We start from the raw sequence: 113,992 nt of genomic DNA, 5'->3' as shown, positions 1-113,992 counted from the left end.
TGCCTCCGACGAAGATGTCCACGATCTGCGCGACCGATTCCAGTTGGTGTTTGAAGGCTTCTATGCTGGCAGCATGCCGGCACACGACAGGCTTGACCCGCCTAACCCGTTGTTGACGTCGACTCACCACTAAGCACATCAGGCGCACTTATGGATCTGTCCCAATTGGAATTTCACGACGCGGTGCTATTGGGCGTTTCCCTCGACCCTGTCGAGCGCACTGTCGAGATCCGACTCGCCTACTACCCATCGAGCCAATCGCGCGAGCGGGTACTGGGGATCCTTTGCTTTGGCGGCGTGGCGCGCTTCAATCAGATCGCGGACCTGGACGCGTTGCAGCAGCATGCTGAACCAGGCAACGTCAGCCAGTTCGTCACTGGTGAGCAGCCCGGTGTCAGTCATCTCTACCTTGTTCGCGGATTGATCGAAATCGCAGCGACATCAGTTGCATTCCTGGATGTGCCTGAGAACTCACAGAAGCCAGCATTGGCGCTTGATGTCGTTTGAATTGGAATCCAGCCGGCCAGGACCGCGCCAATGAGTTCGTGGTCTCCGCTGCTGACTTTTTGCGTTAGCAAGCGATCCATAGAGACAACCTATGCGCCCTGACCGCCCCAATGCCGTTTCTGTCTCGGGCGCCCTGCTTGTCGCGACGCACATGATCGGGCTAGCGCAGATGATCGGTCTGTCAGGCACGCTGGATGTGCCGCTCTGGCTGCCTTACAGCGCCTTGGCGGTCCTCTATTCACTGTTGATTTTTCTGATCGTGATGCTGATGCGTGGCAGCCAGCTGGCGCGCACTACATACACAGTAGTTGGCTTACTTGGTCTGGTTTCTACGGCAAGCTCCGCTAATCATCTCGGCATGGGCTGGTTGATCGTGGCGGCAAAGCTCACTGCTCTGACATTGCTGTACATACCTTCCAGCGATGCATGGTTTGCCGCCCAAAGCGTCGAGGCAAATTCTTCAAAGAAGACCGCTTGAGCGCCCCATGACCACATTCCAATTCCAACCCTGCTGGAAGGAAGAACTCGTCTGCATCGGGCCGGGTGGCGAGTTCGTGCTGGACTTCCCGATGGGCGTGCCGACCGTCTACGTGCCGACCGAGCATGCCTGGGCGCAGAGTGCACCTGCATGGGCGCGCGACCTGTGGCCGGTGTTCAAGGCCGAGTTGGAAGCCTGGTGCCAGGCGCGCGACGTGCAGTTCTTCCTGGATGGCTCGGCCAAGTGCTATGGAGCGGTCGCCAAGACCTAGATGAAGATGACCACAGCAGGCGGACGCGCGTGGCTTGGTATCCTGGCGCGCCATCGCATCAAGGTCTCCAATGAGTCAGAGTGCAGAGCGCGCTGAAGCGACGAACGTCCCGCTGTATCACCTGATCACGCCGGAATCGCACGATGTGCTCGGCCCGTGGGCGGACGCGCTCCCGGCGGATACCGTCGTGGTCGGCTACTCGAGTCTCGGCCACTTCTTTCTGCATGATCCGGCTAGCCAGGATTATGCGGTGCTGCATCCGTTCAAGGCCGCCGGCAAGTCGTATGGCGCGCATGCCTCCACTGCGGCGTTCGAGGCGGCCATCCTGCGTGATCCGGGCTTCGAGGAGTATGTGTTGCGCGGCGACCACGTCCGCGCGATCGCTGCGCGTCTTGGCCCGTTGAAGCCCGGGCAGATCTATATCCCGCAACCGTATCCGACGCTGGGCGGAACGGAAGCACCCGAGACCTATGACAAGGGCGATGTATGGGTCTTTGCGGACTTGGTCGCGCAAAGCGTGGGTCTGTGACGCAAACTGGAATCACGCCGCTGGACGCGATCTTCTAAGTGAGAACCCGGGCGGCACCACATCGCCGCCCGGATTACACACAACGCGAAAACCGCAGAGGCCGCGCCTCAGCGCTTGGCCGCATTGCGTCGATACACGCCATTGAAGCTCACATTGGCGCCGCCGCACTGCAGGTTGTCCGAGACCACCAGCAGGTCGCCGAGCAGCTGCAGGCGGACTTTGCAGTCGTCCTCGCTCAGTTCCAGCCGGTTGCCTTCCGGAAAGCCGCGTGCGGTGACGGCGCCCAGGTTCGGGCCGCCTGGCCTTTCCTCGGGGCTCGGGTTGGCGCTGGGCCAGTAGGCATCGCCGTTGGCGGTGAGAGTGCCGTCGCCGTTGGCGAGCAGCTGAAGCTCGTTGTCGCCGTCGTGCCAGTGGCCGACCCAGGCCTGCGGCTTCGGTGCGGCGGTCGACGGCAGTGGCTGCACGCTGGACGCCGCCACCCAGCCGGCGCTGCCGCCGACCTTGTTGGGGTAGAACGCGCAGACGAAGCCGCCCTGGCGTTGCGCCAAGATCACGGTGTCGTCCTTGACCACATAGGCGCGCTGCCGGCACGCGGCCTCGCCCTTGGCGGGGCAGCCGTCGTCGTCGTTGAGCAGATAGAGGCGCGGCACCGCGACCTTGGCGAGCGAGAACCCGGCCGTGCTCATGGGGAAGCCGCCGTTGCGGCACATCGCCGTGTCCTCGTCCGGCGCCGCGTGGGCCAGTGCGGGAACTGCCAACAAGGCGAGCAGCCAGGTCTTGTGCATCAGAGTCGCTCCAAAGGTGGGGCGACAGTGTGGGCCAATGGGGGTGAACCGGTGGCGAGCGAACCGATAGGCAGGGACGCGGTGGTGCCTGCAGGGCAGGGCGCTGCGGCGCATGGCGCGGCGTCTCGCGCGTCATGCGCGTCGACCAACGGCATCCACGTGGCCGAACGCCTCGACCTGTCAGGGAGATGCGAGCAGGCACGCCGCAGGGATACCCTTGCGATCCAGTTTTCGGACGCAAGAGGATGATGCAATGGCCGTGACGTACCGGGCCGGCGATGTCTTCGCGATCCTGTTGGACACGGGGACGTACGCGCTCTGCCAGGTGCTGTGGGCGCCGCAGGGCGACTATCGCAAGGTGGTCGGCTTCTGTGTGCTGGAACAGCACGCGGCGGCCCCGACGCTTGGCCCGTCGCCGGGACAGCCGCTGCCGGTGCGCGACGGCGACAAGGACATGTGGTTGCTGTTTACCGGCACCCAGAAGCTCAAGAGTGGCGACTGGCAGCTCATCGGCCACGCACCGCTGCCCAGCGCACCAGGGAGCTGCTGACCTTCCACATCGCCGGGGAACTGCACGAAGGCGACACCTTCGTGCGGATGCTGTCGGTGGACGAATACACTCGTTATCCGTCGATGTCGGTGCTTGGATGCGAGTTGGTGCACCGGCTGCTCGGCGACAGCCGGTGAGCGAGGGTGCCCGCCGTTGACGGCTACCCTGCGCTCGGCGAGCATCGCATGCAGGCTCAACGCATGGGCGTGGCCGGCGCCGCACATCACTTCTGTCTGGACCAGGTGACACCATGCCCGCAAGCCTGCTGACCGAGGTCGTCCTGCGCCCGCTGCTCGAGATCGTCCTCTACGGCTTGTGCTACGTCGTCGGCATGCTCGTGGTGCCTGCGTTCTCGTTCGGCTACTACAGCGTCGAACCGTGGAGCAGCAAACGCCGCAGCAAATCCGGCAGGCGCAGCGCCTATCTGGCCCCACGCGTGGTCTCGGCCGACGCGGCGGCGTTCTGGGGTGGGTTCGCCCTGGTGGGATTGGGGCTGTTGGGTTATGCGCTGTGGAGCGCGGCGGGCGCTTAACCTCGAAGCGCCTGCATCGCACTACGCTTCCTCGCCTTGGACTGCAAAGGATTGCACCGATGCCCCATTCCAGCACCTGCTTCATCACCCGGCACACGCTGTCGGCGCTGCGCGATCAGATTCACCAAAGGCCCGAACTGGTGATGGCGCTGGAAGGCTTGATCGAGGTGGAAGAGGAGCATTTTCCGGATCCACCGACCTACGCGGCGCTGTCGCATCTGGCGCAATGCACGGCCTGCCAGGCCTGGAGCGCGCTCTGGCTGGAGGCACAGTTTCCCGAGAGCGGGCCGTGGCGCGAGCGCGTCGCTCGTTACTGCTGCTTCAGCATGTTCGAGGCAGTGACCAAGCAGGACAGGGCGGTGCGGATCGGGTTCGAGTTGTTCCGTGGCGAGGATCCGACCTGGTATCTCAATGACGCGATCTGCGTGCAGTTCTGTCCGTGGTGCGGACAGTGTCTGCCGGATCATCCGTTCGAGCCGGATCTGCAGTCGGAGCCGGAGCCCGAACAAACACCGTGACGCCGTGCCGCAGCCGCGTTCTAGCCGCCTCAGTGCAACCCCACCCGCCCTGTGGATGGCGCAGCGCTGCGATTAGCCTCAGGGTGTCTCAGGGCGCGCGTGCCTGTCTACGAGGAATGCGATGAGTTGTCATGCAGGCGTGCTGCAATCGATCTGGCCGGTTGCGGCGATGGCGTCCGGCTCCGGTCGCCGACGCTGCGAGCACCGAACGCACAGCGCCGCGTCCACGTGCCGCAGCGACTGCACCGGGCCGCATGACGCGCGGCGCCGTTGTCCACCTGGACCGACGCGCGTGCGTTTACCCTCCGGAACCGCCCATCCGTGCATGCTATGACGCATGCCGCGCCGATGCGGGCGTCCGTCATCCGATCGTTCGAGAATCAAGCTGCCGCATGCATCCTGTCATTCACTTCCGCTCCCGCCTGTTCGAGGTGAGCGCCGAGCCGGAAAATCCGATCAACCCGATCCGCGGCAGTTCGCTGCTGGATTGGCTGCGCGTCCATGTGGGCGACGCCATGGTCCTGTCCGAACCGGACCCGGAGGATTGGGGCTGGGCGTCCGAAGCGGAATGCCAGGGGCGCACCTACCTGGTCGGCGCCTATGCCGAGGAAGAGGTCGATGGCAACCATACCTGGATGCTGCAGATCGAGAAGGAACGCTCGTTCTGGGAGCGCGTGCTCGGCCGGCATGCGATGCGCGACGACGATCCGTGCTTTGCGCGGGTGCATGCGCTGATCGCCGCCGAACCGCAGTTCACCGACGTGGTGGTGGAGCGCGAACCCTGACCGCCGCTGCCGTCTCGGCGGCAACGTGGTGCTGCGCACGCCGGTGATGGCGCCGGCTGCAGCACGCCTGCCATCGTGCTTGGGTATGCTCGGCGGCCCGTCTCCGTCTGTGCCCGCCACGATGCCGATCCGAAGCCTGTCGCTGTTCCCGTTATTGCTGCTCGGCACTGTGCCCGAGGTGATGGCAGCGCCCAAGCACTGTCTGCCGTACGGGCCGACCCAGGTCACCTTGTCCGGCACCTTGGCGCCATCGTCCACTGGGAACGCCGCGCCTACCGCGCCGCATGCGCACACGCACGCAGATGCCGGTGCGTCAGCGACCCAGGAAGAGGTGCTGATCCTGCCGCAGCCGGTGTGCGTGGCGGCGTCGGCGGACGGGCGGCAGCCGCGGCACGAGCAGGTGCGTCGGCTGCGGTTGGCGGTCACCGCGGACCAGGCGGCGCATCTGCGCGAAGAAGGCAATGGGCAGGTGGTGCGGGTGACCGGCACCTTGGCGCATGCGCCAGCCGGTCCGGATGCACCAGCGCTGCGCCTGAGCGTGCTCGGGGTGGACAGCGACTGAAGGGCCGCGCTGATAGGGGCCTTTTTGCTGTGACTCAGCGCAATGTGTTGTCGCTGCGTAGGAGCGGCTTCAGCCGCGACGGGCTTTAACGGGAACGCCCGTCGCGGCTGAAGCCGCTCCTACGTGGGCGTAGGTTCGGTGAGACCGGATGTCTCTGTTGGCCAGGGCACTTGGTTGCTGCGTCCAGGCCGGCTGCGAGGGAGCGCTCGCATTGACGCCGCGCAGCGGCTAACCGAGGATCGCCATGCCGCGCCTGGCGGCCCAAGGGGTCGGCGATCCATGAGGGGAATGCGGTTTCTGTGTGCGATGAGCCTATGGCTGAGCGCGTTCGCCGCTAGTGCGGGCGAATCGCCAGTCCGCACGGTCCAGACGTTCTATGCCTGGGCGATCAAGCCCGAGCATGCCGACGGTGACATTGCACGGGTGCGGCATCTGCTGGGGCGGCAGCTGTTCGCGGCGCTGGCGGCGCAGCGCGCCTACGAGGCGGCCTGCGCGAAGCTGGTGCCGGCCGACGTCAAACCGCACATGCTGGACCAGAGCCCATTCTTCCTGTGGCCGGACCAGCCTACCGCGCTGGTCTCGACGACCGCTCGGGTCAAGGGCGATACCGCACGGGTGCGCGTCCGCCTGGTCGTCGACAGCCTGCAGTGGACGGACACGGTGGTGCTCGGTCGGCAAGACGATCGCTGGGTGATCCTCGACATCGCGTGGCAGGAAGGAACGCTCACCCAGCGCCTGGCCGACTTCGCGGCGGAGCGCTGCACGCCTTGATGTCACCGGCGCAGGCGAGGGAACGCACGAAGGACGCATTCGGTAGCCGGGCCGTGCCGGGCTGCTGCTGAGCCTGCAGCGCGGCTTGCTCGGTCAGGTGCACCGGCAACTGCGGCATGTCTTGATCGAGGTTGATCGGCAGCTTCGCCTGGTCCGATTGTGCTTCGAATACAATGACTCGCCGATGGAAGCGCCGCTCGCACGCTGCGCGTGTGCCGCCACCGAGGTGATCGCGGACTTCCCGGCCAGCAGGAACTCAGAGGAAGCGCGCGTGGCGGTGCCGATGCCCGCGCCGCTGCAATCGTTGCAGTACGTGGCCTATCAAGCGGCGTTCTCGGCCCAGAATGGCGCCATCGGCGCGCCTCGTTCCGGGCCCAGCGTCGCCGCCGGATCCGCCATCCAGTGCCGATCCCGTCGATTCATGAATCCGCGAGGTAGGGTGGCCCCTTCGACGGCCGGACCATCCGCCAGGGTCGCGGGTTCCGTCGGCCTGAGCGGCATCGGGATGGTCAGCGGCGATCTCGCGTGATAAGAGGCAGTTCATTCGCCCGGTCGTAGGAGCGCCGTGCCATGTATATCGCGAAATCCGCCGTCACCAGCGACATCGTGAAGCTGCTCGAGGCCTCGGGACTTCCGACCGAGGACCTGCTGCAAGGGCGCCAGGTCGCCTTTTTCGTGACGGGCGACGACGCGGGCGCCATCGGGTGCATCGGCCTGGAACTGGGCGATGGCTGTGCCCTGCTGCGTTCCCTGGCGGTCAGGCCCGAGGCCAGGGGCGCCGGTCTCGGCGGCAAGCTCGTCGACACCGCGGAGGACCATGCACGGACGCTGGGTCTCTTCCGGATCTTCCTGATCACGAACTCCGCGGGCGCATTCTTCGAAGCACGTGGCTATCACGCGGTCGAACGCGCAACCTTGCCGCCCTTCGTCGGCGACTCGACGCAACTCAGGAATCTGTGTCCCGCGTCCGCAGCGGTGATGCTGAGGTGCCTGCCGCCGGGATGAGGCGAACACGACGCGACATTGCGCGGCCCGAAGACGCGGTGCGGGGCGCGCACGGTGGCACGCGCACGCGCCTGATCGCATCGCGATCTCCAGGCGGGCGCTTGCCAGGCTGGTCGCGCGGAAGCTGGCGGCGCGGGTGCCGTGTCAGACGGAATGCGCACGGATGGCCGGCCTGATCCGGAGCACGGACAGCGCATGCCTGCAGGAACAGCCGCTGCGCCGTCATTGCAATGGCGGTGCAACACAGACGACATATCGTGCCGCGCTGCGCCACCGTATGGCGCATGCCGTCGCGTGCTGCTGCGCAAGCCGAACGGACTCGATCTTGCGCGCTCACAAGGATCCGACATGCTGCATTCCGCTCTCTCCCCGCGGCCGCTGACCGCGCGCGCCGCGCCGGCCCGTACCCGCCTGGCGCAGGCCTGCGCCGCCCTGGTGCTGGCCTCGGTCGCCGCCGCCGCCGCCGCGCAGGACAGCGCGCCGTCGTTGGCCGGCAGCGAGACCCGCCCGGCCAACGCTGCCGGCAACCGCGATGCGGCGACCTCGCTGGACACCATCATCGTCACCGCCGAGCACCGCGAGCAGAACCTGCAGGAGGTGCCGGTGTCGGTGGGCGTGGTGCAGGGCGAGGCGATGCGCGACTTCACCGCCGGCGGCGACGACACGCTGCTGGCGCTGTCCGGCCGCGTGCCCAGCTTCTATGCCGAAACCACCACCGGCCGCATCTTCCCGCGCTTCTATATCCGCGGCCTGGGCAACATCGATTTCTACCTCGGCGCCTCGCAGCCGGTGTCGATCATCCAGGACGACGTGGTGCTGGAGCACGTGGTGCTGAAGTCCAACCCGGTCTACGACCTGGACCAGGTGGAAGTGCTGCGCGGCCCGCAGGGCTCGCTGTTCGGCCGCAACACCACCGCCGGCATCGTCAAGTTCGACAGCATCAAGCCCAGCGACGACTACACCGGCCGGGTCACCGCCAGCTACGGCAGCTACAACACGGTCTCGGTCGACGGCGGCATCGGCGGCCCGATCAACGACGTGCTGTCGTTCCGCGTGTCCACCCTGTACCAGCACCGCGACGACTGGGTGGACAACACCTACACCGGCCCCAGCGCCGACGGTACGGTCACCCCGAAGAAGGACGCGATGGGCGGCTACGACGACCGCAACGCGCGCCTGCAGCTGCTGCTGAAGCCGAGCGAGAACTTCTCCCTTCTCGGTTCGTTCCACACCCGCGATTACGACGGCACCTCCACCCTGTTCCTGCGTGGCGCCCTGCGCAAGGGCTCCAACAAGGTCGACGTGCCGCGCGACCAGGTGGCCTACGACGAGGCCCACGACAACCCGCAGGCGTACAGGACCCACGGCGCCTCGCTGAAGGCGATCTACGACTTCGGCGGCGTGTCGCTGACCTCGATCAGCGCTTACGAGACCACCTCCGGCTACAGCCGCGGCGACACCGACGGCGGCGCCGCGGCCAACTTCCCGGTCAACGGCGTGCCCAACGGCTACGGCCAATCGATGGGCCAGGTGCGCGACCTGGACCAGTACACCCAGGAACTGCGCCTGGCCAGCGAAGGCGACGCCGCGCTGCAGTGGCAGGCCGGCGCGTTCTACTTCGACGGCAAGGACACCACCGATTTCTACCAGCGCGCCTATTTCCTGCAGACCGCCGCGCGCAATCCCAACAACTGGGTGCGCCTGCACAACAGCAACACCTCCTGGGCCGGCTTCGGCCAGCTGACCTACAAGGTCACCGACGCGCTGACCCTGACCGCCGGCGTGCGCCAGACCCGCGACAGCAAGGAGACCAAGCTGCTCAAGACCGCCGACACCGCGGCCGGCGTGGTCACCTACAAGGGCCGCCGCGACGTGCGCTTGGCCGATACCCAACCGAGCTGGGACCTGAGCGCGATGTACGCGATCAACCCGAACGTCAACGTGTACGCGAAGGTCGCCCGCGGCTTCCGCGGTCCGACCATCCAGGGCCGTTCGGCGGTGTTCAACTCCGACTTCACCACCGCCGACTCGGAAACCATCCTGTCGTGGGAAGCCGGCATCAAGAGCAACCTGTTCGACAACCGCCTGCGTTTGAACGTCACCGGCTTCACCTACACCGTCGACGACATCCAGCTCAACGGCAACGACGCCAACGGCAACGGCGTGCTGTTCAACGCCGACAAGGCCAAGGCCTACGGCATGGAAGCGGACCTGGACTGGCGCCCGATCCCCAACCTGTCGCTGACCGCCGGCCTGAGCCTGCTGCACAGCGAGATCCAGGACAAGCGCGTGTATGCGCAGGTGTGCGGCCTGAACGGCGTGGTGGTGTGCACGGTGAAGGATCCGACCATCCGCATCGGCAACAACACCTTCGCCCAGATCGACGGCAACCCGTTGCCGAACGCCCCCAAGTACAATGTCAACCTGGCCGCCCGCTACGACATCCCGGTCAACGACGGCGGCGCGTTCTTCGTCGCCACCGACTGGAACAAGCAGGGCTACACCAGCTTCGTGCTGTACGACTCCACCGAGTTCACCTCCAACGGCAACTTCGAGGGCGGCCTCAAGCTGGGCTACACCGGCGACTACGGCGCATGGGAAGTGGCCGCATTCGCCCGCAACATCACCAACGAGAAGAACCTCAAGGGCGTGATCGAGAACTACATGGCGGCCGTGTACAACGAACCGCGCATCGTCGGCGTCTCGTTCAACCTGCACTGGCACTGATCGCAGGCATCGCAGCACACGCGCCGGCAGCACACGCCGGCGCCAGCGGGTAGGAGGGCGATGGTTCTCCTGCCCGTTTGCGTTTGATAGGAGCACGTTGCCGCCGCTGTGACGATAGCCGTCGCCGTCGCCGTCGCCGTTGCCGTTGCCGTTGCCGTTGCCGTTGCCGTTGCTGTTGCTGTTGCTGTTGTTGTTGCCTGGCTTTGGCTCTTGCTTTTGATTCACCGGGTTCCCTTCCGAAGCGGCGGCCATCGCGGGGAAAAACCCGAAGGGCGGCGTACATGGATGTACGCCGTCCGCGGCAGGGGCAGGATGCCCCCTTCCGCGGATCCCCGTGATGGACGCGGACCCGGAGCGCGCAGCGCGGAGGGCGCGAGGCAGGGTGTGCTTTCTTTTGGTTACTTTTCTTTGCACAAGCAAAGAAAAGTAACTCGCCCGCAAGGGCGAAAGCCTTTGCTGTTGCTTCAAGCGTGAGTGCCGGACGAGAAGAACTGTAGGAGCGGCTTCAGCCACGACGCGCGATGCGCCAGCCTCGCTAGTCCCCTGAGACGATCGCCCCCCGCATTGCGGCAGCCGCCGGTTACTACTGCGTCGGGACTGAAGTCCCTCCCACAACACGTCTCTGCGCGTGACGCATACGTTGGCGCGATGCCCACCCGTAGGAGCGGCTTCAGCCGCGACGAGCGTTCCCGGGAACCCCCGTCGCGGCTGAAGCCGCTCCCACGCCCCCAAGACCCCCGAGCAAACCTGCCGCCCATCCCAAATCCCATGGCGGCCCCGCCCCCGCTCTGCTACAGTCCGCGCCCAGCGCTGCCGGGTCCGGCAGCCGGGCACAGCCGCCGCCATGCCTTCATCCGTGAGTCTTTCGGGGGGAGTGGTGCATGCGCGTCGCGCGATCGGTGTTGTCCTTGTCTGTCGTGTCCATCCTGCTGGGCTGGGCGCCCACAACGCGCGCCGCTGGCGCCGAAGTCGCGCCTCCCCCCGATCCCACCACCCTCGACCAGATCGTCGTCACCGGCGAGAAGAGCGGCCGCAGCGTGCAGGACACCACCAGCTCGGTCGCCGTCACCACCGAGGCGCGCATCGAGCAGGAGAACCTGCAGAACGCCTACGAGGTGTTCAACCGCACCGCCAACATGGCGCAGACCTATGGCGATGCCGGCTTCAGCATCCGCGGCATCCGCAACATCGACGGCGGCAGCGATGCGCCGCTGGCCACCATCTACCTGGACGGCGCCGCCCTGCCGTGGAAGGCGATCAGCTGGGCGCCGCTGAGCCTGTGGGACCTGCAGCAGGTGGAGGTCCTGCGCGGTCCGCAGTCCACCCTGCAGGGCGAGAACGCCCTGGCGGGCGCGATCGTCCTGCGCACCGCCGAGCCGACCATGGATTGGCAGGGCAAGCTGCGGGTGCTGGCCTCCGATCCGTCCGACCGCAGCCTGGCCGGCGCGATCGGCGGGCCGATCGTGCCCGACGAGCTGGCGTTCCGCGCCTCGGTGGAGCAGCGCAGCTTCGACGGCTACACCTGGAACCTCACCCGCCAGGCCGCCGACGACGCGCAGGTCTCGGCGATCTATCGCGGCAAGCTGCTGTGGACGCCGTCGGCGATCGCCGGGCTGAAGGTGCAACTGGGCTACACCCGCTCGCACCGCACCGGCCCGTACATGTACACCTACGTGCGCACCGACCTGCCCGACTACCTCGAGCACCGCTACGCCACCAACAACACCCCGGACCGCACCCGCAGCGACAGCGACATCGTCACCCTACAGGCCGACTACGCGCTTTCCGACGCCTGGTCGCTGTCCTCGGTCAGCGCCTGGAACAAGGTCACCTCGTCCAGCCTGTGGGACATGGACCATGGCCCGGACAACGCCGGCTACGCGCAGCGCCAGCTCGACGACACCACCGCCTCGCAGGAACTGCGCCTGCACTACGCCGGCGCCTCGGTGCAGGGCCTGATCGGCGCGTACTGGGCGCGGCACGTGGAAGACAACGACGCGCAACTGCTGAACAACGTCGCCACGCCGACCACGACCATCGCCGGCCTGCTGCGCAGCGCCGGCTTCCCGGCCGCCACCGCCACCGCGATCGCCACCCGCTACGCGCAGGCGCTGCCGGTGATTCCGGTCGACTACGTCAGCGCCAGCCCGACCCGCTCCAGCAACCGCGCGCTGTTCGCCGACGGCCAGTGGCAGGTCGGCAGCGGCTTCTCGCTGCTGGGCGGGCTGCGCTACGACCGCCAGCGCTACGCCATGGCCTCCGACACCACCGCCGCCTTCGCCGGCCGCTATCCCGACCCGGCCGCCTTCGCCGCCAGCGGCACCGCGCTGTACCGGGCCATCGTCGCGATCAACCAGGGCGTGGCCGGCATCGTGCGCTCGGCCAACGGCGAGGTGGCCTGGAACACGCGCGACTTCGACGCCTTGCTGCCCAAGCTCGGCGTGCGCTACGACTGGAATCCGGACCTGTCGACCAGCCTGGTGGTGCAGCGCGGTTACCGCTCCGGCGGCTCCAGCTTCAACTCCGCGCGCAGCCAGGCCTTCCCCTACGACCCGGAATACACCTGGAACTACGAGGCCTCGCTGCGCTCGCAGTGGCTGGACCGGCGCCTGACCCTCAACGCCAACGCCTACTACATCGACTGGAAGGACAAGCAGACCACCGCCTACTTCGGCCTCAACAGCTTCGACTACAACACCGTCAACGCCGGCCGCGCGCATCTGTACGGGGCCGAGCTGGAGGCCAGCCATCGCCCCAACGAGGCCTTCGACTGGTACGGCTCGCTGGGCTATGCGCACACCCGCTACGACAGCTTCGCCACCATCGCCGGCGCCTCGGTCATCGACTACGCCGGCCGCGAGTTCGCCTACGCGCCGCACTGGACCGCCGCGCTGGGCGCCAACTGGCGCTTTGCCGACGGCTGGCTGGCCAACCTCAACGCCAGCTTCCGCGACCGCGTGTACACCGACATCGGCGCCGGCGCCGTGCAGCTGGCCTCGCGCACCGTGGTCAACGCCAAGTTCGGCTACGAGAACCTGGACTGGAGCGCGTGGATCTTCGCCAACAACCTGCTCGACCGCGACTACGTGCAGTACCGCTGGGCCACCGAGCCGGTCGCGATCCTGGGCGCGCCGCGGGTGGTCGGCATCGGCTTCGAGGCGCGCTGGTGATGACCGCCCTCGCCACCGCCGGCTATCTGCTGGCCGCCGCGCTGGCGGCGCTGGCGTTCTACCTGGCCACCGCGCATCAGCGGCTGTGCCCGGCCTGGCGCCGGCGCGCGCGCGCGCTGCGCGTGGCCGGCACGCTGCTGTGCGTGGCGGCGCTGGGTGCGGCGATCGCCGCGCTCGGCGTGTGGGCCGGCGTCTTCGCCGCATTGAGCGCGACGATGCTGGCGGCGGTGGCCTTGCCGTACCTGGATGCGTGGCGGCAATTGCACCGAGGGGCTGGCGATGTGGGCTAGGTGGCTGGCGGCGATCGTGCTCGGCCTGCCGCTGGCGGTGGGTGCGATCGGCCTGTGCGTGTTGCTGTGGCCGGGCAATCTGCAGGTGCATACGCTGCCCTGGCTGTTGCTGGTGTTCCCGGCGTGGATCGGCGCGATGTCGCTGGCCTTCGTGTTCCGCAGCGGCGCACGCGCGTGGCTGTGGCTGGGCGCGGCGACCGCGCTGTGCTACGTGGCGCTGTTCCTGCTCAAGGCCAGCCATCTCGTGCAGGTGACCCCATGAAGGCCGCGACCCTGCGCCAGTTCCTGTCGGCGCACAGCTGGATGGGTCTGCTCGCCGGCATGGCCTTGTTCATCGCCTTCTATGCCGGGGCGATCAACGTGTTCACCCACGACTTGGAACAGTGGCCGCGGCCGCCTGACGTGCACGCGCCTGCGCTGCCGTCGGAACAGGCCGCGCAGGCGCTGGCCGATGCGGTGCTGGCGCGGCATCCGGCGCTGGCCGAGTCCTACACGCTGATGCTGCCGGGCGAGGGCCGCGCGTTGCCGCAGCTGTATGCGTTCGGGCCGGCGGCACAGCAGGCCTTCGGCGGCATGGTGCAGTTCCAGCCCGGCGCCGATGGGCAACCGCTGCAACTGCCGCAGCGCAGCGGCTTCGTGGACTTCCTGTACGACCTGCATTTCACTGCCGGCCTGCCGCGCACCTTCGGCACCTACCTGTTCGGCGTGGTCTGCCTGCTGTACGGGCTGGCCCTGGTCAGCGGCGTGGTGCTGTATGCGCCGGTGCTGCTCAAGGACCTGTTCGCGCTGCGCCGCGGCCGCAACGTCAAGCGCCTGTGGCAGGACGCGCACAACGCCATCGGCATGCTGTCGCTGCCGTTCCACGTGATCTTCGCCTGGTCCGGCGCGGTGCTGACCCTGGGCGTGCTGCTGCTGGCGCCGTTCCAGTACCTGGTGTTCGACGGCAAGCTGATGCAGGTGCTGCAGCCGGACTTCGAACTGGCCCCGCACGTGCAGCCCGCGCACGTGCCTGCGCCGATGCTGCCGGTGGCCGAGTTGGTGGCGCGGGCGCGCGCGGCCAATCCCGGCTTCGTGCCGGAGAGCCTGTCCTTCCACGACGCCGGCGACGCCAACGCGCAGGTGGAGCTCTACGGCCACCAGGACCAGCGCCGGCTCAACACCCTCGGCGGCGTGGCGCTGCGCGCGGCCGACGGCCAGGTGCTGCGGGTGCTGTCGCCGCAGACCATGTCGCCGGGCGTGGCCGCGCTGCGCGGCCTGCAGACCCTGCACTTCGGCAACTACGGGCGTTGGCCGCTGCAATGGCTGTACTTCCTGCTCGGGCTCGGCGGCGCGTTCCTGTTCTACAGCGGCAACCTGCTGTGGGTGGAAGCACGGCGCAAGCGCCGCCAGCACGCGCAGCCGCTGCGCACCCACGTCATGGCACGGCTCACCACCGGCGTGTGCCTGGGCTGCGTGGCCGGGGTCTCGGCGCTGTTCGTGGCTGCGCGCCTGCTGCCGCCGGGCATGGAGCGTGGCGCGTACTACGCGGTGTTCGCGCTCGCGGTGGCCTGGGCGCTGCTGCGGCCGACGGCGCGCGGCGCCTACGAACTGCTGCTGGCCTGCGCGACGTTGACCGCGTTGGTGCCGCTGGCCGGGTTGCGCGGTGCCGCCGGTTGGGTGGCGCCGTGGAGCAGCGGCACCCTGCTGGCGATCGACGCCTGTGCGTTGCTGCTGGCCTGGGCCTACTGGCAGATGGCGCGCGCGGCGTACCGTCGCGGGCAGGGCGGCGATCCGCACAGCGTGTGGGCGTTCCCGCCGCCGCGCTGAGGCGCCGCAGCGCACGCCATGCGGCACGGTAGGGTGCCGCTGTCACGCAATCGATGGCCGCGAAAGTGGACAATCGCGCGCCGGTGCTTTTTCATGGTCTCGACGTGGGCACCGCAGCGTCCGCGCGAAATGGAGTCGGGTTGCACGTTTGATGTGACCTGCTCCGCACTTCGCGCCGCGCTGCCGTCGACAGGGGACTGCATGCACGAGCGTTACCAGGAGCCACACGACACGCCGCCGGGCGAGGCCTACGCGGCGCAACTGCGCAAGGGATTCGCCGCGCTGCGTTTCGATCCTCCGCTGGAACGGGCGTACCGCCACTACACCGCCGCCACGCTGGGCTTCGCGCAGCGCGTGGCGGCCTCGCTGGGCGTATTGATCGCGCTGCTGCTGCTGGCTTGGGATGCGGTGCATTTCGGCTGGCGCGGCGGCGGCGGCCTGCTCGGCTATGCGATCGCGGTGCGCGCGGCGACCCTGCTGGCACTGCTGTGGGTGGCGGCCGCGATCCACCGCGCCGACACGCACGGCCCCGGCCGCGCCGCGTTGCTGTTGCTGGTCGGCGGCACCGGGCTGGTGCTGTCGAGCATCGGTTACCCGCCGCAGGAGCTGCGCTATGCGGCGGCGGTGATGACCCTGGTGATCGTGGCCGGGTTCTTTCCGCTGGGCCTGGCGCTGTGGCAGAGCGTGGCGGTGGCGCTGCTGTTGTGCGCGATCAGCGCCGCCGCCGGCCACCTGTTGCTGGACGGCGCAGCACGCGACGCTTATCTGCGCCTGCAATGGCTGCTGTGGACGGCCGTGCCGGTCGGTGCGGTCGGCGGCTACCTGCGCGAACACTCGCGCCGCGAAGGTTTCCTGCAGCGGCGGGTGCGCGACGACGAGGCCTTGCGCGACGCGCTCACCGGCCTGGGCGACCGCCGCCGCTTCGACGAACACCTGGCGGTGGCGCTGGCCGAACGCGGGCGCCTGCAGCGCGGCCTGGCGCTGATCCTGGTCGAACTCGACGGCTTCGCCGCGCTGAAGCAGCGCAGCGGCGCCGGGGCCGCCGACCGTGCGGTGCTGGAGGTGGCCGAGGCCATGCAATGCCTGCTGCGGCCGCTGGACGTGGCCATGCGCATCGGGGCCGATCGTTTCGCGCTGGTGCTGTACGACGCCAGCGGCGCGCACCTGCGGCAGGTGGCGCCGGCGCTACGCGACATGGTCGAGGTGATGGCGATCGCGCAGGACGCGGCGGACGCGCCGGCGCTGACGGTCAGCGTCGGTGCGCTGCTGGCCGCGCCGGAGGACACACCGGCCACGCTGATGCAGCGCGCCGAGGCGCTGCTGGACGCCGCGCGCGCCGTCGGCAACCGCGTGGTGCTGGCCGAGGACACCGGCTGGTAGGCATGCGGCAACCGCCATGTACCGGTACGGCCATGGCGGGCGGCGACGATGCCCTGCGCGCGTTTGGCTGCTTGGTGCGGCGCAGGCTCACTACCCCGCGCGCAACGCCATGCGTTCCGCCGCGCCAGGCAGTAGCGGATCCGTGTGCGTGGTGCGCCGCGCGCCGCAATGCAAGTCCCTTTCACCACGGCCCGGCCGACGCCTCGATGCGCGCTCCACGGTTGTAGGAGCGGCTACAGCCGCGACAGGCGTGACCGGCAATGCGCGTCGCCGCTGAAGTCGTTCCCACGAGGCACGTTGCCTGCCGCTACGCCAGCACCACCGTATGCCGAGGGCTGGGCCAGAACAGCGCGGCCTGGCCCCACCCGGCGCTGCTGCCGAAGCCCAACTGCCAGACTTCACCATCGTGGATCACGAAGCGGTTGCCCTGCTTGTCCACCCGCTGCCCGCTGTAGCCATCGGCAATGCCGCGCTGGGCGACCGCATCGAGCAGCCGCTGCCGTTCGGCGCGGTTGGCCGGGGCTGCACTCAGCCGCGAGGGGAGTGCGAGCATCTCGTCCTCGCTGTACTTGAAGCAGCGCAAGGCGCAGCGATTGGCGTAGAAGAACACCGGGTCGGCGCTGGCGTCATGCGCCAGGATGGCGTACGGCGCCTGCGCATGCAGCCAGTGGTAGCGGTCGGCGATGGCGTCGGGGCAATACAGGCCGTGACCGCTGAGTGCGCGGTAGCAATCGTCGATGCGCGCGAGCAGGGTCGTCTGCGGTGCGGAAGGCGGCATGGTGGCGGTCTGGCAGCCTGCGGGAGCCCGGATTGTCGCGGATGCGCACGTTCGCCGACGTGACCCCGGCCCTGGTCTGCGCCTGTGCCACGCCGGTGACGGCGCGGCCACGCGGCGCAGGCGCTCAGAACGTTCCGCGCTGCACGAACGGCACCTGCGCGTAGAGCCGGCGCTCGCCGCCGCGCGGGTCGTGCGCCAGGCGGCTGTCGGTGTCGAACAGCAGGGTCTCGCGCTGGGCCAACGAATACGGCTCCCAGCGCGGCAGGCCGGCGTGGTTGGGATCGCCGTGGCGGGCGAAGGCCAGCAGCGCGGCGCTCATCGCATCGGCCATGCGCTGCGCGTCGGCGCCGTCGCCGGCGCGCGATCCGGGCTGGCGGATGTTGTCGAACACCAGCGGGATGTCCAGGGTGTGGAAAGCGCCGAACTTGCCGCCGTCCAGCGGCGAGCCCCAGTCGAGCTGGTAGACCCAGGTCGGCGCGCCCTGCCGCGCGCGCGCCTCGGCTTCCTCCACCGCGCCGCGCCAGGAGCGGCCGGCGGTGGTGGCGGCAAAGAACACCTCGCTCGGCGTGTAGTGCGGATACAGCCGCCGGTACTCGGCAATCACCACCTGCGGCGACAGGTCCACGAACTGCTCCTGCGCCAGCTTGTCCGGCAAGGCGTCCCAGCTCAGCGCGAAGTTGGCCGGATCGTGGCCGAGGAAGGCACGCGTCTCGTCGCGGGTGTTGCCGATCACCATCGGGATGCGCGCCGATTGCGGCGGCGCGTCCGGCCAGAACGGATGCCGGTGCAGCACCTGTGCATCCAGCACCGGGCCCAGGTACAGCGCGGTGCGCTCGGCGCGCGAGGGATCGGGCGTGCGCGTGGCCTCGAGCACGCGCTGCAGCGGCAGCGTGCGCAGCGCGTCCAGTTGCGATGGCGCCAACTGCAGGGCCTGCAGCAGCAACTGCGCGCGCTGGCTGGCCGCTCGCGGCCCGGCGGCGGTGACTTGCTGCCCGCTCATGGTCCAGGCGCGGTGAAACAGGCCCTGCGCGGCCGGCATCGCCATCAATGTGGCGATCTTGGCGCCGCCGCCGGACTGGCCGAACACGGTGACGTTGCCGGCATCGCCGCCGAACTCGGCCGCGTGCGCGCGCACCCAGTGCAGCGCCTGCACCAGGTCGAGTTGGCCGACGTTGCCCGAGGCGGCATAGGCGGGGCCGCCGAACGGCGCCAGATACAGATAACCGAAGGCGTTGAGGCGGTGATTGACGCTGACCACCACCACGTCGCCGCGTTGGCACAGGCGCACGCCGTCGTACAGCGGGTCGCTGCCGGAGCCGTTGTTGTAGGCGCCGCCGTGGATGTAGACCAGGATCGGGCGCCGCGCGCCATCGCGCAAGCCGGGGGTCCACACGTTGAGGAACAGGCAGTCCTCGCTGACCGGCTCGGATCCTCGCTGCGGCGCCGAGGCGGCATAGGCGCTGCAGTCGCGTACGCCGTGCCAGGGCCGTTCCTGCAGCGCCGGCTGGAAGCGCCGCGGCGCGGTGTCGGCGCCGTAGGGGATGCCCTTGAACACGCACACGCCCTGGTCGCGCACGCCACGGATGCGGCCGCTGCGGGTGCGCGCCAGCGGCGCCGCTGGCGTCGGCGCCGCCGCGGTCGCGATACCGGGCAGCGCGCCGCTCAAGGCCAGCGCGCCGAGTGCGCCGTCGCGCAGGAAGCGGCGCCGGCCGTGGTCGGCGGGGGCGGCAGCGGCGGAGGCGGCGGTGTGCGCGCCGGGCAGGCGAGGGCGGACGGTCATGCGTGGACGGACTCCTGACGAGGCGATCGGGGACGCGGTCGCGGCGTGGCGGCGCGGCGGCCACCGGCGACGCGATCGCCTGGCGGGGCGTGCAGCGGCGCGCAGGCCATGTGGTTCACTTCCCGCCCGCCGGCGGCGGGATCGGCGCGCGGGCACGCGGATCGTCCTGCACGTTACGCATCCAGCTCAACGCCAGTTGCGGCCAGGCCGCCACCGGCAGGCCGGCGATGCCACGGACACCGAAGCCATGGCCGCCGTGCGCGAACAGGTGCAGCTCGGCCGGTATCCCCGCCTGGCGCAGCGCCTGGTAGAACAGCAGGCTGTTCTCCACCGATACCACCGGGTCGTCCTGCGCCTGCACCAGGAAGGTGGGCGGCATGCCGGCGTGCACGCGGTTCTGCAGCGAGTAGGCGGCCATGGTCGCCGCATCCGGGTGGCGGCCGAGCAGCCGCAGCCGCGAGCCGGTGTGCGCCGCGGTGCCGCTGCCCATGTCGATGACCGGGTACAGCAGCAGCAGGAAGTCCGGTCGCGCGCTGACCCGGTCGATCGCATCGCGGGCCGGATACACCGGGTCGTCGTAGAGGGTGCCGAGGCTGGCGGCGACGTGGCCGCCGGCGGAGAAGCCGATCGCGCCGATGCGCTGCGGGTCCACGCCGTAGTCCGCGGCATGCGCGCGGATCAGGCGCAGCGCGCGCTGCGCGTCGGCCAGCGGCTGGTCGCGCGCCGCGGCGCCGTCGACGGCCGCGTCGGGCAGCCGGTAGCGCAGCACGAACAGGGTGATACCGGCTTGTTCGGCGAAGATCGGCACCAGGGCCGTCCCTTCCTTGTCCAGCACGATGCGCGCGTAACCGCCGCCGGGCGCCACCAGCAGCGCGCTGCCGTTCGGGTGCTTCGGCCGGTACACCACCAGGTAGGGCTGGTAGCGGCCGCTGAGCGCGCGGTCGGGCAGGGCAGGGTCGTCGCTGCGCTCGACCAGGTGCGCTTGCTCGGGCCCGGCCGTCGACCCCGGCGCCGGACCGGGCCACAGCGGCAGCCGCGCCGCCAGCTCGGCGGCGCTCTCGCTGGCCGGCCGCTCGGCCGCCGCGGCCGTGCCGAGGGCGCCCAGCAACAGGCCCAGCGCCGCCAGCACGGCGATGCGGGGACGCGACCGGCGCCTGCCGCAGCGCGGGGACAGGGATTCGGTGGGACGTAGGCGGGTAGGGAGGAGGTGGGCCGACATCATCGAGATCTCGCGTGGGTGGAGGAAGCCGCGCGGCGCGGATGGCCGCCGAGAGCGCGTGGCTTCCAGTGTGCGCGCGGCCTGCGCCAACGCATGACGCTGTGTTGCTGTTGCTGTTGCTGTTGCTGTTGCTGTTGCTGTTGCCGATTCCCGATTCCCGATTCCCGATTCCCGATTCCCGATTCCCGATTCCCGATTCCCGATTCCCGATTCCCGATTCCCGATTCCCGATTCCCGATTCCCGGCCCTTTGCCGCACCGCACATTGCCAATGACACCGGTTTACCATATACAACGGCGCAACGCGCTGTCGATGCGCGGCGCAGCAATTCCCGACCCCCCATCCTTGCGGAGATGCCCTTGAGCCTTCCTTCCGGCCCGTCGCAGACGCCACCGCCCGCGTTGGCCGATATCGCGGCCCGCTTCGTCCAGGCCCGCCGCCAGGGGCGTGCACTGCCCGATTTCCCCGGCGTCATCCCGGACGATCTGGAGACCGCCTATCGCGTGCAGGACCTGGCGATCGCGCAATGGCCGGATCGTGTGGTCGGCTGGAAGGTCGGCTACATCGCCCCCGAGCGCCGCGACCATTCCGGGGACGAGCGCCTGCTGGGCCCGATCTTCGCTGCTGCGCTATGGAATGCTACCGGTGGAACAGCCGACATCCCGGTGTTCGACGGCGGCTTCGGCGCGGTCGAGGCCGAGTACGTGCTGCGCCTGGACGCGGATGTCCCCGCCGACCAGTTGCACTGGACTCCGCAGCAGGCTGCCCAGGTGCCGGCGACGTTGTTCGTCGGGGTCGAGGTGGCGAGCAGCCCGCTGGCCACGATCAACCAGTTGGGTCCGCGCGTGGTGATCTCCGATTTCGGCAACAACAACGGCCTGCTGCTGGGCCCCCAGGTGCCCAACTGGACCGCGCTGGACGAAACCGCGCTGCGCGCCGAGACCTGGATCGAAGGGCAATGCGTGGGCACCGGCGGCGCCACGCTGCTGCCAGGCGGGCTGCGCGCGGCGTTCGCGTTCGCGCTGGCGCGCTCGGCCAGGCGCGGGCGGCCGCTGCGCCGCGGCGAGCTGATCGCCACCGGCAATGCCACCGGCATCCACGACATCGCCATCGGCCAGCAGGCGACGATCCGCTTCGATGGCTACGGCGAACTTCATTGCAGGGCGGTCGCGGCCTAGGCTGCGCGATGACCACGACGCGCGGGAGGGCGCAGCATGATCACTCGTAGACGATTCCTCGGTGCAGGCATCACCGCCGCGGCGGCGGCCAGCGTGCCGCTGGGTGCGCTGGCGCAGCGCGGCGATACCCGCCTGCTCACCGCCACCGACGTGCACGTGGCCGACTACCCCACCGTGGAGGCGGTGCGCTGGTTCGGGCAGACCCTGGAGCAGCAGACCGGCGGCCGCCTGCGCCTGCGCCAGTACCACTCCGGCCAACTCGGCCGCGAGGCGGAGGCGATCGACATGGCGCGCTTCGGCGCCATCGACATCACCCGCGTCTACTCCGGCGCGTTGAACAACACCTTCCCGCTGACCCAGGCGCTGTGCCTGCCGTACGTGTTCGACTCGGTGGCGCACCTGCGCCGCGCGATCGACGGCCACGTCGGCGACAGCATCCTGCGCAGCTTCGAACAGCGCGACCTGGTCGGGCTGGCGATCTACGACTCCGGCGCGCGCTGCTTCTACAACACCAAGCATCCGCTGCGGCAGCCCAAGGACCTGCACGGGCTCAAGCTGCGCGTGGCGAACTCGGACATCTTCCTCAAGCTGATGCGCATGCTCGGCGCCAACCCGACGCCGATGTCGCTGGGCGAGACCTTCTCGGCGATGGAAACGCACATGATCGACGGCGCCGAAAACAACATGCGCAGCTTCCAGTCCAGCCGCCACTTCGAGGCCGCGCACTACTGGTCGCAGAGCGATCACTCCTATGCGCCGGACGTGCTGGTGATGTCACGGCGCAGCTTCCAGGCGCTGACGCCGGACGAGCGCGCGCTGGTGCTGGAGACCGCACGGCAGTCGGTGACGGTGATGCGCCGGCTGTGGGACGCCTCCGAGGCGCAGGCGCGGCAGCAGGTGATCGACTACGGCGTGGCCGTCAACGAGGTCGACATGCCGGCCTTCCGCAAGGCCGCCGCGCCGCTGCTGGCCGAGTACCGGCAGCAGCCGGACATCGAAGCCCTCTACCGCCGCATTCGTGACTTCGCCTGAGCCCATGCCGATGACCGACCACGACCTCGCCCTCCCGGTGTCGCCGCTGCAGCGGCTGCTGGACCGCATCGCCAACCTCGCCATCGGCATCGCCGCCGCGGCCCTGCTCGGGCTGGTGGTGGTGCAGGGCTGGCAGGTGTTCACCCGCTACGTGCTCAACGACTCGCCGAGCTGGACCGAGCCGGTGACGCTGCTGCTGCTGAGCACGGCGATGAGCCTGGGCGCCGCCGCCGGCGTGCACACCCGCCGCCACTTCGGCTTCTTCCTGCTGGCCGAGACGCTGCACGCCACCCTGCGCCGGGTCATCGACCTGCTGCGCCCGCTGCTGGTGGCCGCGATCGGCGCGGTGATCGCATGGTGGGGCGCGGTGCTGCTGCTGGACGGGCTGGACATCAAGATGGCCGGCGCGCGGATGCCGCAGAGCATCAACTACCTGCCGCTGTCGATCGGCGGCGCGCTGATGAGCGTGTTCGCGCTGTACCAGGCCTGGCGGGTGCTGCGCCCGGGCACCACCGTGGGGAGGAACTGAGCATGGCCATCGCCATCCTGTTGGGATTGTTCGTGGTGTTGCTGCTGATCGGCGTGCCGGTGGCGTACGCGCTGGGCGCGGCGGCGCTGGCCACGCTGCTGTATCTGGACCTGCCTGCGGTGGTGCTGGTGCAGCAGATCTCCGCCGGCAGTGGTTCGGCATCGTTGATCGCGATCCCGTTGTTCATCTTCGCCGGCGAACTGATGCTGCGCGGCGGCATCTCCGACCGCCTGATCGCGCTGGCGTCGTCGCTGGTCGGGCGCATGCGCGGTGGCCTGGGTCAGGTCAGCGTGCTGTCCTCGCTGTTCTTCGGCGGCGTGTCCGGCTCGGCCATCGCCGACGTCTCGGCGGTCGGCGGCACCATGATTCCGCAGATGATCAACCGCGGCTACGACCGCGACTACGCGGTCAACGTCAGCATGACCGCGGCGCTGGTGGCGCTGCTGGTGCCGCCCTCGCACAACCTGATCCTGTTCTCGGCAGCGGCCGGCGGTGGCCTGTCGATCGCCGACCTGTTCGCCGCCGGCATCGTCCCGGCGCTGCTGATGACCGCGGCAATGATGCTCACCGGCTACGCGGTGGCGCGCTCGCGCGGCTACGGCACCGAGGCGTTCCCGGGCTGGCGCGCGGTGGCGCTGCGCCTGGTCGGCGCGTTGCCGGGCCTGGGCCTGGTCGCGCTGATCTTCGTCGGCATCCGCGCCGGCATCTTCACCGCGGTGGAGAGCGCGGCGATCGCGGTGGTGTACGCGTTGCTGGTGACCGCGCTGCTGTACCGGCAGTTGCGCTGGGCCGAGTTCTTCGCCGCGGTGACGCATGCCGCGCGCACCACCGGGGTGATCCTGTTCGTGATCGCCACCGCGGCGGTGTTCGGCTGGCTGCTGGCCTACCTGCAGGTGCCGGCGGCGGCGGTGCATTTCCTGCAGTCCATCGCCCACAGCCAGCACACGGTGCTGCTGATGATCGTGGTGATGCTGCTGCTGCTGGGGATGTTCATGGACCTGGCGCCGAAGATCCTGATCTGCACGCCGATCTTCCTGCCGGTGGCCAAGGCCTACGGCATCGACCCGATCCATTTCGGCCTGGTGATGGTGCTGGCCGGCGGCATCGGCCTGATCACCCCGCCGGTGGGCTCGGTGCTGTTCATCGGCACCTCGATCGGGCAGATCACCGTGGCCCAGAGCATGCGCACCATCTGGCCGTTCTGGCTGGCGGCGCTGTGCGTGCTGCTGATCGTGGCGTTCTTCCCGGAGCTGTCGCTGTGGTTGCCGCGCGCGCTGCGCGCCTGAGTCGGTGCGGTGGCGTGCGCCAGGCGGCAATCGCGAGCCGTTCGCGCCGAGCGCCGCGGCCGGCGTCGGTGGCGCCGCGCCGGGCGCTGCGTCTACAGCGCTTGCGTGACCGTACGCTGGTGCGAACATGACACCCAGTAGAATCCCCTCTCTTTCGCCCGGTTTTCCGTCCATGGCGCCGAACAAGCCCCGCCCCGCCGATGCTCCCGCTTCCGCTCACGGCAAGGCCGCGACGATCAACGACATCGCGCGCCTGTCCGGGGTGTCGAAGAAGACCGTGTCGCGGATCATCAACAACTCACCGCTGGTGCGCAAAGACACCCGCGAGAAGGTCGAGGCGCTGATGCGCGAGGTCGGCTACGCGCCGGACCCGCTGGCGCGCGGGCTGGCGTTCCGCCGCTCGTTCCTGATCGGCATGGTCTACGACAATCCCACCGCGCAGTACATCGTGGACATGCAGTACGGCGCGCTGGACGCGCTGCGCGGCTCCAGCTTCGAGCTGGTGGTGCATCCCTGCGACAGCCGCAGCCCCGGCTACATCGAGGGCGTGCGCCGCTTCGTGCAGCAGCAGAAGCTGCACGGGGTGATCCTGGTGCCGCGCGCCTCGGAGGACCAGGCGCTGGCCGACATGCTCGCCGGGATCGGCGTGCGCTACACCCGCATCGCCTCGCTGCCGCTGGACGACACCTCGCAGATGGTGGTCACCCACGACCGCGACGGCGCCGCCGAGGCCGCCGACTACTTGCTGTCGCTGGGCCACCGCGATATCGCCCTGATCACCGGCCCCAGCGCCTACCGCTCCGCGCACGAGCGCACCGCCGGCTTCATCGACGCGCTGACCCGGCGCGGCATCGAGCTGCCGCCGGCGCGCATCGTCGAGGCCGGCTACACCTTCGAATCGGGCGTGGCCGCGGCGGAAAAGCTGCTGCTGGGCAAGCAGCGGCCCAGCGCGATCTTCACCGGCAACGACGAAATGGCCGCCGGCGTGTACAAGGTCGCCCTGCGCGCCAACATCAACATCCCGCGCCAGCTGTCGATCATCGGCTACGACGACAGCCCGCTGGCCTCGCGGCTGTGGCCCTCGCTGACCTCGGTGCGCCGGCATACCCGCGACACCGGCCGCACCGCCGCGGCGATGCTGATCCAGCCCGAGGGCACGCCGTCGCTGGCGGTGGCCAGCGTGCGCCCGCACCTGATCGTGCGCGACTCCTGCCAGCCGCCGGAGGATTGAGCGCGGCGCGGCCGGTGTAGACTGCCGGCCGACCGTGCGGCCACCGCTCCGCCCATCCAAGGCCCGCTCCGTTCCGGCACCGCCCGGGCGGACCCACGCGGCCTTGCTGCGAGGAGCCTTCGCCATGTCGTCCCCTGTTCCTGCCGCCGCCGCGGTCCGTTTCGGCCGCCTGGCGCCGACCGTGCCCGTCGCCGGGATCGCCCGCGCCGTCGCCTTCTACACCGACTGCCTGGGCTTCCGCAGCGTGTTCCAGAACGGCAGCCCGGTCGGCTTCGTGATCCTGAAGAAGGACGACGCCGAACTGCACCTGACCCTGCGCGCCGGTCACCGCGGCAGCACCAGCAACGTCGCCCACCTGCTGGTCGACGACGCGGCGGCGCTGCACGACCGCCTGCAGGCGCAGGGCGTGCGCATCATCAAGGCGATCCGCGACGCCGATTTCGGCCTGCGCTGCTTCGTCTTCGCCGACCCCGACGGCAACCGCATCGACGTCGGCCAGCCCCTGCCGCCCGGTTAGCACGCCATCAGCGAGCGCTGCAGCGCTCTCATCCCGAATCCCGACTCCCCAATCCCCGCCGTTCGTGCACTGCGCAATGACACCGGTTTACCAGACCCGCTAGACTGTCCTCCGTGGCGGGCTGCCGCATGCCGTCGCCTGCACTGGAGAAGCCCATGTCCCTGTACTGCAAGACCCACTACGCCACCCATCCCGACGCGATCAAGGGCGCCAGCAACGACCAGTTGCGCGACCTGTACCTGCTCGACGGCCTGTTCGTGGACGACGCGGTGACCCTGAAGTACACCCACTACGAGCGCTTCGTGCTCGGCGGCGCCGTCCCGCGCACGCAGGCGCTGACGCTGCCGGCGCAGACCGAGCCGGCCTCGGCGGCCGGTCACCCGTTCCTGGAGCGGCGCGAGCTGGGCGTGATCAACGTCGGTGCCGGCAGCGGCACCGTCACCGTCGACGGCACCGCGTATCCGCTGGGCCCGAAGGACGGCCTGTACGTGGCGATGGGCAGCGCCGAGGTGGTGTTCGCCTCCGACGACGCGGCCGCGCCGGCGCAGTTCTACCTGGCCTCCACCCCGGCGCATGCGCGCTTCGCCACCAAGCGCCTGTCGATCGCCGAGGCGGTGGCGCTGGACCGCGGCGCGCTGGAGACCAGCAACGAACGCACCATCTACCAGTACATCGTGCCGGCCACCTGCCAGTCCTCGCAGCTGCTGCTGGGCCTGACCGTGCTCAAGCCGGGCAGCGTCTGGAACACCATGCCGCCGCACCTGCACGACCGCCGCAGCGAGGTCTATTTCTACTTCGACCTCGGCGCCAACGACCGCGTCTACCACTTCATGGGCGAGCCGGACGCGCAGCGGCACCTCGTGGTGCAGAACAACGAGGCGGTGGTGTCGCCGCCGTGGTCGATCCACATGGGCGCCGGCACCGCCAACTACGCCTTCATCTGGGCGATGGGCGGCGAGAACCTCGATTACACCGACATGCACGTGCTGGACATCTGCCAGCTCAAGTAGGCCGCCTTCCGCGTGCGCCGCCACCGTCTCCACCGTCATCCCTTCTAGGAGCCCCGCAATGACCCACTCGTTCAGTCTCGAAGGCAAGGTCGCCCTGGTCACCGGCGCCAACACCGGCCTCGGCCAAGGCATCGCCCTGGCCCTGGCGCAGGCCGGCGCCGACATCGCCGCCGCCGGCATCCAGGCGCCGACCGAGACCGAGGCCAAGGTCACCGCGCTGGGCCGCCGCTTCATCGCCATCGAGGCCAACCTGATCAGCATCGAGCCGGTGCAGCGCATCCTCGACGAGACCCTGGCCGGCCTCGGCCGCCTCGACATCCTGGTCAACAACGCCGGGCTGATCCGCCGCGCCGACGCGGTGGACTTCAGCGAGCAGGACTGGGACGACGTCATGAACGTCAACATCAAGTCCGCGTTCTTCATGTGCCAGGCCGCCGGCCGCCACTTCATCGCCCAGGGCAGCGGCAAGATCATCAACATCGCCTCGATGCTGTCGTTCCAGGGCGGCATCCGCGTGCCCTCGTACACCGCCAGCAAGTCCGGCATCGCCGGCATCACCCGCCTGCTGGCCAACGAGTGGGGCGCCAAGGGCGTCAACATCAACGCCATCGCCCCCGGCTACATGGCCACCGACAACACCGCGCAGCTGCGCGCCGACGCCGCGCGCAACCAGGCGATCCTGGAGCGCATCCCGGCCGGCCGCTGGGGCGTGCCGGAAGACCTGGGCGGCACCGCGGTGTTCCTGGCCAGCAGCGCCTCGGACTACGTCAACGGCACCGTGATCCCGGTCGACGGCGGCTGGCTCGCCCGCTAACCGCTCCTCCTTCTCCCTCCGGGACCTCGGCCCCCTTTTTGGGGGAAGGTGCCCGAAGGGCGGATGAGGGTGCGACCACCGCCGACCCCTCTCATCCCAACCAGATCTATCCCACCACCCAATCCCCCACCAAAGGACCCCCATGAAAATCGCCCTAATGAACGAGTTCAGCCAGGCCGCCAAGAACCCGGTGATCCTGCAGCAGCTCAACGACGTCGCCGCCGCCCAGGGCCACAGCGTGTTCAACGTCGGCATGGACGGCGACGCCGACCACCGCCTGACCTACATCCACCTGGGCATCTGCGCCGGCCTGCTGCTCAATGCCGGCGCGGTGGACTTCGTGGTCGCCGGCTGCGGCACCGGCCAGGGCGCGATGATGTCGCTCAACGCCCACCCGGGCGTGTTCTGCGGCTACTGCATCGAGCCCACCGACGCCTACCTGTTCGCCCAGGTCAACAACGGCAACGCGCTGGCGCTGGCCTTCGCCAAGGGCTACGGCTGGGGCGCGGAGATCAACGTGCGCTATATCTTCGAGAAGGCCTTCAGCGGCGAGCGCGGCATGGGCTACCCGGCCGAGCGCCGCGAATCGCAGCAGGCCAACGCCGGCATCCTGACCCAGGTCAAGCAGGCCCTGGCCAAGTCCTACCTGGACGGCCTGCGCGCGCTGGACCCGGACCTGGTCAAGCAGGCCGTGGGCGGCCCGCGCTTCCAGCAGTGCTTCTTCGACAATGCCCAGGATGCCGAGCTGCGCGCCTTCGTCGCCGGCGTGTTGGGGAAGGCCGAGGCCGCTGCAGCCTGATCGCACCATGCGATGCTCGAGCCCCTCTCCCGCGGAGAGGGGTTGGGGTGAGGGCCGAAGGATCGGTCAACGCCTACCGCGCTGCTCCCTGTCAGTCTGGCCTGATGACGCCAACCGATCGGGTGCCAAGCAGCCCCAGCGCAGCGGAGTGCCCATGCGCCTGCTCCTGTCCGCATTGCTGTTGCTCTTCGCGAGCGTCACCGGCGCCGAGCCGCAGCGCATGTTCATCGTCGGCGACGCCGTTGCTGCCGAGGTCGGCGCCGAGCGTGCGCCGCAGGCCGGCTGGGGCCAGCCCTTGCAAAGCTACCTGGACCCGAACGCGTGGCAGGTGCGCAATCACGCCAGGGACGAGCGCAGCGCGCGCCGCATCACCGCCGAAGGTCCGCTCGACACGCTCGCCAGCGAACTCCGTCGTGGCGACGTGGTGCTGATCCAGTTTGGCCACGACGACGTCGAGCGCGAAGACGCCAGCCGCGATGCTGACCTGCAGCAAACGGTTGCCCGCGCGCTGATGCAGGTACGCGCCAAGGGCGCCACGCCTGTGTTGGTCACGCCGGTGGCGCGCCCGTTGTTCATGCAGGGTGTGCCGCTGGATACACCTGCGCAAGGCATCCAGGCGTTGCGACGGCTGGCAAGCACGCAGCAGGTCGTGCTGATCGACCTCGACGCCAGCAGCCGTGCCTGGCTGCGTGCGCTGGGCGAGCAGGGCGCGCGCCCGTACCTGTTCGTGCCCGAACAGGACGCTGCCGCCGCCAGCCGTTTCAGCATCGCTGGTGCCAACGCCCTGGCCTGCCTGGCGCTGCGCGATGTGGTGCAGGCGCTGCCCACCCTGCGCCCGGCGCTGGTGCGTGATCTGGATTGCGACGTGGTGCGCCCCACCCACGCCTCGGCGCAATCGCAGGTACTGCACGAAGACACGCTGGCCCGCGGCCAGCCCGGCCCGCACGGCGGCGCAGGGCCGACCACGGCGTACCCCTTCTTCGCCGATGTGCAGGACCTGCCATTCGTGCTGCGCAAACGCGTGCTGCACCAGGGCGCCGGCATCGGCTTGCATCCACAGCACAAGGACGAGATCTACTACATCGTCAGCGGACACGGCAGCTACGTGCTGGACGGAACGCAGTACGACGTGCGCGCCGGCCATGCCTTGCTGACCCGGCCCGGCAGCAGGCACGCGTTGCAGCAGGTGGGCGATGAACCGCTGGTGCTGCTATTGGTGTATCCACGTTAAGGTCAATGGCCTGCGACCGCTGCACGGTCGCTGGTTTACGCCATTGCGCGGATCGGCGCATCCCTGGGAAGGCAACCCGCCTTAGCCAATTCTGTGCGCGCTGCGCGCTCGTACCCTCACCTCAACCCTTCTCCCGATGGGAGAGGGGCGCGCTGCGTCATGCGCACTGCGAACGTATGCCTGCAGCAGCGCAATCGGCCTGTCGCTGATCGCGCCTTGGTGCTCCTCACACGTCGCCGCCGTCCGCCCAGCCTTCGCCGCTGCCGGCATGGAATACGCGGTCATGCGGCTGCACCTGGCCGGCGGGCAGGTGTGCCTGGTCGGCCAGTGCCGCATAGATCGGGGTGAAGTCCGGCGAGGTCGCCTGCATCAGCTGTTCGAAGCTGTCGATGACGAAGTAGGTCTTCTGGTAGGTGTCGATGCGGTAGCGGGTGCGCATGATCCGCTGCAGGTCGAAGCCGATCCGATTGGGCGCGTCCGACTCCAGCGAATACAGCGATTCGCCCTTGGACGAGACAATGCCGGCGCCGTAGATGCGCAGGCCGTCCGGGGTGTCGATCAGGCCGAATTCCACCGTGTACCAGTACAGCCGGGTCAGGTTCTGCAGCGCCTCCGGACCGATCGCATGCGCCTTCACTCCGCCGCGGCCGTAGGCCTGCATGTAGTCGGCGAACAGCGGGTTCATCAGCAGCGGCACGTGGCCGAACAGGTCGTGGAACAGGTCCGGCTCGGCGATGTAGTCGATCTGCTCGGGACGGCGGATCCACCAGGTCACCGGGAAGCGGCGGTTGGCCAGGTGGTCGAAGAAGTCCAGCTCCGGCAGCAGCCCTTCGACGCCGACCAGGGTCCAGCCGGTGGTCGCCTGCAGCACGGCGTTGAGTTCGTCGAAGCGCGGAATCGCCTGCGAACCCATGCCCATCGCGTCCTGCGCCTGCAGGAACTCGTCGCAGGCGCGGCCGACCAGCAACGCGCGCTGGCGCGTGTACAACGTGCCCCAGGTGGCGTGGTCGTCGGCGCTGTAGCTGTCCCAAGGCTGGGTCACGACGGCGGTGGTGTAGACCGGCACGTAGCCCTTGTCGGTCTGCTGGTGTTCGACGCGGCGCGGTGCGGTATCCATGGTCGACGCTCCGGAACGGGATGCCACGATGGTAGGCGCGCCGCCGCGCAATGGGCTTGCGAAGTTGCACGGCTCCTGGCGCTGCGCGCAAGATCATTGCGTGGAAGCCATGTTGCAGGGCAATAAATGACCGGATCGCCGACCTTCGACCGCACCGACCTGCGCCTGCTCGCCCTGCTGCAGCGGCAGGGCCGCGCCAGCAACGCCGAGCTGGCCGCGCAGGTGAACCTGTCGCCCTCGGCCTGCCTGCGCCGGGTGCAACGGCTGGAAGCCGAAGGTGTGGTTGCCGGCTATGCCGCGCGGCTGGTGCCGGCGGCGATCGGCCTGGGCCTGCAGGCCTTCGTCCGCGTGCAGTTGGAAAAGCACGGGCAGAGCGGCATCGCCCACTTTGCCGACAGTGTGCAGGGCTGGGACGAAGTGGTCGCGTGCCATGCGCTGACCGGCGACATGGACTATCTGCTGCACGTCTACGTCCGCGATCTGGCGCACTTCTCCGCGTTTCTGCTGGACAAGTTGCTCAACGCCGCCGGCGTCGCCGACGTCAATTCCAGCTTCGTGCTGCGGACGGTCAAGGACTTCGCCGGCCTGCCGCTGCCGCGCGGCTAGCGGCACGACGATGTGCCGCCGCGTGTCTGCGCATGGCAACCCTTGTTAAGTTGTTGCTAACGATTTACATTTGCGTTCTGCGACGGCCATCCACGGCCACAGCCCCTCCGCCAGCCCTGCCGGGCCAGCCACGTCGGTTTCCCCGACGTGGAGCGCGGCTGCGCCTGTCCTTTCCTCCACCGCGGCGCGACCGGGTCGCCGCCGCGCCCCACCCCGCGAGATCGATCCATGCTTCCCTCCGCTCCACGCCGCCTGCTGTCCCTTGCCGTGCTGTCCGCGCTCTCCGCCGCCTCGGCACCGCTGTTCGCCGCCGAGGCCACAGCCGAGGCCGACGTGCAGCCGACCACGCTGGACAAGGTGGAAGTCAGCGGCAGCCCGTCGCGCGCGCAGCCGTCCACCACCACCCGCCTGCCCCTGACGCTGCAGGAGACGCCGCAATCGGTGAGCGTGCTGGGCCAGCAGCGGCTGGAAGAGGAATCGCTGTTCAGCATCAACGACGTCATGCGCAACGTCACCGGCGTCAACGTCTCCTTCTACGACACCCAGCGCCCGCTGTACTTCGCGCGCGGCTTCCAGATCACCGACTTCCAGGTCGACGGCCTGCCCACCTACAGCGGTTCCACCAACCAGGAATACGACATGGTCTTCTACGACCGCGTCGAGGTGATCCGCGGCGCCAACGGCCTGCTCAGCGGCGCCGGCATTCCCTCGGCCACGGTCAACCTGCTGCGCAAGCGTCCCGGCAAGACCTTCGATGCGTCGTTCGCGGCCTCGCTCGGCACGTGGGACTTCCGCCGCACCCAGGCCGACGTCACCGCGCCGCTGACCGCCGATGGCCGCTTCCGCAGCCGCTTCGTCGCCGCCTGGCAGGACCGCGGCTACTACTACGACCACTACAGCGACCAGAAGATGTCCGGCATGGCGGTGCTGGAGGGCGACCTGACCGACACCACCACGGTCACCGTCGGCTACCAGCGCCAGGACAACGACCCGATCGGTGCGACCTGGGGCACGGTGCCGTACTTCTTCGCCGACGGTGCGTACGCCGATCTGCCCACGTCCACCAACCTGGCGCCGAAGTGGACGCGCTGGCAGCGCAACACCCACACCACCTTCGCCAACCTGGAGCAGCGCTTCGGCGAAAACTGGCTGCTGAAGGTCAACCTGGCGCGCACCGAAGGCGAGGTCGAAAACCTGCGCGTGTACGGCAGCGGCTATCCCAAGCGCGACGGCAGCGGCATCTACCTGCGCGCGGCCGCCGGCCAGACCACCGACACCCGCGACGGCCTGGACGTGTACCTGTCCGGTACGTTCCCGCTGTTCGGCCGCGACCACGACGTGGTGATCGGCGGCAGCTGGCAGGACCTGCAGTCGACCACGCCGACCCTGGCGCTGCGCTATCCGGGCGACTGGACCACCTGCGGCCGCGAGCGTTGCTACTACATCCCAAACGTCTACGACTGGCGCGGCGAGGTGGGCCAGATCAGCACCACCCGCACCGGTGCGCGGCGCGAGGCACGCACCACCCAGCGCGGCGTGTACGCCTCCACCCGGCTGCGCCTGGCCGAGCCGCTGTCGTTGATCGCCGGCGCGCGCCTGAGTTCCTGGCAGACCCGCACCCAGGCCTTCGCCGCCGACGGCAGCTACACCGGCACCAGCGGCCGCTACCGGGTCAGCGACGAGGTCACCCCCTACGTCGGCCTGGTCTACGACATCACCCCGGCCATCTCCACCTACGCCAGCTACACCGAGATCTTCAATCCGCAGAACTACAAGGACAAGGACAACAACCTGCTGGCGCCGGTGCAGGGCTCCAACCTGGAAGCGGGCATCAAGGCGCAGCTGGCCGACGGCCGCGCGCTGCTCAGTGCCGCGGTCTTCGAGGCCAAGCAGGATAACTACGCGGTGCGCGACATGACCCAGCCCGAGGCCTCGCTGCCCGACGGCAGCTCGGCCTACATCGGCGTCGACGGCACCAAGAGCCGCGGCTGGGAACTGGAATACAACGGCGAACTGCGCCCGGGCTGGACGCTCAACGCCGGCTACACCCACGCCAAGGTCACCCGCGCGCCCACCGACGCGATCTACGCCAACCTGCCGGAGGACTACCTGCAGCTGTCCACCCAGGTGCGCCTGCCCGGCGCCTGGCAGCGCCTGAGCCTGGGCGGCGGCGTGAGCTGGCAGAGCGCGGTGCGCGGCTACAACATCCAGCGTCCGGTCGGCGACGGCAGCGCCGCCACGCGCCCGGTCACCGTGGTGCAGGACCCGTACGCCCTGGTGCATTTCAACGCCAACTACCAGCTCAGCACGCAGTGGACCGCGACCCTGGCGGTGACCAATGCGCTGAACAAGAAGTACTGGGCCAACCTGGACTACCAGAACTACGGCGAACCGCGCTTCGTGAGTTTCACGCTGCGCTGGCGGTACTGACGTGCGGTGGGGTACCGGGGCTGCGCCGGGTAGGAACTGGCGCTAGCGGTCGGACCCTCACCCCCAGCCCCTCTCCCGGCGGGAGATGGGAGCGGCAGGCGGAGGCGCTGCGCTCTCGGTTGCAGCCCGGGCTGGCGGTATTGAGCTGGCGGTGTGGTGCGGACGGGACTGCTTGTGCAGGGAGATTGCCCTGGCGGTCGGACCCTCACCCCCGGCCCCTCTCCCGTGGGGGAGAGGGGAGCGACGCGTTAGTCCTTCGGCTTGCAGGGATCGTCGCGGCGCAGCAGGCGGCCCAGCCGCGACGGCGGTTCGCACGGCGGCGGCGCCGGTTGCGCGGCCTTTGCCGCCGCGGCTGCGGCCGCCGCACGCTGCTGCTGCAGCTGTGCCAGCTTGGCCTTGATCTGCGGCATCGCCGCCAGCGCGGCCTTCTCGCCTTCCAGGATCGCGGCGTTGCGCTGGGCGAAGTCGGCGGCGCCGATGTCGTTGACCTTGGGCCGGATCACGATGTCGGCGCGGCCCAGTTCCTGCTGGCCCAGGCGCTGGCCCATGATCGCGATCGACTGGTTGACGGTGCCGAGCATGCTGCCCGGGTTCTTGCCGCTGGCCTTGCTGGAGATGTCCACGGCGATGACGAAATCGGCGCCGAGCTGCCGCGCGGCGTCCACCGGCACCGGGCTGACCACGCCGCCGTCCACGTAATGGAACTTGCCGATGGCGACCGGCTCGAACACGCCGGGGATGCTGCTGGACGCGCGCACCGCCTGGCCGGCGTTGCCGCGCACGAACACGGTGCGCTCGCCGTCCTCCAGCCGGGTGGCGACGGCGGCGAACGGCCTGGCCAGCTTCTCGATCGGCTTGCCCTTGAGCTGGGCGTTGACGTAGTCCTGCAGCGCCTGGCCCTGCACCAGGCCGCCGGAGAACAGGCGCATGTCGCGGATGCTGCTCTCGTCCAGCGCCACCGCCGCCTGCTGCATCTGGAACGCGTCCATGCCGCTGGCGTACAGCGCGCCGACCACGCTGCCGGCACTGGTGCCGGACACCACCGTCGGCTCCAGGCCGTTGGCCTGCAGCATCTTGATCACGCCGATGTGGGCGAAGCCCTTGGCCGCGCCGCCGCCCAGGGCGATGCCGATGCGCAGCGGCTTGGCCGCCGGCGTCGGGGCCGGTCCGTTCACCACCGGCGCCGGCGGCGCCGGCTTGGGCTCGCCGCCGCAGGCGGCAAGCAGGCCGAACAGGGACAGGGACAGCAGCAGGCGCGAGGAGCGGAACACGGTCATGGAAGCGTCGCGGAAAGGAGGAAGGAGCCGGCCCGAGCATAGCCGCATCCTCCTGCACCGCCCACGACCGGAGGTCATGCTGGGGTGGTCCGGGCGCTTCAGTGGAAGCGCGGAGGCTTGGGTCTGCGAGGCGCTGCGCGCCCGGACCCGCACCCCTACCCCTCTCCCGGGGGGAGAGGGGCTAAGTGGGCTGCTTCAGAAGTTGTTGTCGCCGTCCAGGATCCGGCCGAAGCCGCCCAGCACCGAGCCTTCGCCGCGGTTCTGCCCGCCGCCCTGCGGCGCGGCCGCGAACATGCGTCCGGCCAGGCGCGAGAACGGCAGCGACTGCAGCCAGACCTTGCCGGGGCCGGTGAGGGTGGCCAGGAACATGCCTTCGCCGCCGAAGAACATGCTCTTGATGCCGCTCACCGGGCGCACGTCCATGTCCACCGAGGAATGGAAGGCGACCACGCAGCCGGTGTCCACGTCCAGCCGCTCGCCGGCGGCCAGTTCGCGCTCGACCACGCAGCCGCCGGCGTGCACGAACACCCAGCCGTCGCCCTCGAGCTTCTGCATGATGAAGCCTTCGCCGCCGAACAGGCCGGTCATGATCTTGCGCTGGAAGTGGATGCCCAGCGACACCCCGCGCGCGCCGGCCAGGAAGCTGTCCTTCTGGCAGATCAGGCGTCCGCCGTGCTGGTCCAGCTTCATCGCCAGCACCGTGCCGGGGTAGGGCGCGGCGAAGGCGACCTTGGCCTTGCCATGGCCCTGATGGGTGAACACCGTGGTGAACAGGCTCTCGCCGGTGACCAGGCGCTTGCCGGCCGACAGCAGCTTGCCCATCAGGCCGCTCTGGTTGCCGCCGGAGCCGTCGCCGAACACGGTGTCCATCCGCACCGCCGCGTCCTTGAACATCAGCGCGCCGGCCTCGGCCACCGCGCTCTCGCCCGGGTCCAGCTCGATCTCCACGAACTGCATCTCGTGGCCGACGATGCGGTAGTCGATCTCGTCGGCGCGGCTGGCGGCGGTGGGCAGCGGCGGCAGGCCCGGGGGCAGGAAGGACGCGCCGCCCTGCAGCGCGGGAATCTGCGCCACCGGCAGCCAGCCGCTCTGGCCCTGGGTCCACGCCAGGGCCGTGGGATTGTTGCGGGCGAAGGCGACCGCATCGGCATCGTCGAACGGGCCGGAGCGGGTCTGTTCGCTGCCGGTCAGGAAATACCACTGGGTCATGAGTGCAGGTCCTTGGCGAGTAGTGGCGGCGAGTCTAACGGGCCGCCGCGACCATCGGCACCTGTCCAACGGCAGGGTGGCTGCCGCCCCGGCGCCAGCCGGCATGGCGGGGCGCCGGAGAGCGGGTACCGGGAACCGTTCGTCGCAAAAACCATGATCGCGCTCAAGAAAGCAAGGCGATCGCCGTTACCGGCTCACTACCGTCACGAGCCGCTTCCACGGGGATGGGATGCGGTCGGGCAGCCGTCCATCGTCCACACGCCATCGCAATTGGGGGAATTCAATGAAATTCAATGTATTACTGTTGAGCGGTGCGCTCGCAGCTGCCGTCGCCGGCAACGTCCAGGCCCAGGATGGCCCCGAGCTGTCCTTCAGCGGCTTCGGCACGCTGGGCCTGGTGCACTCCACCGAGGACCACGCCGACTTCGCGCCCGACCTGCAGACCACCGAAGGCGCCGGCGCCAGCCAGCGCACCTCGCCGCGCCCGGATTCGCGCATCGCCGGCCAGGTCAACGCCACTTTCAGCGACAAGTTCAGCGGCGTGCTGCAGGTCACCAGCGAGTACGCCGAGCGCGCCTCGTATGCGCCGAAGGTCACCCTGGCCCACGTCAAGTACCAGTTCGCTCCGGATTTCGCTGTGCGTGTCGGCCGCATCACCGCGCCGCTGTACATGCTGTCCGAGTACCAGCGCGTCGGCTACGCCACGCCGTGGGTGCGTCCGCCCTACGAGGTCTACAACTACCTGCTGGCGATGGACGGCGTGGAAGGCGTGTACACGCATAACGTCGGCCAGAGCGTGCTGAGCGTGCAGGGCTTCTACGGCCGCATCGACTCCAAGAAGGCCGACGTGCACGCGATGCGCGGTCTGTCGCTGGTCCTGGACCAGGGCGCCTCCACCTACCGCGTGGCCTACATCAAGGGCAACGCCGACTACCGCACCGACGATCTGGACCGCCTGTTCGCCGTGTACCGCCGGATCAACCCGGCCCTGGCCGAGCGCCTGAGCACGGTCGGCGTCGCCGGCAGCTTCGCCAGCGTCGGCTACAGCTACGATCCGGGCTCGTGGTTCGCGCGCGCCGAAGTCATCCGCTCCGATTACGCGCCCTCGCTCAACGGCAAGACCACCGCCGGCTACGTGAGCGCCGGCGCGCGCTTCGGTGCGCTGACCCCGTCGCTGACCTACGCCAACGTCGACAAGAAGGGGCCGGTGATCGCCCCGGGCGCCGATCCGCTGGGGCTGATGACCCGCGCCGTCGCGCTCGCCGAGGACGGACGCCACAGCTACACGGCCTCGCTGCGCTGGGATGTGTACGAGAACGCCGCCTTCAAGTTCCAGGCCAGCCATATCGTCAACAACGCCGGGTCGTACGGCGGTCTCGACAATCTGCAGCCCGGTTTCCGTCCTGGCGGCAGCTACAACCTGCTGTCGGCCTCCTTCGATTTCGTGTTCTGAGGACGACGCCATGAATGCTTACAAGATTGCCGGCGCTGCGGCCCTGGCCCTGCTGTTCTCCACCGCCGCGCAGGCCGAGGTGGTGGTGGTGATGTCGTCCAAGAGCCCGGTGGACAGCCTGAGCAAGGACCAGGTGGCGCAGATCTTCCTGGCCAAGTCCAACAGCTTGCCGGGCGGCGCGCAGGCCACGCCGATCGACCAGGACGAGGGCGCCAAGGCGCGCGAGGAGTTCTACAAGAAGGTCACCGGCCGCGATGCCGCCCAGCTCAAGTCGTACTGGTCGCAGTTGATGTTCACCGGCAAGGCGCAGCGTCCCAAGCACGTGGCCGGCGACGATGCGGTCAAGAAGGCGGTTGCCGCCTCGCCCGGCGCGATCGGTTACATCGATGCCGGCGCGCAGGACGCGAGCGTCAAGGTCGTCTTCAAGCCCTGATCGCCACCGGAGAGCCTCCATGATGAGACGTCTGCTTTCCCTGCCGTTGTTCTGGAAGATCCTGCTGCCGGCGGCGGTGTCGATCCTGTGCCTGCTGGGCTACATCGGCTTCAGTACCGTGGTGTTCCAGCGCAACAACGGGCATCTGGAGGCGATCCGCGACGTGCACTTCCCGGTGCTGGACACCATGACGCGCAACGTCGCGGCGCTGGACAAGATCATCAATGGACTGAACGGCGCGGCGGCGGCCGGCGACATGGACATGCTCAACGCGACCCGTCCGATCGCCGCGCAGATCCACGCGTCCTACCTGAAGCTGCAGAAGACCGACCCGGGCAACGCCCAGGAGCTGGCGCGCCTGGGCAAGGAGTTCGACGCGTACTACGCGCACGCCTCGGCCGTGGCCGCGGCGTTCGCGCAGCAGCGCGAACCCGACGCGGCAGAGATGGAGGCGATGGCGCCCTCGCTGGAGCGTTACCGCACCCACCTCAACGCGATGCACCACAGCGCCGACGCGCGTTTCCGCGCCACGGTGCAGAACGCCGTGGACAGCTCGATCGCCGCCAATGTCGGCGGCCTGATCGTGGGCGTGCTCGGTGCGGTCGCCTGCATCGTCTTCGGCTGGATCGTGGCGCGCGCCATCACCCGACCGTTGCGGCGCGCCATCCGCACCGCGCATGCGGTGTCGCAGGGCAAGCTGGACAATCCCATCGCCATCGACAGCGGCGACGAGGTCGGGCAATTGCTGCAGGCCATGGACAGCATGCAGCGCCAGCTGCGCCGCGTGATCCAGGCGCAGACCGAGATGGGGGCGCAGCACGAGGCCGGCGTCACCAGCCACCGCATCGCCGCCGCCGAGTTCCCTGGCGAGTTCGGCAGCATGGTCCAGGCGAGCAACGCCCTGGTCGAGGGGCACATCGCGGTGACCCTGCGCGTGGTCGAGCTGATCAAGCGCTACGCGCGCGGCGACCTGTCGCAGGAAATGGACGCGCTGCCGGGCGAACGTGCGGTCATCACCGAATCGCTCAACGACGTGCGCCGCAACCTGTTGCGGATCAACGGCGAGATCCAGCGCATGGCCGCGGCGGCCGCAGCCGGCGACTTCACCGCGCGCAGCGACGAGGCCGCCTTCGACTTCGACTTCCGGCAGATCCTGGTCGACCTCAACCAGCTGATGAGCACGGCCGATCGCAACCTCAGCGCGCTGTCCTCGCTGCTGCAGGCAGTGGCCAGCGGCGACCTGACCGGGCGCATGCACGGCGAGTTCGAGGGCGTGTTCGCGCGCATGCGCGACGACGCCAACGCCACCGTCGCGCGGTTGACCGAGATCGTCGGCCGCATCCAGAACTCGTCCGCGTCCATCGATTCGGCCGCCGCCGAGATCGCCGCCGGCAACGACGACCTGTCGCGCCGCACCGAGCAGCAGGCGGCGAGCCTGGAAGAAACCGCCGCCTCGATGGAAGAGCTGACCTCCACCGTCAAGCAGAACGCCGAGTACGCGCAGCAGGCCAACCGCCTGGCGGCCGGCGCCGCCGCGGTGGCCGTGCAGGGCGGCAACGTGGTCGGCCAGGTGGTGAGCACGATGGAGGGCATCGCCTCTTCGTCCCGGCGCATCGGCGACATCATCGGCGTGATCGACGGCATCGCCTTCCAGACCAACATCCTGGCCTTGAACGCCGCGGTGGAAGCCGCGCGCGCCGGCGAACAGGGCCGCGGCTTCGCGGTGGTCGCCAGCGAGGTGCGTACGCTGGCGCAGCGCTCGGCCAATGCGGCCAAGGAGATCAAGGGCCTGATCGAGGAGTCGGTCGAGCGCGTGGCCGATGGTTCGGCGCTGGTCGACCAGGCCGGCACCACCATGCAGGAAATCGTGGCCTCGGTGCAGCGCGTCACCGACATCATGGGCGAGATCTCGGCGGCCTCGCGCGAGCAGTCGGCGGGCATCGAGCAGGTCAACACCACGGTGGCGCAGATGGATCAGGCCACCCAGCAGAATGCGGCCCTGGTCGAAGAGGCCACGGCCTCGGCGCGCGCCATGGAAGAGGAAGCCGGGCAGCTGAGCCAGCTGGTCGCGCTGTTCCGCCTGGGCGCGCCGGCACCGACGCCGGCACCGGTGTCGCGGGTCGTGGAAGGCAGCCCGGTCGCGGCGTCGCCGGCGGCCGTGGAGGACGCGCTCGACGCGTGAGGCGCCGGACCCGTGGCCGCTGCGCGGCCGGGGGCCGCGGTCGCCTTACAGCGCGCTGGCCGGACGGACCTGCAGGACGTCGGCTTCGGCGGCGCAGTCGCCGGCGGGCGTGCGCCCGGCCGCGCGCGCGGCCGCGATCTCGCCGCGGGCCGCGGCCAGGTCGGCGCGGAAGGCCGGGTCGTCGTGCAGTCGCGCCACCGTGGCCGCGCCCAGGAAGCGGCCGGCGAGCACGTCGCTCTGCCAGTGCACGTTGCACACCAGCCGGCTCTCGGCGTAGTTGCGGCCGCGCGCGATCAGCGCATCGGCGCGCTCGGGCGCGATCTCGCTCAGGGTCAGCGCCCACGCCCAGCCGATGGCGCTATGCCCCGACGGATACGAGCCGCTCTGGCGCAGGTCGTCGAGATCGCCCGGGGTGCACACCGCCTGCTGGTTGCGCAGGAACGGCCGCGCGCGCTGGTACTGGCGCTTGGCCGCCTTGGTGGCGGCGCTGGCGTCGATGCGGCTGCGCTCCAGCAAGGTGTACAGGTGCGGGGTGTGTTGCGCGTCGATCGCCACCCCCAGCGCACAGGCGAACTGGCCGGCGCCGTTGGGGAAGCTCAGATCGGCGTCGCGCGCGGCCTGCTGCCAGCGCGCGCTGCCGCGCAGGGCCAGCGCCTCGCGGTTGACCGCCAGGTCCAAGGCCTCGCCCGGCGAGCCGGCCGCCGGGGGCGCCGGCAGCAACTGCAGACTGTCCGGCACCGCTGCGGCCGACAGATAGCCCACGGCCTTGGCCGGCGCCGGCGCCCGCACCGCGGGGCCGCTGCAGGCGGCCAGGGCAAGCGCCAGCACGGCGGCGGTGGTGCGGAAACGGCAGATGGGCGACACGGACATGCGAACTCGGACAGCGACGGCGGATCGGTCAGTGTACGGCGCGGCGCAGGGACAGGTCGCCCGTGGCGACCTGCCGCGGGCAGCCCGGCTGCTGTAGGAGCGGCTTCAGCCGCGACGGGCGTTCCCGGGAAGGCGTCGCGGCTAAAGCCGCTCCTACGGGTGCCGACAGGCGGATGTCCGGCATGGCCTCGCCTACCTCAGCCCCCGTCACGCTCCTCGCGCGGCGGGAAGCGCAGCACCACCCCGCGCGGCGCCTGCGGCGGCTGCCACAGCACCGGCACCTGACTCGGCGGCGGTGGCTCCAGTTCGTCGTCGGCGACGAGCAGATCGTCGGTGTCCTCCTCGTCCTCCCAGCTGTAGCGCTTGCGCGGCGGCAGCGGATCGCGATGGCGCAGCAGCAGCGCGGCGACCACGCCGCCCACGGCGCCGCCCAGGTGCGATTGCCAGGACACCCCGTCCTGGTGCGGCAACACCGTCACCAGCATGCCGCCGTAGAACAGGAAGGCGATCATGCTGGCGGCGATCGCGGCGCGGTCGCGGCGCAGCAAGCCCAGCACGAACACCAGGAACAGCAGGCCGTGGGCGACGCCGCTGGCGCCCAGGTGATGGCTGCCGGGATCGCCCAGCCACCAAGCGCCCAGGCCCGAGCCCAGCCACAGCAACGGCAGCCCGGCCAGGGTGGCACGCGGATACACGCTGCCGGCCAGGGTGCCCAGGATCAGCAGGGCGCCGGCGTTGGCCCCCAGGTGCTCCGGCGAGCCGTGCAGCAGCGGCGCGGTGAGCACGCCCAGCAGGCCGGCGGCCGTGTGCGGCGCGACCGCCCAGGGCCGCCAGTCGAACAGGCCCTGGCTGGCGAACACCGCCACCAGCAGCGCCACGAAGGCCAGGCTGACATTGAAGGCACGCAGGATCCGCGCGCGGTCGAAGCGGCCCTGCGCATCGGGCTCGGGCGCGGGCGAGGGGAGCGAAGAGGTGTCCATGCTCCCTGGATGGCGGCGCCCCGCCACCAAGGCAAGGCGCCGCCGATGGGAGGGACTGGCCGCGGCCGCGGGACAATCCGCGGCCGCGGCGCAGGCGCCCGGTCAGTGCGCCGGCTTGGCCGGGCGCAGCAGGCTCAGCACGATGGTCGCGCCGATCACCGCCGCCACCGCCAGCAGCGACACCAGCACCGGGATCTTGTACAGGTCGATGATCAGCATCTTGGTGCCGATGAACACCAGCACGATCGCCAGGCCGTAGGGCAGCAGGTGGAAGCGGTCGGCCATGCCCGCCAGCAGGAAGAACATCGCGCGCAGGCCCAGCACCGCGAACACGTTGGAGGTCAGCACGAGGAACGGATCGGTGGTGATCGCGAAGATCGCCGGGATGCTGTCCACCGCGAAGATCACGTCGGTGATCGCGATCAGCATCAGCACCGCGAACAGCGGGGTGAACCAGCGCTTGCCCTCCTGGGTCACGCTCAGCGCGTTGCCGTGGTACTGCGGGGTCAGGCGCAGATGCTTGCGCATGAAGCGCAGCACCGGGTTGGCTTCCAGGTCAGGCTCCTTGCCCGCCGAGAACCACATCTTGATGCCGGTCAGCAGCAGGAACGCGCCGAACACGTACAGCAGCCAGTGGAACTTGGTCAGCAGCACCGAGCCGGCGAAGATCATCACCGCGCGCAGCACGATCGCGCCGAGCACGCCGATCACCAGCACGCGCTGGCGCTGCTCCTCCGGCACCGCGAAGTAGCTCATGATCATCAGGAACACGAAGATGTTGTCGACCGCCAGCGACTTCTCGACCAGGTAGCCGGTCAAAAACTCCAGGCCCAGGCGGTTGCCGGTGGCCACGTCGATGGTCTCGCGCAGGTACCACCACAGGCCGGCATTGAACGCCAGCGCCAGCGCGATCCAGCCGATGCTCCACCACAGGGCTTCCTTGAAGGTGACCTTGTGCGGACCGCCGTGGCGCATCAGCACCAGGTCCGCCAGCAGCGCCACGACCACCACGATCGCGAAACCGCCCCACAACCACACGTTGCCTATCGTTTCCATTGGGAATTTTCCGTCAGTGAACAGGGAACCTCGGGGCCGCGGCGGCGGAGGCGTTCCGGACGGAGACGACGGATGTCGTCCAGAGGGTGCCTTCGCCACTGCGGCGAAGGTCTCGCTCGCAGCCGATGGACCGGCTGCCGTTGCACCGGAGCCCGCGGGCTCGAATTGACGGCGACAACGTCGGGAGCTACTCCCCTTCTGCGCGCATTCTTGCGGCTGCCGGCGGTGCCGTCAATCGGGGCGGCTACAATGGCGTTCATGAATAGTCCCCTGCCCGTTGTCCGCCTCAAGAACGCCTGGCGCTCCAGCCATCCTTGGATCTTCCAGAAACTGGTCGAAAAACCCGCCGCCAAGCCCAAGCCGGGTGCGCTGGTGGACGTGGTCGGGGTGGACGGCGCGTGGGTCGGCCGCGGCTTCTACAACGGCCACTCGCGCATCGCCGTGCGCATCCTCGAGACCCATCCCGACATCGCCGTCGACGAGCACTGGTTCGCGCGCAAGATCGCCGAGGCGGTGTCGCTGCGCCGTGACGTGCTCAAACTCGATGCGGTCAGCGACGCCTGGCGCGTGGTGCATGCCGAGGGCGACGGCCTGTCCGGGCTGGTGGTGGACCGCTACGGCGACTTGCTGGTGGTGGAGTTCTTCAGCGCCGGCATGTTCCGCCACCGCGAGTGGATCTACGCCGCGCTGCGCGCGCAGTTCCCCGGCGCGCGCTTCTACAGCTTCGCCGAAGAGCACGTGCAGAAGCAGGAGAGCTTCGACTACCGGCCGGTGTCCAGCAGCGGCGAGCGCCCGGAGCCGGCGATCATCAGCGAATACGGCGTGCGCTTCCGCGCCGACCCGGCCGGCGCGCACAAGACCGGCTTCTTCGCCGACCAGCGCGAGAACCGCCAATGGCTGAGCCAGCAGGTGGAAGGCAAGCGCGTGCTCGACCTGTGCTGCAACACCGGCGGCTTTGCGGTCTACGCCAAGGTGCGCGGCGCCACCGAGGTGGTCGGCGTGGACATCGACGAGGACGTGATCGAGATCGCCAAGGGCAACGCCCGCCTCAACGACGTGCGGCCCAGGTTCGTGCAGGCCGACATCTTCCCGTACCTGCGCGATGCCGCTGCCCGCGGCGACCAGTACGACGTGGTGATCCTGGACCCGGCCAAGATGACCCGCGACCGCGACCAGGTGATCCCGGCGCTGAAGAAGTACCTGGACATGAACAAGCTGGCGCTGGGCGTGGTCGCCCCGGGCGGCCTGTTCGCCACCTTCTCCTGCACCGGCCTGGTCGCCGAGCACGAGTTCCTGGACATGCTGCGCCGCGCCGCCTACTTCTCCGGCCGCACCATCCAGATCCTGAAGGTGGCCGGTGCCGGCGCCGACCACCCGTTCATGGCCCACGTGCAGGAATCGCGCTACCTCAAGGCGGTGTTCTGCCGCGTGGTGGACTAGCGCGCCGCGCATGCGCAAGGCCGAGCGGCTGTTCCAACTGGTCAACCTGATCCGGGTGCGCCAGCCGGTGACGGCCGCCGTGCTTGCCGCCGAGTTGGGCCTGTCGGTCCGCAGCATCTACCGCTACCTCGACGATCTCTCGCTCGGCGGCATTCCGGTCTACGGCGAGGCCGGCATCGGCTATCGGCTGGACCCGGCGTTCGCCCTGCCGCCGCTGTCGCTGTCGGGCGAGGAAGTCGAGGCCTTGCAACTGGCGGTGGAGATGCTCGCCTGCAGCGGGGGCGGCCAGCTGCAGCCGGCCGCGCGGAGCCTGCTGCACAAGCTGCAGGCGGCCTTGCCGATGCCGGCGGCGGTGCCGCGGGTGGCACGCGCACTGCGCGCCGTGCCGGTGGCGTTGCCGTGCTGGCAGGCGCTGCACGCCGCTACCGCGCAGCGCCGGAGCGTGCGGCTGCGTTATCGCAGCCTGCAGGGCGAGACCAGCGAGCGCGCGGTGCTGCCGCTGGGGCTGTTCCACTGGGGGCAGCACTGGACGCTGGGCAGCTGGTGCGGGCTGCGCGCCGCGTATCGCGATTTCCGCCTGGATCGGATCGAGGCGGTACAGCCTTGCGCGCCGCCGTTGCCGGTACCGGCACACGTGGCGCTGGACGCGTATCTCCAGCACCAGCGCGCGGCCTGGGCGCAGCGCGGTCACTGACACCCCGGTGTCAGCAGGGTATCCGCAGACTGCCGGCTCCTTCACTGCGGAATGCCTGCATGTCCCACTCCAATTGCGTCCTCGAACTCGCCGTGTTCACCGTCAAGCCCGACGCCCGCGAGCGCATGCCGGCGCTGCGCCAGCAACTGCGCGCTGCGCTTGCCGATTTTCCCGGCCTGCTCGATTACCGCGCGTATGCGCCGTTGGACGGCGACGACCAGTTCGTCGACATCGCGCACTGGCGCGACCTGGCCAGCGCACAGGCGGCGGCCGATGCCTTCGCCAGCGGCGATGCCCGCTTTGCTCCCTATGCCGCAGCCATCGCCGACCTGCAGGTGATGCGGCACCTGGCGCCAGCCTGAGACCGCGGAGTACGTCGTCACGCCGGCCGCGACTATGATCGCCCCATGTTGCTTTCGAACGCGCGCATGAAGCGGCCCGCCTCGCCCCGCGCGGAGGCGCGGTCGCCCGCCGCATTCCCCGCATGAAGATCGTCATCGCCCCGGACGCGTTCAAGGAAAGCCTGTCCGCGGCGCAGGCGGCCGCGCAGATCGCGGCGGGCTTCCGCAGCGTGTTCCCGGAGGCGGAGTATGTGTTGCTGCCGTTCGCCGACGGCGGCGAGGGTACGGTGGACGCGCTGGTCGCCGGCGGCGGTGGGCGCCGGGTCGCCTGCACTGTGACCGGGCCGCTGGGCGCGCCTGTGGCAGCGGAATTCGGCCTGAGCGAGGACGGCGGCACCGCCCTGATCGAGATGGCCGCGGCCAGCGGGCTGATGCTGGTGCCGCCGCCGCGGCGCGATCCACGCCTGACCGGCACCCGCGGCGTCGGCGAACTGATCCTGGCCGCCCTGGACGCCGGCGCGCGCCGGCTGCTGATCGGCATCGGCGGCAGCGCCAGCAACGATGGCGGCGCCGGCATGGCGCAGGCGCTGGGCGTGCGCCTGCTGGACGCGCACGGCCGCGACCTAGCTGCCGGCGGTGCCGCGCTGGGCACACTGGCGCGCATCGCACTGGACGGACTGGACCCGCGGCTGCGCGACTGCACGATCGAGGTCGCCTGCGACGTCGACAACCCGCTGACCGGGCCGACCGGCGCCTCGGCGGTGTTCGGGCCGCAGAAGGGCGCCACGCCGGCGATGGTCGCCCAGCTCGACGCCGGGTTGCAGCACTATGCCGAGGCGATCGAACGCACCCTGGGCGTGGCGGTGGCGCAGCTGCCCGGCGCCGGCGCGGGTGGCGGCATTGGCGCGGCCCTGGTCGCCTTCCTCGGCGCGCGCCTGCGGCCGGGTGTGGAGATCGTCGCGCAGGCGTTGGGGCTGGAAGCGCACCTGGCCGGCGCCGATCTGCTGGTCACCGGCGAGGGCCGCCTGGACGGGCAAAGCGCGCAGGGCAAGGTGCCGGTCGGCCTCGCCCGCATCGCCCGGCGCCATGGCGTGCCGGTGCTGGCCATCGCCGGTGGCCTGGGCGATGGAGCGTCGGCTCTGCATGCGCAGGGAATCGACGCGCTGTTCGGCGCGGTGCAGCGGGTGTCCACGCGCGAAGCCGCGCTGGCCGACGCCGCGGACGCCCTGCGCCAGGCAGCCCGCAACGTGGCCGCGGCGATCGCGCTGGGCCAGCGCCTGGGCGACTCCCGGGCGCAATAGCCGCCCGCGCCGCCGGTTCGGCTGGGCTGCGCACTGCAAGCCGCGGCGTTGGTCGCGATACGTCAGCCCCTGTGCGAGGGACTTCAGTCGCGATGCGCTGACGGGTGGTTATCGCCGAACCCGCGAGTCCATTGCCCCGCGCGTCGCGGCTGAAGCCGCTCCCACAGGTGGGTATTCGCCAGCGGATGCGCCACGTGCAAGCAAGCCTTGTGGGAGGGACTTCAGTCCCGACGCGATGACCGGTGGTTGCCGCAGACTCCGCGAGTCCGCTGCCCCGCGCGTCGCGGCTGAAGCCGCTCCCACAGGTCGGCACCCGCCAGCGGATACGCCACGCGCAGGCAAGCCTTGTGGGAGGGACTTCAGTCCCGACGCGATGACGTGTGTGGCCGCAGGATCCCGCGAGTCCGCTGCCCCGCGCGTCACGGCTGAAGCCGCTTCCACAGGTGGGTATTCGCCAGCGGATGCGCCACGTGCAAGCAAGCCTTGTGGGAGGGACTTCAGTCCCGACGCGATGACCGGTGGTTGCCGCAGACTCCGCGAGTCCGCTGCCCCGCGCGTCGCGGCTGAAGCCGCTCCCACAGGTGGATATTCGCCAGCGGATGCGTCACGTGCAGGCAAGCCATGTGGGAGGGACTTCAGTCCCGACGCGGTAACCGCTGACTGTCGCAATGCGGCGGGGAGAGACCCGTCGCGGGGCCAGGCGCAGCGTCAGCCCCAACCCCAGCCCCGCCACTCCCAATCCCCAATCCCCAATCCCAGCGCTAGCGCACCGCACCGCACCAGGTTGGTGCATCAGCCCGCGCCCATTTGGCGCGCTCTGCCCTGTTCAGGTAAACTGAAAACGTTTACAACACGGATGCTCACGCCATGGAAACCCCGAATCTCCCGCAACACGCCCCGCTCAGCCCCAAGTGGCAGTTCCGCTTCGACTTCTTCGACCGTCACGGTGCGCCCTCCACGCCCGAGTACAAGGCGGCATTCAAGGCGCTGCCGTTCATGGACCGGTTGAAGATCAACATGAACTTCTTCGCCCTGTTCTTCGGCTTCATCTACTTCTTCATCCTCGGCATGTGGCGCAAGGCGCTGGGGCTGATCGGCATCTCGCTGGCGGTGGGCATCGTCGCGGCATTCCTGCCCGAGGTGGTCGGCCGCTGCCTGGGCATCGCCTACTCGCTGCTGGTCGGCATGGCCGCCAACTACGCCTACTACCTGCACCTGCGCAAGGGCAGCGTCAGCTGGAACCCGTTCGAAGGCGTGCGTTGGTGGTAATGGCGCGGTACGGCGGCGCGCAGGTGCCACGCGCCGCCGCCGTCTTCAACGCTTGCGTTTCCAGAACTGCCAGGCCAGTGCCTGCTTCGGCGTGACCGCCGCGGCGGCCGGTGCCGAGGCCAGTTGGCCTTGCGTGCGGACCAGCCGCTCCTGTGCATCGAACTCCAGGACGATGCGGGCGTTGCCCCGCGTCGCCACGGTCTGCGCGGCGGCGCACTGCAGCGCATAGCCCTGGTCCGCCAGGAAGCCTTCGCTCATGGCGCGGTGGTCGAGCGCGAACTGCATCGGCAGTTCCCCGAGCAGGCGCAGCACGCGGGCGTCGTCGCACGGTGCGAAGACCGCGGCCGGGACGTCGTCGAGCAGGAAGAACAGCGCGCCGCCGTCGTACGGCGCGCGGTAGTAGCAGTGCCCGCGCAGCGCGCCGGCGAGCAGGGCGATGTGGTGGCCGCCGTCCTCGCCCAGCGCCGAGGACGGCGCGGCCAGTTCGGCGATGCCCTCGCGCTCGCCGTGCGCGCGCAACGCGGCCGCGTCGGCCAGCAGGGCCGGCGGAAGCTGGCTGGCGGTGTTGGCCCAGGCCCACAACCAGCTGGCGCTGGCCTCGGCGGCAGTGCCCAGCAGCTGCATCGGAAACGACAGATCCTCGCCGAAACGCACCCGGCCTTCGCCCAGGTCCACCTGCCAGCCACGCTCGGCCAGCACGTCGGCCAGGGCCAGCTGGCGGGCGTAGGCGCTGCCGACGTGCCGTGCCAGCGCTGCCCGGAAGTGCGGACTCATCGCGGCGTTTGCGGCGCACGCTGCAGCAGGCTGTTGCGGCGGCCGTACAGCAGGTAGGCGACCACGCCCAGCACGTTCCACAGCCCGAACCAGAGTTGCGTGGTATGCGGCAGGCTCCAGAACAGGTACAGGCAGCCGCCGATCGCCAGCGGCCCGACCAGCCAGGCCAGCGGCGTGCGGAAGGTGCGGGCGCGGCCGGGTTCGCGGCGGCGCAGGACCAGCATGCACGCGGCCACCGCGATGAACGCGGCCAGGGTGCCGGCATTGGCCAGCGCGGCGATCTCGTCCAGCCGCGCCACGCCGGCCAGCGCCGCTACCAGCACCGCGGTGAACAGGGTGGTGGCCACCGGCGTGCCGGTGCGTGCGTTGACCTTGGACAGCCCGCGCGGCAGCAGGCCGTCGCGCGACATCACGAAGAAGATCCGGCTCTGCCCGTACAGGAACGCCAGCAGCACGGTCGGCAGCGCGATCACCGCGACCACGCCGATCGCCGCCGCCGCCTTGCCGTGGCCGAGTTCGCGCAGGATCAGCGCCAGCGGCTCGGCGCTGGCGCCGAACACGTCGTAGCGCATGGCGCCGACCGCGGCCAGCGCCACCAGGATGTAGATCAGGGTGCAGCCGATCATCGAGCCGACGATGCCGATCGCCAGGTCGCGCTTGGGGTTCTTGGTTTCCTCGGCGGCGGTGGAAATCGCATCGAAGCCGTAGAAGGCGAAGAAGATGATCGCCGCCGCGGCCATCACCCCGTGCGCCACGCCGTCGGCGCCGACCGTCTTGGGGAAGCCGTAGGGCATGAACGGATGCAGGTTGGCGCTCTGGAACGCCGGCAGCGCCACCGCCACGAAGATGCCCAGGGCGATCAGCTTCAGCACCACCAGCACCGCGTTGAGGGTGGCGCTCTCCTTGGTGCCGGCCATCAGCAGGCCAGCCACGGCGAAGGTGATCAGCACCGCCGGCAGGTTGACGATGCCGCCGGCATGCGGTCCGGCGGTCAGCGCCGCCGGCAGATTCAGATCCATGCCGCTTTGCGCGCTGGCCCAGTGCAGGAAGCCGACGAAGTAGCCGGACCAGCCCACCGCCACCGTGCTGACCACCAGCGAGTACTCCAGGATCAGGCTCCAGCCCACCACCCAGGCGATCGCCTCGCCGAGCGCGACGTAGCTGTAGGTATAGGCGCTGCCGGCGGCCGGCATCATCGTCGCCATCTCCGCGTAGGCCAGCGCGGCGCAGGCGCAGATCGCCCCGGCCACCGCGAACGACACCAGCACCGCCGGCCCGGCCAACTGCGCGCCGACCCCGATCAAGGTGTAGATGCCGGTGCCGACGATCGCGCCGATGCCCAGCGCCACCAGATGCGGCCAGCTCAGCGAGGGCACCAGCCGGCGGCCGGCCTCGTGGACGGTGACCAGGTCGAGCGACTTGCGCCGGAACAGGAACGACATGCGGGCCTCGGGTGCGGAAGTGACAAGCCCGGCAGTGTCGCCGAATGCGGTGCAGCAAAGCTACGCCTGTGGCGCGGTATGGCACGGCGCTTGTGCGGCTCGATGCGAAGCGCACATCCGGCCCTATCGCGCGGAGACCGCTCTGTCTCTCTGTCTCGTAGGAGCGGCTTCAGCCGCGACGGGCGTTCCCGATGACGCCCGTCGCGGCTGAAGCCGCTCCTACCGAATACCGGTGTGTCAGGACGTGTTCCGCCGCGCCCGGCAACTGTCGGCTCCCGCAACCGACTACCGCCCCAGCCGTTCCGCCAGCCGCACCAGCTCCGCCAGCGAGCCGACCTCCAGCTTGCGCATCGCATTGCCGCGGCGCACCTTCACCGTGATCTCGCTGAGCTGCAGTCGTGCCGCCACCTGCTTGTTCAGCAGGCCCTGCACCACCAGCTCCACCACCTCGCGTTCGCCGGCGCTGAGCCGCGCCCAGCGCGCCTGCAGTTCGGCCTGGGCCGCATCGGCGGCGCGGCGTGCGCGGTCGCGGGCGATGCCCTGGCCGATCGCGTCGAGCAGGTCCTGGTCGCGGAACGGCTTGGTCAGGAACTCGATGGCGCCGTTCTTCATCGCCTCCACGCTCATCGGGATGTCGCCGTGGCCGGTGATGAAGATGGTCGGCAACGCCAGCCCGGCCTCGTGCATGTTGCGGTGGAAGTCCATGCCGCTCTGCCCGGGCATGCGGATGTCCAGCACCAGGCAGCTCGGCGCGTCGGTGCGCGGATGCGCCAGGAAGTCGCGGGTGGAGGCGAAGGCGTGCACTTGCAGGTCCACCGAGGCGAACAGGTCTTCCAGCGCGGCGCGGATCGAGGCGTCGTCGTCGATCAGGTACACCACCGGGCGTGCGGTCGCGTCGGCATTCATGGCGTGGCTCCGCTAGCGATGGGCAGGCAGACGCAGAACACCGCGCCGCGCGGCCGCCCGGGTTCGGCCCAGATGCGCCCGCCGCCGGCCTCGACGATGCTGCGGCTGATGCTCAGGCCGATGCCGATGCCGCCCTGCTTGGTGGTCCAGAACGCATCGAACAGGTGCGCCTGCGCCTGCGCGGACAGGCCTTCGCCGCTGTCGGCCACGCTCAGCCGCACCGAGCGCGCGTCCTCGCGCACGGTGGCGATGCGCAGCGTGCGTTGCGCCGCCGGCGTGGCCGCCATCGCCTCGATCGCGTTGAGCAGCAGGTTGCCGATTACCTGCTGGATCTGCACCGGGTCGGCCGACACCGGCGGCAGCAGCGCCGATAGTTCGGTGTGCACGTTGACCGCGCTGCGTTCCAGTTCGCCCTGCGACAGCGCCAGCACTTCGTTCACCGCGGCATTGAGGTCGAAGGCGCGCTGCTGTGGCGCCTCGCCGCGGGTCAGGCTGCGTACCCGCGCGATCACCTCGCCGGCGCGCTCGGCGTCGGCGAGGATGCGCGCCAACGCCGCGCGCGCCTTGTCCAGGTTCGGCGGCTGCTGGTCGAGCCAGCGCTGGCAGGCGTTGCCGCTGGTGACGATGGCCGCCAGCGGCTGGTTGACCTCGTGCGCGATCGAGGCGGTCAGGCTGCCCAGGCTGCGTACCCGCGCCAGCCGCAGCAACTGCGCCTGTGCCGCGTGCGCGGCGGCCTTGGCGCGTTCCATGCGCACCGCGATGGAGGCGGTCACCGCCACCACCACGATGCTGATCGCCGAGTTGATCACGCCGACCCGGTAGGCACCGGTATGGGTGAGATGGAAGCTGAGCACGATCAGCACCACGCACAGCCCGGCCAGCACGCCCAACCCGGCCGGCGCCAGCAGCCGCACCGCGCCGAGGATCGCCACGGTGTAGAACAGCGCCGCCGCCACCGCGTAGTCGGTGACCGTGTCGGCGACGAAGATCGCGCCCAGCGCCAGGCCCAGCGCGGCCAGGCCGAGCAGGCGGCGGTGCGGCGGCAGCGGCTTGAACCAGGCGATCATCGGCGGGGCGGCGTGCGGGAGGAAAGGGGAACGGACATGGCTGGCTCAGCCTTCCGTGCCGGCGTTCCAGAACGCCTGTTGTACACCTGGTTCGCCTTCCAGGCGCTGCACCACCGCATCCAGTTCCTCGGCGCGCACCGCGGTGGCGTACAGGGTGGCGGCGATCTCCACGTCCTGGTGCCCGAACGGATGCTGCTCGACTTCGCGCGCCGGGTAGTGCGCCTCCTCCAGCAGGTCGATCAGCCGTTCGCGCACCTCGCCATGCACCTCGCGCGCGCAGATCGCATAGAACATGTAGGTGGCTTCCAGCGAGGATTCCTTCAGCGGATGCCGGTTGATGCGGTTCACCATCGGCCGTAGCAGGGTATTGCTGAGCAGCACGAACATGGCCGCCAGCACCGCCTCGGCGACCAGTCCGGCACCGGCGCAGGCGCCGACCGCGCCCGATCCCCACAGCGTGGCCGCGGTGTTGAGCCCGGTGACGTTGGCGCCTTCCTTCATGATCGCGCCGGCGCCGAGGAAGCCGATCCCGGAGACCACGTAGGCCACCACCTGCACCGCGCCCTGGGTGCCGCCGTGGATCTCGAACAGGCGGTCGCCGAGCGAGACGAAGATCGCCGCACCGACCGCGACCAGGGTGTTGGTGCGCAGCCCGGCGGTGCGCTGACGTACCTGGCGCTCGAAGCCGATGATCGCGCCGAGCACGAAGGCGGCGGTAAGGCTCACCAGGGTGTCGAGCAGCGAGCCGAGATTGAACAGGCGCAGGGCTTCCATCAGGGCGCGTTCCAGTGGGCGAGGGGAGCGATCATGGCGGCTCCGGGAAAGGGAATGAGCGGATGCAGGGGCGCATGATGCCGGGGCGAGATGGCAGTCGACACCGCGGCGGCAGGCGCGCGGGTGTCAGTGCACCCCAGGCCACCAGGCCAGGGCGGCATGCAGCCAGTGCGCCGCCGGGGCACTCACCCCGGCGGCGTGCAGGCGCCGCTGCGCCGCATGCGGCAGCCGCGCGCGGACCCGGATGCGGTCGGCGACGGGCAGCAGCGACAGCGCATCGGCCATCACCCGCGGCGATTGCGCGGACAGCGCCAGGGCGAAGGCGCGGGCGCCATGGGCGGCGAGCAGATGGCGCAGCGCCTCGGTGCGGCGCATGGCGACCGCGGCACGCAGCGCGCGCTGCAGGCAGCGCTGCAGGCGGACATGGCGGGAAAACAGCGAGAACACGAACATGACGACCTCCTTGCGGCGCGTGGCCGGCAAGGACGTCGCGGCGTGGGCGGCGGGCGTCTTCCGGCTCAGCGCCGGGCAGCGACCAGGCGGGGAGAATGGGGAGAGAATGCGGCGCTGACGCCGCGTCGATGCGGATCAGGGTTCATGCGCGCCTCCGGGGTCAGGGGAACGGATCGCGCGATGCGCGATGGCCGGGCGCGGCGTGCTGCCGCGGCGCCGCCCGCTGGCCGGGCCAGGAGCGGATGGCGCAAAGCTTGGCACGCGGCCCATGCCCGTACCAGCCTGCATGAGGCCATGGCGGCGATACCAAGGTATATCCGCGCTCCTCCGCCTGCCGGCGCGTGGCGCAGCGATTGAGACGCGGCCGGCTACACTGACCGCATGCAGAACGATGTCCATTTCCTGATCCTCGCTGGCCTGTTGTGTGCCGTCATCGCCCTGTTGCTGGCCGTGTTGCTGCGGCGGGGCAACCACACCGCGCTGGAGGCGGCCCTGCGCGAGGAGCAGCGCAGCGGCCGCGGCGAACTGCGCGAGCAGCTCGACAGCCTGGCCCGCCAGCAGGACGCGCGCAGCGAAGGTTTCGCCCGCCACCTGGCCGACCTGTCCACCCGCACCGATCAGCGCCTGGACCTGCTGCGCGAAGCGCTGACCGAGGACGCGCGGCGCGGCCGGGTCGAGGCCGGCGCCGCGCAGCAGCGCATGGCCGAGCTGCTGAGCCAGCGTCTGGTCGAGATCCGCGGTCAGCTCGATGCCTTCGGCCAGCAGCAGGATGCGCGCATGGCGCAGTTCGGTCAGCAACAGGCCGAGCTGGTCGCGCGCATCGACGCGCAACTGGGTGCGCTGCGCGAGGCCTTGCTCGAGGACGCGCGCAAGGGCCGCCAGGAAGGCGCGGACGCACAGCAGCGCTTCGCCGACACGCTCGGCCAGCGCCTGGGTGACCTGGTCCAGCGCAACGAGCAGCGGATGGGCGAGATGCGCAGCACCCTGGAGGAGCGGCTGAAGGAATTGCAGGCCGACAACGCGGCCAAGCTCGAGCAGATGCGCGGCACCGTCGACGAAAAGCTGCAGACCACCCTCAACACGCGCCTGGATGCCTCCTTCAAGCTGGTCTCCGAACGGCTCGAGCAGGTCCAGCGCGGCCTGGGCGAGATGCAGCAGCTGGCCACCGGCGTCGGCGACCTCAAGCGCGTGCTGAGCAACGTCAAGAACCGCGGCGGCTGGGGCGAGGTGCAGCTGGAGAACATCCTCGAGCAGACCCTGACCCAGGAGCAGTACGCCCGCGGCGTGCGGGTGCGCCCGGAGCGCAACGAGATGGTCGATTTCGCCGTGCGCCTGCCCGGCCGCGGCCACGAGGACACGCCGGTGTGGCTGCCGATCGACGCCAAGTTCCCGCGCGAGGACTACGAGCGCCTGCTCGACGCGCAGGAGCAGGGCGACCCGGAGCTGGTGCAGGCGACGGGGGCACAGCTGGAGCGCGCGATCCGGGTGCAGGCCAAGTCGATCGGCGACAAGTACATCGCCCCGCCGCACACCACCGACTTCGCGGTGATGTTCCTGCCCACCGAGGGCCTGTACGCCGAGACCCTGCGCCGCCCCGGCCTGGCCGACCTGCTGCAGCGCGAGCACCGCATCGTCGTCGCCGGGCCGACCACGATCACCGCCCTGCTCAACAGCCTGCAGATGGGCTTCCGCACCCTCGCCATCGAGAAGCGCTCCAGCGAGGTGTGGGGCGTGCTGGCCGCGGTCAAGAGCGAGTTCGGCAAGTTCGCCGGCATCCTGGAAAAGGCCGAGAAGCAGATCAGCACCGTCGGCAAGAGCCTGGGCGAGGCCAGCCGCAAGACCCGCACCATCGAACGCCGCCTGCGCGGGGTCGAGACCCTGGCCGATGCGCAGGCCGCGCCGCTGCTGGAACTGTCGCTGCCGCTGGACGATGTCGAGGCGGACGAGGCGGCGAGCGACGACCGGGAATGAGGGCTTGCGGTGCGCAGCGGCGAGTTGGGATGGCAGGGCGTCGTGGCGGTTTCGTCGACGCGGGATGGCGTGCGACCAGCACGCGCCATGTTGGATGCAGCGCCGCGACCTGGACGGGCCAGCGGGGCCGCTTCGTATGCGCGCGCTGTGCCGATCGCGCAGCACGCAGGTGTCGTTGTCTTGCCTGCAGTGTCGATGCGATTCGACATCGCGGATAGGTTGTCGTCTGCAGGCCGCTCGCCTGCTCGCTAGCTGGCCGCTACGCGCGCTTCTGATCGCGACGAGCGGCACATGTGTAGCGGCGGCTCTTGTTCCTCCTGTGGCAGTCGCGAGCAGGTTTTGCGGGCGCGGCTGTCGCGGCTGAAGCCGCTCCTACGGGAGCGCATGATCCGCAGCAAAAGCGGGTGTCACGTGCTGACACGGGCGAGCTGTCGGTGCGCTGAGTCACGCGGTCACGGCACTGCGCATGCTGTGCCGGCAGCGACTATGCTGGCGCTTCCTTTCGACCGAGGTAATGCCCCATGTCCGAGTCGCTGACCGCCATTCCGCTGACCCGCATCGACGGCCAGCCGGCCACCCTGGCCGAGTTCGCCGGCAAGGTGCTGTTGATCGTCAACGTCGCCTCCAAGTGCGGCCTCACCGCGCAGTACGCGGGCCTGGAAGCGCTGTACCGCGAGAAGCAGGCGGCCGGACTGGAAGTGCTCGGTTTCCCGGCCAACGATTTCAAGGGCCAGGAGCCGGGCAGCGAGGCCGAGATCCAGCAGTTCTGCCAGCTCACCTACGACGTGACCTTCCCGATGTTCGCCAAGATCGCGGTCACCGGCGAGGCCACGCATCCGCTGTACCGCGCGCTGATCGCCGCGCAGCCGCAGACCGAGGGCGAGGGCCCGATGCGCGAGAAGCTGGCCGGCTACGGCATCGAGCCGAATCCGGCGCCGGGGGTGCTGTGGAATTTCGAGAAGTTCCTGGTTGGCCGCGACGGCAAGGTCCACGGGCGTTTCGCCCCGGACGTCACCGCGGAGGATCCGCGCCTGCGCGCAGCGATCGACGCGGCGCTGGGGTAACGGCGCGCTGCGCTCAAGGCCATCAGTTGGTGCTTGGGCGAGCTGAAGGTGCTGTTTTGGCTATCAGGTTGCTGGTGATCTAGCGAAGAGGTTGTGGACGCGCTTTTGGTTTCCAGCGTGTCGTTTTCAAGTGTGGCTTCCGATGACGGCTGTCGTGACGGGAGAAGTTCTGCCCAACGCTTGCAGCACCGTGGTGGCTATCGTCGTTGCCGTTGCCGTTGCCGTTGCCGTTGCCGTTGCCTTGGCTGTTGCTGTGCTTTTGCTTTGGTTGTTGCCTTTGCCTTACCGGGTTCCCTTCCGAAGCGGCGGCCAGCGCGGGGAAAAACCCCGAAGGGGCGGCGCACAGGGATGTGCGCCGTCCGCGGCAGGGGCAGGATGCCCCTTCCGCGGATCCCCGGGCTGGACGCGGACCCGGAGCGCGCAGCGCGGAGGGCGCGTAGGCAGGGCGCGCTTTCTTTTGGTTACCTTTTCTTTGCGCGAGCAAAGAAAAGTAACTCGCCCGCAAGGGCGAAAGCCTTTAAAGGTTTGCTGTTGCTACTGCTGTTGATTGAAGTTTGTCTATCGGACGAGAAGATCTGTAGGAGCGGCTTCAGCCGCGACAGCGAGAGCCGTTCTGTCTGTCGCGGCTGAAGCCGCTCCTACGATTCAGCGGCCGCCACCGTGGAAGCAAGTTCAAGAGCAAAACTTTCGCCTGACGGCGAGTTACTTTTCTTTGCTTGTGCAAAGAAAAGTAACCAAAAGAAAGCACACCCCGCAGCGCGCCCTCCGCGCTACGCGCTCCGGGTTCGCAGCCACGACGGGCATTTTTCGACGGCACATCCATGTGCCGGCGAAAAACGACGCGCATCCTGCGCGTCGCCCTTCGGGTATTCGCCCGCCGTGGCTGCCGCGCCGAGGGGACCCCAATAAATCAACAGCAACATCACGAGCAACAGCAACAGCAACAGCAACAGCAACGCCGGCTGCACTCTGTAGTCCGCCGCGACACTCGCTCACCCACTGCAAACGAGCGCTCATTCCCGCACATCGCGCTGCGCCCAAAGGTGATACCAGCAAAAGCTTCAGACACAAAAAAACCCGGCCGAAGCCGGGCTTTTCGTAGGTGCGTCGTGGGCCGGACTAGCGACCGCCGCGCCACTCCGGGACCGGCATCGCGTCCACCGGTACCGTCGGATTGGTCTCTTCCTCGCGCAGATAGGCCGGCAGATCGTCGTCCTGGCGCTTGTGCCCGCGCATGTCGCTCTCGATCTGGTAGTTGCGGCGCTGCAGCCAGGCATCGCGGGTCAGCTGGTACTCGTCCGGTGCCTGGTCGCGCAGGCTGTCCAGCGACAGCAACTGCGCCCGCGTGTCCACCAACTGCAGACCCTGCAGGCCGATGCGCACACGGTCCTCCTCGATCTGCTGCAGCGGCGACAGCGGCGCGTCGCCGACCAGGCCGAACGCGTCGCGTACCGTGCGCGGGCCGAACAACGGCAGTTCCAGATAGCGCGAGCGGCGCCAGCCCCACACGCCCAGGGTCTGGCCGAAGTCCTCGCTGCGTCGCGGCAGGTTGGCGTCGGTGGCCGGGTCGAAGATGCCGCCGATGCCCAGCGTGCTGTTGATCAGGAACCGGCTCAGGGTCTGCCCCGCCTGCAGCGGACGGCCCTGCAGCAGCTGGTTGACCATGGTCAGCGGCGAACTGAGGTTGTCGAAGAAGTTGGTCACGCCCAGCCGTACCGGCCGCGGCACCACGTTGACGTAGGCACGCGCGAGCGGCCGCGCCACGCTGCGGTCGACCACGTTGTTGAAGGCATGCACCTTGCGGTTGAACTTCTCCCACGGGTCGTAGCTCGGCGGTGCCTGCACGCCTGCCGGCAGGGTCGGATCGGCGACCGGGTTGTACGGGTCGCTGCCGTAGATCGCGGCGTAGTCCGCATCGGCGGACGCGGTCGGGTCCTGCGCGGTCGTCGTGGCCGGCGCGGTCGCGGCCGCCTGCGCCGTATCGGCCGTTGCGGCCGCCGTGTCCACGGGGGCCGGTGCGGGGGCCGGCGTGGCGGCGCCGCTGCCGGCCTGGTCCTGCATGGACATGGCCGGGGCGGGCGGGGCCGCCGGCGGAGGCGGCGGCGTGCGCTTGGGTGCGCCGGCGCAGGCGCCCAGGGCGGCGGCCAGGGTCAGGGAGGTGAGGATACGCAGCACGTTCATGTGTCAGCTCGCCGCAGGGGGAGAGTGGAAGTCCAGGGTCGAGGCCAGCCGGTAGGCGGCGCTCAAGTCGGTCAGGCCGGCCGGGGCGCCATGGATGGCGACCTCGGCCTGGCCCTGGGCGCGCAGGCGCGCGGCGAGTTCGGCGAGCAGCGCCAACCCGGCGCTGTCCACCCGCGACACCGCCTGCAGGTCCAGCGCGCGTGCGCCCGGCAGCGCGCGCAGCGCCGCCGGCCACAGCGCGGTGGCCGCCGCACGGTCGAGCACGCCGCTCAGCGCGAGCGTGTCGCCGTCGCGGCGCACCTGCGGCGCATCACTTGCCACTGTTGCTCGCCGGTGCCGCCTGCAGCGTGCCGTTGCGCAGCTCGGCCGCGACCTCGGCGATCGACTTGTTGCGCAGCGGGGTGTCGAACTGGTTGCGGAAGGTCTGCACGTAGGACACGCCCTCGACCATCACGTCGAAGATCTTCCAGCCCGCGCCGGTGTTGCGCAGCAGGTAGTCCACCGGCACCGGGTCGCCGCCGCTGCGCAGCAGCTCGGTGGAGACCTTGACGCCGCGGCCGCCCGGCAGCGGGGTTTCCGACTTCACCCGCACCTGCGGCTTGCCTTCGAAGGTCAGCAGCGAGGTGCCGTAGCGCTGCATCAGGTTGTCGGCCATCGCGTCGCCGAACAGCTTGACGTCGCCGTCGGAGGCGCCGCGGCCATGCACGCCCAGCACCAGGCGGGCGGCGTAGTCGCGGTCGAAGGTCTTGTTCATCTCGCTGTCGATGAACTGGCGCAGCGCGGTGGGGTTGCTCTTGAACTCGCTGCGGCGCTGCTCCAGCGTGGTCAGGATGCGCGTGCTGTTCTCCAGCACCACCTTGCTGGCCGAACCGGCCTGGGTGGCGGAAGCGGCCGGCGCGGCGGCCTGGGCCAGGGCGGCGGAGGGCGCGGCCACGGCCAGCGCGGCGGCGAGAGCGGCGGAAAGCAGTTTGATCGTCATGGCTTGGGTTCCGTTGCGGGCGTGGTGGGGTCGGCCGAGGGTGCGGCAGCGGGCGTTGCGTTCTTGTCGCCGCCGGCGCTGCCGCCGCCGAACATGTACTTGCCGACCAGCTGGATCAGGTCCACCGCCGGCTGGGTGAAGGCGATTTCCTGGCCGGGCTTGAGCGTGTCCGGGTCGCCGCCGGGCTGCAGGCCGACATAGCTCTCGCCCAGCAGGCCGCTGGTCAGGATCGCCGCCGAGGTGTCGGCCGGCAGATCCTTGTACTTGTCGTCGATGGACAGGGTGACGACCGAGTCGAACTTGGTCGGGTCCAGGTCGATCTTGGCGACCTGGCCGATGATGACGCCGCCGATCTTCACCGGCGCCTGCGCACGCAGCTGGCCGATCTGCGAGAAGCGCGCGATCAGGTCGTAGCGGTGGCCGCCGAAGCCCCACTGGCGGTTGGTGGACGCCAGCGCCAGCACCAGCAGCGAGGCCAGGCCCAGCAGCAGGAAGGCGCCGACGGCGAACTCGAGACGGGGACCACGGAGAGCCATAACGTGTCTACCTTGTTGATTCAGCGTGGCCGCGGCGCCAGTGCCGCGACCGGGATGTTGCCGCGGAGCTGGCCGTCGCCGGCCGGCTCCGCGTTGGCGCCGCTCAGCGGAACAGCAGCGCCGACATGACGAAATTGAACATCAGCACCAGCAGCGAGGCGTTGACCACGGCGCGGGTGGTGGCCACCGAGGTGCCCTCGATGGTCGGCTCGGCGTGGAAGCCGACATAGGCCGCCACCAGCGCCGCCGTGCCGCCGAACACCGCCGACTTCAGCATCGCCACGCCGAAGTCGTCCCAGAAATCCACGCTGCTCGACAGCGCCGACCAGAACGTGCCGCGGTCCAGGCCGAGCGCGCCCACCGCCTCGAAATAGCTGGCGCTGATCGCCAGCGAGCAGAAGATGCCGGTCAGCAGCGGCACGGTCAGCACCGCCGCCCAGAAGCGCGGCGCCACCGCCTTGGCCACCGGATCGATCGCCATCAGCTCCAGCGCCTTGATCTGGTCGGTGGCGCGCATCAGGCCCAGTTCGGCGGCGATGGAACTGCCGGCGCGGCCGATGAACAGCAGCGCGGTCAGCACCGGCGCCAGTTCGCGGTACAGCGACAGCCCGAGCAGGGTCGACAGCGCATCGGAGGCGCCGTAGGTCTGCAGCGTGCGGTAGCCCTGCAGGGTCAGCACCAGCCCGACGAAGGCGCCGCCCACGGCGATGATCGGCAGCGAGCGCGCGCCGACCTTGTAGATCTCGCGGATCAGCTCGGCCAGCAGGTCGCGGGTCGGCAGCGAGCCGCGCAGCACGGTCAGGAAGAACAGCCCGGCGCGGCCCAGGGAACGGATCGGGGCAACGATGGCCATCAGGCGGCGCTCCGCGCGCGCTGCGGCGCATCGAACGGGATCGGGCCGTCGGGACGGCCGTGCAGGAACTGCTGCAGCAGCGGATCGCTGCTGGCCTGCAGCGCCTGCGGGGTGCCGGCGAAGACCACGCCGCCGTTGGCGATGGCCACGGCCTGGTCGCAGATCGGCAGGGTCTCGTGGACATGGTGGCTGACGATGATGCTGGTCAGGCCCAGGGTGTGGTTGAGGCGCTGGATCAGGCTCATGATCACGCCGGAGGCGATCGGGTCCAGGCCGGTCAGGGGTTCGTCGTAGATCATCAGCGGCGGATCCAGGGCCAGCGCCCGCGCCAGCGCCACGCGGCGCGCCATGCCGCCGGACAACTCGCGCGGCCAGGCATCGGCGGCGGCCAGCAGGCCGACCGCGTGCAGCTTCAGCGCCACCAGCCGCTGCAGCACCGGCTCGGGCAGGCGGGTGTGGGCGCGCAACGGCAGCGCCACGTTCTCGGCCACGCTCAGGTCGGTGAGCAGGCCATTGCCCTGCAGCAGCACGCCGATGCTCTTGCGCGTCTCGCGCAGCGCGCGGCTGCCGCGCGGCAGCGGCTTGCCGAACACCTCGAGCGTGCCGGCGGCCGGCACCAGTTCGCCGGTCAGCGCCGCCAGCAGCGTGGACTTGCCGCTGCCGGACGGCCCGAGCACGGCGGTGATGCTGCCGCGCGGCACACGCAGCGAGACGTCGCGCAGGATCGCGCGGCCGCCGCGGTCGATGCGCACGCCCGACAACTGCACCAGATTGGGTTCGGAAGACGCCATCGCGACCTTTAACGAAAATACAACATAGGATCGATCCGTTCGGCTGAACTTAACCGAACTGGCCCGTGCAGTATTGTGGCACCGCAAGGGCCGGTGTGCGCGCCGGCTTCGCCCTGTTCGTGCAACAGCGTGTCATGCCGCAGCGTCTCTGCGCGGTCCGCGATCGCGCCGGGCGCGTTGTCGCCGCATGCCGTGTGGACAAATGCCGGCACGTGCTTGTGCGCTTGGCGACGCCACGCGACGATGCCGGCAGGGCGCCCGTGCCGAACCACACCTGGAGTCAAGGATGGAGCTGTTGAGCTTGGAACACTTCGCCGGAAGCGTGAACGAGACGTTCGCGGCGCAGTTGAACGAGGGCGAGGTCGCGTTCGTGCTGGTGGAGGCACGGCCGTTGCCGACGTCTCCCGCGGCGCGGCGCGCCCCGTTCTCGCTGCTGTTCCGCAACGGCTCGGCGTTCCTGTTTCCGCAGCAGACCTACCAGATGCGTCATCCGCGCCTGGGCGAGATCGGCATCTTCCTGGTGCCGGTCGCGCGCGAACGCGACGGCTTCCTGTATCAGGCGGTGTTCAACTGACCCGCGTGCCCGGCCCCGCGCCGGGGCCGTCCCAGCGCATGGCCAGATGGGTCTGGCCGGCTTCGCCGGCGACGAAGCCCAGGCGCGCGTAAAGCCGCTGCGCCTGGGGATTGGCATGCAGCACGTGCAGTGTGAGTGCTCGCCCGTCCGCCTTCGCGAGTGCTTGTGCATGTGCGATCAGCGCGCTGCCGATGCCTTGTCCGCGGCAGTCCGGCAGCAGGCTGATATCGACCAGCACGTGCGGCTCCACGCTGCGGTCCAGGTACAGCCGACCCAGCCGCCCGCGCGGGTCTTCCACGATCAGGAAGTCGGCGGACGGGAAATGCTGCAGATAGTGCGCATGCTGCAAGGCGAACTGCTGGTCGAGAAAGGCGCGCTTGGCCGGTTCCGGCCATGGCACCGCGGCCAGCTCGTCGCGGCGCGTGCTGGCGTACAGGTCGCGCAGCCAGGGCAGGTCGCCCGCGTGCGCGGCGCGCAGCGCCACGCCACGCGTCCGCAGCGCGGCTGGCGCCTCGATGGCCTCGTGCCTGGCGGGAAACGCCGGCACTGGCGCAGCACTGGCCGTGTGGCCGCTCAACTGAAGACGGGGTAGTCCCCGCTGAGCGCGATGCAGAAGTTCACCGCCAGATACGGCTGCCGGTTCTCGTGCGCCAGCCCCTTGCCGGTGGGCATCACCATGGTCGGGGAGAACTGCGTGTTCGGCGCGACGGCCAGGAACGGGCGTTCGCTGGTGCTGTTCAGTGACGACAGGGCGGCACCGCTGGCAGGGGCGCCAGTCTTCTTGGCCGGATCCGGTTGCGAGAACGCATTGACGCCGTGCTGGTGCATCGGGATCTGCGTGCTTTGCAGGCTGACGCCCGCCGATCCGAAGTTGCTGCCCAGCGTGTGCGCAGTCAGGCCGGGCCCCGGGCCTTGCTGGCAGCCGGCGCGCGCGGTGAAGTTCGGCAACTGGAACGTGCTGCTGCCATTGCCACCGTAGGCCACGCCGAGCAGCGAATACAGCGCGCTGTTCTGCGTGATCGGCAGGACGGCGCCGTTGCACAGCGCCCAGCCATAGGGGTTGTAGTCGAAGCCGAACAGCTGGATTTCGCCGAGATAGGGTTCGGTCATGAGCGGATTCCTCCGATGCAGCGGATGCGTGCCGCAGCCATGCCGGCGCGGCGCAGGGATCAGGCCTGTTGCGGGAAGATGCCGGTGGTGGCGATGCAGTACTGCACCGTCAGCGTCGGCATGGTGTTGTCGTGCGGCTGGTTGCCACCGGCGAACGAGGTGCTTTGCGTGGACATTGCCAGCGTGGTGGTACCGCTGATGTCGCTGGCATAGAACAAGGCGCCACTCACGGCGGCTGGGAGCAGACCGGCGGGCGCGGTGGCGGTCGCCGCCTCGGTGGTGGCCTGCGCGGTGTGCGTATGTGCCGGCATCTGCAGGTCGGTCAACGTCACCGTCTCGGTGCCGGCCTTTTGGGCGAGCACGTAGTTGCTGAGCCCCGGCCCCTGGCCCTGATGGATCGGCAGGCGACCGCGCAGATCCGGCACCGCGAAGGTGGTGGTGCCATTGCCGCCGTACGCGGTGCCGAGCAGCACATACAACGGTTCGTACTCGGAGATCTGCAGCAGCGAGCCGTCGCACGCCTGCCAGCCCTGGGGTGTGCGGCCGAAGCCGAACATGCGGATTTCGCCAATGAAAGGGGTGCCCATGAGATGCTTCCTGGTCGATGAGGCGCCACGCGCACGGATGCGCGCTGCGCGCCCGAATGCGGATGCGCCTAGCTGCGCGAGGGGAAGATGCCGGACAGCGCGATGCAGAAATTGATCGTGGTGTACGGCTGTACGTTCGGATGCGGCTGGCTGCCGCCGCTGTTGGCGATGGTGGACTGCGACAGCGGTATCGTCGCGCCTGGCGCCGCATACAACGCATGCGGGGTCCCGGTGGACATGTTGTTGTTCGCGAACAGGCGACCGGTCGGCGTGCGGTTGTCGCCGTTGACGCTGCTGCAATCCAGCAGATGGGTATGTGCGGGCAGATTGTCGCCCACCAGGGTCACCGTCTCCGCGCCGGCGGCCTGGCCCATCGGCAACGCAGGCGGCTGCCACGCCGGATCGGCCGACGGCCCATAGCCCATCGGCGTGCGCCCGCGCATGTCGGGCAAGCCGAACGTGGTCTTGCCATCGCCGCCGAAGCGGGTGCTGAGCAGGCTGAACAGCGCCTGGTTCTGATTGATCGGCAGCAATTGCCCGTTGCACTGCGCGAAATACTTCGGCGCAAACGCGAAACCGGTCAGCATGATCTGACCGATGAAGAACTCGCTCATGCGGATCTCCCCCCGGAGTTGATGGCACAGACCTCGTGTCTGGTGCGCATCTACTTAATCACGACTTCGGCGACATGCAAGAGACGATTTCGCTGAACCAGACAGACATGACGCATTTGTTGCTTTACGTCGCCGCCGACTTGCTGTTCCAATGGCCGCGCGACGCGCATGGCCGATGCTTGGGGGGCCAATGTTCTGCGAAGTCCGAGGCACCAGGATGGCTGCCAGCGCCCATTGGGGTGGCGCGTTTTAGGGGAATCGAAATATGTCTACGAATTGCACCGCGTCGAGCGGTATGCGGCTGACGTTGCGTTGGCTGATGGCGCTGCTGTTGCTGGCGATGTCGCAGGTCTGCCTGGCGGCCGGACCCTACTGCACGACGCCTCAGACCGCGACCGTGAACTCGGGTGGCTCGGTGACGTTCGACGTCAGTAACTGCGACGGGCCCTCCAATACCGGCATGAGCGACGGCGCGCAGCCGTCGCACGGTAACTACGTCCTCACCGGCCAGCTCGACGCGGCCGGCACCGAGCGAGTGACCTACACCAACAACGGCGACGGCGCGACCTCGGACTCGTTCTACCTGCTGGACGAGGACAACAACCAGGTTGTCTTCAACATCACCGTCAACCCCTCGCGCACCGCCAGCATCGCGGTCTCGCCGTCCAGCGCCAACGAGGACAGCGGCACGGCCTTCGTCTACACGGTGACGCTGAGCTCGACCACTAGTTCGGCGACCACGGTGAACCTGACCCGCAGCGGCACGGCCACCAGTGGGACCGACTACACCGGCGCGGTCACCAGCGTGGTGGTGCCGGCCAACGCCAGCTCCGCCAGTTTCAGCATCACCCCGGTCGCCGATAGCACGGTGGAAGCCGACGAGACGGTGATCTTCCAGGTGGCCAGCGGTAGCGGCTACTCGATCGGCAACCCGTCCAGCGCCACCGCCACCATCGTCAACGACGACTATCCCTCGGCGAGCATTGCGGTGTCGCCGGCCAGCGTGGCCGAGGATGGCAGCGCCAATCTCGTCTACACCGTCACCCTGAGCCAGGCGTCGCCGTCGGCGCTGTCGATCGGTTTCAACGTGGGCGGCACCGCGACCTCGGGCACCGACTACGCCGCGGTCAACTCGCCGCTGGTGATTGCGGCCGGCCAGACCAGCGGCACCATCACCATCGATCCCACTCCCGATACCACGGTGGAGCCGGACGAGACCGTGGTGATCAGCCTCAACGCGGGCAGCGGCTACACCGTGGGCTCGCCGTCCAGTGCCACCGGCACCATCCTCAACGACGACCAGCCGGCGCTGTCGATCAACGACGTGTCGCAGAACGAAGGCAATGCCGGCAATACCGCGTTCACCTTCACCGTCTCGCTCAGCCAGCCGGCCGGCACCGGCGGGGTCAGCTTCGACATCGCCACCGCCAACGGCACCGCGACCGCGGGCACCGACTACATCTCCTCCAGCGTGAACGGGCTGACCATTGCGGCCGGCAGCAGCAGCGCCACCTTCACCGTGCAGGTGGTCGGCGACACGCTCAACGAACCCGACGAGACCTTCTTCGTCAACGTCAGCAATGTCAGCGGCGCCACCGTCGCCGACGGGCAGGGCCAGGGGACGATCGTCAACGACGACGCGGCGCCGGCGTTGTCGGTCGGCGACGTCAGCGTCAGCGAAGGCAACAGCGGCACCACCACGGCGACGTTCCCCGTCAGCCTCAGCGCCGCCAGCGGCCAGACCGTCACGGTCAATTACGCGACCGCCGACGGCAGCGCCAACGCGGGCAGCGACTACGTCGCCCGCTCCGGCACGCTGACCTTCTCGCCCGGTACCACGGTGCAGAACGTGGCGGTGACCATCAACGGCGACACCACCGTCGAGCCGGACGAAACCTTCACCCTGAATCTGTCCGGTGCCAGCAACGCCACCATCGCCCGCGCCACCGCGACCGGCACGATCCTCAACGACGATGCGACGGTGACCCTGGCGCCGGCATCGCTGCCTGCCGCCACCGCCGGCAGCGCCTACAGCCAGACCGTGCTCGCCAGCGGCGGCACCGCGCCGTACACCTTCTCGCTCACCGCCGGCGCACTACCGGCGGGCTTGACCCTGAGCAGCGCCGGCGTACTGTCCGGCACGCCCACCGCCAGCGGCAGCTTCAACTTCACCCTGTCCGCGACCGATAGCGGCACGCCCACCAGCGGCAGCCGTGCCTACACGCTGACCGTGGCGGCGCCGACGCTGACCCTGCCGGCGACGACGCTGCCCAACGGCACCGCCGGCCAGGCCTACAGCGCGGCGGTCACCCCGGCCAGCGGCGGCATCGCGCCGTACGCCTACACGGTGAGCGCCGGCGCGTTGCCGGCGGGCGTCACCGTCAACGGTGCCAGCGGCGCGCTGAGCGGTACGCCGACCGTGGCCGGCAACTTCAGCTTCACCCTGACCGCGACCGACAGCACCTCCGGCACCGCGGGACAGGCCGCGCGCAGCTACACGCTGGCGATCGTCTCGCCGACCCTGACCGTCGCCCCGTCCACGCTGCCGTCCGGCACCGCGGGCACCGCCTACAGCCAGACGCTGAGCACCAGCGGCGGCACGGCGCCCTACAGCTATGCGCTCAGCTCCGGCACCCTGCCTGCGGGCCTGAGCCTGAGCGGCGCCGGTGTCCTCTCCGGCACGCCGACCGTGGCCGGCAGCTTCACCTTCGTCATCGGCGTCACCGACGCCGGCGGTTTCGGCGGCTCGCATGCCTATACCCTGGCCATCGCCTCGCCGACGCTGGCCATCACCCCGCCGACCTTGCCGGCCGCGGCGATCGGCGCCAGCTACAGCCAGGCGTTGAGCACCAGCGGCGGCACGGCGCCGTACAGCTATGCGCTCACTGCCGGCGCCCTGCCGAGCGGGATGAGCCTGAGCGCCGGCGGCGTGCTGTCCGGCACGCCGACCGTGGCCGGCAATTTCGCGTTCACCGTGCGCGTCACCGACGCCAACGCCTTCACTGCGGCGCAGGCGTTCACCCTGACGGTCGCGTCGCCGACGTTGACCCTGGTGCCGCCGGCACTGCCGGCCGGCACCGCGGGCACGGCCTACAGCCAGGCGCTCAGCGCCACGGGCGGCACCGCGCCGTACAGCTACAGCATCGCCACCGGTGCTTTGCCGGCCGGCCTGAGCCTGAGCGCCGCCGGCGTGCTCTCCGGCACCCCGACCCAGGCGGGCAGCTTCGTCTTCACCGCGACCGTCACCGACAGCACCGCCGGCGTCCCCGGCCAGGCCAGCCGCAGCTACACGCTGAGCATCGCCGCGCCGACCCTGGCCCCGGGTCAGCCGACCCTGCCTGCCGGCACCGCGGGCACGGCGTACAACCAGACCCTCACCACCAGCGGCGGCACCGCGCCGTACAGCTACAGCGTGGTCAGTGGCGCGTTGCCGACCGGCTTGAGCCTGACCACGGCGGGCGTGCTGTCCGGCACGCCGAGCGCCGCCGGCAGTTTCGCCTTCAGCATCAAGGTGAGCGACGCCAACGGCTTCTCGGCCACGCAGGCCTACACCCTCACCATCGCCTCGGCAGTGCCGGCACCGGTGGCGGCGAACGACACCGGCGCCACCCTGGTGGATACCGCGTTGACCCTGGAGGTGACCGGCAACGACACCGGCAGCATCGACAGCATCGCCGTGGCCACCGCTCCCAGCCATGGCACCGCCACGGTGGATGGCATGCGCCTGGTGTACACGCCGGCCCCCGGCTACGTGGGCGTGGACAGCGTGCACTACACCGCCGTCGGTGCGGGCGGCAGTTCGGCACCGGCCATCGTCACCATCACCGTCAACGCCCGCCCCATCGCGGCGTCGGCGATGGTGCCGGCGGTGACCGGGCAGGCGCAGACCCTGGACGTCACCCGCAACGCCACCGGCGGCCCGTTCGTGGCCGCTGCCGTGGTCGCGGTGCTGCCGGCCAATGCCGGGACCGCGACGATCACCCGGGCCGCCGCCAAGGCCGCCGGCGTGCCGACGGCGGCGGCGGACGAGGGCCCGGGCTTCATGCTCACCTTCGTGCCGAACCCGGCCTTCTCCGGCAACGCCACGGTGCGTTTCACCCTGTCCAACGCGTACGCGACCTCGGCCGAGGCGGACATCGTGTTCATGATCGCGCCGCGCCCGGATCCGACCCAGGATGCGCAGGTGCGTGGCCTGATCGACGCGCAGGCCGAGTCGACCCGGCGCTTCGCCAAGGCGCAGATCGACAACTTCCAGCGCCGCCTGGAGGCGACTCACCGTGGTGCGCGTGGCTTCGACAACGGCGTGAGCTTCCAGGCCACCTCGCACTGCCGCCAGCGCGACCGCACGCTGCAGAGCGACCGCAACCTCGACGCGCAAGCGTGCGACCCGGCCAACGACCTGCACGACAACGCCATGGATGGCGGCGCCGACACCTCGGCAGCGCCGCGCGAGACCGGCACGGCGGCGGGCGACCTCGGCCTGTGGGTGGGCGGTGCGATCCGCTCCGGCAGCCTGGACAAGCAGTCGCAGCGTGCCGGCGTGGATTTCCAGACTGATGGCCTGAGTGTGGGCGCCGACTACCGCGTGTCCCCGTCCTTCGCGCTGGGTGCGGGCGTGGGCTGGGGCCGCGACGACAGCGATGTCGGCCATGACGGCAGCCGCAGCACGTCCACCGCGTACACGCTGGCGCTGTATGCCAGCTATCACCCGGGCCAGACCCTGTTCTTCGACACCCTGGTCGGCTACCAGCTGCTGTCCTACGACCTGCGTCGCTACGTCACCGACAACGGTGCGCTGGCCGAAGGCGACCGCAGCGGCCACCAGTGGATCGCGTCGTTGTCGGCCGGTGCCGACCTGCAGCGCGGCGATTGGCAGATCACCCCGTATGCGCGGGTGGATGCCGCGCGCGCCACGCTCGATGCCTACAGCGAAGCGGCGATGGCGCCGTATGCGTTGCGCTACGACGACATGGACGTGGCCACCACCACCGGCAACCTCGGCCTGCGCGTGGAATGGCGCCGGCAGATGACCTGGGGGCGGTTGACCCCGCAGTTCCGGCTCGAGTACCAGCACGACTTCCAGGGCCGTGGCGACGCCACGCTGGGCTATGCCGACATCGTCGGCGGCACCCTGTACCGCACCGGGCAGAGCGTGTACGACCGCAACCGGCTGATGCTGGGCGTGGGCATGGTGTTCAGCACCGACCAGGGCCTGTCCACGCGCGTGGAATACCGCGGCGTGACCGACGGCGACAGCGGCAGCGACCAGACCTGGATGTTCAACGTCGAAAAGAAGTACTGATGCCGTCGCCCCTCTCCCCCGGGAGAGGGGTTGGGGTGAGGGTCCGGCGCGAAGCGTCTCGCGATGGTTGGGCATGCGAGGCTGCGCCCGTCCCCTCATCCGGCCCTTCGGGCCACCTTCTCCCGGTGGGAGAAGGGAGCGGCTAGCCCCTCTCCCGCCGGGAGAGGGGTTGGGGTGAGGGTGCGGCGCGAAGCGATCCGCGATGTTTGGGCACGCGAGGCTGCGCCCGCACCCTCATCCGGCCCTGCGGGCCACCTTCTCCCGGTGGGAGAAGGGAGCAGCTAGCCCCTCTCCCCCGGGAGAGGGGTTGGGGTGAGGGTCCGGCGCGAAGCGACCCGCGATGCACCCCGCGCAAAAGCGCCGCATGCGCGCATCCGGCACAATGCCCGGCACATGCCTGCCCCATCCGCGCCCGATTTCCGGCTGTATCCGTCCAACGCGCTGGATACCCTGGCCGCCCTGCTCGCCGAAGAACTGCGCCGGCCGCCGCCGGAGCAGCCCTTGCTGGCGCCGGAGGTGGTGCTGATCCCGCAGGTGGCGATGCGGCGCTGGCTGCAGTCGACCCTGGCCGCGGTGCACGGGGTGGCGGCAAACCTGGAATTCCTCACCCCCGGCGAATTTGTCGCGCGCGCGCTGGAGCGCAATCTCGGCGCGGCGGCCGACGACCTGGACATGGCGACCATGCACTGGCGCCTGTACGCCGCCCTGCAGGGCGACCTGGGCAGCGACGCGGCGCTGGCGCCGCTGGCCGGCTATCTGGCCGATGGCGATGCGCTCAAGCCGTGGAGCCTGGCCGGCGAGCTGAGCAACGTGTTCGAGAAGTACCAGGCCTGGCGCCGCGACTGGCTGCTGCGCTGGGAAGGCGGCGCCGACCCGGACGATCCGCAGGCGCGGTTGTGGCGGCGCATCGCCAGCGGCCGCGCCTACCGCGCGCGGCGCATCGGCCAGTACCTGGACCGCTACGCGCGTCCCGATGGCCCATTGCCGCAGGGCCTGCCGCGGCGCCTGTTCGCCTTCGCCGTGCTCAACATTTCCCCGGATGTGCTGCGCGTGCTCGCCACGCAGGCGCGCGCCGGCACGCTGCACTTCTACCTGCCGACCCCGGCGCAGGGCTACTGGGGCGATCTGCAGACGCTGTGGCAGCGCTGCCGCGAGGGCGGGGCGGTGGACCTGTTCGCCGAGCACGTGCAGGAGAACCCGCTGCTGCAGGCCTGGGGCGCGGCCGGGCGCGACTTCATGGCACTGATCGGCGACTACGAGGTGGTGCATCCGCTGGCCGAGATCGCGGTCTACGCCGATCCGCTCGAGTCGGGCCGGCGCGCGCTGGCCGATGGCGGCCTCGGCGACACCCTGCTGCGGCGCATGCAGAGCGACCTGTTCCATCGCCGCGCGCCGGCGCAGCCTGCGCCGCTGGCCGCGGTGGATCCGCACGATCCGAGCCTGCAGGTGCACGCCTGCCACACCCGCCTGCGCGAGCTGCAGGTGCTGCACGATCAACTGCGCGCGCTGCTGGACGATCCGCGCTTCGAGCCGCCGCTGCAGCCGCGCGAGATTGCGGTGCTGTCGCCGGACATCGATCCCTACGTGCCGTACCTGGACGCGGTGTTCGGCGGCCATGCCGGCGACGACGCCTTGCCGTACGCGCTGGCCGACGCCAGCCCGCTGGCCAGCGAGCCGCTGGCCGAGGTGTTCCTGGCGCTGCTGGGCCTGCCGATCGCGCGCTTCGGCCTGCACGAGATCCTGGACCTGCTCGCCAGCGCGCCGATCGCCGAGGCCGCCGGTCTCGACGAGGCCGGGCTGGAACGCCTGCGCAGCTGGCTGCACGCCGCCGGCGCGCGCTGGGGCCTGGACGCGGCGCACCGGCAACGCCACCAGGCGCCGGCCGACGACGCCTACACCTGGCGCTTCGCCCTGGACCGGCTGCTGCTCGGCCACGCCAGCGGCGCCGAGGACGACATCGACGGCGTGGCGCCGTGGCCGCAGCTGGAAGGCAGCGCGCTGGCGGCGCTGGACACGTTGCTGCGCCTGCTGCGTGTGCTCGATCGCCACCAGGCCGCGCTGGCCGAGCCGATGCCGCCGGCGCAGTGGCGCGAAGTGCTGCTGGGCCTGCTCGAGGCGCTGCTGCCGCAGAACCCGTCGGCACCGCGCCAGCAGCGCGCGCTGGAGCGCCTGCGCGCGCTGATCGATCAGTTCGCGCGCGACGCCGCCCGCGCCGACTATGCCGAGGCGGTACCGGCCGAGGTGGTGCGCGCGCACTTCGCCGCGGTGCTGGGCGAATCGGACACGCGCGCGCCGCTGCTCACCGGCGGCATCAGCTTCGGCCGCATGGTGCCGATGCGGCTGCTGCCGTTCCGGGTCATCTGCCTGCTGGGCATGAACGACGGCGATTTCCCGCGCCGTGATCCGGCCGCCGGGCTCAACCGCCTCACCGCCGAACTGGGCACCACGCGCCGCCGCCACGGCGATCGTTCCACCCGCGAGGACGACCGCTTCCTGTTCCTGCAGCTGTTCGCCTCGGCGCAGGAGGTGTTCTACCTGAGCTACCTGGGCGCCGACGCGCGCGACGGCAGCGTGCGCGAACCCTCGCCGCTGGTCGGCGAACTGCTGGCCTGCGCTGCCCAGTACCACGCCGACCCGGCCGCGGCCGCGGCGCTGGTGGTGCGGCATCCGTTGCAGCCGTTCGCCGCCGCCGCGTTCGGCGCCCCCGGTGCCGAGGATGCCGACCCGCGCCGTTTCAGCTACCGCCGGCAATGGCGGCCGGCGGTGGACAGCCTGGTCGGCCAGCGCCAGCCGCTGGCGCCATGGATCGACGCGCTGCCGGCCGCCGCCGACGAGGCGCTGCCGGCGCAGCTGTCCATCGACGACCTGCGCCGGCTGCTGGTCGATCCGGCCGGGCAGTTCCTGCGCCAGCGCCTGGGCCTGCGCCTGCCCGATCCGGCGCAGGCCGACAGCGACCTGGAGCCGCTGCTGGCGCCCAGCCGCGGACTCGATCAGTACGGCCTGCAGCAGCAGGTGTTCGAAGCGGTGCTGCGCGAGGACACCGAGGCGCTGTACGAACGCCTGCGTGCCCGCGCGCTGCTGCCGTCCGGGCCGCTGGGCCGGCGCCAGCTCGACGAGCGCGTACGCCAACTGCGCCCGTACGCCGAGGCGTTCCGGCTGTGGCGCGGCAACGACGATCCGCCGCTGGCGCCGCGGCTGCAGGTGGACCTCGACGGCACCGCGCTGCACGGCCGCCTGCCGGGCTGGTACGCGCCCGGCGTGGCGCGGGTGCAGGTGGGCGCCTTGAGCGGGCGCAGCGCGATCCGCCACGGCCTGGAATGGCTGCTGCTGCGCGCCGCCGGCGAACGCGTCCCCTACGTGCGCTTCTTCGACCATGACGACAGCCTCGGCCCGCATCCGATGGACCGCGAACCGCTGCCCGCCATCCAGGCGCAGCAGGCGCTGGGCGCGCTGCTGCAGCTGTACCGGCATGGGCGGCAGGCGCCGCTGGCGTTCGCGCCGTACAGCAGCTGGAAGTACTACCAGGCCGCGCGCGCCGGCGATCTCGACAAGGCGATCAAGGACGCCGCCGCGCAGTGGCAGGCCAGCTTCGGCTGGAGCGAGGCCGACAGCCCGGAACTGCGCCTGGTCGGCCGCGGCCGCGACCCGTTCGCCGACGCGCAGCGCTTCGCCGACTTCGCCGCCACCAGCCAGCGCGTGTTCGGCCTGCTCGAACAGGGGGACGCCGGCCCCGCGCTCGATCCCGACCGGCTGAGCGAAAGCTGGCAGCGCTGGCGCGGTACCCAGGAGGACGCCGAATGAGCGCCGCGCCCGACCGCGACCCCTACCTGCAGTTGCCGCTGCACGGCGTGCGCCTGATCGAGGCCAGCGCCGGCACCGGCAAGACCTTCACCCTGGCCACCCTGTTCACCCGCCTGGTGGTCGAACGCGGCCTGCGCCTGGGCCAACTCCTCGCCGTCACCTTCACCGAGGCCGCCACCCAGGAACTGCGCCGGCGCATCCGCGAGCGCCTGGCGCTGGCGGCGACGCTGGTGCCGGACGCCGATGGAAGCCTCGTAGGAGCGGCTCTTGTCCCCTTTTCGGGATCAGCCGCGACCGACCACGCGACCGACCCATCGCGCCCAACCCCGCAACACGACCCACCCGACGTCGTCCTCACCCGCGACATCCTCACCGCGCACCTGGCCACCGGCAGCGAAACCCCCACCGCCCTGCGCCGCCGCCTGCAGCAGGCCGCCGAGGACATCGACCTCGCCGCCATCTTCACCATCCACGGCTTCTGCGCGCGCGTACTGCGCGAGCATGCGCTGGAAAGCGGCCAGGCCTTCGCCGCGCCGCAACTGCTCACCGACGACCGCGAACTGCTGCACGACGTCGCTGCCGACCTGTGGCGGCAACGCGCCGCCGATCCGGCGATGGCCGAGGACCTGGTGGCGCTGTGGCCGGGCGGGCCGGACGGCATGGCCATCGATCTGCGCGAACTGGTGCGGCATCCGACCCTGCTGCCGGCCGCGCCGGTCTTCGCCGCCGAAGACGGCGACGTGCTGCAACAGGCCGCGCAGCGTGCCGGCGTGGCGCTGGCCGAAGCGTTCCGCACCCACGGCACCGCCTGTTTCGAGGCGATCGCCGCGGCGATGGAGGCCGGCGTGCTGAGCAAGGTCAGCTACAAGCCCGACTGGCTGACCGCGCTGTGGCACTGGCTGGACGCCTTCGCCGCGGCGCCGGCGGCGGACGCGCCGCCGCACCCGAAGCTGGTCAAGCTCACCGCCACTGAACTGGCCGCCGGCACCAACAAGAAGCACGCCGAGCGCACCCCGGCCTCGCCGCTGAGCCACGCCATCGACGGCTACCTGGCCGCATTGGCGCAACTGGCGCAGTGGCGCACGCAACGCCGCATCTGCCTATTGCACGCGCTGCGCGCCGACGCGGCGGAGCGGCTGGCCTATCTCAAGCGCCAGCGCCGCGTGCAGACCTACGACGACCTGGTCGAGGGCGTGGCGCGCGCGCTGGAAGGCCCGCACGGCGCCGCTCTGGCGCAGCGGCTGCGCGCGCAGTACGCGGTGGCCCTGGTGGACGAATTCCAGGACACCGACGATCGCCAGTGGACGATCTTCCGCAAGGTGTTCGCTCCAGAGACGGCAGGCTCCTCTGCGGCGCAAGACGATACGGCGATCGCATCGCTGCTAGCACCCGACGACACGCCGCCGCTGCTCGCCCTGATCGGCGACCCCAAGCAGGCCATCTACGGCTTCCGCGGCGGCGACGTGCGCACCTACCTGGCGGCCGCCGCGGACGCCGAACGCGCGCCGCCGCTGGCGCACAACTTCCGCTCGCGCCCCGCGCTGCTGGCGGCGATCGACGCGCTGTACGCGCAAGCCGGCTACGCCGAGGCCTTCCTCACCGACGGCATCGCCTTCCACCCGGTGCAGCCGGGCAGCAAGCGCGTCGATGCCGACCTGCAGCGCAACGGCACACCGGCCCCGGCGCTGACCGTGTGGCGCGCGCCGGAACCGCCACCGCCGCCGGCCACCGCCAAGGCACCCGGAAAACCCAAGCCCTGGAGCGCCGGCCGCGCCCGCGAGCTGTGCACCGCCGCCTGCGTCGCGGCGATCCGCGGCTGGCTGGCCGATGCGCGCGACGGCAACGCCACGTTGCTCGGCCGCCCTGTGCAGGCCGGCGACATCGCCGTGCTGGTGCGCAGCCACGGCGAGGCCACGCGCATCCAGCAGGCGCTGGCCGCCGCCGGCATCCCCGCAGTCGCCGCCGGCCGCCGCAGCCTGTTCGCCACCGACGAGGCGCTGGAACTGCTGGCGCTGCTGCAGGCGCTGCTCGACCCCGGCGACGACGGCCGCCTGCGCGCCGCACTGGCCACTGTGCTGATCGGCGAGGACGCCGCGGCCATCGCCGCACTCGACCACGACGGCGAGCGTCATCGCCGCTGGCAGCAACAGGCGCTGGACTGGCGCGAGCGCTGGCAGCGCGGCGGCCCGCTGGCGCTGATCGGCGACCTCGGCGCCGCGCACGGGCAGCGCCTGCTGGCGCTGGTCGACGGCGAGCGCCGCCTCACCAACTACCTGCAGCTGGCCGAACTGCTGCAGGAAGCCGACACCCGCGCGCTCGGCCCGCACGGCCTGGTCGACTGGCTGGCGCGGCGCATCGCCAATGCCGACGACAGCGACGAAGCGCAGCAGCTGCGGCTGGAGTCGGATGCGCGCCGCGTGCAGATCGTCACCCTGCACAAGAGCAAGGGCCTGGAGTATCCGCTGGTGTTCCTGCCGTACGCCGGCATCGGTCGCAGCGAGCGCAGCCCCGGGCGGCACTGCGTGGTGCCGGCACCTCAGGGCGGGCGCCAGTTGCAATGGAACACCGGCCGCAGCGGCGGCGCATCCGATCCGGCCTGGGAGACGGCCGAAGCCGCGTGGAAACAGGAACAGCGCGCCGAGGACGCGCGCCTGCTCTACGTCGGCCTGACCCGCGCCGAACATGCGCTGTGGATCGCCACCGGCGCCTTCCCGCAGCACGAGCGCACCGCGCTGGCGCCGATGCTGCGCGATCTCGACGCCCTGCAGGCCGCCGCCGCGCCCGGCGCCATCGCCCTCGACAGCACCCCGCCGCCGGCGCAGTTGCCGCGGCTGCCCCCCGAGCCGGCGCCGCCGGTACCGCCAGCGCGCGTGCCGCAGCGGCGGGTGCTGCCGGAGTGGTGGGTGTACAGCTTCACCCAACTGGCCAATGCCGATGCCGGCAGCGACCCGATGGCCAGCGCCACGGTGCCCAGCAGCGGCGGCAGCGACGAACCCGCCGCCAGCGAGCCGGTCAGCGCCGCGGTGGAGGTGGACATGGTCGACCGCCGCTTCGTCGGCAACCGTTTCGGCGTGGCCATGCACGACGTATTCGAGCGCTGCGACTTCGCCGCCTGGCGCGACTGGCGGCCGGGCCAGCCGGCGCCGGCCGGGCAGGTCACCGCCATCGTCGAAGCGCTGCAGCGCGGCGGCTACGCCGAGGACGAACTGGAAGACGGCACCGCCATGCTCACCGCCCTGGTCGGCCATACCCTCACCGTGGCGCTGCCGGAAGGCACCTGCCTGGCCGCGGTGCCGGAGGAGCAGCGGCGCAACGAAATGGAATTTCACTTCGCGATGCGCCCGACCCGCGTCGACGCACTGCTGGCGCTGCTGCACCGCTTCGGCGTGGCCGGCGAGCGCCAGGCGTTCGGCGCGCGGCAGCGCCTGGAGGGGCTGATGACCGGCCTGATCGACCTCACCTACCACCACGACGGCCGCTGGTACGTGCTCGACTACAAGTCCAACCGCCTGCCGGCCTACGGCCCCGACGCCTTGGCGCGGGCGATGGCGCACAGCGAGTACACCCTGCAGGCGCTGATCTACACCGTGGCCCTGCACCGCTGGCTGCGCTTTCGCCTGGGCGAGGGCTACGACTACGCCCGCGACTTCGGCGGCGTGCGCTACCTGTTCTGCCGCGGCCTCGACGCCGCCCGCGACCCATCGCCGGGCGTGCACGCCTGGCGCTTCGACCCGCACCTGATCGAAGGCGTCGACGCCCTCTTCGCCGGCGCCCCGGCTGAGCCCCTCTCCCCTCGGGAGAGGGGTTGGGGTGAGGGTGCGTCCGCCCACGGAGCCCCCACCCCGTGAGCCAACCCACCAACCTCCTGGCTACCCTCTACCGCACCGGCACCCTGCGCACGCTGGACCATGCCTTCGCGCACAGCCTGGCCCGCCTCGACCCGGACACGCCCGACCTGGTCCTGGCCGGCGCCGCCCTGGCCTCGCTGGCGGTGGCCAGCGGCCACGCCGGCCTCGACCCGGCGCGCGCCAGCCTCCTGCTCGACAGCCGCGATGCCGCCCCGCCGGCGCTGCCCACCGCGGACGACTGGACCCGCGCCCTGGCCGCTTCGCGCTGGGTCGCACAACCCGCTGCCGAAGACCCCGCCAGCCCCGACTGCCCACTCGTACTCGAACACGGTCTGCTCTACCTGCGCCGCTACCGCGAGTACGAGCGACGCCTGGCCATGGGCCTGCGCCGCCTCGCCGCGCAGCCGCTGCCGCACAGTGACCTCGCCGCCCTCGCACCCCTTTTCGCCCAGCTCTTTCCTCTCCCCCCGGGAGAGGGTGCCCGCGGGGCGGGTGAGGGCACGACCGCCAACGATCCATCAGACCGCCAGGCCCAAGCTGCCGCGCTCGCCCTGCGCCGCGCCCTGCTGCTTGTGACCGGCGGCCCCGGCACCGGCAAGACCACCACCATCGCCCGCCTGTTGCTGCTGCGCATTGCCCAGGCCCGCACCGCCGGCCTGCCGCCGCCGCGCATCGCCCTGGCCGCGCCCACCGGCCGCGCCGCCGAGCGCATGGCCGAGAGCCTGCGCGCCGCAGTGGCGCGCGCCCTCGCCGACGGCATCGACCCGGCCCTGGCCGAGGCCCTGCCGGCCGGCGCCAGCACCCTGCATCGCCTGCTCGGCGTCATCCCCGACCTGCCGCGCTTCCGCCACGACGCCGACAACCCGCTGCCGTTCGACCTGATCGTGATCGACGAAGCCTCCATGGTCGACCTGCCGCTGATGTGCAAGCTGGTCGAAGCCGTGGCCGACGGCGCGCAACTGATCCTGCTCGGCGACGCCGACCAGTTGCCCTCGGTGGAAGCCGGCGACGTGCTCGCCGCGATCCTGCAGGCCGCCGGCCCCGGCGACGCGCTGCAGGCCGACGACGCGCAGGCGCTGCAGCCGCTGCTCGGCCACGGCCCGGTCGCCCGCGACCAAGGCGGCCTGGCCGGGCACCGCGTGCACCTGCTGCGCGGCTATCGCCAGGCCCAGGACTTCGCCCTGGCGCCGCTGGCCGACGCGGTGCGCAGCGGCGATGCCGACGGCGCCCTGCGCCTGCTGCGCGACAGCCAACTCGCCGGCGTGCACTTCCACGACGGCGTCGACGACGCGCTCGCCGCCGGCGGCGACGCCCTGCTCGCGCACTGGCGCGCCCTCGGCGCCACCGACGATCCGGCGCAAGCCCTGCGCGCCGCTGCGCGCCTGCGCCTGCTCACCGCCGTGCGCGCCGGCCCGCAGGGCGCGCGCGGACTCAACGCGCGCATCGAACAACTGCTGGCCGAGACCGCCAGCGGCGCACGCCGCCTCGGCGCCGCCTCGCCCTGGTTCCACGGCCGCCTGCTGCTGATCACCGAGAACAGCTACCGCCACGGCCTGTTCAACGGCGACGTCGGCATTTGCTTGCGCGACGCGCAGGGCACTCTGGTCGCCTGGTTCGACGGCGCCGGCGACGGCCAGGTCCGCGGCTTCCACCCGGCCGCGCTACCCGCGCACGAGAGCGCCTTCGCCATGACCGTGCACAAGGCCCAGGGCAGCGAGTTCGATGAGGTGTGGCTGCAATTGCCGGCCCGCGACGCCCGCGTGCTCAGCCGCGAACTGGTCTACACCGGCATCACCCGCGCCCGCCGCGCGCTGCACATCGCCGCCAGCGAACCGGTGCTGCGCGCCGCGCTGGCCCGGCATGCGGCGCGGATCTCGGGGTTGGCGTGGCGGTTGGGTGGAGAGCGCATCGCGGCGTCGTCGGAAGCGGCCGCGCCGGCCGCAGCGCCGATACAGGGATCGCTGTTCTAGCCATCGGTGCGCCATGCGATGATCCGACCACCTTCTCGTGTCCAGCCCGCATGCTCAGGATCGTCTTCGCGCTCGTCGCCTTGCTTGCGTCATTCGCTGGCGTTGCCGGCGAGGCGACCCAGGCACCCGCCAGTGCCCGTCCGGTCGCCGTCCTGCTCATCACCGATCCGTGGGCGATGGTCATTGGCGCGGACACACCGTGGTTCGCGCTCTACGACGATGGCCGCGTCATCTTCGTCGAGAAGACCAACGCGGGCGCGTACACCCACATGACCGCACGTTTGAGCCCGGCGCAGTTGGCCGACGTCGAGGCCACGCTGCGTGGCTTCATCTCGGAACCGGTTCCGAAGAAGATCGACTTGCGACCCAATTGGACAGATCGACCCACGTCGTATCTGTTCCTGGATGTGGATGGACGCAAGCTCATGACCGAGGTGCACGGCCTTGGCCATGCCACCGCGGGCGTCGCCTTGCGCCGCGCAGGCGAGAAGCAGCCCGACGTGTTGCCGGCCAACATCGCCGGCCTGCATCGGTATCTCGCCGACTTCCACGTGGCGAGCGCCACCAAGTGGATTCCCGATCGATTGGAGGTCATGTTCTGGGACTACAGCTATGCCCCCGATGCCTCCATCGTCTGGCCGGCCAGTTGGCCGGGCCTGGAGGATCCCACCACGCTGAAGCGTGGCGATGACTATTCGATCTTCCTGCCGGGCACGCAAGAGCCGGCACTGATCGCCTTCCTTGCACGTCGCAAGAAGAAGGGCGCGATCGCACTTGGCGGCAGGAAATGGGCGGTGGACTACCGGCCCGTGTTTCCGCAGTGGCGGGCCGCGTTTCGTGAACCATAGCGGCATCCACCAGGCGGCCGGATCGTGCTGGCCGCCACGGGCTCCCAGGCAGGCTAGATGGCCATGACCCCGCCATCGACGAACAGTTCCTGTCCCGCGATGAAGCCGGACGCGTCCGAGGCCAGGAACAGCACCGCCTCCGCGATTTCCTCCGCATCGCCCAGCCGCCCGAACGGGATCATCTGCTTGAACGCCGCCTCGGCATCCGCATTGGCTTCCAGATAGGTCTGCATGGCCGGCGTGTGGACCATGCCGGGCGACACCACGTTCACCCTGATGCCGCGGCTTTTCAGGTCGGTCGTCCAGGTGCGCGCGAAGGAGCGGATGGCCGCCTTCGTGGCGCTGTACACCGAGAGCGCGCCGATCCCCTTGCTGCCGGCCACCGAGCCGGCCAGGATCACCGCGCCGCCGGTCGCCATCAGCGGCAGCGCCTTCTGCACGGTGAAGACCGTGCCCTTGATGTTGGTTGCCAGCAGGCGCTCCAGGTGCGCGACGTCGATCTCGCCCAGCGCCGCCGACTCGGAAACGCCCGCGTTGGCGAACACCACATCCAGCCGGCCATGGTCCTGCTGGATGCGCGCATAGAGCCGATCCATGTCCTCGGGAACGCCGACGTCGCCCTGCACGCCCACCGCGCCGCCGCCGATCTCCGCCACGGCCGCGTCCAGCCGGTCCTGCCGTCGCCCCGTGATGTAGACCTGCGCGCCTTCCCGCGCAAACGCCCTCGCCGTCACCAGGCCGATGCCGTCGGTGCCGCCGGTGATTGCGACCACCTTGCCCTCGAATCGCTTGTCCATCTCGCTGCCCTTGATAAGTGGAGGATTGCTCCACTTAATATACGGAGGTAGCCTCCGTTTCCACAAGCCACCTCGGAACACCCCGTTGACCGCCGACACCCCCCTGCGCGCCGATGCCCAGCGAAACCGCGAGCGCTTGCTCGCGGCGGCAGAGGAGGTGTTCCTGGAGCGCGGTGCCGAGGCGTCGATGGAAGACGTCGCCAAGCGCGCCGGCGTGGGCATCGGCACGCTCTATCGGCGCTTCCCCACGCGCGAGTCCTTGTTCGCTGCGGCCTACAGCGGCCGCTTCCTGTCGCTGGCCGCGGCCAGCCACGCGCGCGCCAGCACGCTCGATGCGTTGGCCGCACTGCGCGCGTATCTCGAGGACCTGGCGCTGCACACCAGCGTCTACCGCGGGCTGGCCGCCTCGCTCGGCGCGGTGCTGCAGAGCGGCACGCCGGGCTGCGAAGCCGTCAGCAAGGAAGGACAGCAACTATTGCGGCGCGCGCAGAAGAGCGGCGCCGTCCGGCGCGACGTCTCCTTCGACGATCTGGTCGTCGTCGCCACCGCGACCTCACTGGCCACCGAGCAGCTCGGCTCGCCGAAAACGCGGATTGCGCACCTGATCGGGTTGTTCGTCGACGGCATTGCGGCGCCCGCGCCGCGCGCCTAACCGGTGGACGCGCGGCGCGCGGGAAGGGCCTCAGCGGTGCTGCCGGTGTGATGCGTGAGGCCGATCCGAAAACCGACGAGAACTTCAGATATCCGCATTCGCGCGCGCCAGGCGCTGCATCGAATGCAAGCGAAACCATGCTGCGCGCCGCGCTGGCGCGACACTCAGTGTGGATTTCAGGCTGGGCGTCGCGTCATCCGGGACAACGCACGCCGACGATGCGCCTACTTGGCCGGAACCCGCTGGTACTCGTCGCTGCCGGTATTGAGGTGCCCATCGGCCTCGTCGATGGCGAAGTTCACCGTCTCGCCGTCGTTGGTCACCTGCAGCACGCCGTCCTTGTAGATGGCCGGGTAGCTCTCGGTCTTGGGCTTGCGGCTGAAGAAGCGCGGCGTGGTGTTGCGCACCATGAACGACTCCCCGTTGCGCTCGATGTCCATCGTGTCGTCTTTCGACTCCACGTTGACCCAGTGGCCGACGAACTTCTCGCCCTCCACCCGGGCGCAGCCGGTCACCAGCATCGCCGCGGCCAGCGCGGCCCCCATCCACTTCGTCATGTCCCCGCCTCCGGTGTTGGAATCGGGGCGAGGATGCGGTGGGTTGGATGTATGGGAGGTCAAGATTCCGGGGCAGGACGTACCCGCAGAAGTCCGGTCGGTGGCTGGAGCGCTTGTAGCGCTCAGGAGGGGGATGCGACCTGCGTTGGTGCGGCCTTGCCCATCGCCATGCCACGCGTTGGGCCCTGCCCGGACGAGCGTCCGTGTGCGCTGGCAGCAACACCATGCAGGCGATAGCCTGTACAGAATGCTGTAATCAATAGTGAAAGGAGCGGGCCATGGGCTTTTCCGTCAACGACGTGGTGCCTTTCACTCTGGCGCGCGCCAATCTCTCCGAACTGGCCGACCAGGCGAAGGCCGGCGCCGAGAAGATCATCACCAAGAACGGCGAGAGCTACGTCGCGCTGATCGACGCCGACCGGCTGGACTACTATCACCGGCTCGAGCGCGAGCGCACCCACCTGCTGTTGCTCGACGATGCGAAGCGCGGCTTGGCTGATATTGCAGCAGGCCGCACCGTAGAGGCCGACGCGGCCATCGGCCAACTGCAGCAGCGGCGTGCGGCCGCCAAGGCGCCATCCCGCAGACCCCGGCAAGCGGGCGACCAAGAAGCGGGGTTGACCGTTGCATCGCGTCGAACTGACGGAGAGCTTCCTCGCATGCCTCGACGCGATCGAAACCTTCCTGCTGGACGCTGATGCCGCTGCGGCCTTCGATGACCTGCTCGCCGAATTGCGGGCGGCCGTGATACCGAACCTGCGGCGCTTCCCCCCGCATCGGCCTGCCCTACCTGGACACCCCACCGCAATCGGCCGAGGCGCTGGCGCAACTGGACGCAATGCCGGCGGGAGCACCGGATGCGTTGCGCATCTACCTGCACGGCGACTACCTGATGCTGTACACGGCGGTGGAGGCATCCGCCGCCGTGTATCTGCTCTCCATTCGCCACCACCGGCAACTTTCGTTCGATTTTGCTGGGCTGTGGAATCGAGGGTGAGGATGCAAATAGTGCACTTCGAGCCCTGTTGCACCTAGGCGCGGGCGGCGCATCTTCTGCGCAAGCAGGCGATACGCCCCCGATTCATTTTTGGCTAAAAATCGGCTCCATTTCCAAAAAATGCACCTGATTCCTTGGCGTTTTCATTACTTATGGGCAGATTTTGCAGCGTGCGTGAGATTGGGTAAGCCTTTGAGCTTGGCCGCTTTCATGCCAAGTTTTGCGCTTATTTTTTGAAGAAATTTATTCGAGCGAAAGCAACTCTTTATTGATCCATATTCTTCCCGCTCATAAGTGTCAATTGCTGCTTCGTAAAATATCTCGGTTGCTTTCGTCGCATACTTGCGCAAGGCATTTTGAAATTCTGGAAGAAGCATTTTTTCAAGGCTTATGGCATCTCTTTGGAAAGAATCCTGGCTCGCCAAAATTCTATATGTGCTAAAGATTATCCAGTAGCTGCTAGCGACGCCAAGTAATGACGCACTTTCGTCCTCTTTAACCGCAGAATGAAGTTTCTTTCGCTCTTCCTCCGAAAAATTTCCAACAAGCCACGCAAGATACACATCGGGCGCACCTATGTCGCGGCCAAACAGATGTTGGTAAGGCTGGTCAAAAAGTTCACTCTTATTGTTTATAGCTTGTATGAGATAATCCTGTTCAGCGGATGCGAGATACTGGGTCACCTTATCTAATTCGATGGTTGCACCGTCTTTCTTTCTGCGAGATCCAGATTGTTTCGGGGCGTAAGAAATATTTGATTTTGCGAATTCTTTGCGCAGTCGCTCTTGTATGTCGTCAACAGCGCGAACGGTCCATATTTTAACCGAGTTTTGAGAGTTGTTATAACGGACAATTTCATTCTTTAGGTCTTTGCGAGCCGCAATAACACGCGCAAGAACTTTTGCGCTCTGGTTCGCGTTTGCTCGAACCAAGCTAGAAGTCGTTTGACACCCATTAACTATGGAAAACCTTCTCAAAGTAAGGCTCGTTCCCTTGATGGCAGCGCTTTTAGACGTCTTTTGGTTGAGGGATACGGAATCAGCGACTATAGTAATGCCGTTATTGAGTGCCCAGAAATTACCAGGAGAATTCTCGGCCGTTTTTATAATTTGCTCATTGATTCCTCCTTTTCGACTTCCTAAGTACAGGCGCACGTTTCCTGCAAACAATCTATTTTCGTGCGAGCTATGGAGGCGTTGCAATTCTGAGCTTGAAATAGATCCAACCCACGATCGACCATACTCGCCTTCATCCTCAAAATGGCCGCCAGAAAATTCCAGCGTATCTTCGGGTATGCCAAGTTCGGCGTCGATAAGGGATTGATATCTAGTATGGATATCGTCTTGGTTAAGATAAAAGAAGCTGACGTCTTTATAGCTGCTGTCTGCCTTATGGGCAATAAGCGACTTCTTAATGGCGTCAGAGTGTGCTCCGAGTGTTATTAATCCCGCAGAAATCTTAAAGCCTGGATTTTGGCTTTTAATTTGCTTTATTTGTTCTGCGAGATCTGGACGCCCAGCTTTAACTAAATTACCATGATTTCTAATGTATGGAAGGGACGAGACCAGTGCGTCCCATTTTGCCTTGGGGGTTTTCTTTTCTAAATTTTCCGGGCAATGAGCTTGGATAACAACCATCTCTTCAAGTCTATGATCTGCGAAAACTATGTCGATCCCCTGGTCGTTTCCGCCATCAGCCGCTGCTGATTCTAAAGCATCATCTTCGTCAATTTCGAAAAATTGAATGGCATACCAGGCGGCAAAGGCTCTCTGCCTGGATATGCCGCCTCTATTCGAAAGTGCATCAATGGATTCCAATATGTCCTTAAAATTCTTTTTGCTTGTCATAACTGCCTCTTGTCGATCATAAAATAAGGTACGTCTATCGGTTGCAAATATTGATAGGCTTTATAGATACCCAAAATTATTTTTTAAATTGGTTTGTTTGATCCGCGACATCTAGGGAACTGGCTGCAGCCGAGGAATGCTTCACCTGTACGTCTGTTGATTCGCCGCACAAGCGTGCTTCCGCATCGTGGGCATGCTGGCGATTGAAAAGTGGCATTAATCTGCGAGACAAGCGCCGGTTCGATGCGGGGCTTGGTAGCCGCCTCAGCTGTACCATCGGTCTGAGCCACCCGAATCATCTCCAGCAGGCGCTCGCCGCTAATAAGTTCGATCGGCTTGCCTCGTGCAAACCGTTCCGCATCATTCGTATAGCTGCCCACACAAACAATCTTCACCGCATCGGCTTGGTGATGCGCCAGCAATCCATACATCTCGCGCACGACGCTGACACCAACCTGCTGCCGCTTCCATTGCTTGCATTGCACTAGCGTGCGGCGGCCGTCCTTGCGCAGGATCAGGTCGATGCCGCCGTCGGCACCGCCGAGGCCGGTTTCTTCTACCGCGTAGCCCTGGCGGCGGAAGGCTTCGCCGACCAAGCGTTCGAACTGGCGCCAGCCGCCGGCGGCCAGGCTTTCCAGAGTGGTGCGGGTGTCCAGCAGGCGGCGGCGATGCCGCGCCTTGAGGAATGAGGCGAGCGCTGCGATCCAGCAGAGCAGCAGCAGGATCCACGCCAGGGGAGCCAATGCGCCTTTCGCTTGCTGGGCGATGGCCTGCGATAACGCGCCGTCGTGGCGGGAGAACCACCAGGGAATGCCGTCGCGCACGGCGAGGAAACCGGCGATGCCGGCCACGATGCCCAACGGCCACGGCAACGCCGCCAGCGCGTCGAATCCTGTCTTTCCCCGTCTGCGTCCCATGCGACCCCCGTCCCTGGATCGACCATAGCCCTGTGCGCGGGCGATGTCTGTACTGTTAACTGGGTCGTCTACAAATCGAGACGTGATTCGCTCTATCGGCTGCAGCGTCGGTTTCGTAACCGGCCCCGGGCCGCCTGCGTCGATCCGCCATGCGGCGCTTGCCACCGCGCTCGCTGACACGCCCGCCCGCCGCCCGTCGCGTCCTCCCGTAGAGCCAGGACGTCCATGCTAGCGTCGCGCTGCCGAGGGTCCGGCGCAGCATGGGCAGGGAATGAACAGCGAGCCGACGAGGCCCCAACTCGTGCCACCGCGCACCCGCCGAGCCGTACGCCTGGCCTGGTGGCTGCTCTGGCTCGCCCTGGCCCTGTTCGCCACGGAGTTCGTGCACTCGGTGTATCTGAAGTACGCCTCGCTGCAGTCGCCGGCCTATGCGATGTTCCTGACCCGCCGCGGGTGGCTGTGGTGTCATCTCGGTGGCGGGGCGGTCGGCCTGTTGCTGGGGGCGCTGCAGTTTGCGACGCAGCGGTGGCGGCGCTGGCCGCGGCTGCATCGGTGGGTGGGGCGGGTGTATTTCGCCGGGATGGTGGTGGCGATGGTCGGGGCAGTCGGCCTGATCGCGACCTCGCCGGCGCCACCGTCGATCCGGGGGGCGTTCGCGGCCACGGCGCTGGCGTGGCTAGTCACCGGGTCGGTCGGGCTGGTGGCGATCTGGCGTGGGCAGGTGCTGCGGCACCAGCGCTGGATGGTGCGCGCCTATCTGGCGACGCTGGCGCCGGTGGTGTTCCGGATTTCGTTGCCGTCGGCGATCGGCCTGGGCCTGACGCCGTCGCCGGGCTTGATCGCGCTGCTGCTGTGGGCGAGCTGGGTGGTGCCGTTGTCGGTGTATGCCGTAGGCCGGGCGATCGCCGATGCGCGGGATCGGCGCAAGCAGGTGTCGATGCTGCTGCGTGGCGCCGGTCTCGGCACGGGGTGATGGCTGGGCGTAGGGGACGATGCGCGGGCCTGCGGCTCAGCGCCGGCCTCGCCTCGCCGATCTGCGGTCATGCGGATGTCCGAGTCAGTTGTGGCCCCAGCGTCGGCGTCTCTGCTTTGGCGTCGCGAAGCACAACGCGCGGTCATCGCCGCCGCCAACCTCGCCGCGGGACGCCGGCACATGCGCCGCTCGCACCACACAGAAAACGCTGCCACGCCTGCGCCCAGGCGTGGCAGCCAGCGGGACGGACGTTCGCAGGCGCCGGGGGAGGAGTGCGCCTGCGCTGTCGTCCGCCGCGACCTCAGCGAAGTTTGTCGAACAGTTGCTGGCGCACGGCGATGGTGCAGGCTTCTTCGGTGAACAGATGCTCCAGCGCGCTGTTGTCGCTGGGCTTGCCGGTGCCCAGGTCGAGCACGGTCGCCTGGTTGCTGCCGCGGGCCTTGAACGCGGCGACGGCGGTGGTGGCGTTCTTCAGCGGCACGGTGGCGTCGTTGTCCGAGCCGCACAGCAGGGTCGGGGTGTGCGGTGCCCAGTCGAGCAGGTCGTTGCGCTCCAGGTCGCGCAGGAACGGGTCGTTGGCGTTGCTGGCGAAGTCCTTGTAGAAGCCGGGCTGGAAGTATTGGCGGATCTTGTCCACGCCCGGCAGGGTGTCGCCGAGCACCAGGTCGGTCAGGCTCTGCTTGCCGGGGAACAGCGCCTCCACCTGCTTGGCCCAGGGATCCTGGAATACCTGCGACGGGTCGAGGTAGATGTTCTTGTAGGTGCGCTGCATGCCGATGATGGCGTAGCTGGCCAGCACGATGCCGAAGGTGTTCTCGCCCACCGCGTTGCGGCCGCTCCAGCTGTCGCGGAAGGTCTGGCTGAGCGCGTAAGGGCCGGAGATCGGCGCGCTGGCGACCAGGTTGAACTCGTTGGACAGGTGCGCCTCGATCTCGCGCTGGGTGGCCATGGCGGCATGCCCGCCCTGCGAGTAGCCGGTCAGCATGACCTTGCCCGACAGCGGGGTGTTGAGCCGCTGCAGCACCTGGCGCGCGGCGCGCAGGGCGTCGATGGTGGCGCTGGCTTCGGACGCGGCGTGCAGGTAGGGGTGGAATGCATAGGTGGAGCGGCCGATGCCCAGGTAGTCGCTGCTCACCACCACATAGCCTTGTGTGGCGAGGTGGGTGACCATGGTCTCGTCGCCCTTGGCGTCGCGGATCTCCTTGGCCTGTTCGGCGCGACGCTGCGACTCGGTGCCCTGGCTGTAGCTCACCAGCGGGTACGGCCCGGGGCACTGGCTGCCGCCCGGCACCAGCAGCGCGGCCGAGGCGGTGGTGGGTTCGCCATTGACGCCGATGGTGGCGTAGGTGAACTCGGCCACGCGCACGTCGCACTTGGCCTGGTCGGTGGATTGGTCGTTGGCCAGCAGCGTGCCGATCGCTTGGCGGGTGTAGCTGGTCAGGACATTGCTGTTGAGCACGGTGCCGCGTGCCGGTGCCGCCGTGGCGGCGATGGGCAACAACGCGCCCGCGATGCCGATGAGGGAAAGTGCGCGCAGCGCCAGCCGATTCCGCTGTGTGGCCATGGAAACATCCTCGCAATGATTCCCGGTCGCCCGGGGGTGGGGGAGGGCGCAGACGCTACTATGTCGTCCGCATTATTTTTGCGACACGACGAGATAATGTTTATCCGCGGTATTGATTCGCGTTGCATGCGACGGCACTGCGCGACATATCGCGCTGGAAAACCCAGCGATGCATCGGTATCGCGGCGTGCAGTGCGCCACAGTGGCGAAAAGGAAAGAATCAAAAATCCGCATGATGTCGCTGGAATCCGGCCGAATTCGGCGGTTCCGGCAGGTCGCGTGCACGACATAGGCATTTGTCTACGTTTCTGAATCTGACTTTTCAGAAGTAAATAGTCGTGGTTTTAAGATAATCAGGACGCGATACGCAATCATCGTGTGTGCCGTGTCGATGGTTGTCCGCGGCCGGGCGCGGAGCGGACGCTGCCGGGACAGCAGCAGGACACCGTCGATGGCGAGCAGGTCACGGCGCGCCAGGTTCGTTGCTAGCGCGGTCGTCGGAGAGGGCGCACGCAACAAAAAGCCGGCGGATCCTGCGGGATCGCGCCGGCCGCGGTCGCCGTGGCGGGGCCGCGGGCGAGGGCCCGCGGCTGCGTGTCAGCGCACCTGGTACAGCACGGTGGCACCGGGCTTGGGCTCGAACGCCGGCACCGTGCGCTGCTTCAGCGGCGTGCCCTTGGCGTCCCACACCAGGGTGTCGGACGGGTATTCGTCCTTGCGGGTCATCGCGTCGATCTGTTTGACGATCACGCTGGAGCCGGCGGCGACCTCGGGGTTCCAGGCGAACACGCCGAGCCTGCCGTAGAACACGGCCGGCGCGTCGGCGTCCAGGCGCCGGTCCGGGCACAGCACCAGGCCGCGGTCGAGCATCACCCGCAGTGCGCCCACCGGCACGGCCTTCACCGTGGGGGACGTGCGCTCGGTGCTGTGACCGGGGCAGACGTTGGCCGAGCGGGTCAGCATGTCCTCGGCCACCTGCCGGTCGGACTGGGCCAGCGCGGGCAAGGCGACGGCGGCGAGGGCGAGCGGTGCGAGGGGGAATTTCCAGGGCATGTCGAGACTCCTTCAATGGAGGAAAGACGCCGGGCCGGGCGATGGCTGCAAAGCGGGGGACAGGCGGCCGCGGCGGCGCGGGCCGACTCTAGCAATCGTCCCGACGGCGAATGCAAAGCGCGCGTGAGGGTGTGGGGCGTGGTCGCTTCGGGCGTGGGGTTCGGTGTTGCGTTGGCTCAGCGTCGTCTGGGCCGCGGTTGAAGCCGCTCCTACCGTTGGCGAGTCGCGTGGTGTCTTGTGCAAGTGCCGGTGCCTGCAGCATGGCGGCCATTGCTTTGTGGGAGGGACTCAGTCCCGACTGCAGTGAGGTCGGCTGCGGTGGTGGCTTCGCTTGTCGCGGCTGAAGCCGCTCCTACGGAGGCGGAGTGCATGTGCGGAGGCGGAATGCTTGTCTGCTGTGGGAGTGCTGCAGGCAGTGCTGACAGATGGTCGCTCCTTGTGGGAGGGACTTCAGTCCCGACTGCAAAGAGGCCGGCTGTGCCGATGGCTTCGCTTGTCGCGGCTGAAGCCGCTCCTACGGAGGTGGAGTGCTTATACGGAGGCGGAGCGCTTGTCTGCTGTGGGAGTGCTGCGGGCAGTGCTGACAGATGGTCGCTCCTTGTGGGAGGGACTTCAGTCCCGACTGCACGAAGGTGGACGCACCGACAGCCCGCGCACGCCGGCTCAGCGATACGGCCCCGGCCCGCGCCAGACCAGTTCGCCCTGGTGGTAGACCTGCAGCATGGTGATGACCTGGCGGGCGTCGCCGATGCTCTTGAGTTCGGGCGAGTCCGGCGGCAGGGCGCGGCACTTGCCGGAGCCGCGGGTCAGGGCGATCTCCAGCGGGCAGACCATGCGGTACTCGGTGCCGGGCAGCAGGATGAACATCTCTTTCATGCCCTGCTGCTGCCAGGTGCGCAGCTGGCTCTCGCTGCCCAGGTCGTAATAGACCAGGTAGCCACCCACCTCCAGGCTGGGTTGGGCCGCGTCCATGTCGTGGCGGTTGCCGCGGCTGCCGGGGCCGGCCGCCAGGCCGCTGTTGTCGGGCGCGGTGTCGGTGTCGAGCGCGCCGGGCGGGCGCCCGGTCCAGGTCTGCGGGCGCCGCTCGGTCGGCGGCGGCGGACTGCTGTCGGCGGTCTGTGCCGGACTCGGCGCCGGGGTGTCCGCGGGCGGGGTTGGGGCCGGCGGCGCGGGCCGTGGCTGCCGCACCGGGGCCGGCCGCGGGGTGTCGGCCGCTTTCGGCGTGTCGGCACGATCGGGCGGCGGCACCGGGTCGTCGGACTGCGCGACCAGGGTGGATTGCACGGTGGTGGCCCGCGTGCGCTTGGGCGCGGCGGACGCCGGCGGCGGACTGGGCTTGGGCGGCAGCGGCTTCACCGGCTTGTCGCTTTCGCCGAGGAAGTCCACGCGGATGCGGCTGCCGCCGGCCGCGCCCTGCGGCGTGGACATGGTGGGCTTGGCCGCATACAGCAGGGCGAGCGCCATCAGCACGTGCAGCAGTGCGCTGAGCAGCCAGGCGATCCAGCGCTGCCAGCGTTCGCTGCGGGTCTCGGCCGCGGCGGGCGCGCGGTTGGGCGCGCGGCTCATGCCGTCGCGGCGGCGTCGGGGGAGCCAGCCTTCATGCGGTTCCGGGGAGGGGACAAACGTGGGAGGCCGCCATCGTACCGCCTGCGCCCGCGCCGGCCATGGCAGCCGCTGCAATGGCCGGCATCGGCCGACACCTGGCGTTCACCCGCCGCGCGGTCGGCGGCGCTCGGCAGTGCCCGTGCGTCATCCGCTGCCGGCAGGGGCGCGCCCGGTGCCACGCGCGGCGCGGCACCGGGCACCAGGATCAGACGTAGGCGCCCACCTTGAACACTTCCACCGCCTGGGTCAGCTGCGCCGACTGCTCCTCCAGCGAGCGCGCCGCGGTGCTGGCCTCTTCCACCAGCGCCACGTTCTGCTGGGTGGTCTCGTCCATGCGCGCGATGGTCTGGTTGACCTGGGCGATGCCGTTGGCCTGCTCGTGCGAGGCGGCGGAGATCTGCCCCATGAGGTCGGTGACGTGCTGCACACTGGCCACCACCTGGTCCATGGTGGCGCCGGCCTGGTGCACCAGCGTGGCGCCGTGGGCCACACGTTGCACCGAGTCGTCGATCAGGGTCTTGATCTCCTTGGCGGCGCCCGCGGAGCGATGCGCGAGCGTGCCGACTTCCGCGGCCACCACCGCGAAGCCCTTGCCCTGCTCGCCGGCGCGCGCGGCTTCGACCGCGGCGTTGAGGGCGAGGATGTTGGTCTGGAAGGCGATGCCGTCGATCACCGCGATGATGTCGGCGATGCGCTTGGAGGCGGCCTGGATGCCGGTCATGGTCTCCACCACCTGGCCGACCACGTCGCGGCCTTCGCTGGCCACGCCGGCCGCGCCCAGCGCCAGCTGGTTGGCGCGCTGGGCGTGCTCGGCGTTCTGCTTCACCGTGGACGTCAGCTCCTCCATCGAGGCGGCGGTCTCTTCCAGGCTGGCCGCCTGCTGCTCGCTGCGCTTGGCCAGCTCCTGGTTGCCGCTGGCGATGTCCTCGGCGGCGAAGCCGATGCTGTTGGTGGTGCGCTGGATGTGCGCGACGATGTCGGTGAGGCGGTGCACGGTGCTGTTGGCGTCGTCGCGCATGGCCGCGAACACGCCGTGGAAGTTGCCGCGCATGCGCACGGTGAGGTCGCCGTCGGCGATGCAGCGCAGCAGCGCCGAGAACTTGCCCAGGTTGGCGTCGGCGGTGGCCATCATGGTGTCGAGGTTCTCGACCATGGTGCGGAAGGCGTGCTCGAACTGCTCCGGCTGGCCGCGGTGGGCGAAGTTGCCGGCGCACGCGGCTTCGGCCAGGGTCTGGATCTGCACGTTGATGGCGTGCAGGTTCTGCTTGACCTGCTGCATCGCCGCGGTGATCGCGGCTTTCTCGCCGGGGTAGTGGGCGATGTCCTGGCTGAGGTCGCCGATGGCGTAGCGGCCCATCACCTCGGTGATGCGCAGCTGGGTCTGCACGTGCGCATCCACCAGCGCATTGGTGTCGGCGACCATGCGCCCGTACTCGCCGGGGAAGCGCTGCGCGTCCATGCGGTAGCTGATGGCGCCGGCGTCGTGGCGCGCGGCCATCTCGCGCTGCGCGGAAATCACCTCGTGCAGGCGCCGCTGCATCTGCTGCATGGCGCGCAGCAACTGCCCGGCCTCGTCGTGGGTGGTGGCGATGTCCGGGCTGCTCAGGTCGCCGGCACCGATGCGCTCGGCCAGACCCAGCGCCTGCCGCAGCGGACGCACCACGCGGCGGGTGAGCAACAGCGCGATCACCGTGCCCAGCAGCAGCGCCAGCACGGTGCAGCCGATCATCAGCAGCGCGAAGCCGCGCGCGGTGTCCATCGCCTCCTTGGCGGCCTGGCGGTTCTTGGCTTCCTGCAGGTCGATGAAGGCGTTGATGCTGGCCAGCCAGTCGACGAAGGCCGGGCGCGCCTGCTGCAGCAGCAGCGCCTGCGCCTGCACGGTGTCGCCGGCATCGCGCAACTGCCGCACCTGTGCGATCAGCGGCATGGTGCGCGCTTCGATGCCCTGGATCCGCTGCAGGATGGCGTTCTCCTGGGCATCGCTGGAGGCGGCGAGCAGGGCGTCGAGCGGCTGCGCGGCGCGCGCATAGTCGCCGGCCAGCTTGTCGATGGTCTGCTCGGTCGCCTGGCGGCTGGCCGGGTCGTCCAGCAGCACCACGTCGCGCAGGGCGATGGCGCGGTCGTGCACGCTGCCGCGGAAGTTGATCGCGTAGCGCTGCTTGACGCTGTTGACCTCGTTGATTGCGGTCAGCCGCCGGTCGATGCTGTGCACGCGCTGGATGCCGACCACGGTGAGCAGGACCATCAGCACGATGAGGGTGAGGAAGCCGAGCGCGAGGCGCTGGCCGATGCGCAGATGCGAGAAGACGTGCATGGGATCGGGGGAATGGGGGAGGGAAGAGGGATCGACGGTGGGTGACGGCGGACGGGCAGGCAGGTTGCCTGCGCCCGCGTGACGCGCGCATGGCGCAGGTCCCCGGGCCGGCGCATGGATAGCGGCGTTGCCCAGGCGATCTGAAGGGATGGGGCCATGGCGCCGGCGGCGCGGGCGGGGAACGTGACGCGGTAGGTGCCTGTCGCGGCGTTGGCCCTGACCACGTCAGGCAGGATGCGGCGTGGCGGCGATCGGCTCGGCGCGGATCGCGCCGCCACACCGCCGCGCGCAGTGCAGCATGGCCCGGCCCTTGCCCGGTGCTATGGTCCGCGCATGACCGGTGCCGCCGACCCGATCCGCTTCCAGGCGACCTTGCTGCGTCCGGCGGTGCCGCCGGATGCGCCCTGGTGTTTCCTGCTGTTGCCCGCGGCGGCCAGCGCCGCCCTGCCGACGCGCGGCCTGGCCAGCGTGGAGGGCCTGTTCGCCGGGCATCCGTTCCAGGCCACGCTGCAGCCGGACGGCCACGGCGGCCACTGGTTGCGCGTGGAGCCGGCCTTGCGCGCGGCCGCGGGCGTGGACCCCGGCGCCACGGTAACGCTGGCGATCGCGCCGGTAGCGGTGGAACCGGAACCGGCCGTGCCCGAGGACCTGGCGCGCGCGCTGGCCGCGCATCCGCCGGCGCGCGCGGCCTGGGACACGCTGACCGCGGTAGCGCGGCGCGACTGGATCTTCTGGATCGGCACGGGCAAGCAGGCGCCGACGCGGGCCAGGCGCATCGCCAGCAGCTGCGACATGCTCGCCGCGGGCAAGCGGCGGGTCTGCTGCTTCGATCGGTCGGGCATGTACAGCAAGGCCTTCGCCGCGCCACAGGCGCAATGAGGGCATGGCGCGCACGCCTGGCGTGGCCGCCGTCGCGACAGGATCCTCGCAAGCGCCTGCCTATACTCCGTGCCCTCCATCCATGAGGCCCACCGCATGAGTGCATCCACCTCTTCGTCCGCCGCCGCCGCACCGGGCAGCCTGCGCCGCTCGGTGTCCAACACGCTCAAGGGCTCGGCCGGCAACCTGGTGGAGTGGTACGACGTCTACGTCTACTCGGTGTTCGCCACCTACTTCGAGTCGCAGTTCTTCTCCAAGGAGGACAAGAACGCCACGTTGTACGTGTGGGCGATCTTCGCGGTGACCTTCCTGATGCGCCCGATCGGCGCCTGGTACTTCGGCCGCTTCGCCGACCGTTACGGCCGCCGCCTGGCGCTGACGGTGTCGGTGTCGGTGATGGCGGCCTGTTCGTTCCTGATCGCGGTGACGCCCACCGTGGCCAGTATCGGCGGCGCCGCGGCGGTGCTGCTGCTGCTGGCGCGCCTGCTGCAGGGCTTCGCCACCGGCGGCGAGTACGGCACCAGCGCCACCTACATGTCCGAGGCGGCGATCCCGGGGCGGCGCGGCTTCCTGTCCTCCTTCCACTACGTGACCCTGGTCGGCGGCCACGTGCTGGCGCAGGCGGTGCTGTTCGGGATGCTGCACTTCTTCGACAAGGGGCAGATTTCCGAGTGGGGCTGGCGCGTGGCCTTCGGCCTGGGCGGCGTCGGCGCGCTGGTGGTGTTCTGGCTGCGGCGCACGATGGACGAGTCGCTGACCTCCGAATCCATCGCCGCGGCCAAGCAGGGCAAGGACACGTCCTCCGGCTCGCTGCGCGAGCTGTTCGTGCACCAGTGGCGCCCGCTGCTGCTGTGCTTCCTGATCACCGCCGGCGGCACCGTGGCCTTCTACACCTACTCGGTGACCGGGCCGAAGATGATCCAGACCGCCTTCGCCGGCGACGACGTGATGGCCGGCACCATCATCAACCTGGTCGCGCTGATCGTGCTGATGCTGATGCAGCCGGTGGGCGGCTGGCTGTCGGACATCATCGGGCGCAAGACCCTGCTGGTGTTCTTCGGCATCGGCGGCGTGCTCTACACCTGGTTCCTGGTGCTGGAACTGCCCAGGCAGAGCGACTGGCTGAGCGCGTTCGCGATCCTCACCGCCGGCTTCGTCATCCTCACCGGCTACACCTCGATCAATGCGGTGGTGAAGGCCGAGCTGTTCCCCACCCACATCCGCGCGCTGGGCGTGGGCCTGGGCTATGCGCTGGCCAATTCGGCCTTCGGCGGCACCGCGCCGCTGCTGTACCAGGCCTCGTTGAAGACCGGCCACGTCACCACCTTTGTCTGGTACGCCACGGCGGTGATCGCGGTGTCGCTGCTGGTGTACGTGTTCTTCCTGACCAACAAAGGCAGCAACTGGCTGGACCACGAGGGCGAGATGCACGCGCGCCGGCGCTGACCGGCACGGTGGCGCCCCGGGCGGTGCAGGCGCCGCCCGGGCGCGGCACAGGCGGACGCTGAACGGCGGACCCCGTGTCGCCCCGGTCGCCCCGCCGCGCGGGCGCCGCCATGCGGCGGCTGCCAGGCGACTCGGGTACCATGCAGCCCCCTCACGGGCGTTCCCCCATGGCCGATTCAGACAACAGCTCCACTCCCCCGGTTACCCAGGCGCAGGCCGAAGACGCGGTGCGCACCCTGCTGCGCTGGGCCGGCGAGGACCCCAGCCGCGAAGGCCTGCTGGATACCCCGCGGCGCGTAGCCGAGGCCTACGGCGACTGGTTCAGCGGCTACCGCGCCGACCCGCGCGAGTACCTGCTGCGCACCTTCGAGGAAGTGGCCGGCTACGACGAATTGATCGTGCTGCGCGACATCGAGTACGAAAGCCACTGCGAACACCACATGGCGCCGATCATCGGCAAGGTCCACGTCGGCTACCTGCCGCGCGGCAAGGTGGTGGGCATCAGCAAGCTGGCGCGCGTGGTCGAGGCCTATGCGCGGCGCTTCCAGGTGCAGGAGAAGATGACCGCGCAGATCGCCCAGTGTATCCAGGACGTGCTGCAGCCGCTGGGCGTGGGCGTGGTGGTGGAAGGCGCGCACGAGTGCATGACCACCCGCGGCATCCACAAGCGCGGCGTCAGCATGGTCACCTCGAAGATGCTCGGCACCTTCCGCGAGGACGCGCGCACCCGCGCCGAGTTCCTGCGCTTCATCGAGCGGGCGCGCTGAGTCTTGCCGATGCGGTGGCGGTGGGTTCCTGCATGAAGCCGCATGTCCGGATCGCCGGCTATCGCCAGTTGCGCGAACAGCCGTTGTGGAAGCTGCTCGCTGCCGACCATGCACCGGAGCTGATCGGCCTGCTGCAGACCCTGCTGGGCGACGCCCAGCGGCGGCTGCCGGCCGATGTGCTGCACGAACGCCTGCAGCGCCAGCTCGATGCGCTGAAGGACGACCAGCTCTCGCGCGAACTGCCGCGCACCGCCCAGGCCTACGTGGCGCACTGGCTGGCGCAGGGCTGGCTGGAACGGCGCCTGCCCGAGGGCGATGCGCAGGAAGAGTACGAACTGTCGCGGCAGGCGGCGCAGGCGATCCGCTTCATCGCCGGCGTGCGCGACAGCGCCAGCGTGGCCACCGAAAGCCGGCTGTCGCTGGTGATCCAGCAGCTGGTGCAACTGGCCGGGCAGACCGAGACCGATCCGGACGCGCGCCTGGCCGCGCTGCGCGCCGAGCGCGAGCGCCTGGATGCGGAGATCGAGCGCGTGGCCGCGGGCAAGCTGGCCGCGCTGGACGGCAAGCGCGCGCTGGAGCGCACCCGCGACATCATCCGCCTGTCCGACGACCTGACCGAGGACTTCCGCCGCGTCCGCGACGATTTCGAGCGGCTCAACCGCGAGTTCCGCGAGCGCATCATCGACGACGAGGGCGCGCGCGGCGACGTGCTGGAGAAGCTGTTCGCCGGCATCGACGTGATCGGCGAGAGCGAGGCCGGGCGCAGCTTCCAGGCGTTCTGGAGCCTGCTCAACGATGCCGAGCAGAGCGTGCAGCTGGACGCGGCGCTGGAGGCGTTGCTGGCGCGCGGCTTCGCCCGCCGCCTGGACCGCCACGAGCGTGCCTTCCTGCGCGGGCTCACCGGCACGCTGCTCGAACGCGGCGGCCAGGTGCACGAGGTGATGCAGCATTTCGCGCGCAGCCTGCGCGGGTTCGTGCAGAGCCGCGGCTACCTGGAACAGCGCCGGCTCAACCAGTTGCTGAAGCAGGCCCAGGGCGAAGCGCTGCAGTTGCGCGACCACCTGCACGCCACCGCCGCCACCGGCTACGTGCTGCCGCTGAGCAGTGCGCGGCTGCGCTCGCTGTCGCAGTGGCGCCTGCACGACCCGCGCAGCCAGCAGGTGGACGGGCGGGTGCAGGCGGCCGAGGCGGCGACGATCTCGCTGGACAGCGTCGGCGACCTGGTGGCGCAGTCGGAGATCGACCTGCGCGGCCTGCGCAACGACCTGCACGACCTGCTCGGCCGGCAGCCGCAACTGAGCATCGGCGAGGCGCTGCGGCAGCGCCCGGCGGCGCAGGGCCTGGGCAGCGTGATCGGCTACCTGGCGCTGGGCACCCGCCACGGCGTGGTCGTCGACGGCGAATGGGAAGCGGTGCAATGGGAAGGCGGCGACGGCCAGGTCCGGCGCGCGCGCATCCCGCTGGTGTGGTTCACCAAGGAAAAACGCAATGAGCTGGTCTGACGAATTCCACGGCCACGACGCCGATCCCGGCGATGCCGCCACGGCCGCATCGACGGCGTCGGCCGAGGCCGGCACCGCGCTGTTCGCCGGCGACAGCGGCAGCCTGCCGCTGGAGGCGCGGCGCGCGCTGTGCCAACTGTTGTCCGGCCCCAGCGTCGATGCCTACCGGCACGGCCCGCTGTGGCCGGCGCTGCTGCGCCACGAGGCGGCGATCCGCCGCGTGCTGAGCGAGCTGTTCCTGGAACTGGTGCTGGACCGCGACGGCGGCGTGGCGTTCGCGCGCCAGGCCGACACCGGCGAACTGGAGACCCCGGCGCTGTTGCGTACCGCGCCACTGACCTTCATCGAGTCGGTGCTGCTGCTGTTCCTGCGCCAGCAACTGGCCGAGGCCGACACCCGCGGCGAGCGCGCGGTGGTCGACGAGGCGCAGCTGCTGGAAGTGCTGTCGGTGTACGAGAAGAACGTGTCCACCGACCGCGCCGGCTTCGCCCGGCGGGTGCTGGCGGCGATCGCCAAGATGCGCGACAACCACCTGCTGTCCAAGCTGCGCGGCAGCGAGGATCGCTACGAGGTCTCGCCGGCATTGAAGCTGCTGTTCTCGGCCGAGGACGTGCAGGCGCTGGCGGCGGCCTACCGCGGCCTGCGCGACGGCGCGGCCGAGCCGGCGCCATGACCGGTCTGCGCCCGCGCGTCGCCCGCGCCTAGCGCCGCCACTGGCCAAGTGCGCCGGCCGCGTGGCGGCCATCCCCGTTTTTCGATGAGTTCCCGATGACGTCCCTGTCCGAATCGTCCACCGTCCCCGTCGCCCCGTCCCTGTTCGCCGAGACCCTGGCCGAGCAGCGCGCGCAGCAGTACCGCATGCGCCGCCTGCAGGTGCACAACTGGGGCACCTTCAACGGCCTGACCGACGTGCCGATCGCCGAGAAGGGCTTCCTGTTCGTCGGCCGCTCGGGTTCGGGCAAGTCGACCCTGCTCGATGCGATGTCGGCGCTGCTGACGCCGCCGAGCATCGTCGACTTCAACGCCGCCGCGCGCGAGGCCGAGCGCAGCGGCCGCGACCGCAGCCTGGTGTCCTACGTGCGCGGCGCCTGGGCCGACCAGCAGGACAGCGCCTCCGGCGAGATCGCCACCCAGTACCTGCGCAAGGGCGCGACCTGGTCGGCGCTGGCGCTGGAGTACCGCAACGCGCAGGGCCAGGCGGTGAGCCTGGTGCGGCTGTTCTGGATCGCCGGCAGCGGCACCGCCGCGGCCGACGTGCGCAAGCACTACATGGTGGTGCCGCGCGGCTTCGACGTGGCCGCCGAGCTGGACGGCTTCGACCTGGACCTGCGCCGGCTCAAGCTGCGCCTGGGCGAGGACGTGCACCACTTCGACAGCTTCGCCGGCTATGCCGAGCGCTTCCGCCACCTGCTCGGCATCGGCAACGAGATGGCGCTGCGGCTGCTGCACAAGACCCAGTCGGCGAAGAACCTGGGCGACCTCAACGCCTTCCTGCGCAGCTTCATGCTCGATGAGCCGCGCACCTTCGAGGCGGCCGACCGCCTGGTCGAGGACTTCGCCGAACTCGATGGCGCGCACCATGCGGTGGTGACCGCGCGGCGCCAGGTGGAAACCCTGACCCCGGCGCGCGACTACCACGCCGAACTGCTGGCGCTGCGCCACAGCGTCGGCGAGCTGCGCGAACTGCAGCTGGGCATCGATGGCTACCGCGAGCAGCGCCGCCTGGCCCTGCTGGATGCGCGCCTGCAGGAACTGGACACCCAGGATCGCGGCCTGGCCGGCGAGGAAGGACAGCGCCGCGAGGCCCTGGACAACCACGAACAGACCCTGGCCGAGCTGGAGACCCAGCAGCGCGCGCAGGGCGGCGAACAGGTCGAGGCGCTGGAGCGCGAACGCGGCCGCGTCGAGCGCGAGCGCGACGAGCGCATGCGCCGCCGCAGCCAGGTCGAACAGGCCTGCCGCCAGCTCGGCATGGGCCTGGCCGGCAGCGCCAGCGGTTTCGCCGAGCAGGTGGCGCAGGCGCGCGCGCTGCGCGACGGCGTCGCCGGCGAGGCCAGCAGCCTGGACGAGGCGATCGCCGAGCGCATGGCCGAGCGCCGCGAGGACGAACGCCGCTTCGCGGTCATCCGCACCGAGATCGAGGCACTGCTGAAGGCGCCCTCGAGCATTCCCGCGCCGATGCAGGCCCTGCGCGCGCGGCTGTGCGCCGAGACCGGCCTGTCCGAAGCTGCACTGCCGTTCGTCGGCGAGTTGGTGCAGGTGGAGGCCGACCAGGCCGCCTGGCGCGGCGCGATCGAGCGCGTGCTGCACGGCTTCGCCCAATCGCTGCTGGTCGACGAACGCCACTACGCCAGCGTCGCCGACTGGGTCAACAAGACCCAGCTCGGCACCCGCCTGGTGTACTTCCGCGTACGCCACAATGCGCCGCTGCAGCAGCGCGCGCCCGACGCCAAGTCGCTGCTGCGCAAGCTGGAGTTGCGCGACCACGCCTATGCGCCGTGGCTGCGCCAGGAGCTGGCGCGGCGTTTCGACTACACCTGCGTCGATAACGTGGCGCAATTGCGCGATGCCGAGCGTGCGATCACCCGCGAGGGCCAGGTCAAGCACCCGGGCGACCGCTACGAGAAGGACGACCGCCACGCCGTCGGCGACCGCAAGCGCTGGCTGCTCGGCTACGACAACCGCGACAAGCTCAAGGTCTTCGAGCGCGAGGGGCAGACCCTGGCGCAGCGCATCGCTGCCTGCGATGCCGACGTCGCCGCCCTGCGCAAGCAGCGCGAGCAGGACCAGGGCCGGCAACTGGCCGCGCATACCCTGGCCGAGCGCGAGTGGGACGAGATCGACGTAGCGCCCAAGCTGCAGCGCCTGAGCGACATCGCCGAGCAACTGCTGCAACTGCGCGAAGGCGACACCGCGCTGCGTGCGCTGGGCGAGCAGATCGCCACCGTCCGCGCACGCCGCGACCAGGCCCGCCGCACCTACGAGGACGTGCGCCTGGAGCGCGCGCAGCTGAGCCGCGAGCGCGCGCGCCTGGAAGCGCAGCGCGAGACCTGCGCCGCGCGCGTGGCCACCGCGGTGATCGGCCCGGCGCAGGTGGCGGGGCTGGACGCGCGCCTGGCAGCGCTGCCGCCGCTGAGCCTGGATAACCTGGAGGCGCATCTGCGCAGCGTCGAGCGCGGCCTCGGCGAACAGTTGGCGCAGAGCCAGGCGCAGGACGCGCGGCTGAGCCAGCAGGTGCTGGACTGCTTCCGTCGCTACTGCCAGCAGTGGCCGGAGGACAGCGGCGATTTCACCGTGAGCCTGGCCAGCGCCGACGACTTCCTGGCGCGCCTGCAGCGGCTGGAGAGCGACGGCCTGCCGCGCCACGAAGGCCGCTTCTTCGACCTGCTGCAGACCCAGAGCAAGAACAACCTGCTGGCGCTGCAGCGCTACACCGCCGAAGCGCACAAGGCGATCAAGCAGCGCATGGACGAGGTCAACGCCAGCCTGGAACAGGTGCCGTTCAACCGCGGCACCTTGCTGACCATCGAAGTCAGCGACCGGCGCCTGCTCGAGGTGCAGGAGTTCCAGCAGCAGTTGCGCGCCGTGCTCGGCCATCAGCAGACCGAGGACCGGGCGCTGGCCGAGGCGCAGTTCGCCACCCTGCGCGGGCTGGTGCAGCGGCTCGGCGCGCAAGAACCGGAACTGCGGCGCTGGCGCGAGCAGGTGCTGGACGTGCGCCAGCACGTGGAATTCGTCGGCGTGGAACTGGACGCGGACAGCCGCGCACAGGTGGAGATCTACCGCAGCGGCGCCGGCAAGTCCGGCGGCCAGCGCCAGAAGCTGGCCACCACCTGCCTGGCCGCGGCATTGCGCTACCAGCTCGGCGGCGAGGACGGCGAACTGCCGCGCTACGCCGCGGTGGTGCTGGACGAGGCCTTCGACAAGGCCGACAACGAGTTCACCGCGCTGGCGATGAACATCTTCGAGAACTTCGGTTTCCAGATGGTGGTGGCCACGCCGCTGAAATCGGTGATGACGCTGGAGCCCTTCATCGGCGGCGCCTGCTTCGTCGAGATCAGCGGCCGCCACAACTCCGGCGTGCTGTTGATCGAATACGACGAGCAGGCGCACCGGTTGAAGCTGCCCGAGCGCAGCCGCAACGAGGCGGCGACGCCTGCGGTGGAATCCGGCGCGGCGGTGGACCAGGCTAGCGCCGCTCTGCCACCGCCTGCCGCGGACGCAGCGACCACCACCGCGGAGGCCGGCGCAGGCGCTGTTGCAGACACCGGTGTCGCGCCGGCGCGTGCCTCTGGCAAGGCGCGCGATGGCCGCGGCAACGGCGCGAAGTCGACCACGCGCAAGGCGTCGCCCGCGGCACCCGGCAAACGCGCCCGCACGGCTGCCGCGACGCCTGCGGCCAAGGCCCCTTCGGCGAAGGCGTCACGCCAGTCCGCCGCGGCCGCAACACGTCCGTCCAAGGCAACCGGGCCGGCCGCACGGTCGGCGTCGGCGAAGACCGCGCAAGCCGCCGCAGCCAGCAAACCTGCGAAACCGACCAAGGCGGCGGCACTCAAGGCGCCTTCGGCGACCGCCAAACGCCGCAGTCGCTGAGCGACGCTGGCGGCTTGGGGGCACGCCCGCGGGCGCGTGCGCGCGCCAGCATCGCCCGGGAGGGCAGGGATGCGGCGTCCCGGCGCCGGGCACTGCGCTCAGTGCAGCAGGTCCCAGCCCATCTTGGCGATCAGCACCACCACCAGCACCAGGAACAACTGCCGGATCAGCGGCGTGCCGCCGCGCAGCGCCAGCCGCGTGCCGGTCACCGCGCCGGCCACGTTGGCCGCGGCCATCGGCACCGCCGCGGCCAGCAGGATCTTGCCGCTGGGCACGAAGAAGCACAGCGCCGCCAGGTTGGTGGCCAGGTTCACCACTTTCGAGGCGGCCGAGGCGCGCAGGAAATCCAGGCCGAAGAAGCGGATGAACAGGAAGATCAGGAAGCTGCCGGTGCCCGGGCCGAAGAAGCCGTCGTAGAAGCCGATCGCCGCGCCGATCGCCAGCGCGATCGCCAGTTCGCGGCGGCCGATGTGGCGCGGCCGGTGCAGCGCGCCGAAGTCCTTCTTGACCAGGGTATAGCCCAGCATCGCGATCAGCAGCACCAGGATCAGCGGGCGCACCGCCTGTTTCGGCAGCAGGCTCACCGCGGTGGCGCCGAGGAAGGAAAACACGAACGCGGTCGCGGTCGCGTACAGCACCGGCCGCCAGGGCAGGCGCACGTGGCGCGCGTAGCGCCAGGCGGCGGTGCCGGTGCCGGCCATGGCGCTGAACTTGTTGGTGCCCAGCACCACTGCCGGTGCCTGTTGCGGCAAGGTCGCGAACAGCCCGGGCAACTGGATCAGGCCGCCGCCGCCCACCGCCGCGTCCACCAGCCCGGCGACGAAGGCGATGCACAGCAGCCATGGCAATTCGGTGGGGATCGACTCCAGCACGCCGGCGCTCCACGCAAGGGGCCGCAAGCATAGCCGCCGTCGGCCGGGGCGTGCGCAGCGGCGTGGTAGTCGGCACAATCGGCACATGTCGCCGTCCGCTCCACGCCTTGCCGATCCCTGCCCCTGCGGCCGTCCGCGCGACTACGCGCAGTGCTGTGGGCCGTACCACGCCGGCGCCCCTGCGCCGGATGCCGAATCCTTGATGCGGTCGCGCTACAGCGCCTACGTGCGCTGCGACGCCGATTACCTGCGCGCGAGCTGGCATCCGTCGACCTGCCCGCCGCAGGTGGAGATCGACCCGCGCACGGTCTGGCTTGGCCTCACCGTGCAGCGGGTGCTGCAGACCGGCGCCGACAGTGCCGAGGTCGCGTTCCTGGCGCGCTATCGCATCGGCGGCGGCAGCGCCGTGCGCATGACCGAGCACAGCCGTTTCGTGCGCGAGGACGGCCGCTGGTATTACCTCGACGCGCTGGACTGAAGCGGCGCCCGTCGCGCCGGTGATGCGCAGGCCCGCACACCACCGTTCGTTGGCGAGGACGGGCGCGCTGCTCCTCGTCGTTCCGAACAGCCTGCCGCAGCATCCGAGCGCCGCGCATCTCCCGGCCGCGGCGGAATGTCGCGCGATCTGCCGGCGTAGCCACACTCGGAACACCTTGCCGGCCGCGTGCCGCCAGCACCGCGTGAGCGGAGTGCACACGCGGCGGTTGTTTATGATGTCGGCCCTGCCGTTGGCGAGGATGTTGCGATGATGCGTTTGGCCTGGATCCTGCTGCTGGCGGCGCCCTGCGCGCTCGCGCAGACCCCGCCCGCAGCGGCGCCGTCCGCGCCCGATCCGGCCTTCGCCACCTGCGTGGCCGGCCTGCGCACGGCCGCGGCGAAGGCGGGCGTCGCCGAGGCGTCCTTCGATCGCTTCACCGCCGGGTTGCAGCCGGATCCGAGCGTGCTGCCGGTGCTCGATGCCCAGCCCGAATTCACCACGCCGATCTGGGACTACCTGGCCGGCCTGGTCGACAGCCAGCGCATCGACGACGGCCGCGCCATGCTCGCCGCACACCGCGACCTGCTCGCGCAGGTGGCGCAACAATACGGCGTGGACCCGGAGACGGTGGTCGCGGTGTGGGGCGTGGAGAGCGACTACGGCCGCATCTCCGGCAAGCGCCCGCTGCTGGTGTCGCTGCTGACCCTGTCCTGCGAAGGCCGCCGCCAGCCGTTCTTCCGCAGCGAACTGTTCGCGCTGCTGAAGCTGCTGCAGGCCGGCGACCTGCGCCCCGAGGGCCTGACCGGGTCCTGGGCCGGCGCCTTCGGCCATACCCAGTTCATGCCCAGCACCTACGCCCGCGTCGCCGTGGACGGCGATGGCGACGGCCGCCGCGACCTGGTCGCCAGCATTCCCGATGCCCTGGCCTCCACCGCCAATTACCTCAAGCTGGCCGGCTGGCAGAGCGGCCAGCCGTGGGGGCTGGAAGTGAAGCTGCCGGACGGCTTCGACCCGGCGTTGGCCGGGCGCACCCAGCGCCGGCCACTCTCGGACTGGCGCGCGCGCGGCCTCACCGCCGCCGATGGCAGTGCGCTGCCGGCGCTGGCGGCGCAGACCCCGGCGGCGGTGCTGATCCCGGCCGGCGTGCACGGCCCGGCGTTCCTGGTGTTCCGCAACTACGACGCGATCTACGCCTACAACGCCGCCGAAAGCTATGCCTTGGCGATCGCGCTGCTGTCCGACCGGCTGCGCGGCAAGCCCGGGTTGGTCGCGGCCTGGCCGACCGACGACCCCGGCCTGGGCCGACCGGAGCGGCGCGAACTGCAAACCTTGCTGCTGGCGCGCGGCCACGCCATCGGCCAGGCCGACGGCGCCATCGGCACCGCCACCCGCCGCGCGATCCAGGCCGAGCAGCAGCGCCTGGGCCTGCAGCCGGCGGACGGCCGCGCCGGGCAACGCATCCTCGACGCGCTGCGCCGTGAGGCCGGCGGCGCGCCCGCGGCCCCCGTGCCGCCACCGGCCGCGCCGACGCCGCCTGCGCCGGCGGCGTCACCCGCACCCGCACCCGCACCGACGCCGGCATCTCCTCCGACCCCTACGCCGTTCGGCGGCAAACCGCCCACCGCATTCCGGCTGCCGGCCGCCTACCCGGCCTTTGCCCAATCCCCCGCGCCACGGAGCATCCATCCCATGTCCGACGTCCCCGGCCTGAGCACAGGCGACTTCCACGGCTACCCCTCGCTGCTGGTGGAGACCCCGCAGTCCACCGCCGCCATCAGCCTGTTCGGCGGCCAGGTGCTGTCGTTCGTGCCCAAGGGCGGCACCGACGCGCTGTGGCTGTCGCCGAGCGCGCAGCCCACGCCGACCCCGATCCGCGGCGGCACCCCGGTGTGCTGGCCGTACTTCGGCCGTCAGGGCCAGAGCGATGCCGTGCCCGCACACGGCTTCGTGCGCACCATGCCCTGGCAATTGCAAGACGCGCGGCGCGAGGCCGACGGCAGCCTGGTCCTGACCCTGGCGCCGCCCGACTTCGACGACCTGCCGCTGCGCCTGCGCATGCAGCTGCGCATCGGCGCCACCTTGGAGCAGCGCCTGGTCACCGACAACGTCGGCACCGCACCCGCCCGCTTCACCCAGGCGCTGCACAACTACTTCCGCGTCGCCGACGCCACCCAGGTGCGGGTGCAGGGCCTGGACGGCCTGGACTACCTCGACAAGTTCGAGAACTACGCCACCGCGCATCGCCAGCACGGCGACTGGAGCCTGCAGGACCCGCGCGACCCCGGCCGCAGTGACCGCATCTACACCGGCGCCGGCGGCCGCTACACCCTGCTGGATCCGGGCCTGCAGCGCCGCATCGAGATCGCCACCACCGGCAGCCGCACCCTGGTGGCCTGGAACCCGGGCGAGGCCGGCGCGCAGAAGATGGCCGACGTCGGCCCGCACTGGCGCCAGTTCGTGTGCCTGGAAGCGGCCAACGCCGGGCCCGAGGTGATCGACCTGGCGCCGGGCGCCCAGCATGTGCTGCAGCAGACGATTTCCGTCGTGGCGTTGTGACCCCGGCCGGACGGCGGCACCGCCTGCCGCGACCCGGCGGTCGGCATTGGTGACGGCCCCGCCGTGATCGCGGCGCCGGTGCGCCTCGCTGGCAAGCGTCGCGCCGCTGCTGCGCCGGACCCTCAGCCCCGACCCCTCTCCCGGCGGGAGAGGGGAGTCGCTCGGTGTAGCCGGACGTGGTGCCGATGCAATCGGGCCAGCGCGCAGACGTCATGGCACCCCAATCACCGCAGGAAGCGTCCCGTAGGAGCGGCTTCAGCCGCGACGGGCGTTCCCGGGAAAGCCCGGTCGCGGCTGAAGCCGCTCCTGCCGTGCAATCCGTATCCGGCTTCGATGGCGCCGGAGGCAGGTCATTGGAGGTGCCGTTCAGTCCCAACGCCATGGCCTCTGCGGCCGCGGCTGAACCTGTCGCGTCCGCCTTCCACCTTCTGCCTCCGCGGTGATGCGAGAGGTGCTTCAGTCCGGCGTGCGATCGGCCAGCCTCCCATTGTGGGAGGGACTTCAGTCCCGACGCGACGATCTCCGCCGCTCGCGATCGGAATCGCGCCAACCGCACCCGGCCCAGCCACCGCGAGGTGGCAGGCAGGCCGCGCTGTCCACTCCCGCTCCCGCCCCCCCAGGGCGCCGATTACACTGCCGCGTCTGCCAGGAGGCCTGCCGTGCACGCTCCGACTCCCGCCGTCCGCTCACGCCGTGCCGCGGTCGCCTTCATCTTCGTCACTCTGCTGATCGACGTGCTGTCCTTCGGCGTCATCATCCCGGTGCTGCCCACGCTGGTGCGCGACTTCACCGGCGGCGATTTCGCCGCCGCGGCCCGGTGGGTCGGCTGGTTCGGCTTCCTGTTCGCCGCGCTGCAATTCGTCAGTTCGCCGCTGCAGGGCGCCCTGTCCGACCGCTACGGCCGGCGCCCGGTGATCCTGGCCTCGTGCCTGGGGCTGGGCGTGGACTTCATGGTGATGGCGCTGGCGCAGAGCCTGCCGGTGCTGCTGCTGGCGCGCATGGTCTCCGGCGTGTTTTCGGCCAGCTTCACCTCGGCCAACGCCTACATCGCCGACATCACCCCCGCCGACAAGCGCGCCCAGGCCTACGGCATCATCGGCGCGGCGTTCGGCGTGGGCTTCGTGGTCGGCCCGCTGCTGGGCGGCTGGCTCGGCAGCCTGCATCTGCGCGCGCCGTTCTGGTTCGCCGCCGGGCTGGCCCTGCTCAACTTCCTCTACGGCCTGTGGGTACTGCCCGAATCGCTGGCGCCGGAACGGCGCACCGCACGCGTGGACTGGGCGCACGCCAATCCGTTCGGCGCGCTGCGCCTGCTGCGTCGCTATCCGCAGGTGTTCGCGCTGGCCGCGGTGATCTTCCTGGCCAACCTGGCGCACTACGTCTACCCGAGCATCTTCGTGCTGTTCGCCGACTACCGCTTCGGCTGGGGGCCGAAACAGGTCAGCTGGGTGCTGGCGCTGGTCGGCGTGTGCAGCATCGTGGTCAACGCCGTGCTGGTGGCGCGGGTGGTGCGCCGCTTCGGCGAGCGCGGCGCGCTGCTGTTCGGCCTGGGCTGCGGCGTGATCGGCTTCGCCATCTACAGCGTGGCCGGCAGCGGCGCGCTGTTCCTGCTCGGCGTGCCGATCAGCGCGCTGTGGGCGGTGGCCGGGCCGGCGGCGCAGGCGATCGTCACCCGCCACGTCGGCGCCGATGCGCAGGGCCGCATCCAGGGCGCGCTGATGAGCCTGGTCAGCCTGGCCGGGGTGATCGGGCCGCTGCTCTACGCGTGGGTATTCGCCGCCTTCATCGGCCCGCGCGCGCTGCTGCATTTCCCCGGGGTGCCCTGGCTGCTGGCGGCGCTGTTGCTGGGCGGCGGCTGGATCGTGGCCTGGCGCCGCGCGCGGGTGCCGGCCGCCACGGTGGCCGGCGGCTGAGGTGCAGCGCAGGCGGCACGGACGGCATGAACGGCTCAGTTTGCGTGCGCACGGGCGGCGTGGCCCGCGCGGCCTCGCCTGGCACCGCGCGGCCGCGATTGTTACGCTGTGCCCTCTCTTTCGTCGCGGCCGGCCGGCTGCTGTGCCAGTCGCCTGCATGATGTCCCCTCCCGACGGAACCGCCCTGCCGTTGACCGCCTCGCGCCTGCTGCGCGACGCCACCGCGCAGCAGCACCAGGCCGTCGAAGACCTGCCGGCGATGCGCGCCTTGCTGGGTGCCACCCTCTCGCTGTCCGCCTATGCGCACGTGCTGCGCCGCCATCACGCGGCCCTGGCCGGCTGGGAGCGCCACGAGGCGGCCTGGCTGCGCGACTGCGGCGATGCGCAGTGGCAGTACCAGCCGCGCGCGCCGCTGCTGGCGCAGGACCTGCAGGCCTTGCAGGCATCGCCGCCGCCGCTGCAACCGGTGCCGCCGGTGTCGGCCGAGGCCCAGCGCTGGGGCATGCTGTACGTGGTCGAGGGCTCGCGCCTGGGCGGGCGGGTGATCGCCCGGCAGCTGCGGCAGACCCTGCCCGCGGCCGCGCCGGCGCTGTCCTATTTCGAACTCGGCCATGCCGATCCGGCCGCCTGGCGGCACTTCCAGCAACGCCTGGAGCGGGCCTTGCCGACCGCGCCGCTGCAGCAGGCCGCGGTCGAAGGCGCCCGCGCCATGTTCGCGCACTTCCATACCCATTTCGCCCTGGAGATCGCCGCATGAGCGACATCGTCGTGCCCCTGGACATGGACGCATGCGCACGCGAACCGATCCATATCCCCGGCTCGGTGCAGCCGCACGGCGTGCTGCTGGTGATCGAGCCGCGGGATGGCCGCATCGTCCAGGCCAGTGCCAGCGCCGCCGACCTGTTCGGCCGGCCGCTGGACGACCTGCTCGGACAGCCCTACAGCGCCCTGCTGACGCTGGAGGATCCGCGCACGCGGCTGCTGCCGGACGCGGCCGAGCGCAGCGACCTGGCCTACGTCGAAGTCGGCCTCAAAGGGGCCGCCGCGGCGCAGCGCTGGGTCGGCGCCTGGCATCTGTATCCGGAGCAGTGGCTGCTGGAACTGGAGCCGCGCGACGCGCCGCTGGCCGACGCCACCCTGCGCGAAGCGCTGCCGGTGCTGCGCCGGCTGGAGACCGACCAGAGTATCGAGGACGCCTGCCAGCGCGCCGCCAAGAGCCTGCGCAGCCTGATCGGCTACGACCGGGTGATGATCTATCGCTTCGACGACGACTGGAACGGCGACGTGGTCGCCGAGGCGCGCGCGGCGGAGCTGGAGCCGTATCTCGGCCTGCATTATCCGGCCAGCGACATTCCGGCGCAGGCCCGCGCGCTGTACCTGCGCAACCGCGTACGCCAGATCGCCAACGTCGGCTATGTGCCGTCGCCGATCCAGCCCACGCTGCATCCGCGCCTGCGCGCACCGGTGGACCTGAGCGACGTCAGCCTGCGCAGCGTGTCGCCGGTGCACCTGGAGTACCTGGCCAACATGGGCGTCACCGCCACCCTGGTGGCCTCGATCGTGGTCAACGACGCGCTGTGGGGGCTGATCGCCTGCCACCACTACCGCCCGTACTTCTGCAACCACGAGATGCGCGATGTGGCCGATGCGGTGAGCCGCGCACTGGCCGGGCGCATCGGCGCGATCACCGCGGTGGCGCGGGCACGCACCGAGTCGGTGCTGCTGACCGTGCGCGAGAAGTTGATCACCAACTTCAACGACGCCGAGATGCTGACCGCGTCCATGCTCGACGAAATGGCCTCGGACCTGCTCGACGTGGTCGATGCCGACGGTGTGGCGATGTTCCACGGCGACCACGTCACCCGCCACGGCATGCTGCCGGCGACTGAGGACCTGGCGCGGATCCGCGAACAGATCGAGTCCACCCATCACGAAGCGCTGCGCCACGACGCGGTCGGCGCGCTGCACTCGGACCAGATCGGCCAGACCTTTCCGGCGCTGGCCGATCTGGCCCCGCTGGCGGCCGGCTTCATCTTCGTGCCGCTGATGCCGCAGGCGCGCAGCGCCTTGCTGTGGACCCGCCGCGAACAGATACGCACGGTCAACTGGGCGGGCAATCCGCAGCTGGCCAAGCTGCAGGACATCGCCGGTTCGCGGCTGTCGCCGCGCAAGAGCTTCGAGCTGTGGCAGGAAACCGTGCGCGGCCGCGCGCAGCCCTGGTCGCCGATCAGCCTGGAGTCGGCGCGCAGCCTGCGGGTGCTGATCGAGCTGATGGAGCGCAAGCGCTTCCAACAGGATTTCGCGCTGCTGGAGGCCTCGCTGTCGCGGTTGCGCGAGCCGGTGGCGATCGTCGAGCGCGGCTACGGCCCGCGGCCCAGCCGCCTGGCCTTCGTCAACGAGGCCTTCGCCGCGCTGTACGAGCGCGAGGTCGCCGACCTGATCGGCTGCGACCTGGAGCGCCTGTACGCCAGCGATGCCGTGCTGGCCGAGACCCAGCGCATCGACACCCTGCTGCGGCAAGGGCGCGCGGCCTACGTCACCCTGCCGCTGCGCGTGGACGGCAGCACGGCCGTGCACCGCCAGTTCGACTTCGAACCGCTGCCCGATCACTCCGGCGTGTCCAGCCACTGGTTGCTGCAGCTGCGCGATCCGCGTTGAGCCATCGCCCGCGGCGCACGCTCAGTGCGTGCGCCGCCACAGCGCCAGCGTCGCCGCACCGGCCAGCAGGCCCCACAGCGCCGCGCCGATGCCGAACAGCGACAGGCCCGAGGCGGTGACCAGGAACGCGATCAGCGCCGGCTCGCGCTCGTGCTCCTCGCGCAACGCCGAGGCCAGGCTGTTGCCGATGGTGCCGAACAGCGCGATGCCGGCGATCGCCATCACCAGTTCCTTGGGAAAGGCGGCGAACAGTGCCGCCACCGTGGCGCCGAACACGCCGATCAGCAGATAGAAGACCCCGGCGAACACCGCGGCCATGTAGCGCCGCTGCGGATCTTCCTGCGCCTCGCGGCCCATGCAGATCGCCGCCGTGATCGCGGCCAGGTTCAGCCCGTAGGCGCCGAACGGCGCCAGCACCGTGTTGACCACGCCGATCCAGCCGATGGTCGGGGAGATCGGCACCGCATAGTCGGAGGCGCGGATCGCCGCCACGCCGGGCAGGTTCTGCGAGGTCATCGTCACCACGAACAGCGGCAGCGCGATCCCGAACAGCGCCTGCCACGACAGGGTCGGCCACACCAGCACCGGCTGCGCCAGGCGCAGCTGCGCCGCCTCCAGATGCAGCGCGCCGTTGCCTGCGGCCACTGCGATGCCGACCAGCAGCGTGGCGATCACCGCATAGCGTGGGAAGGCACGGCGCCCGAGCAGGTAGGTGGCGAACATCGCCAGCGCCATGCCGAGCTGGTGCTGCATCGCCACGAACACGTCCAGGCCGAAGCGCAGCAGCACCCCAGCGAGCATCGCCGAGGCCAGCGACAGCGGAATGCGCCGCAGCAGACGTTCGAACAGTCCGGAGAAGCCGGCGAGCATGGACAACACCGCCACCACCACGAAGGCGCCGATCGCATCGGACAGCGGCAGGCCGCCACCGCTGCCGATCAGCAGCGCGGCACCGGGCGTGGACCAGGCGGTGACCACCGGCATCCGGTAGCGCAGCGACAGCCCGATGCAGGTCAGGCCCATGCCGAGCCCCAGCGCCCACATCCACGAGGCGATCTGCGCCTGCGATGCGCCGACGCTGCGCGCGGCCTGGAACACGATGGCCGCCGAACTGGTAAAGCCGACCAGCACGGTGACGAAGCCGGCGATCAGTGCGGGCAGCGAAGCGTCGCGCCAGAGCGAGCGTGCAGCAGACGTCATGCGGAGTTCCGTCGTGGAGAGCAGGCTGCATTCTCGGCCAAATGCCCGCGGTCGGCCGCGCCGCGTCGGCGCTAATTAGAGAGAAGAGAGCGGCAGGGACGCGCGCCGCAAGGCCGCCCCAAAAAACGGTTGACCTTTTTTCCAGCGCCATTAAACTGCGCGGCCCGCTACGCAACTGCCGAGCTTCGGCGCGACAGAGGCAGGCAGGGCCGGAAACACCTAGCGAACATCGGGTGTTGACAGCGTGAAAAAGTCGGCTAATATGGCCGGCTCGCTTCGAGGAAAAGCCTACGGGTTTGGACGAAGAAGCAGCGTCAACCACCTGATCAAAAAGGTGTTGACGGCAAGAAAAAAGCCGCTATGATGGGCGGCTCGGTTCGACGAAAAGCCCTCGGGTTTGAAGACGAACCAGCGTCAACCGCCTCGAAATGAGGTGTTGACGGAAACAAAAAGTCCGCTATAATGGGCGGCTCACTCGGACGGAAACGTCGGGGCGAAAAAGGGAAAGGCGCTGAGGCCGGCCCCGAAGTTCTTTGACAGTGTGCGCAGGTAACTTGTGAGGACGCCTGCAGGTGGAAGATCTGTCCATCTTGCAGACGTTCGAATCAAGAGCAACAAATCAATTGCTTTGCAAGCGATACGTAGCTTGGTTTGAACTCTGCATATCAAAGCTTTTGCCTTC

General features: G+C 69.8%; 98 protein-coding genes (1 of these 98 only partly in view). 62 read left to right on the top strand and 36 right to left on the bottom strand.

The features are described 5' to 3' along the window. From Q7W82_RS02830 to Q7W82_RS02810, 5 genes are all read left to right on the top strand, one after another. Positions 1-133 carry the final stretch of an Imm41 family immunity protein gene (locus tag Q7W82_RS02830; RefSeq protein WP_242158135.1) on the top strand. Its footprint begins 194 nt before the window's first position, so 133 of the gene's 327 nt are visible here — the last part of the coding sequence; its start codon lies off the left edge, out of view; it ends in the stop codon at positions 131-133. Positions 134-150: 17 nt separating this feature from the next. Further along, a complete protein-coding gene (locus tag Q7W82_RS02825; RefSeq protein ID WP_242158151.1) occupies positions 151-507 on the top strand; it encodes a hypothetical protein in 357 nt (118 codons plus the stop codon). Positions 508-598: 91 nt separating this feature from the next. Continuing rightward, positions 599-985: a hypothetical protein gene (locus Q7W82_RS02820; RefSeq protein ID WP_242158152.1), complete on the top strand. Its 387-nt coding sequence runs from the start codon at positions 599-601 to the stop codon at positions 983-985. Positions 986-992: 7 nt separating this feature from the next. Then, a complete protein-coding gene (locus tag Q7W82_RS02815) occupies positions 993-1,256 on the top strand; it encodes a hypothetical protein (protein WP_242158163.1) in 264 nt (87 codons plus the stop codon). 70 nt (positions 1,257-1,326) lie between these two features. Beyond that, complete coding sequence (locus tag Q7W82_RS02810; RefSeq protein WP_242158165.1) at positions 1,327-1,785, top strand: T6SS immunity protein Tdi1 domain-containing protein; 459 nt, start codon at positions 1,327-1,329, stop codon at positions 1,783-1,785. Between the two features lie 107 nt (positions 1,786-1,892). Here the strand turns inward: Q7W82_RS02810 and Q7W82_RS02805 are convergent, their stop codons facing one another. Next, positions 1,893-2,570: a hypothetical protein gene (locus Q7W82_RS02805; protein ID WP_242158167.1), complete on the bottom strand. Its 678-nt coding sequence runs from the start codon at positions 2,568-2,570 to the stop codon at positions 1,893-1,895. 253 nt (positions 2,571-2,823) lie between these two features. Here Q7W82_RS02805 and Q7W82_RS02800 point away from each other — a divergent pair, with 253 nt between their 5' ends. From Q7W82_RS02800 to Q7W82_RS02735, 14 genes are all read left to right on the top strand, one after another. Further along, positions 2,824-3,120 carry an immunity 26/phosphotriesterase HocA family protein gene (locus tag Q7W82_RS02800; protein ID WP_242158169.1) on the top strand — a complete coding sequence of 99 codons (297 nt, stop codon included), beginning with the start codon at positions 2,824-2,826 and terminating at the stop codon, positions 3,118-3,120. Positions 3,121-3,370: 250 nt separating this feature from the next. Further along, positions 3,371-3,652: a hypothetical protein gene (locus Q7W82_RS02795; RefSeq protein ID WP_242158171.1), complete on the top strand. Its 282-nt coding sequence runs from the start codon at positions 3,371-3,373 to the stop codon at positions 3,650-3,652. Between the two features lie 59 nt (positions 3,653-3,711). Continuing rightward, on the top strand, positions 3,712-4,170 hold the full coding sequence (locus Q7W82_RS02790; RefSeq protein WP_242158173.1) for a hypothetical protein: 459 nt from the start codon (positions 3,712-3,714) through the stop codon (positions 4,168-4,170). Positions 4,171-4,562: 392 nt separating this feature from the next. Further along, positions 4,563-4,955, top strand: a complete 393-nt coding sequence (locus tag Q7W82_RS02785) for a hypothetical protein (RefSeq protein ID WP_242158175.1) — start codon at positions 4,563-4,565, stop codon at positions 4,953-4,955. A 121-nt stretch (positions 4,956-5,076) separates the two neighbouring features. Beyond that, a complete protein-coding gene (locus tag Q7W82_RS02780; protein WP_242158177.1) occupies positions 5,077-5,517 on the top strand; it encodes a hypothetical protein in 441 nt (146 codons plus the stop codon). Positions 5,518-5,823: 306 nt separating this feature from the next. After that, complete coding sequence (locus Q7W82_RS02775; RefSeq protein WP_242158180.1) at positions 5,824-6,288, top strand: nuclear transport factor 2 family protein; 465 nt, start codon at positions 5,824-5,826, stop codon at positions 6,286-6,288. 85 nt (positions 6,289-6,373) lie between these two features. Further along, positions 6,374-6,817, top strand: a complete 444-nt coding sequence (locus Q7W82_RS02770) for a hypothetical protein (RefSeq protein WP_242158182.1) — start codon at positions 6,374-6,376, stop codon at positions 6,815-6,817. A 41-nt stretch (positions 6,818-6,858) separates the two neighbouring features. Then, the gene (arsN2, locus tag Q7W82_RS02765; protein WP_242158184.1) at positions 6,859-7,293 is read left to right on the top strand and encodes an arsenic resistance N-acetyltransferase ArsN2; all 435 of its coding nucleotides are present in this window, start codon (positions 6,859-6,861) and stop codon (positions 7,291-7,293) included. A gap of 348 nt (positions 7,294-7,641) precedes the next feature. Continuing rightward, complete coding sequence (locus Q7W82_RS02760; RefSeq protein ID WP_242158187.1) at positions 7,642-10,020, top strand: TonB-dependent receptor; 2,379 nt, start codon at positions 7,642-7,644, stop codon at positions 10,018-10,020. A 917-nt stretch (positions 10,021-10,937) separates the two neighbouring features. Continuing rightward, the gene (locus Q7W82_RS02755) at positions 10,938-13,190 is read left to right on the top strand and encodes a TonB-dependent receptor (RefSeq protein ID WP_242158390.1); all 2,253 of its coding nucleotides are present in this window, start codon (positions 10,938-10,940) and stop codon (positions 13,188-13,190) included. Then, positions 13,190-13,480, top strand: a complete 291-nt coding sequence (locus tag Q7W82_RS02750) for a hypothetical protein (RefSeq protein ID WP_242158196.1) — start codon at positions 13,190-13,192, stop codon at positions 13,478-13,480. The genes Q7W82_RS02755 and Q7W82_RS02750 overlap by 1 nt, the downstream gene beginning before the upstream one ends. Beyond that, positions 13,470-13,742 (top strand): hypothetical protein, encoded by a 273-nt coding sequence (locus tag Q7W82_RS02745; RefSeq protein ID WP_242158198.1) that lies wholly within the window; start codon positions 13,470-13,472, stop codon positions 13,740-13,742. Before Q7W82_RS02750 ends, Q7W82_RS02745 begins: the two co-directional genes overlap by 11 nt. Then, the gene (locus Q7W82_RS02740) at positions 13,739-15,286 is read left to right on the top strand and encodes a PepSY-associated TM helix domain-containing protein (protein ID WP_242158200.1); all 1,548 of its coding nucleotides are present in this window, start codon (positions 13,739-13,741) and stop codon (positions 15,284-15,286) included. The genes Q7W82_RS02745 and Q7W82_RS02740 overlap by 4 nt, the downstream gene beginning before the upstream one ends. Positions 15,287-15,487: 201 nt before the next feature. Further along, positions 15,488-16,666, top strand: a complete 1,179-nt coding sequence (locus Q7W82_RS02735; protein WP_242158202.1) for a GGDEF domain-containing protein — start codon at positions 15,488-15,490, stop codon at positions 16,664-16,666. A 307-nt stretch (positions 16,667-16,973) separates the two neighbouring features. Here Q7W82_RS02735 and Q7W82_RS02730 read toward each other — a convergent pair whose 3' ends face one another. From Q7W82_RS02730 to Q7W82_RS02720, 3 genes are all read right to left on the bottom strand, one after another. Beyond that, complete coding sequence (locus Q7W82_RS02730) at positions 16,974-17,444, bottom strand: MEKHLA domain-containing protein (protein WP_242158212.1); 471 nt, start codon at positions 17,442-17,444, stop codon at positions 16,974-16,976. A gap of 124 nt (positions 17,445-17,568) precedes the next feature. Further along, a complete protein-coding gene (locus Q7W82_RS02725; RefSeq protein WP_242158214.1) occupies positions 17,569-19,224 on the bottom strand; it encodes a carboxylesterase family protein in 1,656 nt (551 codons plus the stop codon). A gap of 115 nt (positions 19,225-19,339) precedes the next feature. Next, positions 19,340-20,353: an alpha/beta hydrolase gene (locus Q7W82_RS02720; RefSeq protein ID WP_242158216.1), complete on the bottom strand. Its 1,014-nt coding sequence runs from the start codon at positions 20,351-20,353 to the stop codon at positions 19,340-19,342. Between the two features lie 443 nt (positions 20,354-20,796). Here Q7W82_RS02720 and Q7W82_RS02715 point away from each other — a divergent pair, with 443 nt between their 5' ends. The 10 genes from Q7W82_RS02715 (at position 20,797) to Q7W82_RS02670 (ending at position 30,070) form a co-directional block, all read left to right on the top strand. Continuing rightward, positions 20,797-21,621 (top strand): 2-keto-4-pentenoate hydratase, encoded by an 825-nt coding sequence (locus tag Q7W82_RS02715; RefSeq protein ID WP_242158225.1) that lies wholly within the window; start codon positions 20,797-20,799, stop codon positions 21,619-21,621. Positions 21,622-21,657: 36 nt separating this feature from the next. Continuing rightward, complete coding sequence (locus Q7W82_RS02710; RefSeq protein ID WP_242158227.1) at positions 21,658-22,653, top strand: TRAP transporter substrate-binding protein; 996 nt, start codon at positions 21,658-21,660, stop codon at positions 22,651-22,653. 10 nt (positions 22,654-22,663) lie between these two features. After that, positions 22,664-23,182 carry a TRAP transporter small permease gene (locus Q7W82_RS02705; protein ID WP_242158234.1) on the top strand — a complete coding sequence of 173 codons (519 nt, stop codon included), beginning with the start codon at positions 22,664-22,666 and terminating at the stop codon, positions 23,180-23,182. Positions 23,183-23,184: 2 nt separating this feature from the next. Next, on the top strand, positions 23,185-24,468 hold the full coding sequence (locus Q7W82_RS02700) for a TRAP transporter large permease (protein ID WP_242158236.1): 1,284 nt from the start codon (positions 23,185-23,187) through the stop codon (positions 24,466-24,468). Positions 24,469-24,640: 172 nt separating this feature from the next. Further along, on the top strand, positions 24,641-25,699 hold the full coding sequence (locus Q7W82_RS02695; RefSeq protein WP_010343057.1) for a LacI family DNA-binding transcriptional regulator: 1,059 nt from the start codon (positions 24,641-24,643) through the stop codon (positions 25,697-25,699). Between the two features lie 124 nt (positions 25,700-25,823). Continuing rightward, the gene (locus tag Q7W82_RS02690) at positions 25,824-26,216 is read left to right on the top strand and encodes a glyoxalase superfamily protein (RefSeq protein WP_242158238.1); all 393 of its coding nucleotides are present in this window, start codon (positions 25,824-25,826) and stop codon (positions 26,214-26,216) included. 155 nt (positions 26,217-26,371) lie between these two features. Continuing rightward, positions 26,372-27,226 carry a 5-dehydro-4-deoxy-D-glucuronate isomerase gene (kduI, locus tag Q7W82_RS02685; protein WP_242158240.1) on the top strand — a complete coding sequence of 285 codons (855 nt, stop codon included), beginning with the start codon at positions 26,372-26,374 and terminating at the stop codon, positions 27,224-27,226. Between the two features lie 58 nt (positions 27,227-27,284). Next, entirely contained in the window at positions 27,285-28,040 is a 756-nt protein-coding gene (gene kduD / locus Q7W82_RS02680; RefSeq protein WP_242158242.1) for a 2-dehydro-3-deoxy-D-gluconate 5-dehydrogenase KduD, read from the top strand. 142 nt (positions 28,041-28,182) lie between these two features. Further along, positions 28,183-28,839, top strand: coding sequence for an RpiB/LacA/LacB family sugar-phosphate isomerase (locus Q7W82_RS02675; RefSeq protein WP_242158244.1), 657 nt, complete (start codon positions 28,183-28,185; stop codon positions 28,837-28,839). Positions 28,840-28,993: 154 nt separating this feature from the next. Then, the gene (locus Q7W82_RS02670) at positions 28,994-30,070 is read left to right on the top strand and encodes a cupin domain-containing protein (RefSeq protein WP_242158252.1); all 1,077 of its coding nucleotides are present in this window, start codon (positions 28,994-28,996) and stop codon (positions 30,068-30,070) included. A gap of 226 nt (positions 30,071-30,296) precedes the next feature. Here Q7W82_RS02670 and phhA read toward each other — a convergent pair whose 3' ends face one another. Further along, positions 30,297-31,187 (bottom strand): phenylalanine 4-monooxygenase, encoded by an 891-nt coding sequence (phhA, locus tag Q7W82_RS02665; protein WP_242158255.1) that lies wholly within the window; start codon positions 31,185-31,187, stop codon positions 30,297-30,299. 126 nt (positions 31,188-31,313) lie between these two features. On the opposite strand from phhA, the gene Q7W82_RS02660 reads away from it, so the two are divergent. Together Q7W82_RS02660 and Q7W82_RS02655 are read left to right on the top strand one after the other, a co-directional pair. Next, positions 31,314-31,793: an Lrp/AsnC family transcriptional regulator gene (locus Q7W82_RS02660; protein WP_184502778.1), complete on the top strand. Its 480-nt coding sequence runs from the start codon at positions 31,314-31,316 to the stop codon at positions 31,791-31,793. A 228-nt stretch (positions 31,794-32,021) separates the two neighbouring features. Further along, the gene (locus Q7W82_RS02655) at positions 32,022-34,223 is read left to right on the top strand and encodes a TonB-dependent siderophore receptor (RefSeq protein ID WP_242158256.1); all 2,202 of its coding nucleotides are present in this window, start codon (positions 32,022-32,024) and stop codon (positions 34,221-34,223) included. 248 nt (positions 34,224-34,471) lie between these two features. Here Q7W82_RS02655 and Q7W82_RS02650 read toward each other — a convergent pair whose 3' ends face one another. Beyond that, positions 34,472-35,500 (bottom strand): patatin-like phospholipase family protein, encoded by a 1,029-nt coding sequence (locus Q7W82_RS02650; RefSeq protein WP_242158266.1) that lies wholly within the window; start codon positions 35,498-35,500, stop codon positions 34,472-34,474. A 195-nt stretch (positions 35,501-35,695) separates the two neighbouring features. Beyond that, the gene (locus Q7W82_RS02645; RefSeq protein ID WP_242158268.1) at positions 35,696-36,709 is read right to left on the bottom strand and encodes a TIGR00266 family protein; all 1,014 of its coding nucleotides are present in this window, start codon (positions 36,707-36,709) and stop codon (positions 35,696-35,698) included. A 283-nt stretch (positions 36,710-36,992) separates the two neighbouring features. Between Q7W82_RS02645 and Q7W82_RS02640 the strand changes: the two genes are divergently transcribed. The 3 genes from Q7W82_RS02640 to Q7W82_RS02630 are packed head-to-tail and all read left to right on the top strand — an operon-like array spanning position 36,993 to position 40,777. Beyond that, positions 36,993-38,162, top strand: coding sequence for a hypothetical protein (locus tag Q7W82_RS02640; RefSeq protein WP_242082488.1), 1,170 nt, complete (start codon positions 36,993-36,995; stop codon positions 38,160-38,162). A gap of 10 nt (positions 38,163-38,172) precedes the next feature. Next, entirely contained in the window at positions 38,173-38,595 is a 423-nt protein-coding gene (locus Q7W82_RS02635; protein ID WP_242082486.1) for a phosphate ABC transporter substrate-binding protein, read from the top strand. Positions 38,596-38,614: 19 nt separating this feature from the next. Continuing rightward, positions 38,615-40,777: a methyl-accepting chemotaxis protein gene (locus Q7W82_RS02630; protein WP_242158270.1), complete on the top strand. Its 2,163-nt coding sequence runs from the start codon at positions 38,615-38,617 to the stop codon at positions 40,775-40,777. 45 nt (positions 40,778-40,822) lie between these two features. On the opposite strand, the gene Q7W82_RS02625 is transcribed toward Q7W82_RS02630, so the two are convergent. From Q7W82_RS02625 to Q7W82_RS02615, 3 genes are all read right to left on the bottom strand, one after another. Continuing rightward, the gene (locus tag Q7W82_RS02625; protein WP_242158273.1) at positions 40,823-41,647 is read right to left on the bottom strand and encodes a phosphatase PAP2 family protein; all 825 of its coding nucleotides are present in this window, start codon (positions 41,645-41,647) and stop codon (positions 40,823-40,825) included. Positions 41,648-41,844: 197 nt separating this feature from the next. After that, positions 41,845-42,627: a rhomboid family intramembrane serine protease gene (locus Q7W82_RS02620; protein ID WP_242158275.1), complete on the bottom strand. Its 783-nt coding sequence runs from the start codon at positions 42,625-42,627 to the stop codon at positions 41,845-41,847. A 102-nt stretch (positions 42,628-42,729) separates the two neighbouring features. Next, positions 42,730-43,683, bottom strand: a complete 954-nt coding sequence (locus Q7W82_RS02615; RefSeq protein ID WP_242158291.1) for a TerC family protein — start codon at positions 43,681-43,683, stop codon at positions 42,730-42,732. Positions 43,684-43,941: 258 nt separating this feature from the next. Between Q7W82_RS02615 and Q7W82_RS02610 the strand changes: the two genes are divergently transcribed. The 5 genes from Q7W82_RS02610 (at position 43,942) to Q7W82_RS02590 (ending at position 48,728) form a co-directional block, all read left to right on the top strand. After that, positions 43,942-45,123: a class I SAM-dependent rRNA methyltransferase gene (locus Q7W82_RS02610; protein ID WP_242158294.1), complete on the top strand. Its 1,182-nt coding sequence runs from the start codon at positions 43,942-43,944 to the stop codon at positions 45,121-45,123. A gap of 10 nt (positions 45,124-45,133) precedes the next feature. Continuing rightward, a complete protein-coding gene (locus Q7W82_RS02605; protein ID WP_242158303.1) occupies positions 45,134-45,817 on the top strand; it encodes a YafY family protein in 684 nt (227 codons plus the stop codon). Between the two features lie 59 nt (positions 45,818-45,876). Next, positions 45,877-46,179 (top strand): antibiotic biosynthesis monooxygenase family protein, encoded by a 303-nt coding sequence (locus Q7W82_RS02600; protein WP_242158312.1) that lies wholly within the window; start codon positions 45,877-45,879, stop codon positions 46,177-46,179. A 122-nt stretch (positions 46,180-46,301) separates the two neighbouring features. Further along, on the top strand, positions 46,302-47,459 hold the full coding sequence (locus Q7W82_RS02595) for a glycerate kinase (protein ID WP_242158326.1): 1,158 nt from the start codon (positions 46,302-46,304) through the stop codon (positions 47,457-47,459). Positions 47,460-48,326: 867 nt separating this feature from the next. Next, positions 48,327-48,728: a DUF2628 domain-containing protein gene (locus Q7W82_RS02590; RefSeq protein WP_242161581.1), complete on the top strand. Its 402-nt coding sequence runs from the start codon at positions 48,327-48,329 to the stop codon at positions 48,726-48,728. A 45-nt stretch (positions 48,729-48,773) separates the two neighbouring features. On the opposite strand, the gene Q7W82_RS02585 is transcribed toward Q7W82_RS02590, so the two are convergent. The 6 genes from Q7W82_RS02585 to Q7W82_RS02560 all read right to left on the bottom strand — a co-directional run bounded on the left by Q7W82_RS02585 (position 48,774) and on the right by Q7W82_RS02560 (position 54,144). Continuing rightward, a complete protein-coding gene (locus Q7W82_RS02585) occupies positions 48,774-49,502 on the bottom strand; it encodes a DUF6882 domain-containing protein (protein WP_242161583.1) in 729 nt (242 codons plus the stop codon). Continuing rightward, positions 49,499-50,944 carry an amino acid permease gene (locus tag Q7W82_RS02580; protein WP_242161585.1) on the bottom strand — a complete coding sequence of 482 codons (1,446 nt, stop codon included), beginning with the start codon at positions 50,942-50,944 and terminating at the stop codon, positions 49,499-49,501. The genes Q7W82_RS02585 and Q7W82_RS02580 overlap by 4 nt, the downstream gene beginning before the upstream one ends. Before the next feature lie 285 nt (positions 50,945-51,229). After that, a complete protein-coding gene (locus Q7W82_RS02575; RefSeq protein ID WP_242161587.1) occupies positions 51,230-51,850 on the bottom strand; it encodes a response regulator in 621 nt (206 codons plus the stop codon). Then, on the bottom strand, positions 51,847-52,917 hold the full coding sequence (locus tag Q7W82_RS02570) for an ATP-binding protein (protein ID WP_242161588.1): 1,071 nt from the start codon (positions 52,915-52,917) through the stop codon (positions 51,847-51,849). The genes Q7W82_RS02575 and Q7W82_RS02570 overlap by 4 nt, the downstream gene beginning before the upstream one ends. Before the next feature lie 45 nt (positions 52,918-52,962). After that, positions 52,963-53,691 (bottom strand): MgtC/SapB family protein, encoded by a 729-nt coding sequence (locus Q7W82_RS02565; protein ID WP_242161590.1) that lies wholly within the window; start codon positions 53,689-53,691, stop codon positions 52,963-52,965. Positions 53,692-53,817: 126 nt separating this feature from the next. Further along, the gene (locus Q7W82_RS02560) at positions 53,818-54,144 is read right to left on the bottom strand and encodes a hypothetical protein (RefSeq protein ID WP_242161592.1); all 327 of its coding nucleotides are present in this window, start codon (positions 54,142-54,144) and stop codon (positions 53,818-53,820) included. 381 nt (positions 54,145-54,525) lie between these two features. On the opposite strand from Q7W82_RS02560, the gene rmuC reads away from it, so the two are divergent. Further along, positions 54,526-56,115: a DNA recombination protein RmuC gene (rmuC, locus tag Q7W82_RS02555; RefSeq protein ID WP_242161594.1), complete on the top strand. Its 1,590-nt coding sequence runs from the start codon at positions 54,526-54,528 to the stop codon at positions 56,113-56,115. Positions 56,116-56,636: 521 nt separating this feature from the next. Further along, complete coding sequence (locus Q7W82_RS02550; protein WP_242161597.1) at positions 56,637-57,179, top strand: glutathione peroxidase; 543 nt, start codon at positions 56,637-56,639, stop codon at positions 57,177-57,179. A gap of 1,119 nt (positions 57,180-58,298) precedes the next feature. Here Q7W82_RS02550 and Q7W82_RS02545 read toward each other — a convergent pair. The 6 genes from Q7W82_RS02545 to Q7W82_RS02520 form a co-directional block, all read right to left on the bottom strand. Continuing rightward, positions 58,299-59,360: a VacJ family lipoprotein gene (locus Q7W82_RS02545; protein WP_242161507.1), complete on the bottom strand. Its 1,062-nt coding sequence runs from the start codon at positions 59,358-59,360 to the stop codon at positions 58,299-58,301. Positions 59,361-59,363: 3 nt separating this feature from the next. Next, positions 59,364-59,681 carry an STAS domain-containing protein gene (locus Q7W82_RS02540; protein WP_160962019.1) on the bottom strand — a complete coding sequence of 106 codons (318 nt, stop codon included), beginning with the start codon at positions 59,679-59,681 and terminating at the stop codon, positions 59,364-59,366. Continuing rightward, the gene (locus tag Q7W82_RS02535; RefSeq protein WP_242161506.1) at positions 59,671-60,339 is read right to left on the bottom strand and encodes an ABC transporter substrate-binding protein; all 669 of its coding nucleotides are present in this window, start codon (positions 60,337-60,339) and stop codon (positions 59,671-59,673) included. The genes Q7W82_RS02540 and Q7W82_RS02535 overlap by 11 nt, the downstream gene beginning before the upstream one ends. After that, positions 60,336-60,875 carry an outer membrane lipid asymmetry maintenance protein MlaD gene (gene mlaD / locus Q7W82_RS02530; RefSeq protein ID WP_019796169.1) on the bottom strand — a complete coding sequence of 180 codons (540 nt, stop codon included), beginning with the start codon at positions 60,873-60,875 and terminating at the stop codon, positions 60,336-60,338. The genes Q7W82_RS02535 and mlaD overlap by 4 nt, the downstream gene beginning before the upstream one ends. A gap of 103 nt (positions 60,876-60,978) precedes the next feature. After that, positions 60,979-61,728 (bottom strand): MlaE family lipid ABC transporter permease subunit, encoded by a 750-nt coding sequence (locus tag Q7W82_RS02525; RefSeq protein ID WP_010341089.1) that lies wholly within the window; start codon positions 61,726-61,728, stop codon positions 60,979-60,981. Beyond that, a complete protein-coding gene (locus Q7W82_RS02520; RefSeq protein ID WP_242161505.1) occupies positions 61,728-62,519 on the bottom strand; it encodes an ATP-binding cassette domain-containing protein in 792 nt (263 codons plus the stop codon). The genes Q7W82_RS02525 and Q7W82_RS02520 overlap by 1 nt, the downstream gene beginning before the upstream one ends. 286 nt (positions 62,520-62,805) lie before the next feature. Here Q7W82_RS02520 and Q7W82_RS02515 point away from each other — a divergent pair, with 286 nt between their 5' ends. Next, entirely contained in the window at positions 62,806-63,093 is a 288-nt protein-coding gene (locus tag Q7W82_RS02515; RefSeq protein WP_019797426.1) for a hypothetical protein, read from the top strand. Here the strand turns inward: Q7W82_RS02515 and Q7W82_RS02510 are convergent. The 4 genes from Q7W82_RS02510 to Q7W82_RS02495 all read right to left on the bottom strand — a co-directional run bounded on the left by Q7W82_RS02510 (position 63,086) and on the right by Q7W82_RS02495 (position 65,404). Beyond that, positions 63,086-63,610 carry a GNAT family N-acetyltransferase gene (locus Q7W82_RS02510; RefSeq protein WP_242161510.1) on the bottom strand — a complete coding sequence of 175 codons (525 nt, stop codon included), beginning with the start codon at positions 63,608-63,610 and terminating at the stop codon, positions 63,086-63,088. The genes Q7W82_RS02515 and Q7W82_RS02510 overlap by 8 nt on opposite strands. Before the next feature lie 56 nt (positions 63,611-63,666). After that, on the bottom strand, positions 63,667-64,203 hold the full coding sequence (locus tag Q7W82_RS02505; protein WP_242161504.1) for a tail fiber protein: 537 nt from the start codon (positions 64,201-64,203) through the stop codon (positions 63,667-63,669). Positions 64,204-64,262: 59 nt separating this feature from the next. Next, positions 64,263-64,790: a tail fiber protein gene (locus Q7W82_RS02500; RefSeq protein ID WP_242161503.1), complete on the bottom strand. Its 528-nt coding sequence runs from the start codon at positions 64,788-64,790 to the stop codon at positions 64,263-64,265. A 68-nt stretch (positions 64,791-64,858) separates the two neighbouring features. Next, positions 64,859-65,404 carry a tail fiber protein gene (locus tag Q7W82_RS02495; RefSeq protein WP_019797430.1) on the bottom strand — a complete coding sequence of 182 codons (546 nt, stop codon included), beginning with the start codon at positions 65,402-65,404 and terminating at the stop codon, positions 64,859-64,861. 295 nt (positions 65,405-65,699) lie between these two features. Between Q7W82_RS02495 and Q7W82_RS02490 the strand changes: the two genes are divergently transcribed. The 5 genes from Q7W82_RS02490 (at position 65,700) to Q7W82_RS02470 (ending at position 81,173) form a co-directional block, all read left to right on the top strand. Then, complete coding sequence (locus Q7W82_RS02490; protein ID WP_242161502.1) at positions 65,700-70,706, top strand: putative Ig domain-containing protein; 5,007 nt, start codon at positions 65,700-65,702, stop codon at positions 70,704-70,706. Positions 70,707-71,099: 393 nt separating this feature from the next. Then, positions 71,100-74,507: an exodeoxyribonuclease V subunit gamma gene (gene recC, locus Q7W82_RS02485; protein WP_242161500.1), complete on the top strand. Its 3,408-nt coding sequence runs from the start codon at positions 71,100-71,102 to the stop codon at positions 74,505-74,507. Then, positions 74,504-78,355, top strand: a complete 3,852-nt coding sequence (recB, locus tag Q7W82_RS02480) for an exodeoxyribonuclease V subunit beta (protein WP_242161498.1) — start codon at positions 74,504-74,506, stop codon at positions 78,353-78,355. Before recC ends, recB begins: the two co-directional genes overlap by 4 nt. Continuing rightward, positions 78,352-80,325 (top strand): exodeoxyribonuclease V subunit alpha, encoded by a 1,974-nt coding sequence (recD, locus tag Q7W82_RS02475; protein WP_242161496.1) that lies wholly within the window; start codon positions 78,352-78,354, stop codon positions 80,323-80,325. The genes recB and recD overlap by 4 nt, the downstream gene beginning before the upstream one ends. Positions 80,326-80,375: 50 nt before the next feature. Beyond that, a complete protein-coding gene (locus Q7W82_RS02470) occupies positions 80,376-81,173 on the top strand; it encodes a hypothetical protein (RefSeq protein ID WP_242161494.1) in 798 nt (265 codons plus the stop codon). A 53-nt stretch (positions 81,174-81,226) separates the two neighbouring features. On the opposite strand, the gene Q7W82_RS02465 is transcribed toward Q7W82_RS02470, so the two are convergent. After that, positions 81,227-81,970 (bottom strand): SDR family oxidoreductase, encoded by a 744-nt coding sequence (locus tag Q7W82_RS02465; protein ID WP_242161493.1) that lies wholly within the window; start codon positions 81,968-81,970, stop codon positions 81,227-81,229. Between the two features lie 85 nt (positions 81,971-82,055). On the opposite strand from Q7W82_RS02465, the gene Q7W82_RS02460 reads away from it, so the two are divergent. Next, positions 82,056-82,622, top strand: a complete 567-nt coding sequence (locus Q7W82_RS02460) for a TetR/AcrR family transcriptional regulator (protein ID WP_242161509.1) — start codon at positions 82,056-82,058, stop codon at positions 82,620-82,622. Positions 82,623-82,846: 224 nt separating this feature from the next. Here Q7W82_RS02460 and Q7W82_RS02455 read toward each other — a convergent pair whose 3' ends face one another. Continuing rightward, entirely contained in the window at positions 82,847-83,179 is a 333-nt protein-coding gene (locus tag Q7W82_RS02455) for a hypothetical protein (RefSeq protein ID WP_019797267.1), read from the bottom strand. Between the two features lie 278 nt (positions 83,180-83,457). Here Q7W82_RS02455 and Q7W82_RS02450 point away from each other — a divergent pair, with 278 nt between their 5' ends. Together Q7W82_RS02450 and Q7W82_RS02445 are read left to right on the top strand one after the other, a co-directional pair. After that, positions 83,458-83,877, top strand: a complete 420-nt coding sequence (locus tag Q7W82_RS02450; protein ID WP_242161491.1) for a type II toxin-antitoxin system Phd/YefM family antitoxin — start codon at positions 83,458-83,460, stop codon at positions 83,875-83,877. Positions 83,878-84,041: 164 nt separating this feature from the next. Then, complete coding sequence (locus Q7W82_RS02445) at positions 84,042-84,176, top strand: hypothetical protein (RefSeq protein WP_260115099.1); 135 nt, start codon at positions 84,042-84,044, stop codon at positions 84,174-84,176. A gap of 146 nt (positions 84,177-84,322) precedes the next feature. Here Q7W82_RS02445 and Q7W82_RS02440 read toward each other — a convergent pair whose 3' ends face one another. Together Q7W82_RS02440 and Q7W82_RS02435 are read right to left on the bottom strand one after the other, a co-directional pair. After that, complete coding sequence (locus tag Q7W82_RS02440) at positions 84,323-86,023, bottom strand: AIPR family protein (RefSeq protein WP_242161489.1); 1,701 nt, start codon at positions 86,021-86,023, stop codon at positions 84,323-84,325. 83 nt (positions 86,024-86,106) lie between these two features. Beyond that, a complete protein-coding gene (locus tag Q7W82_RS02435; RefSeq protein WP_242161487.1) occupies positions 86,107-86,940 on the bottom strand; it encodes a restriction endonuclease in 834 nt (277 codons plus the stop codon). Positions 86,941-87,211: 271 nt separating this feature from the next. Here Q7W82_RS02435 and Q7W82_RS02430 point away from each other — a divergent pair, with 271 nt between their 5' ends. Further along, the gene (locus tag Q7W82_RS02430; RefSeq protein WP_242161485.1) at positions 87,212-87,913 is read left to right on the top strand and encodes a DUF2306 domain-containing protein; all 702 of its coding nucleotides are present in this window, start codon (positions 87,212-87,214) and stop codon (positions 87,911-87,913) included. 301 nt (positions 87,914-88,214) lie between these two features. On the opposite strand, the gene Q7W82_RS02425 is transcribed toward Q7W82_RS02430, so the two are convergent. The 4 genes from Q7W82_RS02425 to Q7W82_RS02410 form a co-directional block, all read right to left on the bottom strand. Further along, the gene (locus Q7W82_RS02425) at positions 88,215-89,477 is read right to left on the bottom strand and encodes a lipase family protein (RefSeq protein ID WP_242161483.1); all 1,263 of its coding nucleotides are present in this window, start codon (positions 89,475-89,477) and stop codon (positions 88,215-88,217) included. A gap of 597 nt (positions 89,478-90,074) precedes the next feature. After that, a complete protein-coding gene (locus tag Q7W82_RS02420) occupies positions 90,075-90,530 on the bottom strand; it encodes a hypothetical protein (RefSeq protein WP_242161480.1) in 456 nt (151 codons plus the stop codon). Between the two features lie 663 nt (positions 90,531-91,193). Further along, entirely contained in the window at positions 91,194-92,096 is a 903-nt protein-coding gene (locus Q7W82_RS02415) for a type II toxin-antitoxin system RelE/ParE family toxin (protein ID WP_242161478.1), read from the bottom strand. A 244-nt stretch (positions 92,097-92,340) separates the two neighbouring features. Next, positions 92,341-94,449 (bottom strand): methyl-accepting chemotaxis protein, encoded by a 2,109-nt coding sequence (locus Q7W82_RS02410; protein WP_242161476.1) that lies wholly within the window; start codon positions 94,447-94,449, stop codon positions 92,341-92,343. 333 nt (positions 94,450-94,782) lie between these two features. On the opposite strand from Q7W82_RS02410, the gene Q7W82_RS02405 reads away from it, so the two are divergent. The 6 genes from Q7W82_RS02405 (at position 94,783) to Q7W82_RS02380 (ending at position 103,636) form a co-directional block, all read left to right on the top strand. Beyond that, positions 94,783-95,328, top strand: a complete 546-nt coding sequence (locus Q7W82_RS02405) for a YdeI/OmpD-associated family protein (protein WP_242161474.1) — start codon at positions 94,783-94,785, stop codon at positions 95,326-95,328. Between the two features lie 96 nt (positions 95,329-95,424). After that, positions 95,425-96,774: an MFS transporter gene (locus tag Q7W82_RS02400; protein WP_242161472.1), complete on the top strand. Its 1,350-nt coding sequence runs from the start codon at positions 95,425-95,427 to the stop codon at positions 96,772-96,774. A 167-nt stretch (positions 96,775-96,941) separates the two neighbouring features. Further along, a complete protein-coding gene (gene folE, locus Q7W82_RS02395) occupies positions 96,942-97,541 on the top strand; it encodes a GTP cyclohydrolase I FolE (RefSeq protein ID WP_242161470.1) in 600 nt (199 codons plus the stop codon). Positions 97,542-97,573: 32 nt separating this feature from the next. Beyond that, positions 97,574-99,043 (top strand): DUF3375 domain-containing protein, encoded by a 1,470-nt coding sequence (locus Q7W82_RS02390; RefSeq protein ID WP_209248007.1) that lies wholly within the window; start codon positions 97,574-97,576, stop codon positions 99,041-99,043. Beyond that, complete coding sequence (locus tag Q7W82_RS02385) at positions 99,030-99,716, top strand: DUF4194 domain-containing protein (RefSeq protein WP_242161468.1); 687 nt, start codon at positions 99,030-99,032, stop codon at positions 99,714-99,716. The genes Q7W82_RS02390 and Q7W82_RS02385 overlap by 14 nt, the downstream gene beginning before the upstream one ends. A 95-nt stretch (positions 99,717-99,811) precedes the next feature. Further along, positions 99,812-103,636, top strand: coding sequence for an SbcC/MukB-like Walker B domain-containing protein (locus tag Q7W82_RS02380; RefSeq protein ID WP_242161466.1), 3,825 nt, complete (start codon positions 99,812-99,814; stop codon positions 103,634-103,636). A gap of 98 nt (positions 103,637-103,734) precedes the next feature. Here the strand turns inward: Q7W82_RS02380 and Q7W82_RS02375 are convergent, their stop codons facing one another. After that, positions 103,735-104,508, bottom strand: coding sequence for a TSUP family transporter (locus Q7W82_RS02375; protein ID WP_242161508.1), 774 nt, complete (start codon positions 104,506-104,508; stop codon positions 103,735-103,737). Between the two features lie 85 nt (positions 104,509-104,593). On the opposite strand from Q7W82_RS02375, the gene Q7W82_RS02370 reads away from it, so the two are divergent. From Q7W82_RS02370 to bphP, 5 genes are all read left to right on the top strand, one after another. Further along, positions 104,594-104,986: a YchJ family metal-binding protein gene (locus tag Q7W82_RS02370; protein ID WP_242161464.1), complete on the top strand. Its 393-nt coding sequence runs from the start codon at positions 104,594-104,596 to the stop codon at positions 104,984-104,986. Between the two features lie 270 nt (positions 104,987-105,256). Continuing rightward, on the top strand, positions 105,257-107,542 hold the full coding sequence (locus tag Q7W82_RS02365; protein ID WP_242161462.1) for a lytic murein transglycosylase: 2,286 nt from the start codon (positions 105,257-105,259) through the stop codon (positions 107,540-107,542). Between the two features lie 659 nt (positions 107,543-108,201). Then, positions 108,202-109,452: a TCR/Tet family MFS transporter gene (locus tag Q7W82_RS02360; RefSeq protein ID WP_242161460.1), complete on the top strand. Its 1,251-nt coding sequence runs from the start codon at positions 108,202-108,204 to the stop codon at positions 109,450-109,452. A gap of 157 nt (positions 109,453-109,609) precedes the next feature. Beyond that, positions 109,610-110,209 carry a biliverdin-producing heme oxygenase gene (locus Q7W82_RS02355; protein WP_242161457.1) on the top strand — a complete coding sequence of 200 codons (600 nt, stop codon included), beginning with the start codon at positions 109,610-109,612 and terminating at the stop codon, positions 110,207-110,209. Then, positions 110,206-112,110: a bacteriophytochrome BphP gene (bphP, locus tag Q7W82_RS02350; RefSeq protein WP_242161455.1), complete on the top strand. Its 1,905-nt coding sequence runs from the start codon at positions 110,206-110,208 to the stop codon at positions 112,108-112,110. The genes Q7W82_RS02355 and bphP overlap by 4 nt, the downstream gene beginning before the upstream one ends. A 21-nt stretch (positions 112,111-112,131) precedes the next feature. Here the strand turns inward: bphP and Q7W82_RS02345 are convergent, their stop codons facing one another. Next, positions 112,132-113,310: a benzoate/H(+) symporter BenE family transporter gene (locus Q7W82_RS02345; RefSeq protein WP_242161453.1), complete on the bottom strand. Its 1,179-nt coding sequence runs from the start codon at positions 113,308-113,310 to the stop codon at positions 112,132-112,134. Positions 113,311-113,992: the final 682 nt, after the last annotated feature.

Source organism: Xanthomonas indica, assembly GCF_040529045.1.
Classification (GTDB): Bacteria; Pseudomonadota; Gammaproteobacteria; order Xanthomonadales; family Xanthomonadaceae; genus Xanthomonas_A; species Xanthomonas_A indica.
The sequence above is the reverse complement of the archived record's forward strand: the minus strand, read 5'-3'. Positions and strand labels throughout refer to the sequence as shown.

Coding starts and splice junctions, on each gene's coding strand:
- Q7W82_RS02520 (WP_242161505.1), bottom strand. CDS start 62,519: ATGGCGTCTTCCGAACCCAATCTGGTGCAGTTGTCGGGCGTGCGCATC.
- Q7W82_RS02675 (WP_242158244.1), top strand. CDS start 28,183: ATGAAAATCGCCCTAATGAACGAGTTCAGCCAGGCCGCCAAGAACCCG.
- Q7W82_RS02420 (WP_242161480.1), bottom strand. CDS start 90,530: ATGCCCTGGAAATTCCCCCTCGCACCGCTCGCCCTCGCCGCCGTCGCC.
- Q7W82_RS02355 (WP_242161457.1), top strand. CDS start 109,610: ATGATGTCCCCTCCCGACGGAACCGCCCTGCCGTTGACCGCCTCGCGC.
- Q7W82_RS02385 (WP_242161468.1), top strand. CDS start 99,030: ATGAGCTGGTCTGACGAATTCCACGGCCACGACGCCGATCCCGGCGAT.
- Q7W82_RS02580 (WP_242161585.1), bottom strand. CDS start 50,944: ATGTCGTTCCTGTTCCGGCGCAAGTCGCTCGACCTGGTCACCGTCCAC.
- Q7W82_RS02745 (WP_242158198.1), top strand. CDS start 13,470: ATGTGGGCTAGGTGGCTGGCGGCGATCGTGCTCGGCCTGCCGCTGGCG.
- Q7W82_RS02810 (WP_242158165.1), top strand. CDS start 1,327: ATGAGTCAGAGTGCAGAGCGCGCTGAAGCGACGAACGTCCCGCTGTAT.
- Q7W82_RS02550 (WP_242161597.1), top strand. CDS start 56,637: ATGTCCGAGTCGCTGACCGCCATTCCGCTGACCCGCATCGACGGCCAG.
- Q7W82_RS02565 (WP_242161590.1), bottom strand. CDS start 53,691: ATGGAAGCCCTGCGCCTGTTCAATCTCGGCTCGCTGCTCGACACCCTG.
- Q7W82_RS02695 (WP_010343057.1), top strand. CDS start 24,641: ATGGCGCCGAACAAGCCCCGCCCCGCCGATGCTCCCGCTTCCGCTCAC.
- Q7W82_RS02470 (WP_242161494.1), top strand. CDS start 80,376: ATGCTCAGGATCGTCTTCGCGCTCGTCGCCTTGCTTGCGTCATTCGCT.
- kduI (WP_242158240.1), top strand. CDS start 26,372: ATGTCCCTGTACTGCAAGACCCACTACGCCACCCATCCCGACGCGATC.
- Q7W82_RS02740 (WP_242158200.1), top strand. CDS start 13,739: ATGAAGGCCGCGACCCTGCGCCAGTTCCTGTCGGCGCACAGCTGGATG.
- Q7W82_RS02715 (WP_242158225.1), top strand. CDS start 20,797: ATGCCCTTGAGCCTTCCTTCCGGCCCGTCGCAGACGCCACCGCCCGCG.
- Q7W82_RS02710 (WP_242158227.1), top strand. CDS start 21,658: ATGATCACTCGTAGACGATTCCTCGGTGCAGGCATCACCGCCGCGGCG.
- Q7W82_RS02630 (WP_242158270.1), top strand. CDS start 38,615: ATGATGAGACGTCTGCTTTCCCTGCCGTTGTTCTGGAAGATCCTGCTG.
- Q7W82_RS02600 (WP_242158312.1), top strand. CDS start 45,877: ATGTCCCACTCCAATTGCGTCCTCGAACTCGCCGTGTTCACCGTCAAG.
- Q7W82_RS02705 (WP_242158234.1), top strand. CDS start 22,664: ATGACCGACCACGACCTCGCCCTCCCGGTGTCGCCGCTGCAGCGGCTG.
- Q7W82_RS02345 (WP_242161453.1), bottom strand. CDS start 113,310: ATGACGTCTGCTGCACGCTCGCTCTGGCGCGACGCTTCGCTGCCCGCA.
- Q7W82_RS02700 (WP_242158236.1), top strand. CDS start 23,185: ATGGCCATCGCCATCCTGTTGGGATTGTTCGTGGTGTTGCTGCTGATC.
- Q7W82_RS02725 (WP_242158214.1), bottom strand. CDS start 19,224: ATGACCGTCCGCCCTCGCCTGCCCGGCGCGCACACCGCCGCCTCCGCC.
- Q7W82_RS02575 (WP_242161587.1), bottom strand. CDS start 51,850: ATGAATGCCGACGCGACCGCACGCCCGGTGGTGTACCTGATCGACGAC.
- Q7W82_RS02535 (WP_242161506.1), bottom strand. CDS start 60,339: ATGACGATCAAACTGCTTTCCGCCGCTCTCGCCGCCGCGCTGGCCGTG.
- Q7W82_RS02625 (WP_242158273.1), bottom strand. CDS start 41,647: ATGTCCGTGTCGCCCATCTGCCGTTTCCGCACCACCGCCGCCGTGCTG.
- Q7W82_RS02410 (WP_242161476.1), bottom strand. CDS start 94,449: ATGCACGTCTTCTCGCATCTGCGCATCGGCCAGCGCCTCGCGCTCGGC.
- Q7W82_RS02615 (WP_242158291.1), bottom strand. CDS start 43,683: ATGGAAACGATAGGCAACGTGTGGTTGTGGGGCGGTTTCGCGATCGTG.
- Q7W82_RS02805 (WP_242158167.1), bottom strand. CDS start 2,570: ATGCACAAGACCTGGCTGCTCGCCTTGTTGGCAGTTCCCGCACTGGCC.
- Q7W82_RS02790 (WP_242158173.1), top strand. CDS start 3,712: ATGCCCCATTCCAGCACCTGCTTCATCACCCGGCACACGCTGTCGGCG.
- Q7W82_RS02775 (WP_242158180.1), top strand. CDS start 5,824: ATGAGCCTATGGCTGAGCGCGTTCGCCGCTAGTGCGGGCGAATCGCCA.
- Q7W82_RS02800 (WP_242158169.1), top strand. CDS start 2,824: ATGGCCGTGACGTACCGGGCCGGCGATGTCTTCGCGATCCTGTTGGAC.
- Q7W82_RS02655 (WP_242158256.1), top strand. CDS start 32,022: ATGCTTCCCTCCGCTCCACGCCGCCTGCTGTCCCTTGCCGTGCTGTCC.
- Q7W82_RS02515 (WP_019797426.1), top strand. CDS start 62,806: ATGGAGCTGTTGAGCTTGGAACACTTCGCCGGAAGCGTGAACGAGACG.
- folE (WP_242161470.1), top strand. CDS start 96,942: ATGGCCGATTCAGACAACAGCTCCACTCCCCCGGTTACCCAGGCGCAG.
- Q7W82_RS02525 (WP_010341089.1), bottom strand. CDS start 61,728: ATGGCCATCGTTGCCCCGATCCGTTCCCTGGGCCGCGCCGGGCTGTTC.
- Q7W82_RS02645 (WP_242158268.1), bottom strand. CDS start 36,709: ATGACCCAGTGGTATTTCCTGACCGGCAGCGAACAGACCCGCTCCGGC.
- Q7W82_RS02495 (WP_019797430.1), bottom strand. CDS start 65,404: ATGAGCGAGTTCTTCATCGGTCAGATCATGCTGACCGGTTTCGCGTTT.
- Q7W82_RS02505 (WP_242161504.1), bottom strand. CDS start 64,203: ATGACCGAACCCTATCTCGGCGAAATCCAGCTGTTCGGCTTCGACTAC.
- Q7W82_RS02380 (WP_242161466.1), top strand. CDS start 99,812: ATGACGTCCCTGTCCGAATCGTCCACCGTCCCCGTCGCCCCGTCCCTG.
- Q7W82_RS02750 (WP_242158196.1), top strand. CDS start 13,190: ATGACCGCCCTCGCCACCGCCGGCTATCTGCTGGCCGCCGCGCTGGCG.
- Q7W82_RS02390 (WP_209248007.1), top strand. CDS start 97,574: ATGAAGCCGCATGTCCGGATCGCCGGCTATCGCCAGTTGCGCGAACAG.
- Q7W82_RS02825 (WP_242158151.1), top strand. CDS start 151: ATGGATCTGTCCCAATTGGAATTTCACGACGCGGTGCTATTGGGCGTT.
- kduD (WP_242158242.1), top strand. CDS start 27,285: ATGACCCACTCGTTCAGTCTCGAAGGCAAGGTCGCCCTGGTCACCGGC.
- Q7W82_RS02450 (WP_242161491.1), top strand. CDS start 83,458: ATGGGCTTTTCCGTCAACGACGTGGTGCCTTTCACTCTGGCGCGCGCC.
- Q7W82_RS02545 (WP_242161507.1), bottom strand. CDS start 59,360: ATGAACGTGCTGCGTATCCTCACCTCCCTGACCCTGGCCGCCGCCCTG.
- Q7W82_RS02690 (WP_242158238.1), top strand. CDS start 25,824: ATGTCGTCCCCTGTTCCTGCCGCCGCCGCGGTCCGTTTCGGCCGCCTG.
- mlaD (WP_019796169.1), bottom strand. CDS start 60,875: ATGGCTCTCCGTGGTCCCCGTCTCGAGTTCGCCGTCGGCGCCTTCCTG.
- Q7W82_RS02620 (WP_242158275.1), bottom strand. CDS start 42,627: ATGGACACCTCTTCGCTCCCCTCGCCCGCGCCCGAGCCCGATGCGCAG.
- Q7W82_RS02735 (WP_242158202.1), top strand. CDS start 15,488: ATGCACGAGCGTTACCAGGAGCCACACGACACGCCGCCGGGCGAGGCC.
- Q7W82_RS02490 (WP_242161502.1), top strand. CDS start 65,700: ATGCGGCTGACGTTGCGTTGGCTGATGGCGCTGCTGTTGCTGGCGATG.
- Q7W82_RS02465 (WP_242161493.1), bottom strand. CDS start 81,970: ATGGACAAGCGATTCGAGGGCAAGGTGGTCGCAATCACCGGCGGCACC.
- Q7W82_RS02760 (WP_242158187.1), top strand. CDS start 7,642: ATGCTGCATTCCGCTCTCTCCCCGCGGCCGCTGACCGCGCGCGCCGCG.
- Q7W82_RS02640 (WP_242082488.1), top strand. CDS start 36,993: ATGAAATTCAATGTATTACTGTTGAGCGGTGCGCTCGCAGCTGCCGTC.
- arsN2 (WP_242158184.1), top strand. CDS start 6,859: ATGTATATCGCGAAATCCGCCGTCACCAGCGACATCGTGAAGCTGCTC.
- recC (WP_242161500.1), top strand. CDS start 71,100: ATGCCTGCCCCATCCGCGCCCGATTTCCGGCTGTATCCGTCCAACGCG.
- Q7W82_RS02405 (WP_242161474.1), top strand. CDS start 94,783: ATGACCGGTGCCGCCGACCCGATCCGCTTCCAGGCGACCTTGCTGCGT.
- Q7W82_RS02570 (WP_242161588.1), bottom strand. CDS start 52,917: ATGATCGCCTGGTTCAAGCCGCTGCCGCCGCACCGCCGCCTGCTCGGC.
- Q7W82_RS02610 (WP_242158294.1), top strand. CDS start 43,942: ATGAATAGTCCCCTGCCCGTTGTCCGCCTCAAGAACGCCTGGCGCTCC.
- Q7W82_RS02795 (WP_242158171.1), top strand. CDS start 3,371: ATGCCCGCAAGCCTGCTGACCGAGGTCGTCCTGCGCCCGCTGCTCGAG.
- Q7W82_RS02400 (WP_242161472.1), top strand. CDS start 95,425: ATGAGTGCATCCACCTCTTCGTCCGCCGCCGCCGCACCGGGCAGCCTG.
- Q7W82_RS02595 (WP_242158326.1), top strand. CDS start 46,302: ATGAAGATCGTCATCGCCCCGGACGCGTTCAAGGAAAGCCTGTCCGCG.
- Q7W82_RS02560 (WP_242161592.1), bottom strand. CDS start 54,144: ATGTTCGTGTTCTCGCTGTTTTCCCGCCATGTCCGCCTGCAGCGCTGC.
- Q7W82_RS02730 (WP_242158212.1), bottom strand. CDS start 17,444: ATGCCGCCTTCCGCACCGCAGACGACCCTGCTCGCGCGCATCGACGAT.
- Q7W82_RS02590 (WP_242161581.1), top strand. CDS start 48,327: ATGGAAACCCCGAATCTCCCGCAACACGCCCCGCTCAGCCCCAAGTGG.
- phhA (WP_242158255.1), bottom strand. CDS start 31,187: ATGGATACCGCACCGCGCCGCGTCGAACACCAGCAGACCGACAAGGGC.
- Q7W82_RS02635 (WP_242082486.1), top strand. CDS start 38,173: ATGAATGCTTACAAGATTGCCGGCGCTGCGGCCCTGGCCCTGCTGTTC.
- Q7W82_RS02415 (WP_242161478.1), bottom strand. CDS start 92,096: ATGAGCCGCGCGCCCAACCGCGCGCCCGCCGCGGCCGAGACCCGCAGC.
- Q7W82_RS02500 (WP_242161503.1), bottom strand. CDS start 64,790: ATGGGCACCCCTTTCATTGGCGAAATCCGCATGTTCGGCTTCGGCCGC.
- Q7W82_RS02370 (WP_242161464.1), top strand. CDS start 104,594: ATGTCGCCGTCCGCTCCACGCCTTGCCGATCCCTGCCCCTGCGGCCGT.
- rmuC (WP_242161594.1), top strand. CDS start 54,526: ATGCAGAACGATGTCCATTTCCTGATCCTCGCTGGCCTGTTGTGTGCC.
- bphP (WP_242161455.1), top strand. CDS start 110,206: ATGAGCGACATCGTCGTGCCCCTGGACATGGACGCATGCGCACGCGAA.
- Q7W82_RS02585 (WP_242161583.1), bottom strand. CDS start 49,502: ATGAGTCCGCACTTCCGGGCAGCGCTGGCACGGCACGTCGGCAGCGCC.
- Q7W82_RS02365 (WP_242161462.1), top strand. CDS start 105,257: ATGCGTTTGGCCTGGATCCTGCTGCTGGCGGCGCCCTGCGCGCTCGCG.
- recB (WP_242161498.1), top strand. CDS start 74,504: ATGAGCGCCGCGCCCGACCGCGACCCCTACCTGCAGTTGCCGCTGCAC.
- Q7W82_RS02455 (WP_019797267.1), bottom strand. CDS start 83,179: ATGACGAAGTGGATGGGGGCCGCGCTGGCCGCGGCGATGCTGGTGACC.
- Q7W82_RS02425 (WP_242161483.1), bottom strand. CDS start 89,477: ATGGCCACACAGCGGAATCGGCTGGCGCTGCGCGCACTTTCCCTCATC.
- Q7W82_RS02440 (WP_242161489.1), bottom strand. CDS start 86,023: ATGACAAGCAAAAAGAATTTTAAGGACATATTGGAATCCATTGATGCA.
- Q7W82_RS02670 (WP_242158252.1), top strand. CDS start 28,994: ATGCGCCTGCTCCTGTCCGCATTGCTGTTGCTCTTCGCGAGCGTCACC.
- Q7W82_RS02815 (WP_242158163.1), top strand. CDS start 993: ATGACCACATTCCAATTCCAACCCTGCTGGAAGGAAGAACTCGTCTGC.
- Q7W82_RS02430 (WP_242161485.1), top strand. CDS start 87,212: ATGAACAGCGAGCCGACGAGGCCCCAACTCGTGCCACCGCGCACCCGC.
- Q7W82_RS02780 (WP_242158177.1), top strand. CDS start 5,077: ATGCCGATCCGAAGCCTGTCGCTGTTCCCGTTATTGCTGCTCGGCACT.
- Q7W82_RS02605 (WP_242158303.1), top strand. CDS start 45,134: ATGCGCAAGGCCGAGCGGCTGTTCCAACTGGTCAACCTGATCCGGGTG.
- Q7W82_RS02435 (WP_242161487.1), bottom strand. CDS start 86,940: ATGGGACGCAGACGGGGAAAGACAGGATTCGACGCGCTGGCGGCGTTG.
- Q7W82_RS02785 (WP_242158175.1), top strand. CDS start 4,563: ATGCATCCTGTCATTCACTTCCGCTCCCGCCTGTTCGAGGTGAGCGCC.
- Q7W82_RS02650 (WP_242158266.1), bottom strand. CDS start 35,500: ATGACCGTGTTCCGCTCCTCGCGCCTGCTGCTGTCCCTGTCCCTGTTC.
- Q7W82_RS02820 (WP_242158152.1), top strand. CDS start 599: ATGCGCCCTGACCGCCCCAATGCCGTTTCTGTCTCGGGCGCCCTGCTT.
- Q7W82_RS02660 (WP_184502778.1), top strand. CDS start 31,314: ATGACCGGATCGCCGACCTTCGACCGCACCGACCTGCGCCTGCTCGCC.